Source organism: Alcaligenes sp. Lyrl_28, from assembly GCF_051948705.1.
Lineage (GTDB): Bacteria > Pseudomonadota > Gammaproteobacteria > Burkholderiales > Burkholderiaceae_B > Alcaligenes > Alcaligenes ammonioxydans.
Map to the genome: position 1 here is coordinate 345133 of NZ_JAYJLG010000001.1, position 115343 is coordinate 460475.

The window sequence follows — 115343 nt, forward strand, 5'->3', positions numbered from 1 at the left end:
GTCCTGGAACTGTGCCAGACCAAGGTCCACTGGCTCCAGCACAAGGCCAGAAACGCTGACACCACCCCCATTAAAAAGACAAACAAGGGCAGGCGTAAAAGGGCGGGAACAAAAACTGATGAGATCGCCCCCGTGCCCATCAACATGATGAACACAAGCGCCGCCCCGTGCAGGGCGATCAGAACCCGGAAAGAAAGAATGTAGAAAGCAAGACTGCCTGGTGGGTTCACCATACCGACTTTCCTGTCAGGAACAAGAGCAGCGGGCTGGCGCCCACCGCGTTTTTCAAACAGCCGGACTTGGGTGAACCCAGGGCCAGAGCAGCATTCAAATCAAACAATCGCGCTTACTTCTTGCCGTTGTTTTGGGTCGCCTGCGGGCCGGCTATGGCGCGAGCCGCCGCCAGCGCATTGGCTTCCGTGCCTACCATGAAAATCAGGCGGCCGTCTTTAACGGGCGAACCATACGCAGGTGCCGCCAACATGGTGTCACCCACGACCAAAGCCAAACGCTTTTTGGGGAACTGGGTCGTCACTTGCAGCAAACGCTGAGCCGCTTCAGGCGTCAGATCCAGCGCCAGCAAACCCTCTTTGCTGTCGTTGGTGCCGGCCTGCACGCCCACCAAATCCTCACGCACCACAACGGCGCGTGGATTCACGAACAGCACACCATTGGGCTGCACATCGACGCGAGCCCAACCTGCTTGTTCCTGTGTATCAGCCAAAAAGATCTGCACAGGCGCTGCCTGTTGCTCGGCCCCGGCCTGAGCGGGTGCTTGTTGCGCTGACGTAGAGGGAGCCTGCGTTGCCGCGCTGGACGTACCGGCAGCGTCACTCGGCTTTTCTTGTACGGTTTGACAAGCAGCCAAGGCGAGCAGACCAATGGGCGCCAAAATTCGAGCCAGTGTGCGTAAAGTCATCATAGTGAAGTTCCCCCCTCTCTTTACGAAGTATCAATAAGGATAGCAGTGTATCAGTCATGCAAAAGAGCAAGCGGTTAATCTTTGTTAAAGCTTGTCATTTGTGCACCTCTAATTTGTACACTGACTTGGTCCATCAACCGACCTTGTTCGGTTTTCAGTTCAATGCGCAGCGTACCGGGTACCAGGGGAATACGCACTTGGGCCCCACCGCCCGCTTTCACGCCCTGGACCCACCATTCCAACGCTTCGTTGATTTGCCCCTGCGCCAGCAAGCGCAGTTGCTGGTTTTGCGGCGGAATATCCGGGTCCAAGGCCAAGATCGTACCGTTGACGGGCTCCTGGATACGGGCCGGACCGGCATAGGCCAGATTTGCATCGTTCAACTGAATACGATCGGTCTGCGTGCCCTCTACAAAAAACTCCTCACGACTGGGCTCCAAAGCCGGCACAAACACGATTTGTCGAAGCTGCACCTGCTCTGGCCGGACCGTTTGACGACCGGGTCTGTACTGGTTCAGGACAGAGATGACCTCGTGCCAGATCGGTGCGGCCCCACTCACGCCGGATACATCTTGCATACTTTGTCCTGCACTGTTGCCAACCCAGACGCCCACTGTGTAGTGCTCCGTCCAGCCCAGAGCCCAGTTATCACGCATATCTTTACTGGTTCCGGTCTTGACCGCGCTCCAGAACGGGGTACTCAAGGCACTGTCCAAGCCGAAGGTCAGCACACGGGCCTGACGGTCAGACAACATATCACCCACAATCCAACTGGCTCCAGGGTCCATGACGGGACGAAACGCGGCCATGGACTGATCCATACGCACGTTTACCGCCTGAGCCTGGCCCAGATTAGCCAGAGCACGGTACGCGTTGGTCAGCTCCAGCAAGGTGACATCAGCACTGCCCAAGGCCAGGCTGTAACCATAAAAATCACCGTCCTGCCGCAAATTAAGCCCCAGTTCGCGCAAACGCTCCACCAGACTGGCCGGCCCCAGCAAGGTCAGAACGCGTACGGCAGGGATATTCAGGGACGAAGCCAAAGCATTGCGCGCACTAACCCAGCCAATAAACTGCTTATCGTAGTTTTGTGGAATATACAGACCATTGCCGGTTGGCAGATTCAAGGGTGAGTCCTGCAGCAAGGAAGCGGCCGTCAGCAGACGCTTCTCGATGGCCAGCTCATATAGAAAAGGTTTGAGCGTGGAACCTGCCTGACGCAAAGACCGGGCATGATCGACCTGCGCGGCTTCGGACAGGTCGCCGCTGGAGCCCACATAGGCCAGCACCTGCCCCTGATGATTATCCAGCACCACTACGGCCGCATCCTGCACACGGGCGGTGCGCAGATCCAGCAGATGTCGTCGCACACTGGCTTGAACCTGCCGTTGAAGACGCGAATCCAGGGTAGTGTGCAAGCGATCTCCTGCTTCGGTCTGTGGACTTTGCTCCAGAACCCAGCGGGCGAAATGCGGCGCCAGTTGCGTCTGCCCCAGTGGTGCCTGCCCGGCTCGACGCAAGGCCACAGGCACCAGATGACTTAATGCTTGGCACTGCTGGGCGCGTCCCATTGCCTGCAAGGTCAAGCAGGCCCGACGCTCGACCGTCAAGGCCGAGGCATTGGGGCCTCGCAGCAAAACGGCAGCAATCGCTGACTCGCGTGCATCCAGCGCAGCGGCCTGCTTTTGAAACAGGGTGCGTGCCATCGCATCCACCCCGACAAGCTCGCCCCGAAAGGCTACCTGATTGAGGTAAGCCTCCAGAATTTGCGGTTTGGTCCAGGTATCTTCCAATGATTGAGCGGCAACTACCTGATCCAGTTTTTGCCACACCGAACGCCCGCCCCGTCCGCCAAGCAGCGTATGATCCAACAGCCCGGCCAACTGCATGGTAATGGTGGACGCGCCTCGGCTCCGTCCCGCAAACACACCGTCCCAGGCCGCAGAACCCACTGAAAGCCAGTCCACCCCGCCATGCGATTCAAAACGGCGATCTTCGGACATCAAGACCGCCAATTGCAAAGCCGGGGAAATCTGCTCCAGCGCCACCCAGTCGCCGCGCCGTTGATGAAAGTCCAGTCGCACCCGCTGGATGAGCTGGCCCTGGCGATCCAGGACCTGCACATCAGACGATCGGAAGGACTGACGAACGTCTTCATAGCTGGGTGTGGCCTGTCCGGAGCTGGCCCATAGGGCCAGTCCCGACAACAGCAACCCTGCTTTAATGGCTTGGCGCATCCACAACGTCCAAAACGTGCTCATTAGGCCAGAGAGCAAAAACATCGGGCTCGTACAAAGCCTCGGCCCGCGTGGCCGGCAATACAAACTGGCCCACCGTGTTCAGGCGCAGTGTGTAACTGACTTCCGTCGTGCCTTCCTCAAAACGCTCGTAATACGCCCGGTAACCATCGAAGCGGCGCTCGATAAAGCTGGGCCATTGACCGGACTGCGTCTGACCAGCCGTGGCCATGGCCGAATCCCGACCCAGTCCACTGCCCAGAATGGTCGCGCCGGCAGGAACCGGGTCAGACACGACCACCCAACTGGCCTGGCCTTGCGCCTTGACCTTGATCGTCACCTGCATGATGTCGCCACGGCTCCACACGCCTGGTTTGGCCTGCTCCACAGCCTGAACCTGACGCTCTATGCTCAAACCGGCCGCCACAGGCTTGGTCACCGGCACAGCGGCCAGAGAGCGAACGTCAATCCAGGCCTTGCCCTCACCTAGTTGCTCAACGCTCAAGTTGTCTGCCTGCTCGCCACGCCAAGGCACATCCATTTTGGTGGAGCGTACGCCCTGGCCGTCGGGTGTCAGCATATCCCAGTCCACCACCTGGGCCGTTTCGGAGCCCAGAATCACCATGGACTGTCCTGTCGGGGCCTGCTCGTGATGACGGCTGAATTGCTCGATGGCCAGGCTGCCCAAGAGGTTCTCCGTCGTCATGCGCCAGGCACCACGCTGTTGCTCGGCCAACAGACCTTGGGCCAGACGAGGCATGTCCTCAGTCCAGTCAGGCATCTCATTGACCAAGAGCATCAGGCGAGCCTGATTGGTCACCCGGCTGGTCATGGCCCAGGGACTGCCATTGAGTGCATCGTCGCCAAACACCAGACGGGTTCCGCGGCTGATCAGACGTGCCTGAATCAGCCCCAGTGCTTCTTTACGGCTTTGCGCAGCTTGCTTGATCCCGGGCAGGCGCTGGGTCAGATCCACCCATGCCAGCAGAATATCGGTCGGCCAGCTTTGCAAATTCAACTCGACCGAATCGAGCATTGTGACGCGCGCACGGCCGTACTTCGCCAATACGGCAACCGCACGAATGACTTCGATATCCCGCTCCTGGCGAGAAACGGTCTGCATGGACGGGATTCGGCCATTGACCACGTTCTCCAGTCCTTGCAGCATCTCGTTGCGAAAGCCGTCAGGAATGGGATAGTTCAGCCCCATGGACTGAGCCATGTAGCTGATATCCAGAATGTAGCTGGTCAGTACACGGCTACCCCAACCGTAATTGCTGGGGAAATAACGCAGCAAGCCATCCTGGTCTAGATAGGAAGGCAGACGCTGCATCAGACCAGCCCATGCGCCTTCAGCACGCAGGCCCATGAAGCGGGAGGCTTGCTGTTCAAAGCAGGTATAAGGATAGCGTTCAAACCAGGCCCGCACCCCTTCCATTCCGCCCCCCAAGGAGGAACGGAACAACATTTGCAGGCCGCCCTGCACCCCGCCCTGCTCATTTTTCAGGGCGCCGGCCGGCACTTGCACCGACATGTTCAATGGCTGCTCCATGGACACGGACACCAGCGTTCCTTGCTGAACCGTTACCGGCGTGGCCGTAAAGACTTCCTGCTTGATGGAGAGGCTGTCCTTGGCAGGTTTGCTCTTGCCCGCCGCCTGCAGCACTTCCTGCGCATCCAGTGTCCATTCCAACTGATGCGAATCAGCCGAGCCACTGGAGGCTGGGACCGTTATGGGCCAGGAGACCACTTTGGCCGAACCGGAAGCCAGTTCAACGGTTTGCTCAGGCAAGGCGGCTGATGGCAAGCCCTTGCCACGGTACTGTGCCTGCACGTTGACCGTCATGGCACGCGGGCTGCTGTTTCGCAGCGTAAGCTGAGCCTGGTACTGATCGCCTTCGCGAGCAATCGCGGGCAAACCAGGAATGATCTGCAGATCCTGCGTGGTGACGATCTGGGCGGAGCCACTGCCAAAACGCTCACCAGCCAAATCGGCAACGGCCACGATGCGGTACTGGGTCAAGGAGTCTTTGAGGGGGACCGTCACGGTCGCGCGTCCTTGAGTATCCAGCTCCACATTGCCCTTCCATAGCAACAAGGTGTCGAGCAACTCGCGGGTGGGGCTCTTGCCGCCGCCACCGCCTGCTGCCACCGCCTTGCGGCCATAATGTCGACGTCCCACAATCTCGGACTGTGCTGTAGCGGTCTGCACGTTGTAACCCCGCAAAGCACGCATGGCCGTGAGCAGGTCCCAACTCGTGTTAGGGCTCAGTTCCAGCAAGGCCTGATCCACGGCCGCCAGGGCCACGGAAGCACCGGCTGCGGGTGAACCATCCGGTTTGAGAACCTGAATATCCACCTGGGCCTGCTCACGGATGGCGTACTGATTGCGATCCGTGCTGACTTTCACATCCAGCGCATCTTGCTGGCTACTCACTTCGATACCGGCCAGACCAAAGCGATAGCTGGGCTTGGACAAATCTACCGTGGTAGTCGGGGCCACAAACTCGCCCCCCCCTTCCGAGTAGGCCTTGTACCAGGTCAGAGGCTGGCTCCAGCCCCAGCTGAAAAAGGAGTACCAGGGAACATCACGCAGACGCCCCCGCAGCACCAGCACGGAAACGTAGACATTCGGCCCCCATTCGGGTTTGATCTCCACGCTGACGGTCGGATTGTCGCCTTCGAGCTGGACAACCTGGGCCTGCAACACACCCTCGCGCTCCACCGACACCAGGGCGGTGGCCTCACGGAATGGCATTCGCACCTGGAACTGCGCCTTTTCGCCCGGCGCCCAGGTCTTTTTCGCAGGAATGACATCTATCCGGTCATCATTCTGACCACCAAACCACAACGAGCCCGAACCGCTGACCCAGACCGTGCTGGCGGCCACCGACTCACGGCCCTTGTCATCACGCGCAATGGCACGCAGCTCCACCTGGCCGCCCTTCTCCAGTTTTACATCGCACTGCACCAACCCCTGTTCGTCGCTGCGTCCCTCGCAGACCGTACCCAGGTCTTGGCGCTGCTCCTGGTTGTCGTAGCTGTAAAACCCGCCCACCATACGCTTACGAATCGAGAAGCGCTGCACATTGGCGGCCTCAATACGGACTGGCACATTCTTCAAGGGCATGCCGTCAGGGCTTAAGGCAATAGCCGAGAGCTGGGTGGATGAACCCGCCGCCAACCAAGTGCCTGCACGCAAGCCCGCAACCACATCGGCAGGCCATACCGCAATCGTCTGGGTCAGGGTTTGAATCTCGCCATTGGGATCGGAAAACGTCGCCTCCACCAAAAACTCGGAAGGCTGATCCACTACAGGCAACTGATCCAGCTTGGCACGCAACCCGCCTTGGGCATCGAGCTGGAAGCGTTGTTTGTTCAAGAAAACGCGAGCCTCTGACATCGCCGACTGATCCGCTTTTTCAGGCGGCGCAAAGCTGTAGTCACTGTAAGTGCTGAACGCGGGCGACTGACTGCGCACCACCGCCGACAGTTGTACAGGCAGGAAATCCGCCGGGCCACCAGACAGATAACGCAGCTGCAGATCAGCCTGCATCTGCTCAGGACTGATCAGATAGGGACGATCCTGACCATCACTTAACTTGATACTACCGCCCAGCACAGGCAGCTTGAATTGCTCAACACGGAAATCACCAAAATTGAAGTACTGGTTCTCGCCTTCGGTTCGCAGTCGGTAGACACCCAGCTCCGCATCCTTGGGGATCGTCCAGTCGGTCAATGCAAATACGCTACCGGCCGCCGTTTTTTGCCATTTCAGTGGCAACTCAATCCGTTTGCCGCTGCCTTCATGTTCGACGATCATCGTCTCGGGATAACGAACTGGAGCCTTGAAGCCATCGCGTACCCGCTCACGCAGGTAATGTTTCATGTGCGCGACTTCACCGGCACGAAACAGGCTGCGATCCATCACGCTATGCGCAACCGGCTCATCGCGACCGCCCCAGTTATAGGGCACATTAAAGCGCCATGGCTCGATACCGGCGTTCCATTCGCTCAGCGCGAAACTGAACTCGTCTTTGCCCCTGGCCATGGGGTTGTCTTTATCGATGCGAGCCGTCACAAACAGGCCGGACAGGCCAGTCTCATTGCAATAATCCGGGCTGGAGACAGGATGGGGGTGATGAAAAACCCCGTCCTGCCCTGTTTCGCCCTGCACCAGCTCTTCGCCGCGGCAATTCATGACACGGATTTTGGCGCCGGGCACGACTTTGGCATCATCCAGGGTAGTGACCCAAACCAGCAGGTCATCACCACCTTGCTTGATATGTACCCCCAGATTGGTGACCAGCACCGAACTACGCACATACATGGTGCCCGCCGACTCCAGCAAGGAGGCGCCCAAGCGCGGCGAGGCCACTTCCAGAACGTGGAAACCGGGCTCTTTCAGCGGCACGCCAATCAGTTCAAAAGGACGCTCGTTTTTCTGGTCCATGCCGGGCAAATCAAGCTTTTTAAGATCCTTGCCCTGAAGCAGAGGCTGAGCGCGCAGATCCAGATAACCGTTTTGATCGATGAGAGCGGTTACGCGAAAATCGCTGCCCATCATGCTCTTCAGCGTGTCCGCTGCCACCGACCAGGAATAGTTAAGCTGCCGCAGCCGGGAATACCAGGCCAGGACCTCCTTATCGTCCTTGACCGCCATCGCCCCCACCTGCCCGGCCGACACCAGCATCTGCTGAGTGGTCAGATTCGCTTCCACATTACGCAAGTTCAAACCAATGGCGGGTGGGTCAGCGTCATCCGAGCCATCGCGATCAGCATGACCAAAGCGCTCGACAATCCCAAAAGGCTCCACCACAAACTTGACCAGCGGCGGATACGTCGTCGTCTTCATGCCGTTGCTCAAGACCTCGGGATTTTGCAAGGGCCGCCCGGCATCGTCCGTCAAGGAGTCTGGAACCTGGATGGTCAGCTGGGCATTTTCCGGAAAAGGCCCCTCAAATCGTACATTCTGGCCGGGACCACGGTCTTGCCAGGCCTCATCCTGGTCGGACACAGGCTCCCATACCTTGTCGCCGGCTTGTAGACGAATCTGCTGCAGGTGCTCATAGGCAACCGGTGCCGAGAACTGTACAGCCACACTGCCAACAGGCGTGCAGGGCGCCTCAGCGCGTTCGCGCAGACAAGAAAGCGAAGCCGTGAAATGTGGCCGCACTGAAAAATCGAAGGTATAGCGGTCGGTATTAGGCACGCCCTTGCGATTGGCAATCGCTGTCGTGATGCCCGGCTCGAGCACAACCGACACGCTGGCATCGGCGGGCAAAGGACGCGCGCATTGCACGGCCTGATAACGCTCATCCACCTCATCCACATAGAAGGCAGAACGAGCCAGGGCATCACGCTGCGCACCTTCAATGGCCTTTAAGCCAATGCGCTCGCCAATGCCCTCAACCCGGCAATACCCGTGCTTGACTAAAGAAGCACTATTAACGGGCGCATTGAAATTAAATAAAAATACCTGGTCTTCATCAATAATGCTGTAATACGGGCGGCTGGATTCCAAAATGGCGCCACCGGAATTGAAACGATATTGAGCCGGTCCGCTAATCGCTTCATTATTAATGCTGCGAAAGCTCTTGGACACCACGGCGGTACAAGTCAAGCCAGGTCCTGGTCGCTCATCAAACTCATAAATCCAGCGACGGGAATCCAGCCAGCGGCCCTGCCCCGCAACGGAAGGATCATCACACTGGACCTGGACAGGTGCCGGCAGTTGTGAATCGCCAAAATGAACAGCGGGCTTGGCAAAGGTAACTTTGACATCCCGTAAATCGGACGTCGCCCCTTGGGGCGAAAAACTGCTAATCGTAATGGCTTGGGCGCTACTGACGCCCAGCAAGAACATCAAGCCCAGCAAAGACTGGCGATGCATCGTTCTTCCCCTATGGATATGCTATTTTCGGCGCCAGTTTAATGGAAATCCGCTACGCTGAGCGTGTATAAACTCTTACATGCATGCTTAAAGAATGCCACCAAGTGCAACAAAAAAAAACGCCGGACTTTAAATCACGGCGCAATGGCTTTGAAGGGGCAAACATGGCATTTGAAAGTAAAAATTTCAAATGCGACCAAACACCCCCTTTTTTCCTCAAACTGGCGACATCAACTACGATAAATGCCATACGAACAGACAGCAGCACTGGAAAACCAGCCCACTAACCCCATATAGAGTGAGGCTTGTGAAGACCCAAGCGCTTCGATTTCAGGAAAGACACATGAGCACCATGACCCTGCAGGAACTGGATAAGACCCGAGAGGAATGTCGCAAACTGATCAGTCGACGCGCCCTGCTTTCAGCCGCCGCTGCCGTTGTCCCTGTTCCCGGCGTGGACGTAGGTACCGACGTGGCCATTTTAATGAAGGTCATCCCCATTATTAATGCCCGCTTTGGACTGACGGCCAGCGATGTGGACGCCCTGAGCCCCGAGCTGAAGAAGCTGGTGGTGGTCGGTGGAACAAGCATGGGCTTGGGCCTGGTGGGCCGCGTTCTGAGCACTGATCGCATCATCAATATTCTGGTGCGTCTGGGAGCAAAAAAGCTGGCCGGTAAATATGGTGCCAAATATGTCCCGCTGATAGGCAGTGCCATTTCTGCCTCTATCAGCTTTGTCGTACTGCGCAAGGTCGGCAACCAGCACATCGAGGAGTGCTATGAGATTGCCCGTCGTCTGGCATTGGAGACACAACGACGGGAAGCTGTCCATACCATCGATGCGGCTGAAGAAGGCCTGATACGCGAGCTCAAGGGCTAAGACACCGCTTGCGCGCCTTAGTCTGGAGAGCGTCCTGCTTCAGTTCGCACCCCAGACAGTTCGCCCAGCCCCGGTCCTTAGACTGCAGGGACCACACCCGGTGTTTTGCTGCGACCATTCAACATATAGTCCATCAGTTCGCGCACAGACTTCATGGCCTTGCCGAAAGGCAAGGCCTCTGAACTGCGAAAGAACAGACCCCGCTGTACATCGCCTTTCAAGGCATACGCCAATTGACGGTCAATGCAAAACTGTCCATGACGCTGCACACCGTCGCGCAAACCGCAATGAGCCAGGCAGTCAAAGCCTTCGGTGCACGGCCGTTCGCGAGCCACCGATTGCAGTTTTTTCTCTTTGTGCAAATAAGCGTCCAGCCACGGTGTACGCACGGCACGAGCCGGCAATCCGGCCACGCTCATGAAGGTCACGATGTCTTTGGCTTCCGCATCCAGCAAAACACGCTTGAAATTCTCGTGGGCATCGCCTTCCTCGGTCACCGCAAACGCCGTCCCCATTTGCACGCCATCCGCCCCCCAATCCATAAGCTGGCGCAACTGTTCAGGACGGTGAATCCCACCGGCAGCGATCAAAGGGATGCGCTCGGACTCCAGGCCCAACTCTCGGAATAAGGCACGACATCCCTCCAGCACGCGCTGAAACGCATATTCCGGTTTATTCAGAGACTGATCATCGGCTGCGCCCAGATGGCCAGCCGCATACCGGGGATTCTCCAGAACAACGGCATCGGGCAATCGCTTGCGACGCAGCCATTTCTTTACAAGCAAGGTGACGCCGCGCACGTCGGACAGAATGGGGATGAGCGCGACCTTGGGATGGTCCTGCACCAGTTCGGGCAAGTCCAGCGGCAGACCGGCACCCACTACCACGGCATCCGCACCGCTCTCGCACGACTGGCGCACATACTCGGGATACTGCGAAACCGCCTTCATGATGTTGACGGCGATGCCGCCATTGCCGCCCGAGCGCTCTCGGGCAAGATTGATTTCACGATCCAGCGCCTGCAAATTGGCCGCATCGACCACACCTTTTTCGACTTCACCCTGAGTGCTGTCCATCAGGTCTTCGTGATGACGCCGTAAATCCACGCTGGAGATGGTTCCCAGCCCGCCCAGTGCAGCCACAGTGCCGACCAGTCGGGACGCCGATATACCGACTCCCATGCCGCCTTGGACAATAGGCAAAAGCAGTTTTCCCTTCAGGGACATGAGACGTAAATCCGTCTTTAGCACGATGTAAATACCTTAGGTTGATGCAAGAACCTGCCGGCCACGTCGGGACCAGAAACAGGGCAATAAAAAGGTGGCCGTCTTTGACAACGGCCACGGTGTTAAATCAGGCGGGAATAGCGTGCGCCGCTTTCCTGGCTCAAGTACTTGTCAAACACCATGCTGTAGGCGCGCACAAACAAACGGCCCTTGGGCAAGACCTGAATGGACTGAGAGTCGACGGTCAGCAAGCCCGCTTGCGCATAGCTGCTGAGCTCTTGCAGCTCAGCGGAAAAGTAACTGGCAAAATCGATGCCGTAACGCGCTTCCAGACGCGCAATCGGTACGGGCATGCTGCACATCAAGTGCATGATGACTTCGGCGCGCAGGCGATCGTCCTGCTGCATCACAATCCCACGCTCGATGGGCAAACGCCCCTGGTCAATTTCGGCGTAGTAATTGCGCAGACTGCGGGCATTTTGCACATGCATCGTCCCCACTTGCCCAATGGACGAAACGCCAAAGGACACCAAATCACAGGCTGACCGCGTGGTGTAACCCTGGAAATTGCGGTGCAAGCTGCCATCCAGGCGGGCCAGATTCAACTCGTCGTTGGGCAGTGCAAAATGATCCAGACCGATATAGACATAACCCGCATCCAGCAGGCGCTGCGAGGACATCAGGAACAGTTGTAGACGCTGGTCGGCATCGGGCAACTGTTCTTCGTTAATTAAACGCTGAGCCTTAAAGCGAGTGGGAAGATGCGCATAGTTGTACAAGGCAATCCGATCCGGCCTCAGCTGCACCAGTAAATCAATGGTGGATGCAAAGCTCTCCAGGGTCTGCAAGGGCAGACCGTAAATCAGATCCGTATTGATGGACTGGAAGCCAGCGGCCCGGCCTTGCTCGATGGCACGTTCGACCATCTCGAAAGGCTGGATACGGTTAATGGCTTTTTGCACATTAGGGTCAAAGTCCTGAACCCCAAAGCTGGTACGGTTAAAGCCCAGAGCCGCCAAGTTCTGGAGTGTGTCGTCGGACAGGGTGCGTGGATCGATCTCGATGCCCAGCTCAGCATCGGCCGTGAACATGAACTGCTCCTTGAGCTTGGTCATCAGCCGGATGAGTTGTTCATTGTCCAGGAAAGTGGGCGAGCCGCCGCCCAGGTGAAGTTGCTCGGTGCGCCTGTCCTCCCCCATATACTGGGTGACCATATCGATCTCGCGCAGCAGGTAATCCAGATACTGCTCGCTCTTGCTGCGATCTTGAGTGATGATCTTGTTGCAGGCACAGAAATAGCAGAGCGACTGGCAGAACGGGATATGCACGTAAACCGACAAGGGGGGATTGCTGCTGCTTAGGGCGCGCCGCGACAGCTCATGAATGTAGGGCTGTGCGGGGAAATCCTGAAAAAAACGGTCTGCGGTAGGGTAGGAGGTATAGCGCGGTCCGGAACGATCAAAGCGCCGAATCAAGGCTTCCGAGATCTCGATATCCTGTGTGGTCGGGGCGCTGGCGTCCGATGCTTCCAAGGTTTGCGGCATAGAGGGTCCTCCTGCAAAAGACCGATTTCTTCTAGTCAAGCATTCATTGTGAGAGAAAATCGCGGGTACACGCTTGACCTGCATCAAGGCCACAAGAACTAAAAAAACGCTTTTTTTATGACTGTTGGGCTGAAATTAGCTTCATATATCGTATTATTAAGCGCTAGCCGCCTAAATTACTGCCTGTTGGAGCCAGATGTATTTGCTCGTGATCCTAGCACTGCCGTTTATCGGCAGCTTGCTATCTTCCCTGATGCCCGCGAACTCTCGCAAACTCCAAGCATCTCTTGCCGGCGCTGTCGCCGTTACCTGCGCCCTACTGACCCTCTACGCCTATCCGGACATCGCTCGCGGAGAGGTGCTCGAGTCCTCCCGTTCCTGGATTCCAGCCCACGGCCTGACCTTCAAGTTGCGCATGGATGGTTATGCCTGGCTCTTTAGCATCATCATCACGGCCATGGGGGCGCTGATTGCCCTGTATGCGCACTATTACCTGTCTGCCCAGGACCCGGTACGACGCTTTTTTTCCTTTTTGCAGGCCTTCATGGGTTCCATGCTGGGGGTCGTGCTGTCGGGCAACCTTATCCAGATGGTCGTGTTCTGGGAGCTGACCAGCCTGTCCTCGTTCATGCTGATTGCCTATTGGTATCACCGCATGGACGCACGCCGGGGCGCCCGCATGTCGCTCATCATCACCGGCACCGGAGGCTTCTGTTTGCTGGCAGGCGTGCTCATGCTCGGCCAGGCCGCAGGCAGCTACGATCTGAGCGTGGTACTGGAGTCGGGCGAGCAGATTCGCAATCATCCCTGGTATACCGGGATGCTGATCCTGATTGCTCTGGGCGCCCTGAGCAAAAGCGCCCAGTTTCCCTTTCATATCTGGTTGCCTCACGCCATGGCAGCCCCCACTCCCGTCTCGGCGTATTTGCACTCGGCCACCATGGTCAAAGCCGGCGTATTCTTACTGGCCCGTCTGTGGCCGGTGCTGTCGGGCACCACGGAATGGGCAGTCATTATTGGCGGTGCCGGCTTGTGCTCCCTGACACTGGGAGCTTACGTGGCCATGTTCCAGCGTGACATGAAAGGGGTTCTGGCCTACTCCACCATCAGTCACCTGGGCCTGATTACCTTGCTGCTTGGCTTGAGCAGCCCCCTTGCCCTGGTTGCTGCGGTCTTTCACATGATGAACCATGCCACCTTCAAGGCCTCTTTGTTCATGGCGGCCGGCATTGTGGATCACGAAACTGGTACCCGAAACCTGAACCGCTTGTCCGGGCTGCGCCATGCCATGCCCCTGACAGCCACACTGGCAACCGTTGCAGCCGCTTCCATGGCCGGGGTCCCACTGCTGAACGGTTTCATTTCCAAAGAAATGTTCTTTGCCGAAACTGTTTTGGCCAGCAACGGCAATACCTGGGAATACGCTTTGCCGGTGGTAGCCGTCATTGCCGGCTCCTTTAGCGTGGCGTACTCCTTGCGCTTCATTGCACAGGTATTTTTTGGCCCCGTCGCCAAGGATCTGCCCCGCGAGCCCCATGAGCCACCCCGCCGGATGCTCATACCCAGCGCCATTCTGGTGCTGACCTGCCTTCTGGTGGGCATTATGCCAAGCCTGACCTTCGGGCCCTTCCTGCATACTGCTGCCAGCGCTATTTTGGGCAGTGAAATGCCTCAGTACGACCTGGCCCTGTGGCATGGGTTCAATCTGCCCTTGGTCATGAGTCTGGTGGCAACGGTCATGGGCGTGATTTTGGTCCTTATCATCAACCGCTTCTATAAGAACCGCCAAGGGCGCACCCCGCTGCTGACACGCGCCGATGGCCGCCGCTTTTTCGAGCTGGCCATGGAGTACCTGGAAGTGGCAGCCAACTGGGCGGTGGGCAAACTGTATTCGCCACGTCTGCAGCGCCAGATCTTGTTGATTATCGTCGTGACGATCAGTGTGGCGGCCCTGCCGCTGGCTCGCGGCAACTGGTTCAAATCCACTATCTTCACCCCGATTGATCCGTTCTTCGCCCTGATGTGGGTGGTCGGCATCGCCTGCGCCATCGGCGCGGCGCGTCAGGCCAAATTCCATCGCCCGGCTTCCCTGCTCCTTTCAGGCGGCGCCGGTCTGGTGACCAGCCTGACCTTTGCCTGGCTCTCGGCGCCCGACCTGGCCTTGACGCAATTGGCCGTGGAAGTCGTCACTGTCGTGCTGATCCTGCTGGGCCTGCGCTGGCTGCCACAACGTGTCAGCGACATGCCGGGCGCTCAGGACAACAGTGGACGTGCCCTGTTGCGCCGCAGTCGCGACTTGATCATTGCCATTCTGGCCGGCGGTGGGATCGCCGCCCTGGCCTACGCCATGATGACCCGCCCCCACCCCAGTGGAATTTCGCCCTTCTTTATCGAGAAGGCCCTGCCCCTGGGCGGTGGCGCAAATGTGGTCAATGTGATTTTGGTTGATTTCCGAGGCTTTGATACCTTTGGCGAAATCGTCGTATTGGGTATTGTGGCGCTGACCGTCTTTGCGCTGCTGCGACGCTTCCGGCCCCCCATCGAGGCCATCGCTCAGCCGCTGGCCCGTCGTCAGAACGTCAAAGACAGCCGTGAAGCCGTTTTTGTTGAGCCCGACCCCAAAACACCTCTGCCCGAGGGCATCATGCAGATTCCAGCCGTGTTGCTGCGATTGCTGCTGCCCATCTCCACCCTGATTGCCCTGTATTTCCTGCTGCGGGGTCACAACCTGCCCGGCGGCGGCTTTGTGGGCGGCTTGATTATGGCTACTGGCATCATCTTGCAATATATGGTCAGTGGCGTGGTATGGATGGAATCGCGCCCCTTGATTCAGCCTCAAACCTGGATTGGTCTGGGTCTGCTGACTGCTGGCGTAGCCGCCATGCTGGTGTGGGTCTTTAACAAGCCCTTTTTGTCTGCCCAAAGCTGGGATCTGCACCTGCCCCTGATCGGCGAGGTACATACCTCCAGTGCGCTGATCTTCGATATTGGCGTATTCATGCTGGTGATTGGTTCAACCATCCTGATTCTGATCGCGCTGGCCCACCAGTCATTACGTTTTTATCGCAAACTGCCGTCGCTGCAATCCGCCTCGAACGCTGCATCCGGGATGGAGAATAAATAATGGAAATCGTGCTTTCAATTGCGATTGGTGTCCTGGCGGGCTCGGGCGTGTGGCTCTTGCTGCGCCCGCGTACCTTTCAGGTCATCATGGGACTGGCCCTGGTCTCTTACGCCGTCAACCTGTTCATTTTCAGCATGGGACGACTCACCATCAGTGCCGCGCCCGTTATTAACAGCAGTGAGCTGGGTGCCAGCTATGCCGATCCCTTGCCGCAAGCCCTGGTACTGACGGCTATTGTGATCGGCTTTGCCACCACGGCCTTGTTTCTGGTTGTTATTTTGGCCAACCGCGGCCTGAGCGGCACCGACCACGTTGATGGCCGCGAGGAAGACGACCTGTGAGTCTGCTCAATCAACACCTGCCCGTATTGCCCGTCGCCATTCCCATGATGGCCGCGGCCCTGATGGTGATGCTGCGCGACAAGCGCCGTCACTACAAACTGCTGATCGCCTTTGCCTCCTTGCTGGCCCAGTTGTTGTGTGCCGTCTATCTGCTCTTGCTGGCCGATGGGACGCTGGCACCCATTTGGCCGCAATCGGTCGGGGTGTACCTGCTCGGTGACTGGCCCGCCCCCTTCGGGATTGTGCTGGTCGTAGACCGGCTGGCAGCCTTTTTGCTGGTGCTCACCAATGTACTGGCGTTTTGCTGCTGGTTCTATTCGCTGGCACGTTGGGATCGCGTAGGGGTCCATTTCCATTCTTTGTTCCAGCTACTGCTGATGGGGCTGAACGGTGCCTTCCTGACGGGGGATCTGTTTAACCTGTTTGTGTTCTTCGAGGTGTTGCTGGCGGCATCGTATGGGCTGATGTTGCACGGATCAGGCGCGGCGCGTGTCAGTGCCGGCCTGCACTACATCGCCGTCAATCTGATTTCCTCGTTCCTGCTACTGATCGCCATTGCGCTGGTGTATGGCGTCACGGGCACCTTGAACATGGCAGACCTGGCCTTGCGCGCCGGCTCCATGCCGGATTCGGACCGCCTGGTATTTGAGGCAGCCCTGGCCATCCTGGGCATTGCCTTCCTGATCAAGGCGGCCGCCTGGCCTCTGAACCTGTGGTTACCCAACGCCTATGGCAATGCCTGCGCACCGGTCGCCGCCATGTTTGCCATCATGACCAAGGTAGGCATATACGCCTTGCTGCGTATCGGCTCCTTGCTCCTGCCCACGGGTGCTCCTGCGGCCTTCGGCGTAGCCTGGATGTTCCCTGCCGGAATTGCCACCCTGGCGTTTGGGGCTATCGGTGTCATAGCGGCCCAACAACCCGAACGCCTGGCCAGCTATTGCATCATCGTGTCCTCGGGCACCTTGCTGGCGGCACTGGGCATGCCCGGCGTGATTCTGACAGGTCCCGCCCTGTACTACATGCTCAGCAGCGTGCTGGCGCTGGGCGCGTTTTTCCTGTTGCTGGAACTGGTCAGCCGCACCAAACCCTTTGGCGCCGATCTACTGGCTGTCAGCCAGGAAGTCTTTGATCTGGATGACCCTGAATCCGAAGACCATAGCGATGATGTGGTCGGCGTCGCCATCCCCGGCGTGATGGTTTTTCTAGGCATGTCCTTTATTGCCTGCGCCTTGCTGATTGTCGGCCTGCCTCCCCTGTCCGGTTTTGTGGCCAAGCTGTCCTTGCTGACGGCCGCACTCAAGGCTTCGGGCCAATCCCCAGAACCCCTGAACGCCTGGATTCTGACCGCCGCGGTCCTGATTTCAGGAGTGGCCGGTTTGATCGCCATGGTGCGGGTGGGCATTCGTCTGTTCTGGAGCAATAGCTCACTGACCATCCCTCGTCTGAAATTGATCGAGGCAGCGCCAATTGCCAGCATTATTGTCGCCTGCGGGATTCTGAGCTGGTATGCCGGCCCCATCACCACGTACCTGGAACAGACTGCTCAGCAACTGGATGAACCACGTATTTATATTGGTTCAGTCCTGCGACAAAACCCTGTGCGCTCGGTTCAGGCGGAGGGACTGTGATGAGACGCTATACCAAACACCTGTTCCTGCCCTTGCTGTTGCTGGGCCTGTGGCTGCTGCTGAACGACTCGCTATCGCCAGGCTATCTGGTGCTGGGCCTGTTTCTGGCTACTGCCCTGAGTCTGGCAGCCATCCCGTTCCGGCCCGTCAAAGCCAGCATCCGTCACCCATTTCTGGCCTTAAAGCTGATTGGACAAGTTGCCTGGGACATCGTGCTGTCCAATATCGCCGTGGGCAAACTGGTCCTTAAAGGCAGCAAGGCGCCGCGTCCCGGTTTTCTGGCCATCCCCCTGCGATTGACCGATCCGCATGCTCTGGCTGCTCTGGCCTGCATCATTACCTACACGCCTGGCACGGTCTGGTCAGGGTTTGATGAGAGGACCCGCATCCTGACCTTGCACATTCTGGACCTTCAGGACGAGCAGGTATGGTTAGACACGATTCAGAAGCGCTATGAAACCCCGCTGCTGGAGATTTTCCAATGATCGATATTGTTTACTGGGCCTGTCAGTTTGCCCTGGGCTGCTTTGTTCTGGGCATGTGTTGTGCCGTCATCCGTCTGCTCAAAGGCCCATCCGCCGCTGACCGCGTACTGGCACTGGACACCATGTACATCAACGGCATGCTGGCCTTGCTGGCCCTGGGAATCCGCTTTGATTCAACCCTGTACTTTGACATTGCCTTGCTGATTGCCCTGTTTGGCTTTGTAGGCTCCGCAGCGATGGCGAAGTTTTTGCTGCGCGCCGAGGTCATCGAACCATGACAGACACATTGTTGCCCTGGTGGCTTGCCATTCCAGTCGCCCTCTTACTGGTGCTAAGCGGCATTGTGGCCTTGATCGGCTCGGCGGGCCTGCTGCGTTTCAAGCATGTGTACTCGCGTATTCACGCCCCAACAATGGGAAATACGCTAGGAACATTTTTCATGGTACTGGCTGTGGCGATCAGCGCGAGCCATTTGATGAGCCGTCCTATTTTGCATCCACTCATCATCAGCGTGCTCCTGATCATTACCTCCCCGGTCACCGCCATTTTTTTGATGCGTGCCGCCATCAAACGTGAATATCGTCAACGTCTGGCCGAATACGGGCCCGATGAGCCCGGCTATCTGGACATGCCGCACAAAGCCCCCCTGCCCGCAGACCTCCTTCCGCCACAACCTGAGCCCCAGGAGCAAACCCGCCAGTAAGGAGTTGGAAAAGTTTTATTACCCTCACTTGCAACTGCTCCACTTATACTGATAGGTGTTTACTGCGTGTCAGGGATTGCCCTATACGCAGCTGCTTTTGGGGCTTTGCGGCCTGCTCATACCTACTCGTGACAGCGCTCGCCAAGCCGGTGATTCCCTTAGCAAGTAAAGGAGTGAGATTGATGAGTCTACATACACGCCCATCCCGAATCCTGAGTGCAGGCTTGCTCAGTCTAGGTTTACTGTCCTCTGCTGCCTGGGCTCAAACCCCGACCAAAGACTATCGCCACGACATCCAGCGCTGCGAGCAATTTACCGGTGAGCAGCGGACCACCTGCCGTCGTGAAGCTGGTGCTGCCTTGCAGGCCGAGCGTCAGCATAAGCTGGACAAACAGGATCACAATCTGGAGGCCAATCGTCAGGCACGGTGCCATCGTCTGCCCGCTGATCGGCAGCAAGACTGCCTGAAAGCCATGCGCGGTCAGGACACCACTGTACGCGGCAGCGTGGAAGGTGGCGGTATCCTGCGCGAGACCACAACGGTGGTGCCCGCTCAATAAACCTTCGCGGACACACTTTTGCCTGCGCAGGCTGGCGGTTAAAAAGAATGGGCCTTACCAGGCCCATTCTTCGTTTTGAACGATACTCTCGGTTTACAACTCGACCTGCATGCCCATCTCCACCACTCGATTGGGTGGAATCTTGAAAAAGCGCGTGCTGCGGCTGGCATTGCGAGCCATGAACGCAAACAAGCGTCGACGCCATCCCAGATACCAAGGCTGTCGCGATTGGATCATCACGGTCTGACGGGACAAGAAGTAAGACGTTTGCATAGGTTCCAGATTGAGCTCTGGATGCTCCAGGGTAATCTGCTCGAGCAACTGAGGTACATTAGGCTCTTGCTTAAAGCCCCATGAGGCAACAGCCTGCCAGCTTCCCCGGCTCAGACGTTGCAGCGTATAGCGCTCACCAAAGGGCACATAGGGTACGCCCGCACTGCTCACCGTCAAAAACAGGACTTGCTCATGAAGCACTTTATTATGTTTCAGATTATGCAATAAGGCTGGGGGAACCGAATCTGGGATGGTGCTCATAAACACTGCTGTGCCCGGTACGCGGGTTGGAGCATATTCCTCCAGGTTGAGCAAAAACTCCTTCAAAGGTTGTTTGTTTTCCAGCAAACGCTCGTGCAACGCAGCGCGCCCCTGCCTCCATGTCAACATCAAGCCAAGCAGAACCGCCCCCACCAGCAAGGGCAGCCACCCCCCTTCCAGCAATTTAAGCGCATTGGCCGAGAACAACAGCACGTCCAGTACCAGGAAAATACCCAAAAGCCCCAGCCAGGCCCAGCGCTTGAGTCCGTGGGCGCGACGCGGCAACAGCATCAAGGCCAGCAAACTGGTCATCAGCATGGTGCCCGTTACCGCAAAACCGTAAGCATGAGCCAGACGGTCCGAGGAACCAAAGCTCAGCACCAGCACCATCACCGCCACGCATAACAGCAAATTCACCCGAGGCAGGTAAATCTGTCCCTCTTCTTTGGCCGAAGTATGTTGAATGACCATACGAGGCCAGAAACCAAGCTGCACTGCCTGCCGGGTTACGGAAAACGCCCCCGAAATCACGGACTGAGAAGCGATCACGGTTGCGACCGTTGCCAGCATCACCATGGGTACCAGCGCCCAGTTCGGTGCCAGATAAAAGAAAGGATTACGAATCGCGGTCGGGTCGGATATCAGCAAGGCGCCCTGGCCGAAATAGCACAAAACCAGACAAGGCATCACCACCAGGAACCAGGCTTTACGAATCAAAGGACGACCAAAATGGCCCATGTCGGCATACAAGGCCTCCGCTCCGGTCAAAGCCAGAACCAAAGCGCCAAGCAGTAGAAACGTTTGCCAGGGCGCCTGGGCAATAAAAGCCACCGCCCAACGCGGGTCCAGGGCCATCAGCACTTGCGGATGTTCGATCACACGCCACAAGCCCAAGCCACCCAGAACCAGAAACCAGATCAGCATGATGGGGCCAAACAACTTGCCCATGGTTCCCGTTCCATGCGACTGGATCAGGAACAGTGCCAGCAAAACCCCCAGGGCCAGTGGCACCACCCAGGGGTCAAGCACATGCGAGACCATGCCAATGCCTTCCAATGCAGACATCACGGAAATGGCCGGCGTGATGATGCTGTCCCCATAGAACAAAGCGGCGCCAATCAGCCCCAAAACCACAATGAGCTGGCGCTTGGGCCCATGAATACCACGGGCAGCCAACTCCATCAAAGCCAGGGTGCCGCCTTCGCCTTTATTATCCAGTCGCAGCACCACCGTCACGTACTTGATGGAAACCACCACGGTCAGCAGCCAGAACAGCAAGGACAGCACGCCATACACCTGCTCGGCACCAGGCTGACTGTAGGCACTCAAGGCCACTTTCATGGTGTAGAGCGGGCTGGTCCCGATATCCCCATATACCACGCCTAACGCGCCCACTAACAAGGCCGCCCGAGCCGCTTTTCTGGGGTTTTCTGTTGCTGTGTTCAAGGCTTAATTTCCAATCAAAGTATCGTGCCGGGTCAGACGCGCACCAATACGCGGGCCAGGAAAAACAATGGTAATACGGGTACCGGGAAAATCAGGGCGGCTCATCAAACTCCACCAGGCCCCATGCGCACGGGCAATTTCCTGCACAATGGCCAAGCCCAGACCGGAGCCTCCGGCCTGCGTGCCGGGTGAACGGTAAAAGGCTTCAAAGACACGTTGTTGCTCGCTGGCCTCAATACCCGGACCATGGTCCTCGACGGACAAGGACGGCGGGTTGCTGGCCACGCGCAGAACAATGCGGTCCGTTCCTTGACCATAGCGCAACGCATTATCCATCAGGTTGGACAGCAGCTCGCGCAGCAGTACGGGAGCCGCGTCAATCCAAACCGGCTTTTCAGGCGCCAGCAAATGGATCTCTGCACCATGCTGACGGGCCTGCAAAAACCAGTCACCGCCCTCCTCACGCGTCCACTCACACAGATCCAGGCGCACAAAACTGTCTTTGATATTGGTATCGGCATCCGTGCGGGCCAGCACCAGCAACTGCTGACCGAGGCGAATCATACGATCCGACACACTTTTGATGCGCTCGGCGCGCTGGCGAATATCGTCCGGTAAGGGCTTGGCCAACATCAGCTCCGATTCCAGCTGCAAACCGGTCAGGGGAGTACGCAACTGATGCGCAGCATGACCAATAAAGCGCTTTTGCGCCTGCAGGGTATCACGCTGACGCTCCAGCAACTCGTTAAAGTGCTCCACCAAGGGCACGATTTCCGCCGGCAAGGCGCTCGCATCCAGGCGTTCAAAATCATCATCGGCCCGATTGCGTATTTGTTGTGACAAATCATCAATCGAGGCAAGCTGAGAGCGAATACCGGATAACAGCACCCAGGCGATCAAACTGACCAGCAAGACCTGGCTCAAGGCCATGGTCCAGAAAATATCGCGCAGCAGCCAATCCTCCAGGCTCATACGACGTGTCAGCACCCAGGTAACGCTCAGATCCAGTACAACAAGAATGGAAATCGGAGGAAAAAGCCGGCCCATCAATTTGCGGGCCAAAGAGCCGGGGGCAAGAAAGCGTTCCAGCCATGATCGCAACAAGGAGGTTTTTTCCGCTGAAGAAAGATGCTGATCGGGCATGGTTGACCTAAAGTGTCTGGCAGCGGGCACGGGCTGCCGTTATGCTCCGGCCACGCTCTCCACATCGAGCAGATAGCCAAAGCCGCGCACAGTCTGTATCACTGCCCCGGTGCCTTCCAGGCGTTTGCGCAGACGATACACATAAACTTCGACCGCATTGTCGCTGAAATCGGCATCCCAAGCAGACAAGGAATTAATAATCTGCTGCTTGGTGACCACACGACCGGCCCGCATCATCAGCATTTCCAGGACGGACAGCTCACGCACCGACAGGTTCACGCGTTGCCCCGCGCAGCGCAGCTCGCGGCCAATCGTATCAAAACTCAAGGGCCCGACATCAATAACAGGCTGCACCTGCCCGCTGCGGCGGCGGCCAAAGACACGTACCCGGGCAGCCAGCTCGGACAGATCAAAGGGCTTGATCAGGTAATCATCCGCACCGGCATCCAAACCGCCCACGCGATCATCCACGCCATCGCGCGCGGTCAGAATCAGAACGGGTATCGCATTGCCCTGCTGGCGCAACTGCCGCAATACCTCCAGGCCACTGATGCCTGGCAGGTTCAAGTCTAGGAGCAGCAAATCGTAGACTTGGGCGGACAGCTCCTTCAAGGCGCTTTCACCTTCCTGAAGCCAGTCAACCGCATAGCCCTGATCGCTGAGAAACTCCTGCAGTGCGGCGCCCAGTATGGCGTCGTCTTCAATAACTAGTACACGCATTGTGGGGATTTTATTACGAAACTGGCCCCTCGCGTCGCGGATGCAAAGCGAGGGGCCAGAAAAAACAACATGAGGGATTACGCGCAGCGTTACGGAGCCGGTGCCGGCTTGCCCGTGGTCTCGCCCGTTGATGGACCTTTCTGTGCGTCACCCTCTTGTACAGGAGCCTGGGTCGTTGGGCCTGGACGGGTGATGAATCCCAATCGGGTCAGGCCAGAAGCCTTGGAGCGGCTCATGACCTGGGCCAGTGTTTCATAGCGAGTATCGGTATCGGCACGGATACGCAGTTCCGGCTGCGGCTGCTCCTTGGAATAGGGAGCCAAAGTAGCCGCCAAATCTTCCAGGGCCACCAGTTGCTCATTGACAAAAATCTGCCCTGCCGCATCAATAGCCAGATCAATCGTCTTGGGATCTTGCTGAATCGGCTCGGAGCTTGCCTGGGGCAACTGTATCTTGATGGAGTGCGACAGCAAAGGAGCGGTGATCAGAAAGATCACCAGCAGCACCAGCATCACATCGATCAGCGGCACCATATTGATTTCAGACAACGCAGAGCCCGAATTACGATTATCAAAGCTGCCAAAGGCCATGATTAATGCTCCCGCTTGGCAGCGGCTGCCGAGCTCGATGCTGCACCGCCACCCGAACTGGGGACACGGCGCAGAACAGGTTGCGTATCCTGCACCGGCTGACCGGTCGTCAGGAAGGTAAACAGATCATGCGCAAAAGCGTCCAGCTGGGACAAGTAAACGCGGTTGGTGCGCACAAACGCGTTATAGGCCAGCACGGCAGGAATGGCTACGGCCAGACCCAGGCCAGTCATCACCAATGCCTCGCCCACAGGGCCAGCAATCTTGTTCAAGGTGACGCCATCGGACAGACCGATATTGATGAGCGCGTGGTACACCCCCCACACCGTGCCAAACAGGCCTACGAACGGAGCGGTGGAACCGACCGAAGCCAACAATGTCAGGCCGTTTTCGAGTTTGGCGGTTTCCTCGTCCATCACCTTGCGCATGATGCGCGACACAAACGCACCCGTTGAACCTTTCTCCTCCAGCCGCATCGCCCCGTACTTGACGTGATGCTTTTGAGCGTGAATGGCGTGACTGGCCAGATGGCTGAACGGATCACGTGCACCGTGGGTAGCGATCTCGTTTTCAACCTGCTCAAGCGAGCTGGCCGACCAGAACTCGCGCATGAAACTTTGCGAGCGGCGTTTCAGACGGAAAGACAAGATGCCCTTGACGATAATCAGATACCAGCTGGCAATCGACATCAAGGCCAGAATCACAAACAGGGTCTTGCCGACCACATCGCTTTGCTGGATAAAGTGCAGCACCCCGGTCGCTTCCTCAGCAGCAGCAACACTGGCGGCAGCCTGATCGGCAACAGGCCCTGCAACTTGTGCCAGGCTTACCCATACGCTTTGAAATAGTTCCTGCATCATTGATCTATCCTAGTAAACAAAGTCGAAAGGAATATCGGCCATGGCACGATAGGCCACACCATTTTCCGTATACGGTTTAAAACGCGCTGTGCGTACAGCCTTCAGTGCAGACTCATCCAGACGCTCATAGCCTGAGGAGCTTTGCACCTTGGCTTCCAGCACGGTTCCTTGGGTTGAAATCACGACACGCACCACTACGCGGCCCTGCTCGCGACGGCGTTCCGAAGCCCGCGGGTACACGGGCACGGGTCGACGACCCAAATAATCCACACGGCCAATCAGTTTGGGACGATCGCCCTGTGCAGAACGTGCCGCGGCTTGAGCCGCATTATCCGTGGCCGGTCCAGCCTGGGCAGCGGGTGCTGCCAGTTGGGCAGGCTGTGGCGTTTCTGCTGGCGGTACTTCCGGTTTGGGCTGCGGCTTGGGCTTGGGCTTTGGCTTGGGTTTCGGTTTAGGCTTGGGAGGCTCTGGCACCGGCGGTTTTTCCACAATCGGCTCTGGCTCAGGCTCCACGATCGGTTCAGGCTCAGGATCGGGCTCCACCTCAGGTTCTGGCTCTGGCTCTGGCTCAGGTTCGGCCACCACCTGTTCGGGCGGAGCACTGACCTGCTCTTGCTGGACCGGCGCTTCCGTTACCTCCAACAAGGTCACTCCCACCACATCAATCGGAGCAGGTTCACCCACCATCTTGGGACTTTCCGTCCACAAGATGGTAGCCAGAACCCCCACGTGCAATCCCAGTGCTAATGCCAGCCCGGTTGCCTTCAAGGCCAGCATCGAGCGATTATTCGTTTGAGAAGCAATTCCGGTCATAATCCGTTCTACACATTCTGCAACCCGCATGGACCATGAGGGGACCGGACAGGATGCCCAGTGAAGTATCGAATCTTAACAGAAACAGGAATGATTCTCAATACTGTAAAATAGAAAAATATCCTGTGTTCAGCCTGCTTTGCAAGAAATTTTCCTGATACTAACGCAAACAGGCCGACTTACGGTCAGCCTGTTACGCCTCGTTTGCGAAAGATTAAGACGGACGGACGTCGGACGGGGTTTCCAAAGGAAAAGCACTGAATTTGCGCGGCAAGGCCAAGGCGCGCTCGCCGGGTGACAAGTCCAGCTGAGACCAGCGCTGATGATCGAACTCCGCCTCCCAGGCCCGTTCTCCTTCGTTCAGAGCCAGCTCCACCCGCACCGTTGCCCCCAAGGGAATAATACGCTGCACCGCCACCACAATACCTTGGCCATCCAGTTTGCGCTGCAGGTCCAGATCATGCGGACGCACATAGCCCACCGCTTCGCCCTGCCCGGCGCCCTGCCCGTTCAAGGCCTGGCTGGACTCGAACTGACCCAGTTGAGGATCAGCTACAAACCGTCCCTGCCGGAACTGACCAGGCAGGCGATTTGCCGCCCCCAGAAACTCGTATACAAAGGGGCTGGCCGGATGGTTATACACCTCTTGCGGAGCGCCCTCTTGTTCGACCCGCCCTTTGTTCAGCACCACGATACGGTCAGCCACTTCGATGGCCTCCTCCTGGTCGTGAGTCACAAACAAGGTGCTGATATGCAAGTCATCATGCAAACGACGCAGCCAGGAACGTAACTCTTTACGCACCTTGGCATCCAGAGCGCCAAATGGCTCATCAAGCAACAGGACACCAGGCTCTACAGCCAAAGCGCGCGCCAAGGCGATACGCTGTCGCTGACCACCCGACAAAGCGGCAGGATAACGATCTGCCAGCCAGTCCAGCTGCACCAGCTCCAGTAGCTCGTGCACACGCTGACGAATCTGTGCTTCGGGCAGGCGCTGTTTGCGGGGTTTGATGCGCAAACCAAAGGCCACGTTCTCAAATACGGTCATGTGGCGGAACAAGGCGTAATGTTGAAACACAAAACCGACTTGACGATCGCGGGTGCCAACCGAAGCCACATCCTTGCCATTGATGAGCACCTGACCCGCATCCGCATGTTCCAGACCTGCCACAATCCGCAGCAACGTCGTCTTGCCGCAACCCGAAGGCCCCAGCAAAGCCACCAGCTCGCCCGCTAGAAAATCCAATGTCACATCACCCAGTGCCGTAAACGCACCAAACTGTTTAGATAGATGACGAACTTCGATACTCATAATGAACTCCGAATGCGGTCATCCACGATGACCGTCTTGAACCATTTTGCGCTCGGCCCACAATTTAAGCGCCAGCGTCAGCAAAGCCAAAACTGCCAGCACCGAAGCGGCGGCAAAAGCGCCCACGGTGTGATAGTCGTTGTACTCAATCTCTACATGCAAAGGCAGGGTATTGGTCTGGCCACGTATATGACCAGACAATACCGACACTGCCCCGAACTCGCCCATTGCACGGGCATTGCACAAAATCACCCCATACAGCAGACCCCATTTGATCTTGGGCAAGGTCACGCGCCAGAACATCTGTCGCCCGTTGGCTCCCAACACCCGCGCGGCCTGCTCTTCGTCGCTACCCTGCATTTGCATGAGCGGGATCAGCTCGCGCGCCACAAACGGGAAGGTAACAAACAGGGTTGCCAGAACCAGCCCCGGCAAGGCGAACACAATACGGATGTTATTGGCATCGAGCCAGTCCCAAAACGGGCCCTGACGACCAAAAATCAATAGGAACATCAAACCTGCGATCACTGGCGAGACCGAAAAGGGCAGGTCAATCAAGGTGGTCAACAGGCTTTTACCACGAAACTCAAAACGGGCAATAGCCCAGGAAGCCGCCAAACCAAATGCGATATTCAAGGGGACGGCGATAACAGCCACGAGCACGGTCAAACTGGCCGCATGCAAGGTATCGCTCTGACTCAGTGCCGACAGATACGGCAAGACACCCCGACTGAACGCTGTCATGAATACCAGGATTAAGGGCAGCAGCAAAAACAGAACAAAAAACAGCAAGGCAAGGCCGATCAGTACCGCCTTGACGACCGGCCCCTCATCCTGCGCTGCCCGCAGGCGTGCCCTTGGCACCGACACCACAGGTACAGCGGGTTCCATCGCCAGGCTGCTCATCGGGCGCCCTCCAAGGCAAAAGGCGCAGCCACCCTGGCCGCTTTGCCACGCGCCTGCCCAGAATGACGCGCTTGCAAATACCACTGCAAACGATTGATTGCCAGCAAGATAATGAATGACAAGACCATCATCAGAACCGCCAGCGCCGAGGCGCCAGCGTAATCAAACTGTTCCAGCTTGATCACGATGAGTAAAGGCGTAATTTCAGAGACCATCGGCACATTCCCGGCTATGAAAATAACCGAGCCGTACTCCCCTACTGCGCGGGCAAACGCCAGGGCCACACCGGTCAGGCAGGCCGGCAAAATGGCGGGCAGAATCACTTTACTGACCGTCTGGAAGCGATCGGCTCCCAAACAGGCACTGACCTCCTCCTGCTCTTGCTCCAATTCCTCCAGAACTGGCTGAACGGTGCGCACTACAAACGGCAGGCCAATAAACACCAGGGCGATCAATACCCCCCAGGGAGTGAACGCAATTTGCCCGACATAGGGTTGCGCCCATGCCCCGATCCAGCCGGTAGGTGCATAAATCGCCGCCAGAGAAATCCCAGCCACCGACGTCGGCAATGCAAAGGGCAAGTCAATCAAGGCATCCACAAGACGGCGACCTGGGAAACGATATCGAACCAGCACCCAGGCCAGAATCAAACCAAATACGCCGTTGATCACAGCGGCCAAGGCCGCCATGCCAAAAGTCAACTTCAACGAGGCCAGGACACGCGCGGCGCTGATGGTCTCCCAAAAGGCCGACCAGCCCATAGAGGTGGTCTTGAGCAAAACAGCCGACAACGGTATGAGCACAATCAGACTTAAATAGCTGATGGACAAACCCATGGTCAAGCCAAAGCCTGGCAAAGCCCGCTGCTTGCGGCCAGCGGGCAGAAATCCCCAAAGACGAGCCTGTGACATCGAACGGTCCTCAGTAAGAGTGGGGTTATTTGCTCAAATAGATGCTGTCGAACACACCACCGTCCGCAAAGTGTTTGGCCTGAACCTGAGTCCAGCCGCCCAGCTCATCATCGACCTTGTACAGCTTCAACGCTGGAAACTGATCGCGGTACTTGGCGGCCACCGACTCCAGTCGAGGACGGTAAAAATGACGTGCAGCGATTTCCTGACCTTCCGGGCTATACAAATACTCCAGATAGGCTTGGGCCACTTTTTCCGTACCATGCTTGGCGGCATTGGCATCGACCAGCGCCACAGGCGGCTCAGCCAGGATGCTGCTGGAGGGCACCACAATATCAAAACGATCGGGCCCCAGATCCTTGACGGACAACAGCGCCTCGTTCTCCCAGGCAATCAATACATCACCGATACCCCGCTCGACGAAGGTCGTGGTCGAGCCACGCGCGCCGGAGTCCAGCACGCTGACATTACGGTACAGCTTGGCCACAAAATCACGCGCCTGCTCTTCATCCCCATTGGCTTGCTTTAAGGCATACAGCCAGGCAGCCAGGTAATTCCAGCGCGCGCCCGCCGAGGTTTTAGGATTGGGCGTCACCACTTTGACGTCCGGGCGAATCAAGTCGTTCCAGTCGTGAATGCCTTTAGGATTGCCCTTGCGCACCAGCAAGACAATCGTAGAGGTATAAGGGGTGCTGTTGTCCGGCAAACGCGCCTGCCAGCCTTTGTCCAGCAAACCAGACTGCGCGATCTGATCGATATCGGAAGAAATCCCCAGTGTCACCACATCCGCAGGCACCCCGTCAATCACGGTACGCGCCTGCTTGCTGGAGCCGCCATGAGAGCTGCGTATGACCACCTGCTCACCCGTTTGTGACTTGTAGTGGGCCTGGAAGGCCTTGTTGAACTCAGCGTAGAGCTCACGTGTCGGGTCGTACGAGACATTCAGAATACTGACTTCGGCTGCCACCGCACTTGCCGCCGCCAGCACCAGTGCCAGCAAGGCTCCTGCCCGCATGCCTTTCCACTTCTGTTGAAACCGCTTCATTCCCCATCCCCCCTGACACCATGTCCAAGCAATGAGAACGAGTCTAGCAAGGGTGTTTCACACCGCTAAATACCGATTCTTTGGTTAGATATAGCGGGCAGATAGAGGGGCCAAGAAGACTGCACTGACAAGGGAAAGAGCCGGCCGTAGTCAAGGCGGATGCGCAACTCTTTCTGTACTTCGAGCCACTGCTCATACCAGGTCTTCGCTTCGTTACGTTTTGAACCGTAAAGAAATGGTTGGCCAGCCGGACTATGAAAAAATCCAGACGTGGTGGCGTCCTACGTAGATTACACAAGCGTCGCCCACAACATATCGAGCCCGTCTGTCTCGCCGGGCAGCCGAACCCAAATGGCCGCCCCGATCGTTGAGCACGATAGTTAGATACAAACGCCCTATCCCATCGCATCCAAGCAGGTCCCTCTGTTCTGACGTGCGCCCCCTGTTTAACGGTGCACTCTGAAAGCTAACCAGAAAAAAGGTGAAACAATGAACTCCAGAACTCTTTCTAACTTGCTACTTGCTTCTACGCTCAGCTTAGGATTTAGCACGGTCGTCATCGCGGACAGCAAACCCTCTCACCCGGATCTTTCCGCAACAACCGGGCATGCAAGCAAAGACCCCAAAACGCCAGGGGAAGCAAATGCCAAAGAGGTGAGCACCCACCGCGCTGGGGCGGGGGACAAACACGGTGACGCCGAAATCAGTCAAAAAATTAAAGCGGCACTCCATGCCGATCATGCACTCAAAGACAAAAACATTGCTGTTGAGATGAACGACGGAGTTGCAACACTAAGCGGAACCGTCTCCAACGACAGCGAGTACAAGAAAGCAGTTGCAGTGGCTGAAAAAACCGAAGGCGTAAAACAGGTGAAGGCCACCGGACTGAGCGTCAACAAATAAGAGAACCGCTCGACCCGTCCCAAAGAGCCAGTACCGAAGATCTGAGCGTCAAGCACCCAATAAAAAACCGGACCCCATGCTTCATGGGGTCCGGTCTTATCGATCAACGCTACACTAGCCTGACAAGGCTAGCAGGAGATCAGATGATTTGGATCTGGGTAGCGCAAGGGCCTTTTTGGCCTACGCCTGCAACGAAGGAAACGCGTTGGTTTTCTTCAAGAGATTTAAACCCAGAGCCCTGAATTTCACTGTGGTGTGCGAAGAGGTCTTTACCGCCACTCTCCGGCATGATGAAGCCGAAGCCTTTTTCGTTATTGAACCACTTCACGATACCAATTTCTGTTTTCAATGTATGTCCTAAATAATCAGGGTAAAAATGTCCCTGGACACACTATGGCCGAGATTCACCAATATAGATAGCACCGTTACAAAGTAAATAGCCAGACGGCCCGGACACTGATCGCAAATGCGCACGGATGACCGGAAGCGGACCGTAAAGCGCAACTCTGTGCTGGTTGCCACCACCCATGACCCCGTCTTACTGCCTGTTCTCTGTACCAAGCCGCTAAGGCTCGATCAAACCTGAAAGGCGAACCTAGGAGTACGTTTACGAACGCTTACAGCCACTTTACCGCCTGTTGGCAGCATCTGAAGGCCTTTTTCCCGGTCTGGTGTGCCTGTTCAATCAAGGGCGAACGCACGTATAAGGCCAATAAAACAGGCACAAAAAAAGCACTTAGTTTTACCTAAGTGCTTGATTCGACTAGCAAAAGAAATGGTGGGTGCTGAGGGGTTCGAACCCCCGACCTACGCCTTGTAAGGGCGCCGCTCTACCAGCTGAGCTAAGCACCCATTTCTGTGATGCCGTTCTTCTTGTGAAGAAAAAGAATTATAGGACCAAAGAATTTTTTTTGCAAGCCTTTTGCGCCAATTAATTTATAAATTAATTCACAGCGTCTTTCAGAGCCTTACCGGGACGGAACTTGGGCACGTTGGCGCCTTCGATCTCGATAGTTTCACCGGTACGTGGGTTACGACCCGAACGGGCAGCGCGTTCCGACACAGCAAAGGTGCCAAAACCAACCAGAGTAACCGTATCTTTTTCTTTCAGCGTGGTGGTCACGGCATCGATAAACGCATCCAGTGCACGACCAGCGTCAGCTTTGGACAGATCGGCTTTGGTGGAAATGAATTCGATAAGCTCGGTTTTATTCATTGAGAAAATACCCCTGAAAATTATTTTACGGGCCCCCAGCGGGAACCAGTTTGTGGCGGTCAGACTTAATAGTGACAAACGACCGGACATCCAAGCGCCCTGTCTGTCATGGCTACCGGGCGCACAAGTGCCCCGGTTGGCTACCGCGTATTAAGCCTTCGTTTAATACCCGTGTCAAGCAAAAAAACCTCTGTAACCCGCATCATTGCTCACTGTTGATACAAGTTGCAGGACTTTCCCTATTTTGCTGCGAGAAACTTAACAGCCTGCCGCAAATATGTTATTTGGGCATCGCCCGGCACAAAATTAGCGGGCTGATACTTGCGTTTTTGAATAATCTTTCAAGCACTTGCACGCCTATCTGCGTCCCCCTGCTCGGTGCGCATCGACCAAGCTCGCCTGACGGCATCGTCCTTGCTCATCAGCAGCATCGCAATGGTGGTCAGAAAGGTCACTTTCCGCACCCATTCCCTGAGCATGAACCATACCCATGCCAGGTCCTGCACGCCTCCTACAATTTTCTGCATTGTTCCCCTGTATTTCATATTTAGCGACAGCAAGGAGCGCAGCGATGCACGGTAAGGTTTATCTGGTTGGAGCGGGTCCGGGTGACCCTGAACTTCTCACAGTGCGGGCTTTATACCTGCTGCAACAGGCCGATGCCGTCGTCCACGACCGTCTGGTCAGCCGCGCGATCATGAGCTGCGTCAACCCGGAAGCCAGTTTGCACGATGTTGGAAAAGTGGCAGCCTGCAGAGCCGGTATGCAAGACGACATCAATGCCTTGCTTTTGTCGCTGAGCAAAACACACCAGCATGTCGTTCGCCTCAAAGGTGGCGATCCCTTCGTCTTTGGGCGAGGTGGCGAGGAGCAGCTTTATCTGCATCAGCATGGTGTTCAGGTAGAGGTTGTGCCGGGTATTACGGCTGCCATCGGCGCGGCTGCCTCCCTGGGTATTCCCCTGACCCATCGCGGTCTGGCCAGCAGCATGCGTGTGGTCACCGGTCACCTGCGTGATAACCGGGGTCTGGAACTGGACTGGGCGTCCTTGTCCGACCCCTCCTGTACGCTGGTGTTTTACATGGCCATAGCTAATTGCGGCCATATCGCCCAGGCCTTGATTCAGCATGGACGCGACGCGGACACTCCTATCGCCCTGGCTCAGGATGCCACGCTTAAAAATCAGCGCTGGGGTTTAGGCACATTGCAAACCTTGCCGCAACTGGCAGAGACATTCAGTCCGCCTGCCCTGCTGATCATCGGAGACGTTGTGCGTTTGCATCCCGATTACCCCCGTCCCCGAGCACCCGCGCAGGACACAAGGCACGTTGAGCCGTTCGGAGCATTGACGTGAGCGCCAGGCATTGCTGCCGGCGCCCTGATATCGCCCGATTCCTGATAAAGCTATGGCCGGCTGCGCTGTTCGTATTTCTTTTGCCAAAGCAGCTCGCCGCCCATGAGCCGCCCCTCAGCCCGGAACGGCAAGCATCACTACGTAGCTTGCTGCATCAGGAATGTGGTTCGTGCCATGGTCTGAAGCTCAACGGCGGGCTGGGCCCAGCCTTGACGAGTGACGCCCTGCAAGGCCAAAGCACGGCGCAGATCGCGCTGACAATCATGCACGGCCGTCCAGGGACGGCCATGCCCGGCTGGAATCGCTTTCTCCACCCCTCGGAAAGCCTGTGGCTGGCCGATTTTCTGCTTCGAACCCCGGACAAGAAACCATGAAAGCTTTGATAACGCTTGGCCTGCTGCTTGTGCTAAGCGGCTGCTCGACCCCACCACTACGAGGCACTCACGATCTGGGACTGGTTGTCGAGCGCGCCACTGGCAGCGTCGTCGTAATTGAAACCAGCCAGCAAAGCCGTCTGGCGCGCATCGAAGGTCTGGGCGATCTGTCCCATGCTCACATCACCTATTCCCGCGACGGGCGCTACGGCTATGTGTTTGGTCGTGATGGCGGCCTGAGCAAGGTTGATCTGCTTGGGCAAGTTCTGGTGCGACGCATCATTCAGTCTGGCAATGCCATCGGTGGCGCCATCTCGCAAGACGGCAGACTGATTGTGGTACAGAACTACGAGCCAGGCGGCATCCGGGTTTTCGATGCCGATACCCTCACTTTGCTCAGCGAGGTCCCCTCTACCTACGCCCCCGGCAAGCGCGCCAAAGTGGTGGGTCTGGCAGATTTGCCCAATCAGCAGTTCGTCTACTCTCTGTTCGAGGCAGGCGAGATCTGGTTGACCGACCTGTCCAATCCCCTCAGGCCTATCACCCGTCGCTTTCCGGCCGGCCGCCAGCCCTACGATGCTATGGTGACCCCAGACGGACGGTACTACATTGCCGGGCTGTTTGGCGAAGACGCCTTGGCGTTGCTGGACTTATGGAACCCTGAACAAGGTGTCCGAAAGATCCTGGCTGGCTATGGTCGGGGCGAATCGGCCTTGCCGGTGTACAAGATGCCGCATCTGCGTGGCTGGGCACTGGCAGGCCAGAATGTATTCCTGCCTGCCATAGGGCGCCACGAGGTGCTGGTTGCCAGTACCTTGGACTGGCAAGAAAAGGCCCGCATTCCGGTCCTGGGCCAGGCCGTATTTGTGATGGCCCAGCCTGATGGTCGCCAGGTTTGGGTGAACTTCGCCTTTCCAGACAACGACAAGGTGCAGGTCATTGACGTCGCGACATCCAGCGTGATCCGGACCCTGGAAGTGGGCAAGGCTGTGCTGCATATGGAGTTTACGCCTCGAGGCGAGGCGGTTTGGATCTCGGCACGCGATGACAACCGGGTCAACGTATACGACACCCGCAGTTTCAAACACCTGAGCAGCCTGAGTATTCATCAGCCCAGTGGCGTGTTTTTTACGCATCGGAGCAGTCGCATTGGTTTCTGAACTCTCCCCTTCCGCTTTCCAACTACTCAATGCCTGGCAACACGGTTTCCCCCTGGAGCCACGTCCTTTTCGCAAACTGGGACTGCTACTGGGCCTGAGCGAACCAGCAGTGATGGACTACCTCCGAGGCTGGCGCGACCAAGGCATCATCAGCCGCATTGGACCGGTTCTGAACCCCGCCTGCATAAGCAGCACGTTGGTCGGCATGCAAGTTCCAGACCGAGAGCTGGATGGCGTGGCAAACTGGATCAGCACGCTACCGGCCGTCAACCATAATTACGAACGGGAGCACGCCATCAATCTCTGGTTTGTGCTGACCTGTTCAGATGAAGCAGAACGGCGCGCAACGCTCGATCACATCGCGTGCCACACGGGCTTACGGCCCCTGTCTCTGCCCATGCTCAAGGCCTATCACATTGATCTGGGTTTCAGCCTGCTTCATCACACCAAAGTAAACAACCCTATAGCGCCCGGCAGCGGTCTGCCTGCCTTGGGCAGCGTTGAACGCAAGCTGCTTGAATGCGCATTAAAAGGCGTGGAGATTCAGGCCGAACCGTTCAAACCCTGGGCTCAGTACGCGCAAATAAGCGAGGCGCAAGTACTGCTGCATCTACGCCACTTTCTGGCGCAAGGGATTTTCAGGCGGTTTGGTGTGGTTCTACACCATCGCAAGCTGGGCTATCAGGCCAATGCCATGTGCGTCTGGACAGTAGACACGCAGCATATCGACGCCTTGGGCGAAAAACTGGCCAAGCAAAGCGGCATCACGTTGTGCTATCGGCGCCAGCCCTTTCCACCCTATTGGAATCACAATCTGTTTTGCATGATTCACGGTAAAGAACGTGGGCAGGTGCTGAGCCAACATGCACAGTTGAACGACGATTTGGGCTTGAGCCTGTTGCCCCAGGAAGTTCTGTTCTCCAAACGTTGCTTCAAACAACGGGGCGCATTGCTTAACCAGCCTCATCATGACTAATACGAATCTCCCCTTACGCCACACACCGGTCGAATTGGACGCTGCAGATCGACCTATCCTGAATCGCTTGCAGGAGGGATTCCCCATCTGCTCCCGTCCTTTTGCGCAACTGGCTCCTGATTTTGGTTTGAAGGAGTCCGAACTAATCGCACGCGTGCAGCACTTACACCGATCCGGCGTCCTGACCCGCTTTGGCCCTCTCTTTCAGATCGAAGCCCTGGGAGGGGCTTATTGCCTGGCCGCAATGGCCGTGCCGGAAAAGCGCTGGGAAAGCACCGTCAAAGCGGTGAACCGCCACCCGGAGGTAGCGCATAACTACCGTCGCACTCACGCCTTGAATATGTGGTTCGTGCTTGCCGCCGCCAGCATGCTGGAGATCGAGTCCTGCCTGAGGACCATCGAAGTGGAGACAGGCTTGCCGGTTTTCGCATTCCCGAAAGAGCGGGAATACCTTCTTAGCCTGAAACTGGAGCTTTGACATGCGGCGCTTAACTCAGCCTTACATCGCTTTGATTCATGCGTCTGAACAAGGCTTGGCGATAGAACCCCAACCTTATCTAAAACTAGCCCAAGAGCTGCGGGTGTCCGAAACCTATGTCATGACACAGCTTCAAAACATGCTGGACCACGGCTTGATCCGGCGTATTGCAGCCGTCCCCAATCACTATGCCTTGGGCTATGTAGCCAATGGAATGTGCGTCTGGAACGTTGCAGACGACAAACTGGACACGGTAGGCACATGGCTGGCTACACAAGCGGGCATCAGCCACTGCTACCGTCGACCCCGACGCCTACCCGAGTGGCCCTATAACCTGTTTGCCATGTTGCATGGCAAAGACCATGACACGGTGCGCGCCCAGGCACTACACATCAGTACACAAATCAGGCAGGACTTTCCGGGAATTTTGCACGATCACGATATTTTATTTTCCACGGCCATTCTTAAGAAAACTGGCTTGCGTCTGCGGAGGCCTTAAGCATGTTTCGCCTATCCCGTTTTGTTGCTGCGTTGCACTCCCCGGTTCCCCCTATGCGTAAAAGCAAGGCCCCGGTGGTCATCTGGAATCTGATCCGGCGTTGCAATCTGCATTGCAGCCATTGTTACTCAGCCTCGACCAACAAGCATTTTCCAGGGGAGTTGAGCCATGAACAGGCGTGCCGGGTCATGGATGATTTGCATCAGTTCGGCGTACGCGCATTAATTCTATCGGGTGGCGAACCCTTGCTACGACCCGATATTTATGACCTGGCCCAACGAGCAAAAGCCTTGGGTATGTACGTTGGACTGTCATCCAATGGCACGTTGATCACAGAGCAGACTATTGATCGGATAGCCGACTGCGGCTTTGACTATGTGGGTATCTCGCTGGATGGCTTGCAAGCCAGACATGACAACATTCGGGGCGAGAAAGGAGCCTACGCGGCATCGTTGCAAGGTTTGCGTCTATGTCGTGAAAAGCATCTGAAAGTCGGCCTGCGCTTTACATTAACCCAAGAAAACGCACTTGATTTGAATGGTCTGCTACAGGTGATGGAACAAGAGCAGATTGACCGTTTTTATCTCTCTCATTTGAACTACGCGGGCAGGGGTATGGGCAACCGCTTCCTGACCAGTCACCACGCGCTCACCCGATGGGCAATGGAACAACTGTTCACCACCTGCCTGACCTATCAGCAAGCTGGCACCCCCAAGGAATTTACCTCGGGCAATAACGATGCTGATGGTGTTTTCTTTTTACATTGGGTACGACGGCACTACCCCGAACATACGCAGAAAATTATCGACATGTTGCGGCAATGGGGAGGCAATTCCTCTGGCCAGGGCATCGCCAATATCGATAACCGCGGTAATGTGCATCCCGACACCATGTGGTGGCACTATAGTTTGGGCAATGTACTGCAACGCCCTTTCTCAGAGATTTGGTCAGACCAGCAGGAGCCCCTGCTAAGGGGACTACGCCAGAAGCCACGGCAGGTACAAGGGCGCTGCGCGAGCTGCGCGTATCTCGACATCTGTAATGGCAATACCCGCACCCGCGCAGAAAAGAGCACCGGCAATGTATGGGCTGAAGATCCGGGCTGCTATCTGAATGACCAGGAAATCACTCGCTAAGGTCGCCCCTCTTTATTGCGCAAGGTTGGGCACTGCCGACGAAGCAGCGCCCACCCACACCCACACCGCACTCCCATTCAAGTTCAAAATCACACTCACAACAGATCCTGAGCAAGATTTATAAGGACATCCCCGCTAGATCTGCACGCCAACTTCTACAAAGACACAATGGCAGCTGCTGGAATAAAACATCGACAAATGCTGCATCGGTCCCAGCAATCAATAATGCAGGTACCAGCCTGTGCGTTTTGTATGGTGAGCCATTACCAATGGCAGGTCAGTCAAAGCCCAGAACGCAGACACGAATAAACACACATCGTGCCTGAGTCAGGTAGCTGAACATAATGCAGCATCTGCCCCCAACCGCAGCCGTAATACGCAGATTGTTTAAGCCAGTTCGCCCTGCACGCCATGGTGACGCAACAGATCAAGCAAAGGCTGCACAGGCCACGATGCTTTCCAGGTGATCACAATACGCTCTCCGGGTGACCAGGAACGGCACAGCGGCGCCCAGAAATCCTGATTCAACAAGGTTTCCTGCAAAACCACGCCCCCCTGATCCAAAGGCATCAGGCGGGCGTCGCGACGGGCCTTTTCGAGAATTGCGGGCAAGATAAGCGGCAAATATAAAACCCAGTCCGCCTGGTTCAATTTGCGCAACGCACGAAGGGTTAACAAATCCACTGCGTCCAAATCTGCAATCGGCAGTATGGTGACCACAATAGTCTGAGGAGGCACCTCCTCCTTTAATGCCGTCTCAAAAGCCGTCTGTGCCTGCTCAGGCTTACCCTGGGCAAACAGATCGGGAATAGGACTATCCAGAACAGAATCAAAAAACTGACGGCGCGTATGGGGCTCGGGAAAAGCCTGTTTGATCTCTGCTCGACGGCGAGCCAGCAGCCCCGCCAGTTGCCCTAGCGATTCGGGAAGCTCGCTTTCTATCCATTCACGGACCCGTCGAGCCAGAACAGGAGCCGAGCCGGCAGACGAAATCGCAATCATCAAGGGCGAGCGGTCCACCATGGCCGGCACCTGCACAGTCGAAAGCTCACCGTCATCGACCACATTGCAGGGCAAATGCAAGGCTTCGGCTGCCTGCGCCACGCTACGGTTTATCTCGCGCCGACCGGTGGCTGCGATGACCAGCCAGGCATGACGAATATGATCCGCCACAAAAGAGCTGAACAGACTGGTCAAGGCACCAGCTTGGGCGCTGGCCCGTAACCATGGGGTTTGCTCGGGCGCTACAACGGTAACTCGTGCCCCAGCACGCAGCAAAAGACGAACCTTGCGCTCGGCGACCGTCCCCCCACCGACCACGACGACGACCTTGCCAGTCAGATTGAAGAACAAGGGAAACACATTCATGGCATCACATCCTTCAGGCGTCAGTGAACACTGACGCCCGGTTCATTGCTACTTCAGACCGGCAAAGTAAGCAGCCAGCTCATTGACCATTTCAGGGCTTAAGGGCTCAGCCATCGGACTCATGATGGGGTCATTGCGCTCTCGCGTTTTGAACTGCTGCAACTGTTTGACCAGATATTCCTCTTTTTGCCCAGCCAGGTTGGGATACAAGCCCACTGTACTGATTCCCTCTAGCCCATGACATGATGCACACAGGGGCAGCATGGCAGAGGCCTGAGCCGACAATTGTGACTGCCCATGTGAACCTTGCAATCCGGCCGGCTCGTCCGCCGCCCTGGCTGCATTGACTGCCATCAGTCCAGCCAGGGCCAGACCCATCAAAAGCTGTTTCATGATGTTCCTTTGCTTAGAATTTTTGGGTTTCAGGCTGCCCGATGGTGAGCCAACGGGTGCGGGCACGCGAGAACACACCGGAGGGGCTTTCCATCTTGTGCTCGGCCACCAGCTCCAGACTGCGGCTGTCATAGATCTTCAGACGATCACCCCAATAGCCAGAGCTGACGTACAGGTAATCACCCGTACGGTTGTAATTGGGAAAGAAGGCGTGACCGCCCACGTCCAGGGTTTTCACGACGGACAAGGTGTTTTTGTCGATCAGCTGAATCCAGGCGGCACGCTTGTCTTTGTCAATAATGTCGACCGCGACATACGGGGCATTGGGGTGAGCAGCCGGCGATTCGGTGGCGCCCGCCACCGGAATTTGTTTCACCACCGAAAAGTCTTTGGTATCCCAGACGGTGACCACAGAGCCCAGTTTGCAACTGCCCATATTGGTGCCGAAAGCCAGCATACGCCCATTGACTTCCGTTACCGCTCCCGAACCGGCATGAGGCTGGCAGCCAGCCGGAATATCGCGCACCACTTTGTCGTCTTTCAAGTCGATGGCCACATACTTGTTGTCATCGTAAGAGGCAACCATGGAATAGCGCCCATCCGGGGTGAGGAAAGTATCGTGCAACATGCGCCCCACCTTGGCCAGTTTGGTCACGGGCATGTCGGGCTTGTCCGGGTCGATGATCCAGATCTGTCCTGCTTGCCGCAGCGTCAGTGCAAATTTGTTATTGATGCGACTGCCGATGATCGGACCGCCAGCGGATTTAATGAAATTGCCATCGGGGTCCTCGCCTTCCAGCGCGAGATATTTCACGGGCTCCAGGGTGTCGGCTTTCAAGATAACCATGCTGTTGGGCACGAATGAGCTCAGCGCCAGCCACTTACCATCCTTGGACAGTGCTATCCCGGTGCCCGTCAGACCAATCTTGGCCTGTCGCACAATCTGCAAGGTGTACAGGTCGATTTTATAGACATGGCCATCATCACTTTTCAGATAGGCCCAGCGCTCATGACTGGGGCTGAACTCCATGATGTGGGGTGCTCCCACCGTCGCAATTTCGCCCACTTTCTGGTTGTTCTGGCCATTGATGAAAACCGCACGGGCCTGATTGGCGCCGTCACCCCGACCGTAGCGTCCACGAGCCATGATGACCATCAGATCGTAGACAGAGTCGATCTCGTAATTGGGCTTGTCGGGTAAGGTGGACTCATCGATCAACACCTTCACGCTAGCGCGGATCTGGTCCATCCCCCAGTGACGTTCCACCACAGGCTCATTTTTGATCAGCCTGGCCAGGGCACGGATATCCTCATCGGGCAAACGCCCCACGAAAGGCGGCATCAAGGTATCCGGGATTCCGGTCATGATGGTGCCGCGCAAGGCAATCTCACTTTGAACGAGACGATCCCTGTGCAGACCCGGCGCAATGTATCCACCCCGGTCGGCTGCGTGACAGACCGCACAGTTCTCCTGAAACAGCTTGTCCACCCGCACTTGCTCTTGCGTCGGTTCCGCCAGTGCCGTGCTGACGGTGGCAGACAGGAAGGCCAGGGTCATCATTTTTCTATACATTCCATTACCTCCAACATGTGACTTGCCAAGGGGCAAGGCCATTCAAACTATAACGATTGTTATTTTTTGATGAGAAGGTATGGATACGGACCAAAGAATGGTGACGGTTTTTTTATATCGCAATTACAGTAAATTAAATACTCTTACCGAGATAAAAAAATCGCTGACGATGGGTAAGGTGACAGATCAACAAAGCGGACAAATTTATCACGAACGAAACATCACATTGAGCCAACTCAAGTTAAAAGAGAGAGGGGTTACCTATAGTGGCCCAGCCTGGCTCGCTCTCGATGGTTTTGATTCCTTTCCAGTCCCACCATGTTTTCTTTACCGATTACGCTCTCCCATACTCATAGCCCGCCCTACAAACGACAAATTGCCCGTCAAATCGAAAGCCTGATTTGCTCAGGGCGCTTGCAAGAAGGTAGTCGCCTGCCTTCGATTCAGCGGATGGCGTCTTTGCTTCAAGTGTCCAAAAATACCGTGATGGGTGCCTATGACCTGCTGATTGATTCCAATCTGATTCATAGCGAACCTAGCCGGGGGTTTTTCGTGGCCACCCCTACCCGTCATGGACGCAGTCGTCTGGCACCGGATTTTGTGTTGCAAACGGCGCATTGCTCACGCAGTCTGCGCACCAGCACCGCCCAGGCCAGCGGGGTTCATGTGCCCGCCCCCAGTCTGCCAGTTCGCTTCGATTTCAAGGTCGGACGGCCTTCTGCCCATGCTTTTCCACTGCGTCAGTTTATTCATCTGTCCAATCAGTTGCTGCGCTACGCCGGCTCAGCCATGGCGGAGTACCCGCCACCGGAAGGGCTATGGGGTTTACGTCTGCAGATTGCGGATTATCTGGCGGCCAGCAAGGGAATACTGGCCGACCCGGAACACATCATCATCACCGCAGGAACTCAGGAGTCACTCAGCCTGATTACGGCGCATTTCCTGGATGAGCATAGTTGTGCGGTGCATGAATCACCCGGCTATAACGGGTTCAGGCATCTGCTGGAACGGCATCGGGCACAAGGCATTCCAGTGCCGGTGGATGAGCAGGGTTTATGCACCGGCCACCTGCCCGACAGGCCCGTCCAACTGGCCTTTGTGACGCCATCGCACCAATACCCTTTGGGACATACACTGACGGTGCGGCGGCGTCAGGAACTGCTGGCCTGGGCCAGCACCAGTGGCGCATTGATCATCGAGGATGATTACGACGGAGACTTCTGTTACGGGCCGGCCTTGCCCGCAGCGCTCAAGGCCATGAGCCCGGGACAGGTCATTTACCTGGGCTCATTTTCCAAAACCCTGGGTCCCGGCTTGCGTTTGGCCTACATGGTCTGTCCGCCCCAGCTAAGCCAAGACTTTATCGCCCGCAAGGCGCTGCTCAACAACGGCTCCCCCTGGTTAACACAAGCTGTACTGGCACGCTTCTTTGATGAGTACGACTACCCACGTCACCTGCAGCACTTGCGCCGCCGCTATCTGGACCAGCGCAATATCCTGCTCCAGGGCCTGAAGCACATATGGGGAAATACAGGTGTGATCAGCGGGCAGAATGCCGGCATGCATCTGGCCTTTCGTTTGCCATCGCAAAGCCCGAACGCCGATCACCTGGCCTCGACCGCGCTTCACTATGGCATACGGCTTTACCCTCTGGCCCAGGCCGCCAGCCAGGAAGCAGACGGCACCAAACCGCGCCATCTGCTATTTGGCTATGCCAATCTGGAGCCGGGAGAGCTGCAACAGGCGATGCAGCATCTTGCCCTGATACAGCCTAGGCTGAACCAGGACTAGACAGAGCATGTATTCAGGACTGAGCCAACGCTTGATCAAAGTCCGTGGTCAGATCGACAATTTCCTCGATGCCAACGGAGATACGCAACTGGTTATCAGCAATGCCCATCAAGGCGCGCTGCTCGACCCCCATTTCATAATAGATGGTGTGCGCAACCGGCAATACCAGACTGCGGTTATCGCCCAGATGGGTAGCCAGCACAAAAACCTTCAGACGATTCAGAAAATCGAAGATTTCGATTTTGTCTTCCAGCACCACGCTCATCAGGCCTCCAAAGCGATTGCCGAACAAGTGGGCGGTGCGCTCATGCTGAGGATGGTCTTCCAGGCCAGGATAACGCACGTGTTTTACCTTGGGGTGAGCCTTCAGATGACGCGCCAGCGCCAGGGCGTTAGCGCAAATGCGTTCCATGCGCAAAGGCAGTGTTTCCGAACCCACAGCCAGACGATGGGCCACGTCAGACGACAAGGTGCCACCCATATCACGCAATCCCTTCTTACGGATCTGCACCAGCCCCCAGTTCTGGGGATTGCCGTTGCGATAGACCTGGGCAATGTTGGGATAGGTGGTCCAGTCAAACAAGCCCGTGTCGGTCACCATGCCACCCAAGGCATTGCCATGACCGCCGATGTGCTTGGACAGGGAATTGATCACCAGCGAGGCCTTGAACTCCCGACCCGGCAACAAATACGGCGAGGACAAAGTGGCATCCACCACGTACAAGAGGCCCTCGTCCTGGCACCATTGCCCCACCCCTTGCAGATCGGCCACCTGAGTGCCTGGGTTGGCAATCGTTTCCAAAAAAACCATACGGGTGTTGGGCTGTCGTGCTGCCTGAACTTGCGCCAGATCCGTCGCATCCACCAGCGTGGTCTGCACACCCAGATCCCGCAAGGTGCCCAACAGACTATTGGTATTGCCAAACAAATACTTGCTGGCAATCAGGTGATCGCCCTGACGCAACAAGGTAAACAGGGTCGCCGTCAGCGCTGCCATTCCAGTGGCGAAACTCACGCTGCCCACGCCTTTTTCCATGCGTGTAATCTTGGCTTCCAAGGCCGCCGTTGTGGGTGTGCCCTGACGAGAATAGGTGAAGCCCGATTTGCCTTGAAAGACCGCGGCCAACTCACGTGCATCCTGAAAGCCAAACTCGGTCGATGGGTGCAATGGCTGATGAATAGCGCCGTACTGCGTGCCCAAGCGACGGTCAGAATGCAGGGTGGAGGTAATAAAGCCGTTTTCGTCCATGATCGTTTCAAAGCCCAAAATGCAAGTACATCCCATCAACCTTGGTGGGCTTGCGCCCGGCTGATGGCCAATCACTTATTATCTGGTGAAGCAGCCGCTGAAAGCGGCTGTCTTTTATACAAATAAGTAATTAAGTAAGTAACAAGACTTAAAAGAAATTAAGCCTGGCTACGTTGGCGTAACGTCTCGTACAAGCAAACTGCGCTGGCAACACTGACGTTCAGGCTCTCCACAGCCCCCATCATGGGAATGGAGACCAGCTCATCGCAAGTCTCACGGGTCAGCCGACGCATACCCTCTCCCTCGGCCCCCATCACCCAGGCCATAGGCCGACGCGCATCTACCTGATGAAAGGTATGACTTGCCTGGTCGCTGGTCCCCACCAGCCAGACGTCACGCTCGCGCAGCATGCGCATGGTACGAGCAAGATTGGTCACGGTAATGTAGGGAGTGGACTCTGCCGCCCCACACGCGACACGCGACACGGTGGCATTCAGGCCCACGGCACGATCGCGAGGCGCAATCACGGCATGCGCACCCGCGGCATTGGCACTGCGCAGGCAGGCGCCCAGATTGTGAGGGTCAGTAACCCCATCCAAAATCAACAGGAACGGAACCTGGCCAGCCTCTTCAAGATCATCCAGCAATTCGTTGACATCAACCGCCAATTCCTGCTCGAGAGCCAAGGCCACCACACCTTGGTGGCGAGTGCCTTTGGCCAGACCATCAAGACGCTCGACGGGCACTGCCATGACTTTCAGACCCGCCTGCTCAACCTGTTCGATAAAGGCCAACATCCGCTTGTCGCGCCGGGTCTGATCCACATACACCTCGCGCACCGTAGCGGCGCTATAACGAACCCGGGCAATAACGGCATGAAAACCGGCCAAAACCTGCTGAGCCATAACAATCCTTGGAGGAAATAAATCAAAGCAAATAAAGAAAGCCGGGCAAAAGCCCGGCTTGATATTGTACGCCTATCGGCGCCGGCCTCTTGGGCTACGCGTGGATTTGGCCGCTTTGGCCGTCTTTTCCGCGCTGCGCTTTTCATCCCGCTCGGCCTGCTTTTGGGAGGCACGCCGTTGGGACGCCGTGGTGCCCTTTAACGCCAAAGGCTTGGTCGGGGCCGCTTTCTTGATGGGACGCTCGGAAGGATCAGACGCTTCAGCCGCTGCCTTCACAGCCTTATACCCGACTCCCTTGACCAGACGAAACTCGATGCGACGCGCCTCCAGGTCAACGCGGGCTACCTGTACTTGCACGGCATCGGTCAGGCGATAACGCAAGCCCGTGCGCTCGCCACGCAGCTCATTCAAGGTTTCGTTGTACTGGAAATAATCCGCGCCCAGTTCAGAGACATGGACCAGACCCTCTACATACAGAGTATCCAGGGTGACGAAGAGGCCAAAACTGGTGACACCGCTGATCTTGCCGGAGTACTCCTCGCCCACATGCTCTTTTACAAACCAGCATTTGAGCCAGGCTTCCACATCTTTGGAAGCCTCGTCAGCGCGACGCTCGCGAGCCGACAACAACGCCCCCAGTTTTTCCCACCGCGCAAAATCCCGTTTACTGGCGGGCAGCGCCGCATCCCCCGGGTCCTCATCAATAGCCGGAACATAGCGCTCGCCCTTCAAAATACCCTTGATGACGCGATGCACCAGCAAATCGGGATAGCGACGAATCGGCGAGGTGAAGTGGGCATACTGCGAATAGGCAAGCCCAAAGTGTCCCGTTTTCTCCGGGCTGTAAATGGCCTGCTGCATCGAGCGCAAACACATGGTCTGAATGATGGCAAAGTCCGAGCGGCCACGCGCTGCCGCCACGACTTTGGCGTAATCGGCCGAGCTGGGTTCATCACCCCCTTCCAGGGTCAAACCCAAACTGCGCAGATACTCGCGCAAGGCTTCCAGCTTGGGCGGCGTGGGGCCTTCGTGCACACGGTACAGACCGTTGCGACGGCTACGAGCAATGAAATCAGCAGCGCAGGTATTGGCTGCCAGCATGCATTCTTCAATCAGTTTGTGAGCATCGTTGCGAACCAGGGGCTCAATACGCTCGATACGGCCCAAAGGATTGCACACGATCTTGGTTTCGACAGTATCGAAATCAATCGCCCCCCGCGCAGCACGTTGCTCGGCCAGCACACGATACAGGGCATACAGATTCTGCACGGGCTCCAGCACATGCTGGATCTGATTGGCCGCCGGGCCTGTGGGCTGCTGCAGGGCGCTCCAGATATCAGAATAGGTGGTGCGCGCATGCGAGTGGATGACCGCTTCATAAAACTGATAGGCTGAAACGGTGCCGGACTTGGCGCCATCCGCCAACACGACCATATCGCAGACCATGACCAGACGGTCTACCGATGGATTAAGCGAACAGATTCCGTTGGACAGACTTTCGGGCAGCATAGGAATCACGCGGCGCGGAAAATACACACTGGTACCCCGCTCCAGCGCATCCTCATCCAGCGCGTCACCCGAACGCACATAATGGCTGACATCTGCAATTGCCACCAGCAGACGCCACGCCCAGCGGGGCCGTTTACCGGTTCCGATATCGACACGTTCGCAATACACCGCATCATCAAAGTCGCGGGCGTCTTCCCCATCAATCGTAATGAATGGCACATCGCGCAAGTCGACACGGCCTTTATATTCCGAAGGCTTGACCTTGGCAGGAATGCGGGCGGCTTGCTTGAGCGCCTTGTCGGAAAAATCGACCGGCACCTCAAACTTGCGCACGGCAATCTCGATTTCCATGCCAGGATCGTCAATTTCCCCCAGCACCTCAATCACACGCCCCAAAGGCTGACGATGCCGCTCCGGCTGTTGGGTAATCGCTACGGTGACGACCTGACCGGGCTCGGCCTCGCCCTGCTCCCCGCTTGGAATCAGAATGTCATGCTTGATGCGCTGATCTTCAGGCACCACGATAAACGTGCCACGCTCGCGCAGGAAACGTCCCACCAGCTTGCTGGTGTGACGCGCCGTCACTTCTACGATCGAGGCGTCTGGCTTGCCGCGGTACTCTCCGACGATGCGCACCATAACGTGGTCGCCGTGCAACACCTTGGCCATTTCTCGTGGGGACAAGAACAGATCAGGCTGCCCGTCGTCACGCTGCAAGAAACCAAAGCCGTCGCGATGACCCAACACCTTGCCCGCGATAAAACCAGTCTGGCTGTTTTTGCGAATCTTGCCTTCGGGGGAGATCAGCAGTTGTCCATCGCGCTCCATTGCGCGCACACGCCGCTCAAAACCCACCGTAATCTCTTTGCCCAGGCCCAGCTTTTGTGCCAGAGCCTGCATGGTCAGGCCGTCTGCATCTTCGCGCAGCCCCGCCAGGATCGCTTCCCGCGTCGGGGTATCCGGGTCGAAGTCAGGCGGCAATTCATAACGGCCCGTTGTTTGAATACGGTCCTCAGTACTGTCTTGATGTTTTTTATTCAAAAGGACACTTCCATTATTAATAAAGTATGCCTATAATCCTTTTTCTTTGCTGCTTACGCAGCAAAAACGTTGAAGGCTTTTGGCACAGTCATAAGCATACAACGATATTGCCCAGGTGGCGGAATTGGTAGACGCGCATGGTTCAGGTCCATGTGCCTTCGGGTGTGGAGGTTCGAGTCCTCTTCTGGGCACCAAATTCCTCAAAAAGCCGATCATCTTTCGATGATCGGCTTTTTGTTTTGTGCGCCCATACAGCAAGGCGCTTGGGCACCGAGGCAAGGCCCCATGAAAGGTTAGGCCCGCAGCCCCCACTCCACGTGTACGTCCCAAGCCACACCCTTTGCCGGGCTCTTGCGCGTTGACAAGCCATTCGCTGGGCGCCCAGCAAGCCTTCTTATTTTCTTGTCCCAGACTGGACTTGAGAAGGTACGCAGCGAGCAAGGCTTCAAGCCCAAGGACTGCCGTAACGGCAATACAGGCGCATGATTGATTAAGCACGGGCACTTCCGAATAAGAAATCAACACTGCATGATCGGTGGCTTTCTTTACAGGCCTATGAACACATCACCAATCCCATGCGGGAGAAACAAAGGGATCTTTTTCTGCCTGCCACGGCCCCTGCCTCAAAAACCCCGCCTGATTTTTGGGACAAAAAAAACCGACTGCGTTTGAACAATCGGTTTTCCATTTCATAAAGTCGCCGCTATTAACCGCCGCAGCCGCCACAACATGCGCCATCCTCTCCATGCGCTGGCTTGGCAATCTGATAGCCCGCCTGTTCAACCGCGGCATGCAGATCTTCCAACGACACCTGGGTTTCATCAAAACGCACCGATGCCTTCGCATTCTCAAACGAAGCGTCTGCCGCTTGCACACCCTGGACCGCTGCCAAGGCATTCGCCACTTTGTCAGCACACTCAGGGTGTCGCAGACCCGCCAATTTCAACATTCCCACTTGCATTTTTCATCCCTTTAACATGAGGTGAGGCAGTTGATGAAATCGCCACCGCCCATAAAGATATATATTAAATACATCTTATAAATACGGCAAGTGACGATTAGCCATTCAGTACAGGGGTGTACGCACTCCTCCTTCAAAGAACAAGACAAGGAACGAGGACGGCAAGCAGGCTAACTGACAGATCAAGCTACTACTACCACTCGACTGACTGAGTAACTGACCAAATTGCTAGCTAGGCAAATAGGCTTGTTTGCCCATCAGATCGATGGCTGGCTGACAGCACGTGGACGAAGCAAGATCGAATGGACAACGGCGATGGTTGAAAGAACTGGATTCAAACGCCAGCTCAACTGCACCTGAACAAGGCCAGGGAGAAGAGTGCACTAACCATCCTGCCTGGAGAATAAAAGCCATCAAACAGCGCGTCGACCTGAGCTGCCTAATACAAAGCACTCTTTGCAGGTAGAAGAACCAACCTTATAAATAAAGCATTATTTGCAGGCAGAAGAACCAGCCTTGTAAGCGCCGTTTACGCTTGAACGCGAACCCAACCGCACAGTCCCTTACCGGTCGGACAGGCTGGCTCCGTCGGGGGCATGAAAAGGACCAAATTGAACTGCGCCTGGATATCTATACGACCCCGATTTCCCAAACCACAATACAAAAAGCCGACCATCTTTCGACGATCGGCTTTTTGAGGAATTTTGGTGCCCAGGAGAGGACTCGAACCTCCACACCCGAAGGCACATGGACCTGAACCATGCGCGTCTACCAATTCCGCCACCTGGGCTCTGACTGCAACACTTGTTTTTAAACACGTCGTTGCAAGACAGAAAATAACTATAACACGATTTTCAATTCGCGCAAACTATTTCTGTTTTTTATGATGGACAGAAGTTTGTCGGCCTCTTGCGCTTCATGAAAATCGCTTTTATGCTTATTGCCATATCAAGAGTTGGGGTAACCCATGCCAACCTGTGTACCCGCACAAGGTGGATTCAAGATATGGCCATCTGGCAACCAAAGGGATCGTTATGACAACAACCCGCTGCCAGCGGGTTTTTTTATGCCTGACCTAGCAGGCGCTCAACGGGTCCTTTAATCCAACTTGCTCACCCGGAAGCCGCTTCCAAGAGCTAAACAGGAGAAACTATGTCTGCACCGTACTGCTATCACCTCACCCTAGAACAGCAAAGCTACCGCATTGTGCTTCGTCCTGGCTGTTCGCGGCTGGCCGTTGTCCGCGAACAGCATGCGGATACTGTCGGAGATTATGAGCCTCGCTGGCTGGGCTCCAGTTGTCGGGGCGGCTATTGGACCCGTTTTCAGCCTGATATCGACAGCACATTGCTGCTGAACATGGATGCGATCGCACGCCTGATTGACCAGCATCGCCTGGCGCATCCCGAGACAACGCTGGACACAGACCTGCAGCCAGTGCTGCACGTGGGTGGCCGCTTGCGCGCCCAACCCTACCCTCAGCAACAAGCCGCTTAATCCAGACGAGGGGCCTGATCGCCCTGATCGCCTTGGCGCCAGTAACTGCTGGCCCGAATCGCGTTCTTATCCAGGCCACGCTCCTGCACCCAGTATTCACGCAGCCCTTGGGCAACTGCGTATTCTGCCGCCACCCATACATAGCCGGTGCCGCTGGGCTGCGCCGCAGCCCGCAGCGCGTCCAGAATGCCCGGCAACCCGGCCAGTGATGGAATCCAGTTCACCGTAACGTGATCGGGCGCCGCTAGCGTCCCTACCGTCAATAAATTGCGCGCCAAGACATACACCTGCACGTTCACCGTGGCAGGCAGTTCATGGATGCGTCGTGCCATCGCAGGTATGGCAGTTTCGTCACCGATCAGGACTTGCCAATCCAGTTCCTTGCTGAGCAGAAAGGAGCCACGGGGTCCCGCGACCCCCAGCTTGTCACCTTCCTTGGCTTGCATGGCCCATCGGCACGCCGGGCCGTCACCGTGGAGCACAAAATCAATATCCATCTCCTGTTCCGCCGCGCGGTAGTCGCGCGGCGTGTAATCACGGATGGGAGGTTTTTCCTGCCCCGCCGCAAAGACCATACCGCGCTCACCCATTTGGGGCAGACGCAGGGAATGGGTGGCTGGATCCGGAAAAATCAGTTTGACGTGATCATCAAACCCCGGCGAGTAAAACCCCTCCAGGTCAGCACCCGTCAGGGTAATGCGCAGCATGTGAGGTCCCAGCTCACGGCGATGCTTGACGGTGAGCAATCGCAACTTCAGGGGATGGGCCACTTTTTGCGTTAATTGTTCGGACTGCATGCTTAAGACTCCTTGGGCAAATTGCGTATTTCGGCGATGGCTTTCTCCAGAATTGCCACCACGTCAGCCTGTCGTGCCAGACTGGCTGTCGATTGTTCAAACATGGCCTGTTTAAGACTATGGCGTACCTGGACAAATTCGGGCAGCCAACCCGTCTGTTCCTGCGCGGCCTTTAAATCCTCGTCACTACTCTGTTCAGCCAGCATCTGCCGTATCCATACCCGCTTGCGCCCGCGGTAGGTCAAGGACTGCAGTAGGTAGTCACACTTCTCTTTCTGCGCCTCAAGATACGCCAGCCCCTCCGGAGTCAGGCTGTACATCTTGCGGCGCCCTTGCTCCTCAATCAGAACCCAACCTTGAGTCGCACAAAAGGCCAAGGCCGGATACACCGCGCCGGCGCTGGGCACATAACTGTTCTGGCTGATCTGCGCAAAACGACGGATTAGTTGATACCCATGAGTGCTGCCTTCCTTGAGCAAGGCCATCAGCATGAGCTGCATAGCTCGGGCAGAGTACTTTCGACCCTGCCCCATATCCTGCAACATGCGCTCGACATCCATTGTGTTAAATTTCATAGTCACACTCTTATGCTATATCACTCGACACATATTAATGATAATGAGAATGACAATCAACCAAAAATCAAAATAAACCGTGCCCAATGAAAATGCTTGCATTTACCAAAAGATCCATCCTATAATTTAATGCTTGAGACGGGCAGCAGCCCTTATCAAAGCCCAGGTGGCGGAATTGGTAGACGCGCATGGTTCAGGTCCATGTGCCTTCGGGTGTGGAGGTTCGAGTCCTCTCCTGGGCACCACAAATTCCTCAAAAAGCCGATCATCAAAAGATGATCGGCTTTTTGCTGTGTCCGCACCCAAACGCTAAGATCTTCGAGCCCCTTACAGGAGCGCACGAGGCCCCCACCCCGACCTTCCCCCCCCCTGAAGTACAGCAGTCAAGCTGAACACCAAACGCAAGCACCGCGATCAGATAAGCACTAAAAATCGGGCAACTTACCTTGATATCTGGGCAGCGCTTCCCCAGGGGCGGACAAGCTTAGCGCCGGGCCCAAAGCGAGCAGCAGAAAAGCCACAAGAAAAATCAGGCCAAGAAGAAAAAAGTGTGGATCAACAGTCACTTACACTACCTGAAACCAGGAAAACCAGTTCGTGCGGCCCAAGCACATAACATGCCCATTACAAAATACGAATAGCGGCCATATGTTAAAACCCTGCGCCGCCACTTAAAAAGAGCGCATCCGTACTGAGATCTTTCCATTAAAAATAGCCTTGGGCTGTTGGCAACGACATAAAACGCACTCTTTTGAGTAAATGCGTACGCCGTCCTATCGAGCTACCACTCAGTCTGAGCTGAAACCGTGAAACCAGCAGCGCAAAAGACCAGTTTGAAAAGCCCCAGAAAGTTCATGGCCTCGCACGGAGGCGAACCTGCCCGGATCGACAGATCTGATGTATGCCCCCTTGCCAACGAGCACAACCGTCAGGGGGAGACACCGATCTCCTTGACCCCGAAGATCCAGCGACAAAAAAGCCGAAACAGATGCTTTATTCTGCTTCGGCTTTTTGACATGCACAGGCCCATCACCTTTTGCTCGGCTGGCCCACCCTTTTGCTGACTACTCCAAAGGGCGATGACGGCGTTGCCAGAATGGCTGCGCCGCATAACGCTGCTCCCTACCGTACAGGGCATGTTGAGCATTCAGGTGACGCACCAGACCCAGCAAATAGTCTTTTTCATACGATCGTGCCGGCTCAGGGTTTCCTTGCGTCAGGGCCAGAGCCGCCTGTGCCGATTGCGAGCCGCTCCACAGCGCCGTAGCCAGACCATTGGCCGCCAAGGGGTCCATGGCGGCGCCCGCATCGCCAGCGCGAAGGAGACGGCCTTCAACAAAGTGAGACACGGTGGCGCTGGCAGCTGCGCTGACGGTAGGAGCACAGTCGGCCATTTGATCGATCAAGCCCAGACTTTCCATACGCACGCGCGCTGCATCGGCGCAAGCCAGTAAACCGGCCCACGTCGACCCATCATGACTCAAAGCGTCAGGCAAGAGATCCGCATCCGAGAACAAGGCCACCGTCAAACGATGGCCGGGCATGGGAGACAAATACCACCATCCCAACTCCGCCGCTTCGACCAATGAAGCCGCCAGAGGCTCCGCTCCCTGCGGTAGATCAAAAACACGCCAGGCCGCGACCAGCCTGTCCAGTCGTTGACGCTTGGCAACCGACCCGCAAGATACTGCCGCGCGACCGCTGCAATCGATCAAGGCAGCGGCTTCCAGGCTCGTGCCATCCGCCAATCTGACAGTAAGCCCGTGAGGCTGGTGTTCCAGGCTCAGAACTCGTGTGCGACGCAAGCTGAGTTTCTCTTCTTTCTGCAAGCGTTCAAGCAGCACCTGCTCCAGACGTGCCTTGTCCAGCAGGTACCCCTGACCATCCTCGTCCTGCACGGTGCGCAGCCCTTCATTTCCCCATACCGAAAAACGCCCCTGAGAGCGCAGAGCCACCGTCTCATCCAGGCAGCTTTCCCATCCCAGACGGGTCAAGACCTGGGCACCGCGTTCAGACAAGGTTTCACCCCACGAAGGCTGCCGCTCTGGCGGAGCCACCAGCGTCACAGCCTGACCTTGCATACTCAGACGGCGCGCCGCTGCCAAACCCGCCACACCAGCACCAACAACAATAATCATCCCTTCATCCCCAGGTTCCCGTCCGCTTTATCAGCGGGATAATGTCCATAGAACCGCCTTGTGCGTCTGCTGACCGCTTGGGCACAATGGCTGCCAGCCCGACTGGCCCGGGACGTTTTACCACGACTGCCCAGCCAGCCCCAACTATCACCTATTGGCCGGGAGCGAGTACCCAGGATGCCAAGCGAGATGCGCCGCACTCACAAAAGGGTCAACAAGACCTGTCGGTGGACACTTCCGGCCCCTGCGGCGGGCATGGGCAAACCATCAAATCTTGTTTAGCTGAGCGAATGCCCCTGCTTCTTAAAAAAGGCGAGGCAGAGAAAACAGCATGATCCAGCCCCCCAGGACCAGATAAGGCCCAAAATGAATGGCCTGCCCTGCCGCCAGCCGACCACCCAAGCGCAAGATCAGCACGGCCAGCAAACCCAGGACAGAGGCAGACAAGAGAATGCCGGGCAGGGCACTTGCCCCCAGCCAGGCCCCTAGGGCCGCCAGCAGCTTGAAGTCGCCGTACCCCATGCCGGCACGTCCGGTCAGCAGCAGGAAACCATGATTCAAAAGCCACAGCAGACCATAACCCAGCGCTGCACCCAGCACCGCCAAGGGCAACGTGGTAAAGGTGTGATCCAGATTGACCAGCAGGCCCAGCCACAACAAAGGCAAGGTCAGGCGATCGGGCAGGTAGCCGGTTTCCGCATCAATCCAGGCCAGTAAAGCGGTAACGGCGATCCAGACACAGGCAGCCACTGCGGCCGGAGTCAGTTGCCAGCGCCACCCTGCCCAAAGCATCAGCCCCAAAGCCAGGGCCTGGCACACCCACCCCCATTGCCGGTGTAGTCGACGTGGGCGTGTACTCAAGCCGGACTCCAGTTCGATGGGCAGACTCCAGGACAGGCGCCGGGCGGGCCAATAAAAACAGACGGCCAAAACCAGAGCAACTCCCATTCCCGCCCAGGCATTGCCCCACGACGTCCACATCATAATGATCCTTCACCCGATTAATGAAAAGTGCGTGTCCCACAGTCTCGCTGACCAAATCCTAGCAGAGGCGTGTGCGCTTTTGATGACGTAAGCATTTTTTGCTCCAGGCTGCGGGAAATCGAGGCATGGCATTTTTTGTTACCCGAATGACAGACAGAGCCCAGCAAGGCTAGGCATAATGCGCTTCAACCCTTTGTTTCGCTTATGGATGAATAAGGAAGCGCCATGAACCAATTTATGCCCCACGCGGCGCGTGCTCCACGCCTGCGCTCGTTGACCGGTGCTTTGATGCTGGTCTGGATGGGCTCAACAGCCAGTGCAGCCTGGGCCCAGCAGATCGAAGCGATCACCTTATCCAGCGCCGGTATGGCCGAGATCGAACGACAGATCCCGATTACCGACACAGGAACCGCCCAACTGCGCGTGCCTCTGAACCAGGTCGATGATATTTTAAAAACCCTGATGGCCGTAGACGGCAAAAGCCGCATTGAATCGTTGACCCTGTCCGGCCTGGCCCCGTTGAAAGAGAGCTTTGACAGTTTGCCCTTCTCGGCCAAGGATCTGGGCTCGCCCGCCGCCTTGGCGCAGGCCCTGCGAGGGCAACAACTGAGCGCCAGCTCGCAAGGTCGCCAGGTGCGCGGTGCCGTTCTGGGTGTACAGACCATCGCGGCCACTAACGAGCGCTCCTCCCAGGCCATCCTGAGCGTGCTCACGGAGCAAGGCCAGATTCAGACATTGGAGCTGGGTCCCGACACCAGCCTGGAAGTGCTGGATAAAACCGTGCAGCAACAATTGCAGCAAGCCGCGCAGGTCTTGGCCGGACAAAACAATCAGCAATCGCGTGACATTCAATTGGTCCTGAACAAGACCGACACCAAGACCGCGCGTCTGTCCTATCTGATTCCTGCCCCAGTCTGGAAAAGCTCCTACCGACTGATGATGCAAGAGGGCAAAGCCCGACTGCAGGCCTGGGCCATTTTCGAAAACACCACTGGCGAGGACTGGAAAAACGTCAAGGTCACCTTAAGCTCGGGTTCGCCAGTGATGCTGCGTCAACGCCTGCTGGAGCGCTACTGGAACGAGCGCCCCGAACTGCCCGTTGCCGTGGGCAGCGTCATCGCCCCGAAAGCGGACACCCAAGCAAGCGTGCGCGCGAATCAAGCCCATCCGGCCATGGCTAATGCCATGCGTGCCCGCATGGCCCCCCCTGCCCCTGCCCCCATCGCTGAAGCAGCCTACATGGCAGACAGCGCCCTTTCCAAACAATGGGCCGCGGGTGGTGCCAACAGCGACGCTCAAGCTCAGGAAGGTCAAACCCAGGTACGCTTTAGCTTGCCCGAGACAGTGAATGTTCCCACCGGCCAGACAGTCTCCGTCCCATTTATGGACACGTCCTTGCAGGCTGAGGCTCTGTCGGTATATCGCAGTGGTCAGGCGGGCGATCATCCCACGGCCGCCATTTGGGTCAACAATCAGCAGGCCAATAGCCTGCCACCGGGCATCATCACCGTCTTTGACCAGCAAGACGGTCATGTGGGAGATGCGGAGCTGGCCGGGCTGCCAACTGGAGAGCAACGCCTGATCTACTTTGCCCAGGACAGCAAAGTGCAGATCCGTGAAGAACAGACAGAGGAATATCGCCTGAGCAACACGCGCGTCAGCGATGGCGTGGCTCGATCGGAATGGACCCGCTTTCAAAATTTCCGTTTCGAGATCACGGGTCCCGCGAACGAAGATAGGACCGTCCTGATCCAGTTACCGCGTCAGGATGGCTGGTCCTTCAAATCCGATGCCCACGATAGCGACACAGCCCAGGAACACCGCCTGAAAGTGAAGGTACCCAAAGGTAAAACCATCACCGTCACGGCTCAGCTCAGCCTGCAGGACCAGACGGAACTGCGTCTGGAAGACATCGACGAAACCCTGCTGGTGCAATGGCGAGGCAACGGCCAGGACCAGGCCCTGCAGGCCAAGATGGACAAGCTGATTGAGTTGCGTCGGCAACTGAGCCAGGCCCAGCAGGCGCAGAACCTGGCGGTCGAGCGCCTGAATGAGACGATTGCAGAGCAGGAGCGCATCCGCGCCAATCTGGCCGCGGTCAGCGCACAGAGCACCTTGGGCGAACGCTTTAGCGCACAGCTGGCCCAGCAAGAGGACCAGATTGCCAGCCAGCGCCAGGCGGTTCAGGATCAGCGTGATGCCGTTCAAAAGGCCCGTCAGGCCTTCGAGAAAGGCTTGGCTGAACTGAACTGAACTTAGCCTCCCGGTGCGGGCAACTGGGCCTGCACCTGCTCCAGAAACGCGCGTATGGCATGACCCTGCGCGCGTTCTTTGAGGCAATACACAAATTCGCTCAAGTGCGCCGAGACATCGCTCAAGGGCAAGCTGATGATGTCCGGGTGCGCCGGCACTTCACGCAAAGGCAGCAAGCTGGCGCCCATGCCGCACACCACTCCCCACCCAATGGCCTCCCGGCTGCCTATTTCCAGAATGTGTGTGGGCTCCTGCCCCGCCTGGCCAAAGACCTGGTAGCAAAGCTCCCGGGTCATGGACCCAGACTCGCGCATCAACATAGGGTAGCGGCACAGATCCACAATCCGCAGGCGTTGGCGGCTTGCCAGCGGGTGATCCTTGCGCAGCACGGCCACTAAAGGATCGGAGGCCAGCACAAGACGCACCAGACGTGAGTCATCCACCAGCGCCGACGAAGCGATCACATCCAGTTGGTAATCGTGCAAGGCACTCAGCACCCGATGAGAGTTGTCGATACTCAAACGCATTTTCACACCTGGGTAGGCCTGATGAAAATTCCGTAATACCGCCATGATGTAATACGGTCCGGTCGCCCCTACCCGCAATATGCCGCTTTTCAAATCACGCAAGTCTCGCAGACTGAAATCAATCTGCGCGGCCTGCTGCATTAGTTGCTCAACTTGCGGCAGCAGGCGTTCCCCTTGCTGGCTTAAATAGACTCCTTTGCCCTGCCGATAAAACAGCTCCACCCCGTAGCGGCTCTCCAGTTGCCGCAGATGCGAGGTGACCGTGGGCTGGCTGATACCCAGCAACTGGGCCGCCTTGGTAATCGAGCCACAATGGGCCGTCGCGTGAAAGGACTTTAGTTCCAGAGCCAGCATGCTGCCGCTCTCCTTGGGAAAACTCAAAACCCAAATTATCCGATTCTCGTATTACAGAAATTCGTTGTACTGTCATCGGGCCGCCATATAGGACTCCCATACTGACGTTCATGACATTCATGACAAGTCGGAACCTCGGGATGAGCGCCAAGCCTGCTTTTTTAACCATACAAGGACTGCACAAGCAGTTCGGCTCCTTTACTGCCCTGGACCAGGTCAGCCTGGATATCCAGGCCGGTGAACTGGTCTGTTTGCTGGGCCCCTCGGGCTGCGGCAAAACCACTTTGCTGCGATGCATTGCAGGCCTGCAACAGGCAGACCGGGGCAGCATCGTTATGGCTGGACGTGACATCACTGAACTGCCCCCCCAACAACGCGACTACGGCATCCTGTTTCAGTCCTACGCCCTGTTTCCCAACCTGACCGTGGCTCAAAACATTGCTTATGGGCTGTCGCCCCGCAAAGACCTGGCCACACAAGTGCGTCAGCGGGTCTCGGAAATGCTGGATCTGGTGGGTTTGTCCGGTTCGGAAAACAAATACCCGGCCCAATTGTCCGGCGGCCAGCAACAGCGCGTGGCCTTGGCCCGCGCCCTGGCTCCTTCACCCTCGCTGCTTTTGCTGGACGAGCCCATGTCCGCCCTGGATGCGCAGGTGCGCGAACGCCTGCGCAGCGAGCTGCGTGCGCTGCAAAAACAGCTGTCCATTACCACCTTGATGGTGACGCACGACCAGGAAGAGGCCATGGTCATGGCCGACCGCATTGCCGTGATGGATAAAGGCCGCCTGGTTCAATTTGATCGTCCCCAGGCTCTGTATCGCGCCCCGGCAGACCCATTTGTCGCCGGTTTCGTGGGCGAGGCCAACTGGCTGCCGTTCACGCCTTTGCATGATTGCTCGGTGCTGGTCGAGCGGGTTCGTCTGGACCTGAGCCAGGAGGCACCAACCAGTGCCGGACGACTGTTCATACGTCCCGAGAACATCCGCGTTCTGGACAACAACAGCCCCACTTCGGTCACCAATACGTTTCTGGCAGACATTGTGGATGGCATCTTCCTGGGTCGCCACTACAAACTGACGCTGCGTCCGGAGGGCATGGACGGCTTGACTGTGCAGGCCATCGTCAATCCGGAGCAGGGAGACCGCCTGCTTGACCCATTGGCTGCACGACGCTGTCGTATCCAGCTTCCCAGCGAGGCCTTGCATGCCCACCACTAATACTGCCGTACCGCCAGCCGGCACGGCCGCCCTGCCCTCGACCAGCCTGTACGGGCTACCCCTTGCCGACACACGCGTGAAGAATCCCCCGCTGACTCGTCGCGTCTTGCCTGCCTGGATAGGCGCGGCAGCACGACGCGCCCTCTTGATTGCCCTGTTTGCCCTGCTGGTGCTGTTTTTGGCCCTGCCCATGCTGTTTATCCTGCTGCGAGCCGTTCAGGACAGCGAGGGTCAGTTGGTCGGGCTGGGCCAGTTCTGGTCCATCATCAGCGCCCCAGGCTTCATGCACATGGTGGGTCGCTCGATTCTGGTTGGCCTCACCACCCTGACCATTGTCATTCCCACTGCCTACGCCTTTGCCTTTGCCCTGCAGCGCTGTTGCATCCGGGGTGCCGGTCTGTTCCGGGCTTTGGGACTGCTGCCCTTGCTGGCGCCCTCGCTGATGCCGGGCCTGTCCTTGATCTATTTATTCGGCAATCAGGGACTGCTGCGTCACTGGATAGGCGACGAGACGATCTACGGCTTCTGGGGCATTGTGCTGGGGGAGGCTTTTTATACCTTCCCCCATGCCTTGATGATTTTAAGTACCGGTCTGGCTCTGGCCGATGCCCGCCTGTATGACGCGGCGCGCGCCATGGGCGCCAACGCCTGGCGTCGCTTTATGACCGTGACGCTGCCTGCCAGCCGCTATGCCGTCTTCTCCGCCGCCTGCCTGGTCTTTACGTTGACGGTCACCGACTTTGGGGTACCTAAGGTCGTGGGGGGCTCCTACAACGTACTGGCTATGGAAGCCTATAAGGCCGTGGTCGGCCAATTACAGTTCTCCAAAGGCGCTGCCATTGGGGTGCTGCTGTTGATCCCGGCCGTCCTGACCTTCTTTCTGGACCGCCACCTGCGTACCCGTGCTCGCGGTCAGGCACAAGGGTCTTTAAGCGCCTATTCGCCCCAGCCACACCGCCGCCGTGACCGCTATTTCATGGGGATCATGGTGCTGATTTCCCTGGCGATCCTGACCATTGTGGGCATGGCCGTCTGGGCCTCCCTGATCAAGTTTTGGCCTTACAACCTGAGCCTGTCCCTGAAGTCCTACGACTTCAACAATATGGATGGCGGCGGCTGGCTGGCTTGGCGCAACAGCCTGACCATGGCCTTGTTCACCGCCGTGATCGGCTCGGCCCTGATTTTCCTGGGTGCCTGGGTGCTGGAAAAACTCCCCGCCCGCGGCCGGACCGACAAAGGTCTGTACAGCCTGTTGCAGATGCTGGCGCTGGCCCCCATGGCCATTCCCGGACTGGTCCTGGGTTTGGGTTACATCTTCTTTTTCAACCATCCCAACAACCCCCTGGCCGGCTTGTATGGCTCCATGACCTTGTTGGTCCTGTGCAGCGTCATTCACCTGTACACCAGCGCCCACCTGAACTTCGTGACCGCCCTGAAGGCGATTCCCGCGGAGCTGGAGGCGGCCGCGGCTTCCTTGAAAGCGCCACGCCTGTCCACCTTGATGGGGGTGACCTTGCCCCTGTGTCTGCCTGCCTTGCTGTCCGTGGCGCGCTATTTGTTTGTCTCGGCCATGACCACCGTGTCTGCCGTCGTATTTCTTTACAGCCCGCAAACCGTGCTGGCCTCGGTCGCCGTCATGAATATGGATGACGCCGGCTTTATTGGCCCGGCAGCGGCCATGTGTACGGTCATCATGCTGAGCTCCGGTTTTGTCTGCCTGCTGGTTCATGTACTGAGCCGTGCCGCCTTGCGCCGCAGCCAGGCCTGGCGCTCTCCCTCTCTTTCTCCAACCCGATAGGACCGCAATGCCCTCCCCTACTTGCGCAAATACGCCACTTGATACATCCACCTCCCAGGCCATGCACCTTGAAGCCCTGATTTTCGACTGGGCCGGCACGCTGGTGGACTTTGGCTCCTTTGCTCCCACTCAAATTCTGGTTGAAGCCTTCAAATGCTTTGATCTGACCCTGAACCTGGACCAGGCTCGCAGCGCCATGGGCATTGGCAAATGGGACCACATCAAAGCCATGCTGGAACTGCCCGAAGTGCATGCCCAATTCGTGGCCCTGCACGATCGCCAGCCTGATGATAACGATGTGGACCGCATCTACAACACGTTCCTGCCCATGCAAAACGAACGCGTGGGCGAGTTCTCCGCGGCCATCCCGGGTGCGCGTGAAACCTTGTCTTGGGCGCGTCGCCAAGGCCTGAAGATTGGCTCGTGCTCCGGCTACCCGCGTCTGGTTCTGGACAATCTGTTGCAACACGCCCATCGCCAGCAAGTGCTGGTGGACTACCACGTGGCCTTCGATGAAGTGCCACAGGCGCGCCCCTGGCCCGCCATGGCCTTGGAAAACGTCATCCGTCTGGAAATCCGCAATGTCAGCGCCTGCGTCAAGATTGACGATACGGCGGTCGGAATTGAGGAAGGCCGCAATGCCGGCATGTGGACGGTGGGTTTGCTGCTCTCGGGCAACGCCGCCGGTCTGACCGAGCTGGAATTTCTGGCCTTGGATGAAACGAGCCGCCAGACCCTGCGTGATCGCGCTGCTGCCACGTTTGCCCACGCCCAGCCTCATTATCTGATTGATACCGTTGCCCAACTGCCTGCCGTGATTGAACAGATCAATGAGCGCATGGCCCAGGGCGAACACCCCAGCGACTCTCTCTAACCCCTCCCCCTTTTGCTGTCACAAGGACATTCCTTCATGAAAACCATTGTTCTGAGCTCCTTGGCCGCCGCTTTGATGGGCACCGCCTCTTTGGCACACGCTGCCACCACCCTGACGGTGTATACCGCGCTGGAAGCCGATCAGCTCAAAGCCTACCAGGCCGCTTTTGAAAAAGAGAACCCCGATATCAAGATCCAGTGGGTCCGCGACTCCACCGGCATCATCACCGCCAAGTTGCTCGCTGAAAAGAACAACCCGAAAGCTGACGCGGTCTGGGGTCTGGCCGGCTCCTCCCTGGGCCTGATGGCCAGCCAGGACATGCTGCAGCCTTACGCCCCCAAGGGTCTGGAAAAAATTGACGCCAAAATGCGCGACCAGAACAATCCGCCCAGCTGGGTCGGCATGGACGGGTTTGCCGCTGCCTTGTGTGTGAACACCGTCGAGCTGGAAAAAAACAAGCTGCCCATGCCGACCTCCTGGGAAGATCTGACCAAGCCGGTCTATGCCGGCAAGATCGTGATGCCCAACCCCGCCTCCTCCGGCACCGGCTTCCTGGACGTCAGCGCCTGGTTGCAGCTGTTTGGTGAAGATAAAGGCTGGGCCTTCATGGACGGCCTGCACAAGAACATTGGCGCCTACACCCACTCGGGTTCCAAGCCCTGCAATATGGCTGCTTCCGGCGAGTATGCGATTGGCGTGTCCTTTGACTACCGCGGCGCCCGCCTGAAAGAAGAAGGCGCTCCCCTGGAGCTGGTGTTCCCCAAAGAAGGTCTGGGCTGGGAAATTGAGGCCGCGGCTATCATGAAAGGCACCAAGAACCTGGAAGCCGCGCAGAAACTGGCTGACTTTTCTGCCAGCGAAGCCGCCAACCATCTGTACAAGACCAACTTCGCGGTTCTGGCCATTCCTTCCATCGCGACCGCCAACCCCCATCTGCCTGCAGACCTGAACCAGCGTCTGATCGACAACAACTTCGTATGGGCTGCTGAAAACCGCGAGCGCATCATCGACGAATGGACCAAGCGTTACGACGGTAAATCGGAAGCCAAGAAGTAATGAGCACACAACACTACGACGTGATCGTGGTGGGGGGCGGCATCCTGGGCATGGCACATGCCTGGGCGGCTGCCCGCCGCAAGCTACGGGTGGCTGTGCTTGAGCGCAGTCATCAGGCCCAAGGCGCCACCATACGTAATTTCGGTCAGGTCCTGGTCACCGGCCAGGCTCCGGGCATCATGATGGAACTGGCTCGCCAAAGCCGCGGACTGTGGCTGGAACTGGCCGCGCAAGCGGGCTTTCATGTGCGCAGCAATGGTTCGCTGGTACTGGCGCGCAATCATCTGGAACTGGAACTGCTGGAAGACTTCGCTCAAGGCCGTGCCAAGGATGAAGGTGTGGCATGCCAGATGCTGAGCGGCAAGGAACTGGCCGCCTTGTTTGAAGGCCGCTTGGGGCATCACCACGGTGCGCTGCAAGGTCTGGACGATTTGCAGATTTACTCGCGCGACGCCCTGCCCGCCATTACCAGCAGCCTGCAGGCCATGGGCGTCGATGTGTATACCCAAGCACATGTGCATTATGCCCAAGCGGGTCAGGTACACAGCAGCGTGGGCGACTTCACGGCCAACAGCATTTTTGTGTGCCCAGGCCATGACTACAGCAGCCTGCATCGCGAACTGCTGGAGACCGTCAAACCCTCGGTGACCCGTCTGCAAATGCTGAAAGTGCGTGCACAAGACGCGGGCTGGGCCTTGGACCGACCCTTGCTGACAGGCTTGTCCTGCCTGCACTATGGTGCCTTCAGCGACCTGCCTCTGGCAGCCACACTGCGCGAGCAGGTACAGCAACGCCACGGCGTGCTCTTGGAGCAAGGTATTCATTTGCTGATGAGCCCAACCCCTCAGGGCGACCTGATCATTGGGGATTCGCACGAGTACGGCCAGCAAGCCAGTCCCTTCAACCAGGAAGAAACAGACCAGTACCTGCTGGCTCTGGCTGAAACGGTGCTGGGATGCCCGGTTCAGGTGCTTCAACGCTGGCAGGGGGTGTACGGTGCAAAAGGACCGGCTCCGTTTTCCGTCTTGCAGGCCGATGGCAGCACACTAGTGACGGTCATGCACACCGGCTTGGGCATGACCACAGGTCTAGCAATCGGCGAACGCAATATCGCCGCTCGCTACGATTGATGGCTGGGCGTGGAGGGTTCGACCAGCGGATCAGCCTTTACCCACGCCACAAGAGTGCCAAAACGCGCAGCCCACGCTGCGCGTTTTTCTTTTCTTCAGGCATGCCTCTGGAGATCAACATCAACGACCTCAAAATAAAGCAAACTTCGATACGTTCTTAGCAGGAATTTCCCACTGGCAACCCAACATAGTGGAATAAAATACGCCACACGATAGGCCAGAGCTACCGCTCATGAGCTTTAGCACTCCACACAGCCAGGCTGGCGCCCCACCCCCCGTCACCAACGGTGTTGACGCCTTGGCTTGCTCAGGACAGGAAGAGATCGATGAAAGACAGTGACAGCGGGCTGCGTTTTATAGACTGCGATGAAGAGCAGCATGCAGCCGCTATTTTGGCGATCCTGAACGACGCCATCGTGAACTCCACCGCGCTTTACGACTATGTGCCGCGCCCACCCGACGCCATGGTGAGCTGGTTTGCCACCAAACGCGCCAACGGCTTTCCCGTGGTGGGCGTCATGGACGATGCGGGCACGCTGATGGGCTTTGCTACCTGGGGCAGCTTCCGCGCCTTTCCCGCCTACAAATACACCATGGAACACAGCGTGTATGTACACCCGGCGCATCGCGGCAAAGGCCTGGGCAAGATTCTGATGCAAGAGCTGATCCGCCGTGCCCGTCTGGCCAATGTGCATACGCTGGTAGGCTGTATTGATGCCAGCAATGCGGGCAGTATCCACCTGCATAAGCGTCTGGGCTTTACCCATTCGGGCACGTTCAAGGAAGTGGGCTTCAAATTTGGGCGCTGGCTCGATGCCGCCTTTTACCTGCTGACGCTGGATACGCCGACCGAGCCGGTGGATGGCTGACGCGCAAAAAAACCATCGCGGCCTACTGCCTGCGATGGTTTCTTTCAGGCCATTGCCCCGGACTCAGGCGCTGGCTTTCTGCTTTTCGTAACACACGGCAAAGGCAATCAAACCCAGCACAATACTGAAAATGCCAACGCCCACTGCCACGGCAGCCAGCAGCCCCAGGCCTACTGCCACAAACACGCCAGGAAAGGCGTAGCTTCGCAACCAGGAAGGTTGCTTGGGAACAAGAAACAGCCCTAGAAACAAGAACCAGGGCATCACAATCGTCCAGAACAGACTGTCCATTAGCACGTCACGCATCATTATTCCATTGAAGTAGAAGGGGCTTGGGCAAGTGGTCAAGCTACTCGCCATTCCGGGTGGATTGTAAACGTCCCTAGGCTGGCGTCCCAGCATGGGCGACTGTTATAAGAGAGAATTATTGTTTTATAGCTAAAGGACCCGCCATGAGCATGCTTAGCTTGACTAGCGCAGACCAGCACCGTTTCGAGGCCTATGCCGCCGGCGATGAACAGGCCGAACGCGGCTTGATCGTGCTGCAGGAGATTTTTGGTGTGAATCAACATATCCGTGACACCTGCGAGCGCTTTGCCGAGCAAGGCTACCACGTACTGTCACCCGCCCTGTTCGACCGACAAGAGAAAAATGTACAACTGGGCTACACCGCCGAGGACGTGCAAGCGGGTCTGGCGCTGCGCAATCGCATTGCGCTCGACAAAACCCTGCTGGATATTCAGGCCTGCGTCGATGCCTTGGGCTCCCGCAAGGTGGGTATTGTGGGCTATTGCTGGGGAGGGTCCTTGAGCTGGCTGGCCGCCTGCCGCTTGCAGGGTCTGCAAGCCGCCAGTTGCTGGTATGGTTCACAGATTGCCCAGAACGCCCAGGAACAGCCCAAGATTCCGGTGCAAATGCACTTTGGCGCTCTGGATCATTCCATCCCTGCCAGCGCCATTCAGACCATTAAAGACGCGCAAAAGGACGTGGCCATTTACGTGTACGAGCCTGCCGGACATGGTTTTGGCTGCGATCATCGCCCCGATTTTCACCCAGCGTCCTACCAACTGGCTCAAGAGCGTACACTCGCTTTCTTTGCCGACCATCTCCGTTAAGCCCCCATGCTTGAATCCAGCGACGACCTGCTTGCTCTGTTGAACACCACCATGCCTTACGGGAAATACAAAGGTCGCTTGCTGGCCGACCTGCCGGGGCATTACCTGAACTGGTTTGCCCGGGAAGGCTTTCCTTCCGGGCGGCTGGGGCAGCTACTGGCCCTGATGCACGAGCTGGACCACAACGGCCTGAAATCCTTGCTGGACCCCTTGCGCCCGCGCAGCCGCTAAGCGGCACAAATCCCTTACGGGGTGGCGGGCTGCGACGGTATGTCGCCGTACCGCTTGCTACTATCAAGGCTTCCTCTACACCCCATTGTGAAGGACCTCATGACTATCGATCTCTCCGCCTTCCCCATCACCCGCAAATGGCCGGCACAGCACCCCGAGCGCCTGCAACTGTATTCCTTGCCCACCCCCAATGGCGTCAAGGTTTCCATCATGCTGGAAGAAATTGGCCTGCCTTACGAGCCACATCTGGTCAGCTTTGAGCGCAACGATCAGCTCAGCCCGGAATTCATTTCACTTAGCAGCAATAACAAGATTCCGGCGATTCTGGACCCCAATGGCCCTGGCAATAAACCGCTGGCCTTGTTCGAGTCCGGTGCCATCCTGATCTATCTGGCAGAAAAAACCGGCCAGTTGCTCTCTGCGGACCCGGCCCAACGCTATGAAACCCTGCAATGGTTGATGTTCCAGATGGGCGGCGTCGGCCCCATGTTTGGTCAGCTCGGCTTCTTTCACAAATTTGCCGGCAAGGACTATGAAGACAAGCGCCCCCGTGACCGCTATGTCAACGAGTCCAAGCGGCTGCTGGGCGTGATCGACACGCATCTGGACGGTAAGGACTGGATGGTGGGCAACCGCTACTCCATCGCCGATATTGCCCTGTTCCCCTGGATTGCCAACCTGATCGGTTTTTACGGCGCAGGCGAGTTGGTGGAGTACGAGCAATTCAAGAACGTGGCCCGTGTCCTGCAGCAATTCCAGGCCCGCCCGGCAGTGCAACGAGGCCTGAACATTCCTGCCCGTGATTGATGGATCAGCAGGCATGATCGCTGGCTATCAGTGGCACCACACACCACCTTGCAATAGCCCTGCTATCGAACTGGTCTTTTTTGTTTCATTTGTTGGCAATCCGTACAATTGCCTTCCTAAACATTCTGCGCAAGCGGTACTATTCCGTTTGCTAGGCTTGTTCGTCAATCAAAAAACCAGTCTGCTCATGGAGCAGATACAGGCAAATCCACCAGCCTGATGAGCAAGCCTTCAAAGCCCTGGATTCTTTCCAGGGCTTTTTTTTGTGTGTACGATTTGGCGCCCCCACAGCGACTGTTTTAGCTGCACGCCATTTTCCAGGTGCAAGGCCTGCACCGTCACAGTCAACCTGAGCCTACACCGCAGGCAAAGGGATGAACTGCTCATCGTCCAGTGGCGGCAGGCGGATGCGGCCATTGAGCCAGTCGTCCTTGGCCTGCTCGATGCGGTCTTTGCGCGAGGACACGAAGTTCCACCAGATATGGCGTGGTCCCAAAGGCTCGCCGCCCAGCAGCATCAAGTGGCTGCTCTGCTCGGCAAGGATACGGGGGCTGCCACCTTTGGCAAAGACCAGCATCTGGCCAGCTGGATAACGCTGACTACCTATTTCCAACCCACCCGCACAGATATAAATGGCGCGCTCGTCGTGGCCGGTTGGCAAAGGGACAGACTGGCCGGCCTGCACGCGCAACTCCATGTAGAACAAAGGCGAGGCCACACTGGCGGGACTGCACAAACCCAGCGCCGAGCCGGCAATCAGGCGACCTTCCAGGCCCGTATCCTTAATCAGAGGTAGCTGCTCGGCCTCATAATGCACAAAGTCCGGATTCTGTTCTTCCTTGTGTTCCGGCAAGGCCACCCAGGCCTGGATACCATCCATGCGACCCCCTTGCGCGCGCATGGGTTCAAAGCGCTCGGAATGGCTGATGCCTGAACCCGCGGTCATCCAATTGAGCGCACCCGGTGTAATGTCCTGCTCCACGCCCAGACTGTCGCGGTGCGTCATGGCCCCTTCAAACAAATAGGTCACGGTAGACAGGCCGATATGCGGGTGTGGGAGCACATCATTCTCCGTCCCTACCGGTGCCGTCAACGCCTGCGGCCCCATGCGATCAAAGAAGATAAAGGGCCCCACCATACGCCGTTGGCGAAAGGGCAAAACGCGCCCCACCTCAAATGCACCAATACTGTGCTGGCGTTGTGGAATCAGCAGCTCGACCATAGACACCTCTATTGGGAAGTCGCAAAAATGCAATCCCGATTACTATACTCTGGTCCCTGATTGGTTCGCTTACTCCCGCATGCCCACGCTCTCACTCTTTGATCCCGATCCCGGCAACGTCCTGACTCTGGATACCGGCCTGATCGCCCTGCCGGGCCTGGCCCTGCCCTATGCCGCCGCTTTGGCGCGGGCGGTTCAAGAACTGCTGCACAGTGCCCCCTGGCGACATATGCAGGTTCCATCAGGACATCGCATGTCAGCCGCACAAAGTAGCTGTGGAAACTTGGGATGGATATCGGACGAGCACGGCTATCGCTACAGTCCCACCGACCCGCAAAGCGGTTTGGGCTGGCCCGCCATGCCTCCGGTCTTCAAGGACTTGCTGACGCACATTGCCCAGGAGTCAGGCCAGGGCCCTTTGCAGCCAGATACCTGCCTGATCAACTACTACGACGAGCACGCGCATATGTCCTTGCATCAGGACAGAAACGAGCGCGACTTGCAGCACCCGATTGTCTCGGTGTCCTTGGGGCGTGAGGCCTTGTTCTTATGGGGTGGCGCAACACGCAGCGCCCCGGTGCGTACCCTGCGGCTGCGTGACGGTGATGTGCTGATCTGGTGGGGGCCTTCCAGATTGAATTTTCATGGCATACGCAGGCTGGAAGGCCCGGCCCATCCCCTGTGGGGCTCAGGCCGGGTCAATCTGACTTTTCGCAAGGCGGGCTAAGGCCCCGCTCGTCAAGCCAGTTCAGGCGGTGCAAAGCGACGGTTTTCCAGAACAGGCAAAATACGGCGGGCGTAAGCCAGACGCTCCCGATCAAGATCCACCAGCAACAAGGTTGGCGTCTCCGCCGCCTGCGCCACGATCACACCCAATGGGTCTACCACCAGACTTTGACCAATATTGCGTTCACCACATTCACCGACAGCCACCATATAGGCTGTATTTTCCAAAGCACGAGCTGTCGTCAGCACTCGCCAGTGATGCTCTTTCAAGGGCCCTTTGAGCCACGCCGAAGGTGCCAGCAACACCTGCGCCCCCTCGATGCACAAGCGTCGGGCCAGCTCGGGAAAGCGCAGATCATAACAAGTCATCAAACCCACCTTGAAACCGGCCACCTCGATCAAAGCGGGGATCTCGGTACCCGGCTGCACATAGCGCGACTCTTGCACCGAAAACGCATCATACAAATGCAGCTTGTTGTAATGCGCCACGACCAGGCCATCACGCAAGACCACCAGCGTATTCCAGACCCTGCCCTCACTGGCAGGGGTATGAATACAAAACACCACCGTAAGGTCAGTATCACGGGTCGCGGTCCGCAGTCGGCTGACAAACTCACCGTCCAGTGTTTGGGCCGATTTCAGCACCAGCTCCGGGTCGGCCACATTTCTCGCCAGAACCCCTTCCGGCAACACCAGCAACTGCGCCTCAGAGCGCAATGCCTGTTCGATCAGCCCCAGACAGGTATTCAGGTTCTCCTGGGAATCTTTGGATACGGCCATCTGGCCCAATGCAACTTTCATGATCACCTCCTTGGCTGTGCGGCCTGATCGATTCTAACGCAGCCGTCGCCTCTGAGCAGGCCGGACCGGGGCCCGAACGCCCCTCACCCTATCTGCTACCCCGCTCCAGCCGCGCTTTTTACCGATGGCTGGCCCCAGGTCCACAAGGAGTGCGCCATGCTGCGCGAACCTCCACAGCAGACAAGCCCCCCCATGAGCTCCTTGACGTGCTCATAGGCCTCCCAGCGCAGGGGGACCATGCCCACCTTTCAAACAGAAGCGAGCATGCGTGCCAGCGAATTAATTGCTCTCTCATGCAGCATGGTTAAAAAAACACATCTCAATGAGATATAAAATTTATTCATGCCTTAAATAAGATAAAAGAAATAACAAAGAAAAAATTTGACCTTATACCGAAAAACAGGCTGATCAGCTTAAACAGAGAATCAACTCAGCCAGCGACACGCTTTAATTCGTTAAATCCTTTACTCCTTTTACTAGCTTTTAATATGACCGGACATATTGTTTTTTATTTTCTACTGAGCAACATAAAAAGAACGAAAAAAAAGAGTCTGGCGTAAGCATCCGCAGACTCTGTCATCCATACTGGGGCAGCGCCCCTTTCTAGGGCCAAAACGTGAGAACGCTGTTGCAGGCCGCTTTGCGCTTGAATAATCAATGAACTAATGATTGAAATTGAAAATAAATAGCATAAAAAAAACCCCCGATTTTTTGCAAAATCAGGGGAAAGCTACCACAGGAAAATGATTGGATACAAAAAACCCAATACCGTGATTCTATATAAAAAAAATAAAAAAATCAGCATACGTTGTTTAAGGCAGGCGCTATAGATCCTTAAATTAATTTGTGCTAGGACGTAGAGATAATTAAAAATTAGAAAAACGTATCTACTTCCGACCTTGGTAGACAGCTATTGAGCCGCGGAAAATCTTGAGTCCGCACCCGGGAGTACGCGACAATACCCGGTCAGGGACCTACCCTCCCTCCCTCTTGTTTTTCAGGCCTTATCTTGTCCTCCTCACATCCTTCCTTATCTGCACAACACGTTTTACGGGCCATCCTGGCTTTAGCCGTCGGTGGCTTTTCCATCGGGACTGGCGAATTCGTCATCATGGGGCTCTTGCCTGATGTGGCCCGGGATCTGGGCATCAACATCCCGACCGCCGGCCATTTAATCAGTGCTTATGCCCTGGGCGTGGTGATCGGCGCTCCGGTACTGGCCGTACTGGGCGCGCGCTGGCCTTGGCGCCGCCTGTTGATTGCCTTGATGGCCGCTTACGCAGTGGGCAACTTCCTGACGGCAATTGCCCCCTCTTATGGCACGGTATGGGTCACCCGCTTCCTGGCCGGCTTCCCCCATGGCACCTACTTTGGTGTCGCCGCCCTGGTCGCTGCCCGCCTGGTCGCCCCCCATCGCCGGGCCCAGGCTGTCGCCTACGTAATGTTGGGCCTGACGGTGGCCACCTTGCTGGGCGTACCCATCGCTACGGCGCTGGGTCAATGGCTGAGCTGGCAGGCAGCATTCATTTTCGTCAGCGTGATTGCCGTGCTGACCATGGCGCTGATCCTGCGTTTTGTCCCGTTTGTCCCTGCCAATACCCTGGCCAGTCCTTTACGGGAACTGGGTGCCTTAAAACGCAAGCAGGTCTGGTTGACACTGGGCATAGGGGCCGTTGGTTTTGGCGGTATGTTCTCGGTGTTCAGTTACGTCAAATCCACATTAATGGACTTGGCCGGCTTGTCTCTGAGTGCCATCCCCATGGTGCTGGCCCTGTTCGGTCTGGGCATGGTGCTGGGGAATCTGCTGGGTGCCCGCTATGCCGATCGCCATCTGGATCGTAGTATCCAACTGGTGTTGATCTGGGCCAGCGGCGTCCTGCTTTTATTTATGTTGACCGCCCATCACCCTGTTCTGGGCTCACTGAACATCCTGCTGATCGGCACGATGGTCGCCTTGGGGCCTGCCTTGCAAATTCGCCTGATGGATGTAGCCGGGGACGCCCAGACCTTGGCAGCGGCCCTGAACCACTCTGCTTTCAATCTCGCCAACGCACTGGGAGCCTGGTTGGGCGGTCTGACCATTGCAGCTGGCTGGGGCTGGACCTCCACCGCCTGGGTAGGCGCACTGCTGGCGCTAGGTGGTTTGGCCTTGCATACCCTTTCGCTGCGCATCAAGGACTGAGTAGATGGCCCCCTGGACCGCACGCATCTGCCAAGGGGCTGTTTTTTCATCTCTCCCTAACACTGAGCTGCGTGACGCCCCTGACAGCATCAGAACGTGCGGGGCACTGCTGGACGAGCAGCCAGCCAACCCGCATAGGCCATACCGAAGCTGACCAGAATGCACAAACCCAAAGCCCAACCCCAGCCGTTAAACATGTCATGCAAGCCCCCCATGGCAGGAGGTCCAAAGGCGGCCAGCAAATAGCCCATGCACTGCGCCATGCCCGACAAGGAGGCGGCCTGCGAGGTAGAGGTGGAACGCACCCCGATCAAGGACAAGGCAATCAAGAAGACACTACCGCTACCAAAGCCAAACAAGACTGCCCACAGCGATGACCAGGACGGCAGGACAAGAAATCCCACAAAGGTCAGCGTCTGAAGCACGGCCCCTGCCAAAGCCACCACACGTTGATCATGCAAACGACTGAGTAGCGGCATCAAGAGCAAAGCCGGCACGGCGGAGGCCAGTTGCATCAAACCATGGATCTGGCCGGCATGATCGGGTTCAAAACCATAACTCACCAACATCACGGGCAACCAGCTGGCCACCATGTAGTAGGCCAAGGAATTCAAGCCCATATACAGCGTGATATACCAGGCTAGCGGCAAGCGCCATACCGGAGCGCCGGACGCCGACAGCGCGGGGGCATCTTGTGCGGCACGTCGGTCTGCACCCAGTTGCGTTGCCCACACTGCCACGCTGGCCAAGGCCATGATTCCCACCACAATCAGGGACGACCAACGCCAGCTTTGGCCCGTCCACTCGGCCATGGGCACCGCCAGAGCGGAATTGAACGCCGCTACCAAGCCCATGAACAAGACATACAAAGACGTGACAAGGCTGATGCGCATGGGGAAATGGCGTTTGACCAGCGACGGCAACAGCACATTGCCCAACGCAATGCCGACCGCCAGCAGACCAATACCCGCAAACAGCTCGCCTACCCCACCCAGAATGCGCAACACCACACCGGCGGCGATCAGCACCGAAGCGATAAACAAAGAACGAGACAGGCCCACCACCCGAGCCATGCCCGCTGCCAGCAATGAAATCACGGCAAAGATGAACAAAGGCATGGCAGTGAGCAGGCCGGCCTGCGTGGACGACAAAGACAAATCTGTCTGAATCAGGTCCAGCAAGGGCGCTATACCCGTAATCGGAGCCCGCAGATTGCCCGCAATCAGCAACACCCCCACTAATACCAGCATGGGGTGGGCAAACCAGGAAAAGCGAGAATGGGACATGAAAAACGACCAGTAGGTAAAAACCCTAGTCTATCGTTTTACCGCTTCGACGCAAACAGGATATTATGACAATTTATACCTCTAAACAGACAAACCATGAGTTTTAGCGCTGACCCGCAGGGAGGGCCTGTTTTCAGCATCAAGATGGCGATGGGCAGCACGACCGAAAATCCCCTGCATACCCATCCCAATGGCCAACTGATCATGACGCAATATGGCTCGGTGACCCTGCAGACCGACCAGGGCTACTGGATGGTGCCGCCCCTGTGCGCGGTCTGGGTGCCGGTGGGCATCCGGCACCGCGCCCGTGTTGACGATCAGGCCCTGATCCATTTTCTGTATATTGAGCCCGGCCTGGATCAACTGCCCGAGCACTGCTGCACCCTGCAGTTAAGTCCCCTGGTGCGGGAACTGATTATTCACCTGAGCGAGCTCAAGGCTGACTACGAGCTGGGCAGCCAGACCCATAGACTGGCTCTGGTGCTGCTGGAGACCTTGAACCAGATGCCCACCCGCCAGCTGCACGTTCCCGTGCCGGAAGACAGGGTGTTGCAAACAATTGCCCAGCACATGCTCAAGCAGCCTGATTCACGCCCCACCATGGCCGACTGGGCTCAAGAACTGGCTATGAGCGAGCGCACCCTGGCCCGACATATGCTAAAACACACAGGGATGAGCTTTGGGCGCTGGCGTCAACAATTCATGATCATGCTGGCCTTGCAAAAACTGGGTTCAGGCATGTCTGTCAAAAGCACTGCCAGGGAGTTGGGTTACACCTCGATCAGTGCCTTTATCAGTGTTTTCAAATCCATTGTGGGCGAGACCCCCAGCCGTTACGTAGGCCAGAGCCCATCCTCTTAAGCCCCCTTACCCTCAACACACATCCATGACCTCCACACCTCTGTCCCGCAACGGATATCTGCATCGCTTATTAAGTTGGTTTCAGATCTCTCACCTGTCGGCGGGACTGATCGCCGTGCTGGTGGGCTACACCAGTTCCGCGGCCATTGTTTTTCAGGCGGCACAGGCGGCCGGGGCCAGTACAGCCGAACTGGGCTCCTGGATGTGGTCCTTGGGTATTGGTTTGGGCCTGCTGTCGGCAGGCCTGTCTTTGCGCTACAAAATTCCCATTCTGACGGCCTGGTCCACGCCCGGCGCGGCCTTATTGGCCACCGGACTGGTGGGGCTGCCCATGTCCCAGGCCGTGGGAATTTTTCTGTTTTCCTCCTTGCTAACCGCCATTTGCGGCCTTAGCGGCAGCTTTCAAAAGCTGATGCACTACATGCCACGCAGCATTGCCGGCGCCATGCTGGGCGGAATCCTGCTGCGCTTTGGTCTGGATTTGTTTGGCGCCATGCAGACCCAATGGCTACTGTGTCTGGGCATGTTCATTGTGTTTTTGACGGTGCGCCAGTGGTCAGCCCGCTATGCGGTCCCTCTGGCTCTGGTGGCCGGTGTCACCATCGCCGCGCTGCAGGGCCTGTTGAAAATGGAGATTTTGAGCTGGACGCCCGCTACGCCCGTACTGGTCTGGCCGGAGTTTTCCTGGACGGCCCTGATCGGGGTGGGCATACCGTTTTTCATCGTAACCATGAGCTCGCAAAACATTCCGGGCGTGGCCGTCTTGAAGGCCCATAACTATGACGCCCCCAACTCCACCGTCATCAGCTGGACGGGGATTGTGGGGCTGATCTTCGGCCCCTTTGGCGGCTACGCCTACAATCTGGCCGCCATCAGTGCGGCCCTGTGCATGACGCCGGAAGTCGATGCCGACCCAGGCCAGCGCTACCGCGCCAGTGTCTGGGCCGGTATTTTTTATATTGCCGCCGGTATTTTCGGCGCCACCGTGGTCAGCCTGTTTGCCGCTTTCCCCACGGAACTGATCGCGGCCATTGCCGGGCTGGCTTTGCTGGGCACCATAGGCAATAGCATTCACATGGCGCTGGAAGCCCCGGATACCCGTGATGCGGCCCTGGTCACCTTTTTGACCACCGCCTCGGGCATGAGCCTGCTCAATATCGGCAGCGCCTTTTGGGGTCTGATTTTCGGCATGGCTATCTATTTGATTCAGAAACGAAAAGTGTCCTGAGTGGGCTTTTCCCTCAGCCTCTGTTCAAGACGGCAAACAAGCCTCACATTTGCTTGCCTTGCCGTCTTTGCCATTTGGCACACTACAGACGTGACTCTTTTTTATGGAGGTGCGTTATGCCTGCTTTATCTCAAGCTCAACAGAAAGCCGCCGGAGCAGCCTTGTCGGCTAAGCGCGGGGAAACGCCTGTGTCCAGCTTGAAAGGAGCGTCTTTGGAGATGTACAACACCATGAGCGAAAAAGAGCTGGAAGAGCTGGCCAGTACCGACACAGCTCGTCGCAACCTGCCCGAACACAAAGCGTAATCAGACTGCCTGTACGCGGATGCCGCTTTGCGCAAAGGCTTGATGCAAACGCTGCGCAAACTCGGCAGCTCCTGCCTGATCGCCATGCAAACACAAGGTATCCGCTGACAATGACACGGTCTTGCCGGACAGGCTGGTCACTGTCCCTTGCTCGATCATCTGCATCACTTGACGTACCGACTGCTCCGCATCGGTAATCATGGCGCCAGGCTGTTGCCGCGGAGTCAGGCTGCCATCATCCTGATAGCTGCGATCGGCGAACACTTCCTGTGCCACCTGCAGGCCGGCATCGCGCCCGGCCTGCACCTGGACACTGCCCGCCAGGGCGTACAGGATCAGGCTACGATCAATATCGGCCACCGCCTGAGCGATGGCGCGGGCCAGTTGAACGTCCTTGGCGGCCATATTGTAAAGAGCGCCATGCGCCTTGACATGATGTAAGTGGGCTCCCTGGGTGCGGGCCACCGCGGCCAGCGCTCCCACCTGCACCACGACCAGGTCATAGACCTGCTCAGCCGTCACTGCCATCACCCGGCGGCCAAAACCCGCCAGATCCGGCAAACCAGGATGGGCGCCCAGCTTGACACCGTGCTTCAGGGCCAGGGCGACCGTCTTGCGCATGGTGCCCGGGTCCCCAGCATGAAAGCCGCAGGCGATATTGATGGAACTGACCCAGGGAATGACCTGCTCATCCTGGCCCATGACCCACGCCCCAAAGCTCTCGCCCATGTCGCAATTCAAATCTATGTTCAAGCTCATGCTGTTCCCTCGGATAAGCCGTCCAGCCGACCGGCAGCCTGGGCAATGCAACGCCGAAACCACAGCAGCTCGGCCGCATTGTGGGTGCGCGGATGCCACAGCTGATAGAAACGCATCAGCGGAAAATGGATCGGACAGGGCAAGACCGTAATCGGCAAAATGCGAGCATAGTACTCGGCAAATTGACGATTGGTGGTAAACACCATATCGGTACGACTCAAAATACCGGGCACCAAGCCGAAATACGGTACCACCATCTGTACCTGCCGACTGATCCCCTGCTCGGCCAGACAGCCGTCAATAAAGCCACGCTTGTCCGTGACATGGGCCGAGGGAGCCAGGTGCGGCATTTCCAGATAATGCTGCAAGGAAAGGCCACGCTGGGCCAGTGGATGATGGCGGCCCAGCATGCAGACCACCTCATCATCAAACAGACGCGCCAGATGCAGCTTTTCCGGGGGCTCCAGCCAATTGCCGATCACCACATCCAGCTCGCCCTCCTCCAGGGCCTGCACGTAATCCAGATCCGGGTTGATGGTATGGACCACCAGACGGGCCTGCGGAGCCTGGCGACGTACCCGCTCCGCGATATCCGGGATAAAAGCCCCGTCCAGATAGTCTGGCGCCCCCAGATTGAAAACCCGGGTAGACTGGCTGGGATCCATAGGCTCTGCGGCGGCAGAAATTCGCTCGATTGCTTGGAGGGCTTCCGTGGCATGTGCCAGCAAAAAGGGGCCGCGCTCGGTAGGCACCATCCCCTTTTTACCGCGCAATAAAATCGGGTCGCCCGTGATTTCACGCAAGCGCCGCAAGGCATTGCTGACGGCCGGCTGGGACATGCCCAAGCGGATGGCCGTACGCGAGACGCTGTGCTCTTTGAGCAGCGACTGCAATACCCGCAGCAAATGCAGGTCTAGTTGTTCTCGTAATTTTGGCATGATCAAAATAATACAAGCGCTGGCCCGCGCCGTTGATCCGTATAGACACTCATACGCCTATATAGTGAACATCATTCCAGGCAAATGTTCGCGTCCTAAGCAAATGCTATCTTCGATCCGTAAAAAACCAGTCGAGTGAGATCATGGAGACAAGACCAATTCGTTTTATTTATCGCGGCCAGGTACAGGAAGTGGCTCACGCCCCCACCACGCGAACCGTTTTACAGTACATCCGTGAGGATCAGCACTGCACCGGCACCAAAGAAGGCTGTGCCGAGGGTGACTGCGGCGCTTGCACGGTCATGATTGGCGAACTGGACCAGAACAATCAATTGCAATTGCGTGCTGTCAACGCCTGTATCCAGTTGCTGCCGACCCTGGACGGCAAAGTACTCTATACCGTTGAGGATCTGCGCCAGCAAGACGGCACGCTGCACCCCGTGCAACAGGCCATGGTGGACTGGCATGGCGCCCAATGCGGCTTTTGCACGCCCGGTTTCATCATGTCGCTGTGGGGCCTGTACATGGGCCACTCGCCTGAGGATGGTCCCGTCTCCCGGGCGCAAATCGACGATGTGCTTTCGGGCAATCTGTGCCGCTGCACGGGCTACCGTCCCATTATTGATGCCGCCAAGGCCATGCACAGTTACCCCGCTGTCAGTCTGGACCGCGCAGCCCTTGAAGACACCCTGCGTACCATCCGCCACAAGGACATGCTGGCCTACGAGTACCAAGGCCAGACCTTCCACGCCCCCCGCACACTGGATCAACTGGCCCAGTTGCGCGAGCAGTATCCTCACGCCCGTATTCTGGCCGGCAGTACTGATATTGGCCTGTGGGTGACCAAGCAATTCCGCGACTTGCCACATTTGATCTACATCGGCCAGGTGGCCGAGCTGCGTGAACTGAAACCCATCGAGGACGATCTTTACATTGGTGCGGGCGTGCTGCTGAACGACGCGTTTGACGCCCTGATCGAGGACCACCCTGAGTTGACAGAGCTGCGCCAACGCTTTGCCTCCTTTCCGATTCGCAACGCCGGCACGCTGGGAGGCAATGTGGCCAACGGTTCGCCCATTGGCGACTCCATGCCAGCCTTGATTGCGCTGCGTGCTCGCGTCGTGCTGCGCAAAGGCGCCGTCGAACGCGTCATGCCTTTGGAGGACCTGTATCTGGCCTACCAGAAGACCGCCATGGAACCGGGCGAATTCGTGCAAGGCCTGCTGGTCCCCCGTCACAAGGCCCAGTGGCAATTTCGCACCTACAAGCTGTCCAAGCGTTTTGACCAGGACATTTCCGCTGTCTGCGCTGCCTTTGCGATAGAGCTGGACGGCAAGACCGTCAAACAGGCCCGTATTGCCTTTGGCGGCATGGCCGCGACACCCAAGCGGGCCAGTCAGGCCGAGCAAGTATTGCAAGGCCAGGCGTGGAACGAGCAAAACGTACAAGCGGCCATGCAGGCGCTGCAACAAGACTATCAGGCCCTGAGTGACATGCGTGCCAGCAGCGAGTATCGCCAGCAGAGTGCCGCCAATTTGCTGTACCGCTTCTTTCTGGAAACCCACCCTGAACACGCTTTGAGTCCCGCCCAGCTAAACGTCTTTCACCGAGCTCAAGCCAGCCTGGAGACTTTGTGATGAAAATTGACTCTATCGACCACCTGAATACCGCAAGCGCCCAGCGGGTGGGCGTGTCCTTCCTGCACGAGTCGGCCGAGCTGCATGTCAGCGGCACCGCGGACTACACGGACGATCTGCCCGAGCTGCAAGGTACCGCGCATATTGCTCTGGGGCTGTCCGAACGGGCCCATGCCCGTTTGCTGAGCGTGGACCTGGACGCCGTGCGCCGCGCGCCGGGAGTCATTGCGGTTCTGACGGTTGCCGACATCCCGGCCGCCAATAATTGTGGCCCGATTCTGCATGACGATCCCATTTTGGCTGATGGCGTGGTGCATTACTTCGGGCAGCCGGTTTTCGCCGTTATTGCCAAGTCTCATGATCAGGCACGTCGTGCAGCCCGTCTGGGCCAGATCACCTATGAGGATCTGCCAGCCATTCTGACACCTCAGGAAGCCAAAGCGGCTCAGGCCGGCGTGCTTCCCGTCATGAACCTGAAGCAAGGCGATGCCAAAAAGGCTCTGGAAGCTGCACCCCATCGCCTGCAGGGCAGCTTTCAATGCAATGGGCAGGAACAGTTTTATCTGGAAGGCCAGATTTCCTACGCCGTACCCAAGGAATACGGTGCCGTGCATATCTGGTGCTCCACCCAGCACCCATCGGAAATGCAGCAACTGGTTGCCCACTGTCTGGGTATTGGCGCTCACAAGGTCCATGTGGAGTGTCGACGCATGGGCGGCGGTTTCGGTGGCAAGGAGTCCCAGTCTGCGCTATACGCCTGCGTGGCCAGTGTGGCCGCCGTCAAGCTGCAACGTCCCATCAAGCTGCGCCTGGACCGCGACGACGACTTCATGATTACCGGCAAGCGTCACGGATTCTATTACGAGTACGACATTGGTTACGATGAGGACGGTCGCCTGCTGGGTGCACGCCTGGACATGACCGCCAACTCAGGCTTTTCCGCCGACCTGTCCGGCCCGGTAGCCACCCGCGCAATTTGTCACTTTGACAACGCCTATTACTTGTCCGATGTCGAGATGAGCGCACTGTGCGGCCGCACCAATACGCAGTCAAATACCGCTTTTCGCGGTTTTGGCGGCCCGCAGGGTGCCTTGGTAATGGAAGTGGCGCTGGACGCGATCGCCCGCCGTCTGGGCAAAGATCCACTGGATGTGCGCCGCATCAACTTTTACGGCAAGAAAGAGCGCAATGTCACGCCCTACGATCAGACCGTGGTCGACAATGTGATTCACGAGCTGGTGGCCGAGCTGGAAGCAAGCAGTCAGTACCGTGAGCGTCGTAAACAAGTCCGTGCATTCAATGCCAGCAGCCCGATCCTGAAAAAGGGTCTGGCATTGACGCCAGTGAAATTCGGCATTTCCTTTAACGTGCCTGCCTTTAACCAAGCGGGTGCGCTCGTTCACGTCTATCGCGACGGCACCGTACTGGTTAACCACGGTGGCACAGAAATGGGGCAGGGGCTAAACACCAAGGTGGCTCAGGTTGTCGCCCATGAGCTGGGCCTGAATCTGGAGCATATCCGCGTTACGGCAACCGATACGACCAAGGTGGCCAATACCTCGGCCACGGCCGCATCCACGGGTACAGACCTGAACGGCAAAGCCGCCCAAGATGCCGCCCATCAGATTCGCCAGCGTCTGACGACAGTGGCTGCCCAATTGTTCTCGGTAGAAGAATCCAGCGTGAAGTTCGAGCGTGGTCAAGTCCAGATCGGTGAGCAGACCATGCCCTTCTTCCAACTGGTTGAGCACGCCTACCAAGCCCGTGTCCAGCTGTGGTCCGACGGCTTTTACGCCACCCCTGGCCTGCACTGGGACTCCAAGGTCATGAAGGGCAACCCCTTCTACTATTTCTCCTACGGAGCGGCGGTCGCGGAAGTGCTGATCGACACACTGACGGGGGAGTCTCGCCTTTTGCGGGCTGATGTTCTGCACGATGTGGGCCGATCCATCAACCCCGCCCTGGATATCGGGCAGGTTGAAGGTGCTTTTATCCAAGGCATGGGCTGGCTGACGACTGAAGAGCTGGTATGGAATGCCCAAGGCAAGCTCACCACGCATGCCCCGTCGACGTACAAAATCCCGGCCATCAGCGACTGTCCCACCGACTTTCGCGTCAAGCTGTTCGACGGTTGCAATGCCATGGACTCGATTCATCGCTCCAAAGCCGTGGGTGAACCGCCTTTGCTGCTGCCATTTTGTGTCTTCAATGCCATTCGCGACGCCGTGGCCAGCGTGGGCAATAACCAAATCGAACCTGAGCTGAACGCACCCGCAACGGCGGAAGCCGTGTTGCGGGCAGTTACGGCGATTCGCGCTGCGAAATGAGTAACTGGCCCTCTCTTGCCCTCGCCCGTCTAAAAGCGGGCGAGCGGCTGGTGCTGTGTTCGGTGGCGCTGGCCAAAGGCTCCACGCCGCGCACGACAGGGACCGTCATGCTGTTCAGCCAGACGGAACAATGGCTGACCATTGGTGGCGGGCATCTGGAATGGGTGGCCGCCGAGCAGGCTCGTGTCTTGCTCGGCCAGCCGGGCGGACCGACCTGGAGCATGAGTCGCCTGCCGCTGGGCCCCAGTCTGGGCCAATGCTGTGGCGGTGTCGTTACCTTGTTGTACGAAACCTTGGACACGGCAGATCTGGACTGGCTGGAGGCGCTGGACGGAACCCTACGCGCCGGGCAGGCCGTCAGTCGCCGCTCTCGGTTACGGCCAGATGGCAGCAAGCTGGTGGATATCCAGTGCCCGTCTCTCGTCGACGAGTCCCGACTGGATTACGACGGCTCGCAAGGCGTCTGGCTGGAAGACCTGCCCCCCGCTCCCCTGACCATTTTGCTGTTTGGAGCAGGGCATGTTGGCGAGGCGCTGGTGCAGATCCTGGGCACCCTGCCCTGCCGGGTTCTGTGGATTGACGAACGCCCCGAACTCTTTCCCGCCCAGGTTCCCGACAACGTCAGCCTGGAAGTGACGGATATCCCCGATGCCCTGATCGAACAGGCTCCTGCCAATAGCTATTTTCTGGTGATGACGCATAATCACGGCCTGGATCTGGCGCTGTGCCAAAAGATCTTGCGCCGCCCCGATACCGCCTATGTGGGCTTGATCGGCTCCATGACCAAACGCCGTCAGTTCGAGCGCCGTCTGCAACAACGCGGCATGCCCGAATCCCGGATTCAGGACCTGGTCTGCCCCATCGGCATGCCCGGCATCAACGGCAAGGCCCCGTCGATTATTGCCGTGGCCGTCGCCGCGGAATTGCTGGCCCACGCCTACGCAATGGGCCGGCTCAGTCGCTGAGGCGACCCCGACTTCAAGGACACTATGACTACCTCTTTACACCCTGCCTGCGCCTACCGCGCCCAACTGCTGTACTTTGTAGCGGACCCCGCCACGCTGGAAGACCCTGCCGAGGCAGTACGCTACCATAGCGACGGTCTGTTGCTGGTCAATGAACAAGGCCGGATTCAGGCCTGCGGCGACTGGTCCGAGCTGTCGGACACGTTGCCTGCCGGTACGCAAACGCTTGATCTGAGCGGGAAAATCATCATGCCGGGCATGATCGACACACACCTGCACTTTCCACAAACGGATATCATCGCCTCTCCGGCCAGCGGCCTGCTGCCCTGGCTGGAAACCTACACGTTTCCGACAGAAGGCCGTTTCGGTGACAGCGCACATGCTCGCGAAGTGGCCGGCGTTTTTCTGGATGAGCTGCTGCGCAATGGCACGACGACTGCCCTGGTCTACGGCAGTGTCCACCCCCAGTCGGTGGATGCATTTTTCGAGGAAAGCCACGAGCGCAATCTGCGCATGATTGCGGGCAAAGTGATGATGGACCGCAACTGCCCGGATTATTTGCAAGATACGGCCGAGTCCGGCGCGCGCGATTCGGAAGACCTGATTCAACGCTGGCATGGCAAAGGCCGCCAGCTTTACGCCCTGACCCCCCGTTTTGCGCCCACCTCTAGCCCGGAACAATTAGCAGCCTGTGGCGAGCTGGCCCGTGCTTACCCTGACGTGTTTTTACAAACCCATGTGGCCGAAAATAAAGACGAGATCAAATGGGTGAGTGAGCTCTTTCCCACGAACCGCAGCTACCTGGATGTGTATGACAGCTTCGGCCTGCTACGCCCTCGCGCTATCTACGGTCACAGCATCTGGCTGAATGAACAGGATCGGGCACGCATGCATGATACTGGCAGTGTCGCGGCCCATTGCCCAACCTCGAACCTGTTTCTGGCCTCGGGCCTGTTCGACTTTCAATCCATCCGTCAAAGCAAGGTTCTGCACACGCTAGCCACCGATGTCGGCGGCGGCACCTCGTTCTCCATGCTGCGCACCATGAACGAGGCGCACAAAGTAGCGCGTCTGAACAACTACCACCTGACGGCGACGTCTATGTTTTACATGGCCACCGAAGGCGCCGCCCGCGCCCTGGACATGCAAGGGCAAATCGGGACGCTGGCACCCGGCGCCGAGGCCGACTTTATTGTCCTGGACCCCAAGGCCACCGCCTTGATGGCGCGCCGCAGCGCCTTGCTGAACTCGCTGGAAGAACAGCTATTCGTACTGGCCCTGCTGGGCGATGACCGCTGCATTCAAGCCAGCTACAGTGCCGGTCGCCGGGTACATGAGCGCGATCACTAACACAGACAGGCACGCATGCCCGGGCTCGGTCATCGACCGCTGACCGAACCCGGGAACGCTGCTTCGCTCTCATCGGCCCGCTGGGGCCTGGCGCAATTTCACGCGGATTTTACGCTGCCAACGATACATTGAGCCCGTCAGCAGAGAACCAGTTCCGGTTCCCTCTTATTCTTGGCGAGATTTCTTTATGTCCGGCACCTCTATCCAGGTACAGCGTAACGCTTTGTTTTACCTCTTAACCCAGGTTCTAGGAGTCACTTTCTTGTTTCTCTGGCTGGCCAGCCTGACTCAGGACTGGTCACCGCTCAACCCGTTACTGGCCGTCAGCCGTCAGCCTGGCCATATGGCCCATGAAATGAAAGAAGCACAAGGCCTGTTGACCGGCTTGATTGCGGCTGCTGGCCTGTCATTTGCCGCCTGGAAACTGTTGCGTTTGCGTGGACAGGACGCCTTGCCGGGCAAGCGCATCATGCTGTTGGGCACCAGTCTGTTTCTGGCGGTTCCCTTGTTGATGCTACTGCTGCAGCGTACGGCTGATTCCTACGGGCTGCACATCATGTACTTGTGGGTGCCCGAGCTCAAACCCCTGCTGGGTGTGGGGGCGGTCGTTGCGGTGGGAGCCGGCCTGCTGCATTTGTACTTTGCAGGCTGGGCCTTGAACCAGTCCCGCCTGCGCTGGGGCGGTCTGCTGGCGGGACTAGTGTGTGCATTTTTGCTGGGCCTGCTGGAAGCCGACCAGGAGCGTCTTGACCTACCACAGGTATTTGCCTCGCTGGCCATTGTCTGGTTGCTGGGCAGCCTGGCTTTCTATCCCCTGATTGTGAACCCCAAGCGCTGGTCCGCTTCACATAGCCAACGCGCCACCGTCGAACAGGCGTGGGAACACCTGGCCAGCGTTCAGGTGCAGCGCCGTCGCACCTTGGGGGTGTTTGGCGGTCTTATGGTCCTCATTTTGCCGTTCTTTGCGCCCACCTGGCAGGCCGACTCACTGGTGTTCCAGTTCACACGCATGAGCGGGCTGGGCCTGGTCCTGATTGCCGTACTGGGCCGTTGCTGGTGCATGCTGTATCTGGGCGGACACAAAGGTTCCAGCCTGATCAGCCAGGGCCCCTATTCCATCAGTCGCAACCCTTTATACCTGTTTTCACTATGCGCGGTCATGGGTATGGGAGCCCTGTCGGGCAGCCTGCTACTGGGCCCTGTACTGGCCCTGTTCGTCTACGCCGTATTCAATAATGTGATTGACGAAGAGCAGGTCCTGCTGCAAAAGGTGTTTGGTCAGGCCTATCTGGATTACTGTGAGCGCGTCCCTCGTCTGGCCCCACGCCTGAGTCTGTGGAACAGCCCTGCTGAACTGCAAGTCTCTTTAGGCGGCCTGGCACGAACATTGCGTGATGCGCTACCCTATTTCCTGATCTGGCCCGTTTTCGCGCTGGCCCAATGGCTGCAGATCAATGGCTGGGTACCTGTCTTGCTGCGTCTACCCTGAACAGCCTTAGGTGCAGTAAGCTCACCAAGAACCGGCCTTACTCTGTGGAACAAGCTGTCATGCGTGTCCTGATTGTTGAAAACGATACAACGATTGCCGAAAATCTCTATACCTACCTGGAGTTGAAAGGCTTTGCGGTGGATGCCGCCTACGACGGCAATGGCGCCCTGGCTCTGCTGGAGGAACAGGATTTCGATGCCCTGGTGCTGGACCTGGGCTTGCCGGGCCTGGACGGTTTTGGGGTGCTTCAGGCCTTGCGCCAATCCCGGCATAGCCCCATCCCCACTCTGGTTCTGACCGCCCGCAGCCAGTTGGAGAGCAAGTTGACCGCCTTTGACCTGGGCGCAGACGATTACCTGATCAAACCCTTCGCGCTAGCCGAGGTCGAGGCACGCTTGCGGGCCTTGTTGCGACGGGGGCCGCCACAGGTCCAACATGGCTCACTGCGTTGGGGGAGTCTGGAATACAACCTGGATTCCGCATTGGTCAGCGTGAACGGGCAAGAACTACACCTGAACTTCAAGGCCCGCCAGCTGCTGGAGGCCTTGTTGCGTGATCCGCAGGCCATTTTGACGCGTCGCGCACTGGAAAAAACACTCTGGCCACAGGGTGCCCCTTCGCCTGAAGCATTGCGCAGCCAAATCCATCTTCTGCGACGGGCCCTGTCGGAAGCCGGTGCAGGCACCATCGAAACCTTGCCGGGCATGGGCTGGCGTTTGCAACAGGAGAGTTAAACCATGGCCCAAGCACTGCGCCGTAGCCGTTTCATGAGCACCCTGACTCAGCGCGTATCGTGGGCCCTGACCCTGATTGCTGCTCTGCTCGTCGTCATTATGGGAGGCTTGGCTTATATCGCGTTTGCCCGCATGGAAGACGGGATGGTCAACGCCATGTTGGTCTCTTACGCGCGCAACCCCTCTTTGCTGCCCGACAGTGGCTATGGCCGCAGCGAGGCACTGGGAGCCGAACTGGATACCTACTGGTTTGTACCCGAGCAACCCAAGGACAATCTGCCCCAGTTCGCTCGCGTGCCCGAACCGGGGCTCTACGAATTTCATATAGGCAGCGACACCTGGCACGTACTGCGGCAGGACAAGGAGCAAGGCCAGCTTTATCTGGTGTACCGGGCCACCCCGCACGAGGACCGGGTACGGGAGTTCGGCCTGATTCTTTCCCTGATCGGCTCCGCCACGATCCTGTTGGTTTTCCTGCTTGGTCGCCGTGTTGCCCGCCATGCAGTCGCGCCCATGCTGACACTGTCCCGTCATCTGGAAAACTGGGCGCCGGGCCGCTCTGGCCTGCCAGAGCATCAGGATGACGAAGCGGGCCGCCTGATCCGGGCCTTTAACCGTATGCAGGAGCACGTTGAGGAACTGCTTAACCACGAACGAGAGTTTGCCGCCAATCTGGGCCATGAACTGCGGACCGGACTGACCGGCATACGCAGTGATTGCGAGCTCTTGCTGCTGCAACTGCCTGAGGGGCCATCACAGCAACGGTTGAAACGCATGATGGTTCAGGCCGATGCCATTAGCGCCAGTCTGGACGCGGCGGAAAGTCTGGCCTATACGGCCGAACGCCATGTACGCGAGGTCGATATCCGCGAGCTGGCCCAACAAACCTGGCAAGCCGTCGCCTTGCTGGATGCCAACAGCAGCAATGTGCGATGGAGCAACCAGTTGCCCGACACTCTGCTCTACACCCTGGACCCCTACGCCTTGTCCATGTTGTTGCGCATCCTGATGCGCAATGCCATCGATCACGCCGCGCCCTGCAAGCTGCAACTACGCTGGATTTCGCCCAGCGTACTGGCCTTGCAGGATGACGGCCCCGGGATTGCCGAGCAAGATCGGATTCTTATTTTCGAGCGCCATTTCAGCCAAGGTAAACAGTTGCCGACAGGCACCCGAGAAGAAGGCCACCGAGGAATAGGCCTGGCCTTGGCCCGCCAACTGGCGCTGGCACAGGGCTGGAGCTTAAGCGTGCAAAGCGGACCTGATGGCAAAGGCTGTGTCTTCAAGCTGGACCTGGACCCGGCCTGATCTCCCGAAACAGCCAGACTCTCCCTGCTCTCTGTTGCCCCCATAGCAAGGAGCAATAAAACCATTTAGTCCGTCAAAAAAGACGCCCTCCCAGCCCCGATCGAAGGCCGCGTCCAAGCCTTGAAAACGCACCTCGTCAGGCTGGGCGGAGCACTAGGAGCACTAGGAGCACTAGGAGCACTAGGAGCACTAGGAGCACTAGGAGCACTAGGAGCACTAGGAGCACTAGGAGCACTAGGAGCACTAGGAGCACTAGGAGCACTAGGAGCACAAAAAAACCCGGTCTTCGCAGACCGGGTTTTTTTTAAGCTCTATACAGACTTGCTCACAACTTACTGGCTTTCCAGGAAACTCTTCAGTTTGTCTGCACGACTAGGATGACGCAGCTTGCGCAAGGCCTTGGCCTCTATTTGACGAATACGCTCGCGCGTAACGTCAAACTGCTTGCCCACCTCTTCCAGCGTCTGGTCGGTGCTCATCTCAATACCGAAACGCATGCGCAGCACCTTGGCTTCGCGGGGCGTCAAGGAATCCAGGACGTCTTTGACCACATCGCGCATCGAACCGTGCAAGGCGGAATCCGACGGCGAAACGGTGTTGTTGTCCTCAATGAAGTCGCCCAAATGAGAATCGTCGTCGTCACCGATCGGAGTTTCCATGGAGATAGGCTCTTTGGCGATCTTCAAGATCTTGCGAACCTTGTCTTCAGGCATGTCCATCTTCTGGGCCAAGGTTGCCGGATCAGGCTCAACGCCGGTTTCCTGCAGGATCTGACGATTGATACGGTTCATCTTGTTGATCGTCTCGATCATGTGAACCGGAATACGAATCGTACGGGCCTGGTCGGCAATCGAACGCGTAATGGCCTGACGAATCCACCACGTTGCATACGTGGAGAATTTGTAGCCACGACGGTACTCGAACTTGTCCACTGCCTTCATCAAACCGATATTGCCTTCCTGAATCAGATCCAGGAACTGCAGGCCACGGTTGGTGTACTTCTTGGCAATGGAGATCACCAGACGCAGGTTGGCCTCGGTCATTTCGCGCTTGGCTTTGCGTGCCTTGGCTTCGCCCGTGGTCATGCGCTTGTTGACCTCTTTCAGATCCTTCAGCGGCAACACAACACTGGTTTGCAGGTCGATCAGCTTTTGCTGGATTTCCTGAATCGCAGGGATGTGACGTTCCAGAATGGCGCTGTAGGGATGGCCGGCAGCCACTTCCTGCACCACCCAGTCCAGATTGGTTTCGTTGCCGGGGAACGCCTTGATGAAGTGGGCGCGTGGCATGTCCGCCCGATCCACACAGATGGTCAGGATTTCACGCTCATGCTGACGCACGATCGCAACCTGTTCACGCATGGTATCGGCCAGCTTCTCCACCATTTTGGCAGTAAAGCGAATGCCCATGAATTCGTTCAGAATGGTTTCCTGAGCCTGCACATAGCCCGGGCTCTTGTAGCCTTCGGTCTCAAAAGAGACGCGCATCTTGTCAAACCACTCGCCGATGATGTCGAACTTCTTGAGCGACTTGTTGCGCAGATATTCAATCTGCTTGCTGCTCATGCCGCCGGCTGGACCTTCGTCCTCGTCGTCGGCAGTGACACCGGAGCCGGCGTACTCTTCGCCATCATCATCCACCAGACCGTCAACCACTTCGTCGATCTGCATGACGCCTTCACGTACACGCTGAACGTAGGCCAGAATTTCGTTAACGGTGGTAGGACAAGCGGCAATAGCCATCACCATGTGCTTCAGGCCGTCTTCGATACGCTTGGCGATTTCAATCTCGCCCTCGCGCGTCAGCAGCTCCACCGACCCCATCTCGCGCATGTACATGCGCACCGGGTCTGTGGTGCGACCGAAGTCGGAATCCACGGTGGTCAGTGCAGCTTCGGCTTCGTCCTCGACATCATCGTCGCTGGATGCCATGGGCGCGTTATCGCTCATGAGCAAGGTATCCGCGTCGGGAGCCTGGTCGTAAACCGAAATACCCATGTCACTGAAGGTGCCGATAATGCCGTCAATGGCTTCGACATCCACCAGATCGTCGGGCAGGTGGTCATTGATCTCGCTGTAAGTCAGGTAACCCCGGTCCTTGCCCAGCTTGATCAGTGCCTTGAGGCGATTGCGACGCGCTTCCTGTTCTTCCGGGCTCAACTGGCCGCGCACACCGAACACGTCTTTTTCGGCCTTGGCGCGCTTGGCTCCACGCTTGGCAACCGGTTTGAGATCAGGAATGACCTCTTCTTCGCCCATTTCGTCGTCATCGACAAAATCGATGCCGTCGTTATTTGCGTTTTTTGCAGGACGTCCACGGCGACCGCCGGTAGCGGCCTTGACCGCTGTTTTCTTGGCAACCGCTTTTTTGGCTACCGTCTTTTTAGCAGCCGCCTTTTTAGCTGCCTTTTTGGCAGGCGCTGCGCCTGGCTCTCCACTTTCGTGAAGCTCATCGAGCTCTACCGAGCTTGATGCCCCTGATTTTGCTGTCGCGGCCAAGGTTTTCTTAGCAGACCGAGAGACCGTCGTCGAGGTTTTACCAGTCGTTTGAGTCATATTTTCTTCCATAGACGCCATTTACCCCTGTGGCACTAAATGTGTAGCCACCGAGTCGTACAGGCAAGAGCCTGATAATGAGCGTGTTCACAACCGGCTTGCTCCTGGACGTGCTGCGCTAGCGAACCCTAAATAAATGTAATCCCTGGCTCCGGGCTCAAGGCATAAGGTGGTTCACAATCCGCTACCCGCCACATTTGCTCGCGTACCAGTTTTAACCCCCTGGCCGGCCACAAACACAACACATAACCCAATATTTTACTTCACTTGCCGAGTATAAGCAGCATTCAACAAAGCAATACGGCGTGTCAATTCTTGATAACGCTGACGCTGTTCAGGCTCTTTCAGGCCTGTGGCCACCAAAGCCGATTGCTCTGCCTTGATCGCATCGAGTTCAATGCGATAGAGCGCATCACGCCATTCGCCTTGCGGGTCGGGCAATTCCTCTTCGCCCAACAGCTCGGTGGCCAGCGCTTCCAGCACGGGTGCCAGATCAGACTCGGGGTCCACCGCCTCCAGCAACGCACCTGCATGACGCGCCGAGCTGATATTGCTTAACGCAATCAACTCCTGCACAAGACGCAAATGGGGGCTTTGAGCCAAAATTTCAAGCTGTTGATCACCCAGTTCACCCACCAGAGTAGGATGTCCGATCAGCAAGCGCAGCAATCGCTTGGCCATCGGAGTCACCGCACGGCTACCGCCCAGCGGAGCGCGATCCGGGCGTGGGCGAGCATTTCTGTCCTTGCCTCGCGCTGGAGCAGGGCGCTGCTGATAATCCGGCTGGGGTTGCCAGTCGGCATCATCGTGCCAGCCATCCATGGGCAGGCTGTCAGCAAACGAACCGTCAAAACCATCCTCAAACGGTTCCATCCCGTCCGGTGCGGACTGCGCAGGTACAGGCGGCCGGGCCACCAGACCGTCCTGGGCTGCCGGTGCATCAAGCGCCGGTCGGCGCACCGGCTCTACCGTACTGAGGCGCTGCGCCAGCTCGTCCGGGGTCAGCATCACCATGCGGGCGAACTCATGCTGAATCTGCACCTTCAAGGTGCTGTCAGCCAGCTCCAGCAACAAAGGCAAGGCTTCGTGGACGCAAGCAGCGCGGCCTTCTGCCTCGTCCATGCGATGATGAGCCGCCAGCTCATCCAGGAAAAAGCGCGATAAAGCGGCGGCTTGCTGGGCTTGTTCGCGAAACGCCTCCGCGCCAAATTCACGAACAAAGGAATCGGGGTCGTGATTATCCGCCAGAAACATGAATCGGATCGAGACATCATCACGAACCAGAGGCAGACAGGTAGTTAAGGCACGCCAGGCGGCCTTGCGTCCCGCACGGTCGCCGTCAAAACAAAACACCAGTCTGTCACTGGCGCGCATCAGCTTGGTGATGTGATGTTCCGTGGTTGCCGTACCCAAGGTCGCGACGGCATTGTGCAGGCCGTGCTGCGACAAGGCAACCACGTCCATATACCCTTCCACAATCAGAACAAAGCCTTCTTTGCGTATGCCCTGGCGCCCTTCCCACAGGCCATACAGTTCGTGGCCTTTGGAGAACAGCGTGGTTTCCGGAGAATTAAGGTATTTAGGTTCGCCTTTTTCAATCAGACGGCCACCAAAGCCAATGATATGGCCCTTGGTGCTGCGAATCGGAAACATGATGCGCGAACGAAAGCGGTCATAGCGACGACCATCCTCGGACTCGATCACCAGACCGGACTCAACCAGTTGCTTGTCTTCGTACTGTGGAAACACAGCCGACAGCCCACGTCGCTCGGTACCGGTCCAGCCCAAGCCGAAACGGGCAGCCGTCTCCCCATCCAGGCCACGACGCTTCAGATAATCGATGGCAATGGGTGACTGTTTCAGTTGACGGAGGTAATGCCCCTGTGCCGTTTCAAGAATATGATGCTGGCGCGATAGTTCGTCTTTTCGACGGGCATCGGCCGCTCGTTGGCGCGGGGTACGATCTGCTTCGGGCACGGTCATCCCGACGGAGGCAGCCAAGCTGCGTACCGCTTCAGGGAATGAAGCCCCTGTGTGTTCCATCAGGAACGAGATTGCCGATCCGTGAGCGCCGCAACCAAAGCAATGATAAAACTGCTTGGTCGGACTGACTGTAAATGAAGGGGATTTTTCGTTGTGAAAAGGGCATAGGCCAAGCAAGTTGGCCCCGCCTTTACGCAACTGCACGTACCGCCCGACGACATCTACGACATCGACACGGGCGAGCAGTTCCTGAACAAAAGATTCAGGGATCAATACAAGCGTGGGGGCAGTTGCTGGCTGCGGATGCGTTTGTAATGACGCTTCACGGCGGCAGCGTGCTTGCGCTTGCGCTCGGCCGTTGGCTTTTCGTAGAATTCGCGCGAACGCAGTTCGGTCAACAGACCGGTTTTTTCAATAGTGCGTTTGAAGCGGCGCAGAGCAACTTCAAAGGGTTCGTTTTCTTTCAGGCGAACAATGGACATGTAATCCCTGACCTTTGTAAAAAGAGTTAGCGTAACAGATAGCCCATTATGGTAGCACGATTGCGGGCATACACCAAGCAAGGCGCAAATGGGCTATCCACCAAGTATCTGAATGCCGGCGATCAAGCCTGGCCAGTACCCTTGCGAATCCAGGCGTCCAGCTGATGAGGGCGAATGCTATCGTAGTCCTCAAAAGGCTGATGAATCCAGGGATTTGTGGGCAACTTGGACACGTAATAGTCCGGGTCGACCTGGGCGTGGCCTTTCCACCACAAAACGGCGGTTTTCAACTCGGTGATCGCCGGAAATTGTGCACGCAAGTGATCGCGCACACGCATAAAAGTCTTGCCTGTATCGACCATATCATCGACCAGCAGCACATTGCCATCCAAGGTGCCACGAGTAATGGTGATGTATTGCGCAATATCCAGTTCGCCCTGCTCAGTGCCCGCCGCTTCACGATAGCTGCTGGTTGCCAGGATACCCAAAGGTACATCATAGATACGCGAAATAACGTCCCCCACCCTCATACCACCGCGGGCCAGGCAGACAATTTTGTCGAATTTCCAACCTGATTCGTGAATGATCAGGGCCAATTGCTCAATCAGACGATTGTATTGTTCCCAGGAGACCCATTCATCAGTATCGCTATTTGGGGGCAGACTCATATGTATTCCAGATTAAATGCACTTACTGCGCGTTGATACCTGCAAAACAAGAGTCTGGTAGGCCGCGCAGCGTCCAGAACGACAAAGCGGCCTTTTAGGCCGCTTTGTACGCACCGTACAACGGTGCAAGGCATTATAACGCGATAAATTGCTTATTTGGTAAACGGATCGCGCAATACGATGGTTTCGTTGCGATCTGGCCCCGTGGAAACCATATCGATCGGCACATCGCACAGCTCGGCAATGCGTTCCAGATAGCGACGTGCATTGATAGGCAGCTTGTCGTAATCGGTCACGCCTACGGTGGACTCGGTCCAGCCGGGCATTTCTTCCAGAACCGGCTCGGCTTCGGCCACTGCATGTGCGCCGTAGGGCAAGACGTCCAGGAACTCGCCTTTGTAGCGGTAACCCACACCAATCTTGATCTGCTCCACGCCGTCCAGCACGTCCAGTTTGGTGATGCACAGACCGGAAATACCGTTGATCATTACCGAGCGTTTCATGGCGGCGGCATCAAACCAGCCGCAACGACGTGGACGACCGGTAACCGAACCAAACTCCTTGCCAACCGTTGCCAGACGCATGCCAGTGTCATCCAGCAATTCCGTCGGGAATGGGCCCGAACCCACGCGCGTGGTGTAGGACTTGGCAATACCCAGCACATAGCTCAGTTCCTGGGGGCCGACGCCCGAACCGGCAGAAGCCGCACCGGACAGGCAGTTGCTGCTGGTAACGAAGGGGTAAGTACCGTGGTCAATATCCAACAGTGCGCCTTGAGCGCCTTCAAACAACAGCTTCTGCCCAGCCTTCTTGGCCTGATACAGATTGTTGGAGACGTCCGCCACCATCGGAGCGAGCTGCTCGGCATGCTTCATGGCCTGATCACGCACCAGCTCAGCCGATACCGCTTCCGCGCCCAGATACTGAGTCAGCACAAAGTTGTGGTAATCCAGCGCTTCGGACAGTTTTTCGTCAAAAATCTCAGGATCATACAAATCCTGCACACGCAGAGCGCGACGGGCCACCTTGTCTTCATAGGCTGGGCCAATACCACGACCGGTTGTACCAATCTTGCCGTCACCCTTACGCTTTTCGCGCGCCTGATCCACAGCAATGTGATAGGGCAAAATCAGCGGGCAGGCAGGCGAGATCTGCAGGCGCGAACGCACATCCAGACCGGCTGCTTCCAGCTCGGCGATCTCGGTCAACAGGGCTTCGGGCGAGAGCACCACGCCATTGCCAATGTAGCAAGTGACGTGCCCGTGCATGATGCCCGAAGGAATCAAGCGCAAAATCGTCTTTTTGCCATTAATCCACAATGTATGGCCAGCGTTATGCCCACCCTGGAAACGAACCACGCCATGCGCGGACTCGGCCAGCCAGTCGACGATCTTGCCTTTGCCTTCGTCACCCCACTGGGTGCCAATCACCACAAGGTTTTTGCTCATGTCTAGTATCAGAATAAAGGAGGCCGGCACGGTGCCGGACCGATAACAATCACCAACGCCACAAGCCGTCTGGCTTACAGCGCCCTAACCTGCCACTGACCGTCCGACGAGAACAACTCGCGGTCGATCACGAATTCATCCAGACTCAGTTGCTGACCGGGCAGCATCTGAATCACAATTTCACCGCGTTGACGCAACTGCTTTACCGCCGCAATCAGGGCGGCATCGCTCCCCCAGGGAGCGCGTACGGCACGGGCCGCCTGGGCCGGCGCCAGCCCGGCCGAGAGTTTGCGTAAATCCAGGCTGAAGCCGGTTGCGGGACGGGCACGACCATACATGCGCCCAATACCGTCAAAGCGTCCGCCCTTAACCAAAGCGTCATGCCAACCTTCGGCATAGACCGAGAAAATCAAACCCGAATGGTAGGCATACCCACTGCCAATATCGGCCAGGTCCACCGTAATCTCGTGGTCGGGCAAAGCATCAATAAAGCTGCGCAGGCTACCCAAGGCTTCCCGCACCTCGGGCTCATCGGGCAACACACTGCGAGCGCGCTCCAGGACGCTGCCATCGCCATACAAGGAGGTCAAGGCCAGCAGATAGCGGGTCGTTTCAGGCAGACAGCCCGAATCCCGACGCAGGGCCCGCAAGCCAGAAACATCTTTGGCATTGAGCAGTTCACACACTTCCGCCACGCGGCTTTTCAAAATAGGATCGCGCTCGATCAGAAAGCGCCCCAGATCGGGGTAATTCAAGTCCAGGCGAGGATGATGAACCCCTGCCCGGCCCACACTTTCCAAGGCCAACTGCACCACTTCCAGGTCAGACTCAATACCGGCATGGCCAAAAATTTCCGCGCCAATCTGCAGCAACTCACGATCCGACAGCAAGCCCGCCGGACGCGCATGCAAGACCGAGCCGCAGTAGCAAAGCCGGGTCACGCCCTCGCGGTTGAGCAGGTGGGCATCGATGCGGGCCACCTGAGGCGTCATGTCGGCACGCACCCCCATGGTACGACCCGAGATTTGGTCGACGACTTTGCTGGTACGCAGATTCAGATCTGTGCCAGATACCGCTTGCAGGGATTCCAGATACTCCACCAAGGGCGGAGCGACCAGTTCGAACCCGTAAGTACGATACAAGTCTAGCAAATCGCGGCGCAGTTCCTCGATGCGACGCGCCTCTGCAGGCAAGATATCAGCCAGGCTCTCTGGCAACAACCAATTGGACATACTCGTGCCTCGGACTACTTATAAACGAAAGTTCCAGCCAAACAAAAAGCGACTTGGGGCCTGTAAGCCGCCTAAGTCGCATGCGAAGTGGTGTTAGTAACTTACACGCTAGTATAAACGATCAGGGCCGCGGGTGGAACACCCCGCGGCCCTGAGTTCTATAGCGCTGATCAGTTCGCAGGTGCTGCGGCTGACCCTTGCTTGCCCCAATACTTGAAGAAATCAGAATCGGGACTGATGACCAATGTATCGCTTTGCTGGCTGAAGGCACTGCGATAGGCTTCCAGACTGCGATAGAAGCGGTAGAACTCGGGGTTCTTGCCATACGTCTCGGAGTAAATGGCAGCTGCTTCACCATCACCTTGACCACGGACGGCCTGGGCCTTGGCGTAGGCATCGGCCAGCAGCTCTTCACGCTGACGGTCTGCCTCGGCACGAATACGCTCACCTTCCGCAGCACCGGTCGCACGCAGACGATTGGCTTCCTGGGTCCGTTCCGCTTCCATACGGCGGTACACAGATTCCGAAATCTCGGGAGCGAAATCAATACGACGCAAACGCACGTCCACCACTTCCACGCCCAAAGGACGTGCGCGGGCCTCAACAGACGTCAACACTTCGCGCATGATGGCATCACGCTCGGTGGAGACCACCTCTTTCACGGTACGCACGTTCACCGCAGCGTTCAGCGCATCACGAATCTGCGCCTGCAAGCGCTCGACCGCACCACGATCGGTTGCGCCAAAGGTCACGTAAAACAGACGCGGATCGGAAATACGCCATTTAACGTAAGAGTCGATCAGCAGGTTCTTCTTTTCAGAAGTCTGAATACGCTCGGGGTCCTTGGTTTCAATGGTCTGCAGACGCTTGTCCAGGAACACCACGTTTTCAAACGGCGGTGGCAACTTGAAATACAGGCCGGGGCTTGTAATGGTGGTGCGCACTTCACCCAAGGCAAAAACCAGGGCCGCATCGCGCTCACGCACGATAAAGACCGAAGACAGCAGCAGACCGACAATTACCGCCAAGGCCACCAGAGCAGGAAATAAACGTTGCATCAAGCTCTCCTAGCGTGCGTATGGGGAATAAGGACTGACCAAAGAGCCCAGCGAGGTATCCAGACTGGCTGGATTGGCGGGTGCTGGCGCCTTGGAAGCCGCGGCCGGGGCGGCCGGGCGGGAGGTCTGTCCTTGCGAAGCAGCCGACGCAACGGGAGCGGAAGGCTCCATATCAGTACGACTGCCCACCTGACGCACAATCTTGTCCAAAGGCAGATAAATCATGTTGTTATCGCTACGGGTATCAACCAATACCTTGCTGGTACGCTCCAGAATTTCCTGGATCGTGGACAGGTACAGACGATCGCGGGTCACACCCGGCGCCTTCACGTATTCAGCCTCAACACTGCCGAAACGAGCGGTATCACCCTTGGCATCCCCGATCACCCGAGCCTTGTAGCCCTCGGATTCCTGCATCATGCGTGCCACTTGACCAGCCGCTTCCGGCAGGACCTTGTTGGCATAAGCCTGACCTTCATTGATCTGACGCTCGCGGTCCTGACCAGCCTTGACGGCATCGTCAAAAGCGGCCTGAACCTGCTCGGGCGGCTGTACGTTCTGAATGGCAACCGTGCTGATCTGAATGCCGGTGCGGTAGCGATCCAGAATGGACTGGGCCAACTGCTGCACATCCGAGGCAATCTGCGTACGGCCGGAATACAGCACCGAGTCCATGGGCTGCTTGCCCACGACTTCACGCATGGCGGTTTCTGCCGCCTGACGCACCGACTCATCCGGGTTGTTGGTATTGAACAGATAATCGGGCGCGCCGTTGGGCAGCAGTCGATACTGAACCACGTACTGCATGTCGACGATGTTCTCGTCGGTCGTGAGCATCAGTGACTCAGGCAGGACTTTATTGCGGGAGCTGCCACGGTAGCCCACCTCAAAGGTGCGCAACTGGGAAATATTAACGATCTGGTAATCTTCGATCGGCGCGGGCCAGCGCCACTGCAAACCGGGATTCAAGGTTTTCGTATACGCGCCAAAACGCGTCACTACGGCCACCTGCCCTTCCTGCACGATGGTAAAGCCACTGGCCAACCACAAGCCAACTGCCACCACACCGCCGATGACGAACAGCTTGGGGGAACCCTTGGGAAGGGACGGGCCAGTGCCACTACCGGGCGGCGTGCCGCCGGGAGGGGAGCGACGTCCCTTTTTGCCAAATAAAGATCCCAGGCGACTGTTGAAGTCACGCCACACCTCGTCGAGGTCAGGCGGGCCATCTTGTTTCTCGGGGCGGCGAGGTGGCTCGGAACCGTTTTTGCCACTGTCTCGTCCCCAACCGGGATCATTGAGATTGAATATTTTATTGTTCAGACGCATTGTTTTCCGCGAAATGACCTGATTCGACGATTGCCGTACGCAACCCATCCAATCCGATGCGCTCTAAAGCGCTAACAAAGACTCGGGCAATAGTACCATGTTCGTCCCGCTCTACCCGTGGCTCGTAGCCGGCCTGGTCAATTTTGTTGTAGACCAGAATGCGCGGTATTTCATGGGCCCCGATGTCTTCCAGAACCTTATGAACTTCAGCGATTTGTTCATCGCGTTGCGGGTTGGCCGCATCAACCACATGCAGCAGCAAATCCGCATGGACAGTCTCTTCCAGCGTGGCCCGGAAGGCCGCAATCAAGGTCGGTGGCAGATCACGGATGAAACCTACCGTATCCGAAATCACAACCTGCCCGGCCCCTTCAATCCAGATACGACGTGTGGTGGTATCAAGCGTGGCAAACAATTGATCCGCCGCGTACGCATCCGCCCGGGTCAAGGCATTGAACAGTGTGGATTTGCCTGTATTGGTATAGCCCACCAGCGACACTGACAAGGTGCCGCTACGGGTGCGGGCACGACGCTGCGTGCTGCGTTGACGCTGCACCTTGGCCAGACGCTCGCGCAAGGTACGAACCTTGTCGCCAATCATGCGACGGTCCATTTCCAGCTGCGATTCGCCCGGACCCCGCATCCCGATCCCGCCTTTCTGACGCTCCAGGTGAGTCCACATGCGCGTCAGCCGAGAAGTCAGATGCTGCAACTGGGCCAGCTCGACCTGCAATTTCCCTTCGTGACTTTGCGCCCGCAAGGCAAAAATATCCAGAATCAGGGCGACCCGGTCGACCACGCGCAACTCCAGCTTGCGCTCCAGGTTGCGCTGCTGGGCCGGACTGAGGGCATGATCGAACAAGACGACTTCGGCTCCCGTGGCCTTGGCCAGCGCGACGGCCTCTTCCAGCTTGCCGGTTCCGATGTAATAGGCCGGATCCGGACGGGAACGACGTACCACCAGCAGCTCAGCGATCTGGGCACCGGCACCTTCTGCCAACATCAAAAACTCTTCAGCATGGGCTTTGTAATCCAGCTCGCCCATGTCCACACTAATGACCAGTGCCTTCAACGCTTGCTCCAGAAACAAAGACCCGCCCGCGGGCTCCGCGAGACGGGTCTTTCAGAGTACAACGAACTGGGTGAGGACTTATTCAGCCTGCTCATCCGCAGCCAAAGTGACGGGGCGTGCAGGAACGACGGTAGAGATCGCGTGCTTATACACCATTTGAGTGACTGTATTGCGCAGCAGTACGACATACTGATCGAAGGACTCGATCTGACCTTGCAGCTTGATGCCGTTGACCAGGTAGATCGACACAGGGATATGCTCCTTGCGCAGCGCGTTCAAAAACGGGTCTTGTAGAATTTGCCCTTTATTGCTCATTGGTGAGGCTCCGGTTATGTTGTTTTTCCAGAAATGGAAGCGAATCCCACTACTTTACCGGGTTTTCCCTGAATCCGCACGTTCCAGACTGGAGTTTTTTATCTATAGGTGTATATCAGGCGCTCTGCCCGAGAATCTGCCGCAAACTGTTGCACAGTCGGGCACATTGTTCGGGCGATCCTACCGTAATACGTAAATACTGCTCAATGCGTGGCTGACGGAAATAGCGAACCAGAATTCCATGCTCACGCAAGGCCTGCTGAATACCAGCAGCTGAATGCTTAGGGTGCGTAGCCATCAAAAAGTTCGCTTTGGAGGGCAAAACCTCAAAACCGAGCTGCTGCAGGTCGGCGCGCAACTGTTCACGGGCATCAATGACTGCCTGACACTGGCGTTGAAAATACGCCGTATCCTTCAGGGAAGCCACGGCACCCACTTGAGCGATGGTGTCCATGGGGTAGGAGTTGAAACTGTCTTTCACACGCTCCAGGGCTTGAATGATGTCCGCGCTGGCCAAGGCGTAACCCACGCGCAGACCGGCCAGCGCCCGCGACTTGGACATAGTCTGGATGACCACCAGATTGTCGTATTTTTCCAGCAGACCAACCGAGGACGTACCGCCAAAGTCCACATAAGCCTCATCCACCACTACCGTCGTGTCAGGGTTAGCGGAAAGAATCGCTTCAATGTCTTCCAGCGACAAAGGAATCCCGGTCGGCGCATTCGGGTTGGCAAAAATAATGCCAGCGGGCGGCAGGCTGCGCTTGCGCACATAATCCTGCACATTCAGCGTGAAATCCTCGCGCAGCGGCACGATGTCAGCCGGCACGCCAAAGTACGAACAATACGTGGTGTAAAAGCTGTAGGTGATGTCCGGCAACAGGACCGGACGCACGCCGCGCAGGAACAAGGCGCTAAACACATGGGCCAGCACTTCGTCCGAGCCGTTGCCAAGGAAAACGTTATTGGCGTTGACGCCGTGATTGTGAGCCACCGCGTCACGCAGTTCCTGGGCGCTGTAGGACGGGTAAAGACGCAAATTATCGGTCGCCGCCTGACGAATCGCTTCCAGCGCTTTGGGCGACGGACCGTAAGGATGCTCGTTTGTGTTCAGCTTCAAGAGGTTATCCAGCTTGACCTGCTCACCCGGAACATAGGGAGAAAGTCCAGCGACATGATCACTCCACAAACGGCTCATTACGCATCCTTCAAATAAGGGTTCTTAGATGATTTGAATTCGATTCGCAAAGGGGTGCCTTCCAGCTTGAAGGCCTCGCGAAAACGGCTTTCCAGATAGCGGCGATAACTGTCCGAAATTGCGTCCAGGGCGTTGCCGTGAATCACCACGATCGGAGGGTTCATGCCCCCTTGGTGAGCATACCGCAACTTGGGACGGAAAATGCCTTTACGCGGCGGCTGTTGCTGTTCCACCGCTTCTTGCATCACACGGGTGAGCTTGGGTGTAGACAATTTCGAGAAAGCGGCGGCATGGGCCTCATTAACCGATTTGAGCAAGGGATTGATGCCCTGCCCTTTCAACGCCGACAAGGTGTGCATCTTGGCAAAGTTCAAAAAGCGCAGCTTGCGATCGAACTCGCGCTTGATCCACTCGCGCTGATACTCGTCCAGCCCGTCCCACTTGTTGATGCCCACCACCAGCGCACGCCCAGTTTCCACAACGAAGCCGGCAATACTGGCGTCCTGGTCGGAAATTTCCGTATGTGCGTCAATCATCAGCAAGACTACGTTGCAGGCCTCAATTGCCTGCAAGGTCTTGATCACTGAAAACTTTTCCACCGCCTCGAACACCTTGCCGCGCTTGCGCAGTCCGGCCGTGTCGATCAGGGTGTACTCCACCCCGTTGCGTTCGAACTCGATTTCGATGGCATCGCGAGTCGTTCCGGGCTGGTCAAAGGCAATCACACGCTCTTCACCGACCAGGGTATTGATCAGGGTGGATTTGCCCACATTGGGTCGGCCCACAATCGCCAGTTTGATACGGTGCTGGAATTGCTCGTCGTCCTGCCCATCCTGATCAGGCTCAGGACTGGGTACCTGCTCCAGGGCCAGATTGATCAGCTCTTCCACCCCGTCGCCGTGAGAGGCCGAAATCAGGTAAGGCTGGCCCAGGCCCAGCTCGTGAAACTCGACACCGCCAGCCTCATAGCGCATGCCCTCGGCCTTATTGACAGCCAGCAGCACTTTCTGACCCAGCTTGCGCAGTAACTGCGCAATTTCCAGGTCCAGCGCATTGACGCCCTCGCGGGCATCGACCAGGAAGACAACGACGTCGGCTTCGGCAATGGCTTGCTGGGTCTGGCGAGCCATCTCCAGCAGCATGCCGGTTTTAGCCACCGGCTCGAAACCGCCCGTATCGACCACGATATAGGGACGGCTGCCAACCCGGCCTTCGCCGTAATGACGGTCGCGAGTCAGGCCAGGGAAGTTGGCCACCAGCGCCGCGCGCGAACGCGTCAGGCGATTGAACAAAGTGGACTTGCCAACGTTGGCTCGACCGACCAAAGCCACAACGGGCTTAAAAGAAACGCTTTTCAATTGATTCCAACCAAGACCAAATTACCATTGCCCGTCTGGACCAGAACCCCACGCGGGGTTCCGACCAAAGGCGACACAATGGCACCACCGCCGACACTGACCCGGCCCAGCAAGGTGCCGTCCAGTCGCGATAGAAAGTGAACATAGCCTTCCTTGTCACCGGCGGCAAGCGCCTGGGGCAAGACGGCCAAAGGAGCCAGACCACGGTTTCGCAATGCCTTTTGCGTCCAGATGGTTTGCCCGTCTGTCAGGGCAAACGCGTCAATCTGATCGCGGCTATTGGCGGCATACAACATCTGATTGTCCGCTGCGATACCGGTACCGGCCGAAAATTCCCTGTCCCACACCAGGCGACCGCCCTGGGACACGTCAAAGCACGCCACCCGACCCTGATAGGTTGCGCCACACAGCAAAGGATCGACCACTTGCGGAGCGCCCACAACGTCGTTAATGCGTTCCAGGTCGGTGGCGCCGCGGGACACGGAAATGCTGCCCTCCCAGACCAGACGACCTTGAGCCGCGTCAATCGCCATCAAGCGACCATTGGGCATGCCGGCCAACAACAGGCCATCAATAATGCGCATTTGCATGCTGGTCTTCAACGACAGTGCCGGCCCTGGACGCTGCAGACTCCAGCGCAGATCGCCTGTGCTGGCATCAAAGGCTTGCAAACGATAATCGCTGGTACGCACCACCACCACGCCGGCCCCGACGGCAGGCGGCACATTCACAGCACTGCTGCTACGGCTGCGCCACAATTCCTTGCCCGAGTCGTCAAATGCAATGACATTACCGTCTACCGAGGCAACTGCCGTCACCACTCCATCCGAGCCAGCACCGGCGGTCAACTTCTTGCCCGCATTGGCCGACCATTGCACACGCCCCGTGTCCAGATCCACTTTACTGACCTGACCGGAGACGGTCGCCGCGTAAACCGAGGAGCCGGCCACCTGTGGCGCAAAGCCCGAATCCGCACCGCTGCCAATCGAGGTGCTCCAGCTGATCTTGGCCGCCACACCCGGGGTGTACTCTGTCAGGGGAGCCGGCTCAAAGCGCGGGTCCTTGCTGGAGAACATGGAGCAGCCAGCCAATGCGGTCAGACTGAGTGCCAAGGCACTGAGACGCAAGGCACGCATGGCAGAAGACGAGGATTTACGAATAGTAGGAAGAGACATGAATTAAGCTCCTGCCAGGGCATCAAGTTTGATCTGTACCAACTGCGAAATGGGGTCTTGCTTGAGCAGCTCGACAGCCTGTTTCCAAGCCTCGCGTGCTGCTTCATTCTGTCCCTGAGCGGCCAAAATATCGCCTTTTCGATCCGCAAACAGACCGGCAAAGCTGGCAGGAGGATTGTTCAGCTGAGCCAGGGCCTCGTCATACTCTTTCTGCTCCAGCAAGATACCGGCCAAACGCAGACGGGCCAAAGGCGTCAGAGCGGGGTCGTGGTTGGTCTTGACCATCCACTCCAGCTGCTCACGAGCCGGTGTCAGATTGCCTCGCTGCTGCAAAGCATGGGCAGCCAGCAACACACCTCGAGAGGTGTAGCCGGACTTGGGGAAATCGTTACGCAAGGTCGTGCTAGCGGCCAGAATGCGCGTCTCGGCCTCTTCACCGGTCTGGGTCGTGGCGCTTTCCAGGGCCTCGAAATAGCCCATGGCCTGCCCGGCCTGATGGCCTTGATACCACTGCCAGCCACGCCAGCCTGCTACGGCAGCCAACGCGGCAAACGCCAGCACAATGCACAAGGTGCCCCAGCGGTCCCACCATGCCCGCATGGCATCCAGTTTTTCCTGTTCTTCAAGATCGTAGGCCATGCTCAAATCCTTGCTGACAAAACACTGGCGAGTTCAGAGAAATCAACAGACTGTTGCTGCTGGGCGCCATCCGCAGCACGCAACCATTTCACACTGGCCTGTTCTTTTTGAAGTTCGTCCTCACCCAATATCACGGCGGCCTGTGCACCACTGGCATCGGCCCGCTTGAACTGGGACTTAAAGCCGCTGGAGCCGGCGTGAACAATCACCTGCAGGCCGGCATCACGCAGCTGCTCGGCCAAAAGCGAGGCCTTGCGCTGGGCAGCCTCACCTTGGTGAACCATGTAAACCTGGCACTCAGGGGCCTGCTCCTGCTCACCCTCTTGGGAGCACAAATCCAATAAACGCTCCATGCCAATCGCGAAACCGACGGCGGGCGCAGGCTTGCCGCCCATCAGCTCGATCAGACCGTCGTAGCGTCCCCCGCCGCACACCGTGCCTTGCGCACCCAAGCGATCGGTTACCCACTCGAACACCGTCAGATTGTAGTAATCCAGACCCCGCACCAGACGCGGGTTCAAGGTGTAGCCAATACCGGCATCATCCAGGCGGTCACACACACCCTTGAAGTGGGCGCGGGACTCCTCGCCCAGAAAGTCGAACAGACGCGGAGCCGCATTAGCCATATCCTGCATGGCCGGATTTTTGGTGTCCAAGACCCGCAAGGGATTGGTGTACATGCGCCGCTGGGCTTCCTCGTCCAGCACGTCCTTGTGAGCTTCCAGATGTTCGATCAGGGCGGCGCGGTGAGCGGCACGCTCTTCAGCCTGCCCCAGGGAGTTGAGCTCCAGACGAATGTCGGTAAGCCCCAGCTTCTTCCACAAACGGGCCAGCATGACGATCAATTCGGCATCCACGTCTGGACCAGGCAAACCAAGCGCTTCCACGTCGATCTGGTGGAACTGACGATAGCGACCACGCTGCGGGCGCTCATGGCGAAACACGGGGCCCATGGCGTAAACGCGATGGGGCCGGTCATACAGAAGGTTGTGCTCAATCGAGGCACGCACCATGCCAGCCGTAAACTCAGGACGCATGGTGAGCTTGTCGCCATTGAGCGAGTCGGTAAAGGAATACATTTCCTTTTCGACAATATCGGTCACTTCGCCAATGCCACGGGCAAACAACTGGGTATGTTCCAGCACGGGAGTACGCATATTGCGATAGCCGTAACTGGCCAGCCATTCCCGCACCAGAGCCTCCAGGGCCTCCCACTGTGCGCTTTCACCCGGTAGGGTGTCTTTCATGCCCGTCAGGGCGCGGAGCTTTTGAAACTGCTGCGTCATAATTCTAATGGTTTGCTCGCCATAGACTGACAAGCGTGTTGATCAAACCGTTGGCGCCCTGCCGTAGCGTCGCTCAACGTAATTCTGGACAATGGTCTGAAATTCTTGAGCGATAGTATCACCCTTCAGGGTCACCACCCGCTCACCATCCACATAGACCGGCGCCGAGGGCACTTCCCCGGTTCCCGGCAAACTGATGCCTATGTCCGCGTGCCGGCTCTCGCCCGGACCATTGACCACACAGCCCATGACCGCGACGTTCATGGTTTCCACGCCGGGGTACTGATCCTTCCAGACAGGCATCTGGTCACGCAAATAACGTTGAATATCGTTGGCCAGTTCCTGGAACACCGTACTGCTGGTGCGACCACAACCCGGGCAGGCCACGACCATAGGCGTGAAGGCGCGCAAGCCCATGGTCTGCAGAATTTCCTGAGCCACCACCACCTCACGGGCACGATCACCGCCCGGCTCAGGCGTCAGGGAAATACGAATGGTGTCACCAATGCCTTGCTGCAACAGCACGGCCAGGGCCGCGGTCGAAGCCACAATTCCCTTGCTGCCCATCCCGGCTTCAGTCAAGCCCAAATGCAGCGCGTAATCGCAGCGTGCCGACAAATCCTGGTAGACCGTAATCAGGTCCTGTACATGGCTGACCTTGCAAGACAGTACGATCCGGTTACCCGACAAGCCCAGCTCCTCAGCACGCTGGGCGTTGCTGATGGCAGAGATGACCAGGGCATCACGCATGACCGCCTGGGCGGTCCAGGGCTGAGCGCGCTGATTGTTCTCATCCATCATGCGGGCCATCAGCTCATGATCCAGGCTGCCCCAGTTCACGCCAATGCGCACGGCCTTGTCATACCGGCAGGCAATATCAATCATCTTGGCGAAATTATCATCCCGGCGCTTGCCGCCGCCCATATTGCCCGGATTGATTCGGTACTTGGACAGGGCCTGGGCACACTCGGGATAATCCGCCAGCAATTTGTGGCCGTTGTAGTGAAAGTCGCCGACCAGGGGGACATTCACCCCCATGCGATCCAACTGTTCACGAATGGCGGGCACCTCACGGGCTGCCTCGGGGGTATTGACGGTGATACGCACCATCTCGGAGCCCGCTCGGGCCAACTCCTTCACCTGAATCGCCGTCGCAATCGCATCGACCGTATCGGTGTTGGTCATGGACTGGACCACAACCGGTGCCGAGCCCCCCAGTTTAACGACATGATTACCCCAGCGCACATCCACGGTACGCGTCACCCGTTTGGGCTGGGCGCCAACCGGCAGAGGCTGGCAAGCAGAGGAAGTTTCGGGACCCTGCGTCATTTCTTCAAGTCCTTGAGCCAATCAAATACCAGCCATTCCTGGGGAACCCAGCCCCGGTCAATGGCATAAAAGCCCGCTACCAACAACAACACAACAATAATCAGAATCCAGACCCAGCCAAAACCGCCGCGCGAATCGGCATACAGACTCAAGTCGGCTTTGCCCAGTCCTGAACCGGAGGGACTGCGCGGCACGGGCTTGGGTGCCGCCGTGTCACTGACCTGAGCTTCCAGCATGACCAACACCGCCGACACGTCAGCCTGCAGAAAACGCGCATAGTTGCGCACCATCCCCCGCAACGGCTGGCCACCGGGGAGCTGATCCCACTCCTGGGCCTCCAGAGCCTCAAGCTGACGCACGGAAAACTTCAAACGGGTGGAAGCTTCGTTAAGCGTACAGGATCGCGCCAGACGCAACTCCCGCAGTGTAGGGCCTACCCCTGAGCCCGCATCCGGAGCCGATTGATGGGAGGAGTCCAGAGTCTCGCTCATGCACGTTCCTGTTTGATTTGAATGACCGCCCGATCAGGCAATCGCTGTTCGATGCGGGTGCGATCTCGTATATCGCCCGCCAACTGCCCACACGCGGCGGCGATATCATCGCCGCGGGTCTTGCGCACAGTCGTTACCACCCCACCATCCATCAGCCTCTGGGCAAACTGCTTGACGCGCGCTGCCGAAGAACGTTTCAGACCGGACTGCGGAAAAGGGTTGAATGGGATCAAGTTAAATTTACAGCGCACAATACGCGCAATATCCAACAATTCCTGCGCATGCTGATCCGTATCATTGATACCGTCCAGCATGATGTATTCAAACGTGATGAAGTCACGCGGGGCATGCTCCAGATACCGGTTACAGGCATCGAGCAGCTCAGCCAGCGGATACTTCTTGTTCAACGGCACCAGCCGATCGCGCAGCGCGTCATTGGGCGCATGCAGGGACACCGCCAGGGCAACCGGGCAATCCTGAGCCAGACGGTCCATCATCGGCACTACGCCGGATGTGGAAACCGTGACGCGGCGGCGAGACAGACCGTAGGCGTTATCATCGAGCATCAGGCGCAAGGCACCGAGCACCTGATCGTAATTGAGCAAAGGCTCCCCCATGCCCATCATGACCACATTGCTGATCACCCGGGTACTGGTTTGCGCGGCATCGCCAATACGAGCGGTTTCCGGCGCACTAAGCAAGGCCCGACGGGCATACCACAACTGACCAATGATCTCCGCAGTGGTCAGATTGCGATTAAAGCCCTGATATCCGGTCGAACAGAACGGGCAGGCAACGGTACAACCTGCCTGACTGGAAATACAAAGCGTGCCCCGATCGTCCTCGGGAATGAAAACCGCCTCAACCGCGTTGTTGCTACCGACATCAAACAGCCACTTGCGGGTGCCGTCGGCAGAAATATGTTCGTGCGACATGCTGGGCGCGGTGACAAGGCAATGAGCCGTCAATTGCTCGCGGAACTCGCGCGCCAGGTCGGTCATCTGCCCAAAGTCGTCCTGTTGCCGCTGGTGTATCCAGCGCTGCAATTGGCGCGCTCGGAAAGGCTTGCCACCCCATTGGGCGACCAGTTCAACAAGTTGCTCCGGGCCCAGGCCCAGAAGATTGATAGGTTCGAGCGATGACATAAAAAAATAATACCTTCACGCCGTCTGGCATTTATCTTGTTGCACAAGCGCAAACAAGTCTCTTTTCTGAGAGGTGCCCGGCGCACCACCGTTGCGGCGGGCCGGGCAATTCCTGATCAGAGTGCCGCCAGTACTGCGCGGTTCAGCCTATTAACGGCTGTAAACGTTGCACTCTGGGAAGAAGAAAGCGATTTCAACCGCAGCGGTTTCCGGCGCGTCGGAACCATGCACGGCATTGGCGTCAATGCTTTCAGCGAAATCAGCGCGGATGGTGCCGGGCTCAGCTTTCTTGGGGTCGGTGGCACCCATCAGCTCACGGTTCTTGGCAATGGCGCCTTCGCCTTCCAGAACCTGCACGAACACAGGACCGGAAACCATGAAGTCAACCAGATCCTTGAAGAAAGGACGCTCGGCGTGGACGCCGTAAAAACGCTCGGCTTCGCCACGGGACAAGTGAACCAGGCGACCAGCGATCACTTTCAGGCCAGCGCCTTCAAAGCGGGAAATAATCTGACCGATCACGTTTTTAGCAACAGCGTCGGGCTTGATAATGGACAGAGTGCGTTCAATAGCCATGTGAAAATCCAAATAAGAACAATATAGTGTAGTCTTTGCTGCGTAAAGCAAAATGCAGATCCGACGGTTCGCGCTAAATTTTTTAATGAAAACAAGCACTTTCATCAGATTTACGGCAACCCGGCATTTTACCACGCCAAAGACGCACGGCCACATCTTAAAATAGTGCATCTTACATTCGTTTTTTACCCAGGATTAGTTCCGCCTTCTGCGGCACCTACCGTGCCATACGAGGGGGACAGACCGCATCACCATGACCAACTCATCCGCAACGACCTCCGACGAGCAGCTATCCAAGAGCTTTGAACCCCAGGAAATCGAAACGCGCTGGTACGCGCGCTGGGAACAAGCCGACCTTTTCAAGGGTGGCCAACACGTCCAGCCCTTGGGCGATCATCAGTCAGAACCTTTTGTGATTCAGTCCCCGCCGCCGAACGTCACCGGGACGCTGCACATGGGTCACGCTTTTAACCAGACCATCATGGATGGCCTGACGCGCTACCACCGCATGAAAGGCGACGATACGGTCTACATTCCTGGTACCGATCACGCCGGGATTGCCACCCAGATCATTGTGGAGCGCCAGCTTGATGCCCAAAACATCAGCCGCCACGACCTGGGCCGCGAGAAATTCCTGGAAAAAGTCTGGGAATGGAAGGAAAAGTCCGGCAATACCATTACTGGCCAGTTTCGTCGCCTGGGTGCTTCCTGCGACTGGAGCCGCGAATACTTCACCATGGATGACAAACTGTCCCGTGGCGTGCTGGAGACCTTCGTGCGCCTGTACGAACAGGGGCTGATTTACCGGGGCAAGCGCCTGGTGAACTGGGACCCCGTGCTGGGTACCGCCGTATCCGACCTGGAAGTGGTGAGCGAGGAAGAGGACGGCCACCTGTGGGAAATCCGTTACCCGCTGACTACCCCCCAGGGGGAATTGACTCATCTGACGGTGGCCACCACCCGCCCTGAAACGATGCTGGGCGACGTCGCCCTGATGGTGCACCCTGAGGACGAGCGCTATATCGGCCTGATCGGCCAAACCGTTACCCTGCCTCTGGTTGGCCGCTCCATCCCGATCATTGCGGACGACTACGTGGACCCGGCCTTTGGTACCGGCGTGGTGAAGGTAACTCCTGCCCACGACTTCAATGACTACGCCGTTGGCCAGCGCCACGGCCTGGAAATGATCAGCATCCTGACTCTGGATGCCCACATTGCGGATACTGCCCCCGAAGCCTATCAAGGCCTGGAGCGCTTTGCCGCGCGCAAGCAAATCGTGGCCGATCTGGAAGCCCAGGGACTGCTGCAGGCCGTCAAGCCTCACAAACTGATGGTGCCGCGGGGCGACCGCACCAATACGGTCATCGAACCCATGCTGACCGACCAGTGGTTTGTAGCCATGAGCAAGCCCGCTCCGGAAGACTCGCTGCACCCCGGCAAAAGCATCACCCAGGTTGCCCTGGACGTGGTGGCCGATGGCCGTGTGCGCTTCTACCCTGACAACTGGTCCAACACCTACAACCAGTGGCTGAACAATATTCAGGACTGGTGCATTTCCCGTCAGCTGTGGTGGGGTCACCAGATTCCCGCCTGGTACGCCGAAGACGGCAGCCTGTTTGTCGCCCGCTCCGAAGAGGACGCTCTGGAACAAGCCCGCGCCGCTGGCGTGACAGGCCCCTTGCGCCGCGACGAAGATGTACTGGACACCTGGTTCTCCTCTGCCCTGGTGCCCTTTACCGACCTGGGCTGGCCCGAAGAAACGCCTGACCTGGCGCGCTACCTACCCTCCAGCGTGCTGGTAACCGGTTTCGACATTATTTTCTTCTGGGTGGCCCGCATGGTCATGATGAGCATGCACCTGACCGGCCGCGTTCCTTTCAAGACCGTCTACGTGCATGGGCTGGTCTGCGACATGGAAGGCAAGAAAATGAGCAAATCCAAGGGCAATACCATTGACCCGGTGGATTTGATCGACGGCATAGATCTGGAAAGCCTCCTGCACAAGCGCACCTTTGGCCTGATGAACCCCAAGCAGGCGCAAAGCATTAGCAAGCGCACCAAGAAAGACTATCCCGATGGCATCCCCGCCTTCGGTACGGACGCGTTGCGCTTTACCATGGCCGCCTATGCCACGCTGGGCCGCAACATCAACTTCGACATGAAGCGCTGCGAAGGTTACCGCAACTTCTGCAACAAGCTGTGGAATGCCACCCGCTTTGTGCTGATGAACACCGAAGGCCATGAGCTCCACACGGATGCTCCAGCCGAATTGAGCTTTGCCGATCGCTGGATCATCAGCTTGCTGCAAGGCCTCGAGCAGGACGCCGAACGCGGATTTGCCGACTACCGTTTCGACAACATCGCCAACGCCATCTACCACTTTGTGTGGGACGAGTACTGTGACTGGTACCTGGAGCTGGCCAAGACTCAGATTCAAAATGGCACACCCGAACAGCAGTTGGGCACCCGTCGCACCCTGATCCGCGTGCTGGAAGTGGTGCTACGCGTTGCGCACCCCATCATCCCTTTCATCACGGAAGAGCTGTGGCAGAAAGTCTCGGTGGTGGCTGGCAAGCGCGCTGCCGATGAAACCACCAGCATTTCGGTTCAGCCTTACCCGATTGCCAACCCTGCCGCCATTGATGAACAGGCACAGGCACAGGTCGCAGAGCTGAAAGCCCAGGTCGACGCCATTCGCGCCCTGCGAGGCGAAATGAACATCTCGCCCGCCCAGCGTGTACCGCTGATTGCACAAGGTGACGCCGCCACCCTGAAAGCCAACAGCCCTTACCTGGCTGCCTTGGGCAAACTGGAAAGCGTGGAAATTGTGGACCAGTTGCCCACAGACGCAGGCGCACCCGTACAAGTGATTGGCACCACTCAGCTCATGCTGCATGTAGAGATCGACGTGGAAGCGGAGCGTATCCGTCTTTCCAAGGAAATCGAGCGCCTCCAAGGGGAGATCAACAAGGCCGGAGCCAAACTGGGCAACGCCAGCTTTGTGGAGCGCGCCCCTGCCGCTGTGGTCGAACAGGAGCGCCAGCGCGTGGCTCAGTTCGGTGAAACGCTGGCCAAGGTGAAGCAGCAGTTTGATCGTCTGGGCTGATACCGCGACGTAAACCCAGGCAACAGGCAACGGCCCTGCACTCGTGCAGGGCCTTTTTATTGCCATCAAGGGCTTAGCCTACAGATCACTTACGAGGGCAGCGCGCCGATTCAGCACCACGAGCGGAGCGTTCTTGCCTCTTAAAAAGCCGGCAGCCTCTCTTGCCTGCGCTACACCGCCATCACAACACGTCCGTCACCGAGCATAGCGATCCACCCTGACACAAGGGGCCCAGCCCGTGGCAAGGAGCCGCTCTCGCAAATCACAGATGACACAAAGCCTGCTCCGAGGGGCAGAGCGTCAAAAAAGTTGTTGGGCATAGCGACGTGGGCGAGCCTGCCGGCAAGCCCAGCCCCGCTTGTTCGACCTGCTGATAGCTCAGCAAGCGCAAGCTGGTTCAATCAGGCTGTTGTGCCGCCAAAGAAGCCAAAAACCGTTCATCCGCCTTGCTAAGTTCGCCACGCTGGCGAGCCAGCTCAATCAGCTCAGGACGGCGCGTCACGGTCAAACGCAGGGATTGCTCTCGTCGCCAAGCCTGGATACGACCATGGTGACCAGACATCAACACCTCAGGCACCGCTTGGCCGCGGTAAACCTCGGGGCGTGTGTAATGTGGACTATCCAGCAAACCGCTGTTGCCCGCATGAAAGGAATCCTGGCGCGCCGAATCAGCGTCGTTCAGCACTCCCGGCAAGAGGCGGACCACGCTATCGATGATTGCCAGGGAAGCAATCTCGCCGCCTGACAACACAAAGTCCCCCAAAGACAGCTCCTGGGTAACCCGTGCATCAATAAAACGTTGATCGATACCCTCATAGCGACCACAAACCAGAACTGCGCCGGGACCTTGAGCCAGTTCCTGCGCCACAGCCTGATCAAAGCGTCGCCCTGTAGGACTCAGCAAGATAACTTCCGGACTATCGCCACGATCAGCCAAAGCCTGATCCAGCGCATCATTCAAGGGATCAGCCAGCATGACCATGCCCGGGCCGCCGCCATAAGGGCGATCGTCCACGGTACGATGCACGTCCGTGGTGTAGTCACGCGGATTCCAGGTCCGCATCTGCCAGATGCCCTGCTTGTGTGCGCGGCCGGTGACACCAGCCTCGCTGACCACATCAAACATGTCCGGGAACAGGGTCAGGGCATCAAATCGCATGAGGGCTCGGCAAGAGAAAAAGTGGCTGGAGCATGACGATACAGAGCCCAGCGGGCCTTAGTATCGCAATCGCTAGGCAGGGAAGAGTCAAATCGCCCAGTGACTATGCAGTTCGCGAGCAGGCAAATCGACCGTATGCACAATGGCTTGCACAAAGGGCACCAGCTCTTCCAGTGGTCGGCCCTGCTCGTCTTTCTCAGGCGCAAAGACGCCGTTGGCGTCCCAGCAGCCCCGATGCACGACCAAAATCGAATGAGCGCCATTATCCAGCACTTCTGCCACCTGGCCCAGAAGGTGCGCCTGGCCCTCCTGCTCGCCAAAAAAGCGGCAGCCGATCAGATCAACCCAATAAAACTCATCGTCGTCCGCCGGGGGAAAAGCGGCACGGGATACCCAAACCGTATGCCCTTTAAGGGCTTGGGCCACCTCTCGATTATCCAGACCTTCAAACTGCGCCACGATGGTTGCCCCATGCTGCTTGGCTGTTTGGATCTGTCTTGGCGATGCAGACGCAAAAACGCCCGCCTGAGATCCAGGCCGGGGCGTTTTTAACCACCATGTTTTTGCATTTAGCAGTGCTTTGGTCTGCATGGAATGCGGCTGGATCTTAACCCAGCCACGCACGCCATAAGCGGAAACAATGCGTCCCAACTCAACAAGGTCAGCAGGAATCGCGTCTTGCTTCACACTAAACACTACCAAAAAACAGGTGAATCAACTTAGGCAGCCGAAGCAACCTTAGCCGAGTATTCTTTCAACAGGCGAGCCACAGCGGGCGAAACCTGTGCACCGTTGTCGGTGAAGTGCTTAACGCGGTCCATTTGCAGACGCAGGTTTTCCTGACCTTCGCCAGCAACGGGGTTGTAAAAACCCAGACGTTCGATGAAGCGACCATCACGGCGTTGGCTCGCCTCGGCGGCTACTACGTTGTAAAAAGGACGCTTTTTGGAGCCACCACGGGCCAAGCGAATTACCACCATTGATAATCCCTTTATTGTGTAAGGTAAACAAAAAATTCTAGCACTATTCTGGCAAGCATGCCAAAAGTAACACGCTAAGATAGCAGATTCAGTGCTAGATACGCAACAGACAAAACAGTATTCTACCGCCGTCAGCTTAACGACGGCGTAAAAAATGCAGAGTTTTTTCGGCTTGCTGGTCTTGAGCCAACAATTCGTTGCCAGTTTGGCGACAAAAAGCCTGAAAATCCTGAATGGCGTGCTGGTCGGTGGTGATAACTTGCAACACTTGCCCGGACTCCAGTTGCGCCAAAGCTTTCTTGGCACGCAGGATGGGCAAGGGGCATTTCAGCCCGCTTGCATCCACCTGCAGATCGCTGTTGGGCAAAGCGCCAGTCTCGGACATCGCCATTACGCACCCAACTTGCTTTGGACCCAGGCCTGCACCGAGGCATTGGCCTGTGGCAAGACGCTGGCATCGGTACCGCCGCCCATGGCCATATCAGGACGACCACCACCCTTCCCGCCCAACTGCGAGGCTACAAAGCCCACCAGGTCACCCGCCTTGACCTTGGAGGTCAGGTCAGGCGTTACGCCTGCCACCAGGCTGACTTTTCCGTCCGCCACGATAGACAGCAGGATCACGGCAGACTGCAGCTTGTTCTTCAACTGATCGGCCATTTCGCGCAAGGCTTTGGCTTCCACGCCTTGCAGCGTGGCCACCAGCAAGCGGCTGTTGTCATTCAAGGGTACGGCCTGAGCCAACAGATCCTGACCAGCCGAAGCCGCCAGCTTGGATTGCATTTGCTCGCGCTCGCGCTCCAAATCCTTGATCTGACCTTGCAAGGCGTTGATACGGGTAAGCAGACCTTCTGGCTGAGTACGCAGGCTGGCAGAAGCCTCGCTCAGCAAGCGCTCCCGCGCTTGCACCCAATGCAGGCTGTTGGTGCCGGTAATGGCCTCGACACGGCGCACGCCAGCGGCGACACCACCTTCCGAGACAATCTTGAACAAGCCGATGTCGCCCGTGCGTTGAACGTGAGTGCCACCGCACAGTTCACGCGAGAAACCGATATCCAGCACGCGCACTTCGTCGCCGTACTTTTCACCAAACAAAGCCATGGCACCTCCACTGACGGCGTCGTCAAAGGACATCAGTTGGGCTTGCACGGCCTGGTTCGCCAGAACCTGCTCGTTCACAATCGCTTCGACTTGCGCGATTTGCTCGGCCGTCATGGCGGCATCGTGCGCAAAGTCAAAACGGGTTTTTTCAGCATCTACCAGGGAACCACGTTGCTGAACGTGACCGCCCAGCACCTGACGCAAAGCCTTGTGCATCAAATGCGTGGCCGAGTGGTTACGAATCACACGCTCGCGGCGCTCGGTATCCACCTGGGCTTGAACGGTCTGGCCCACTGTCAGGGTGCCTGCGTTCAACACGCCTTGGTGCCCGAAAACCTGATTGGAAATCTTTTGGGTATCTTGCACCTCAAAGGACAAACCCGCGGCATCGCTCAGGATACCTGCGTCACCTACCTGACCACCGGACTCGGCGTAGAAAGGGGTGGCATCCAGAACCACTACCGCTTGCTGGCCCGGGGTCACGGACTGCACGGAGGTGCCATCCACATACAAGGCAGTGACCGTGCCACTGCCTTCCAGGGTGGTGTAACCATCAAAACGAGTTTGCACCCCGGAGTAGCTCAAGCCTTCGGCTGTTTTGAACTT

Annotated in this window: 102 protein-coding genes, 4 tRNA genes and 1 riboswitch (2 of these 107 only partly in view); of the genes, 43 read left to right on the forward strand and 63 right to left on the reverse strand. The window is 57.4% G+C overall.

What is annotated here, in order from left to right; translation table 11 throughout:
- The 4 genes from VF694_RS01545 to VF694_RS01560 form a co-directional block, all read right to left on the reverse strand.
- Nucleotides 1–233, reverse strand: the 5' portion of a protein-coding gene (locus VF694_RS01545; RefSeq protein WP_240208622.1) for a hypothetical protein. Its footprint begins 145 nt before the window's first position; the window shows 233 of its 378 coding nt (coding positions 1–233); the start codon lies at nucleotides 231–233; its stop codon lies off the left edge, out of view.
- A gap of 113 nt (nucleotides 234–346) precedes the next feature.
- Entirely contained in the window at nucleotides 347–922 is a 576-nt protein-coding gene (locus VF694_RS01550; RefSeq protein ID WP_440163585.1) for a hypothetical protein, read from the reverse strand.
- A 74-nt stretch (nucleotides 923–996) separates the two neighbouring features.
- Nucleotides 997–3159, reverse strand: a complete 2163-nt coding sequence (gene pbpC / locus VF694_RS01555; RefSeq protein ID WP_415301742.1) for a penicillin-binding protein 1C — start codon at nucleotides 3157–3159, stop codon at nucleotides 997–999.
- Entirely contained in the window at nucleotides 3143–9052 is a 5910-nt protein-coding gene (locus VF694_RS01560) for an alpha-2-macroglobulin family protein (protein WP_440163586.1), read from the reverse strand. Before VF694_RS01560 ends, pbpC begins: the two co-directional genes overlap by 17 nt.
- A 343-nt stretch (nucleotides 9053–9395) precedes the next feature.
- Here VF694_RS01560 and VF694_RS01565 point away from each other — a divergent pair, with 343 nt between their 5' ends.
- Nucleotides 9396–9932 (forward strand): hypothetical protein, encoded by a 537-nt coding sequence (locus tag VF694_RS01565; protein ID WP_003799485.1) that lies wholly within the window; start codon nucleotides 9396–9398, stop codon nucleotides 9930–9932.
- A gap of 77 nt (nucleotides 9933–10009) precedes the next feature.
- Here the strand turns inward: VF694_RS01565 and VF694_RS01570 are convergent, their stop codons facing one another.
- Both VF694_RS01570 and hemN read right to left on the reverse strand, forming a co-directional pair.
- On the reverse strand, nucleotides 10010–11158 hold the full coding sequence (locus VF694_RS01570; RefSeq protein ID WP_440163588.1) for an NAD(P)H-dependent flavin oxidoreductase: 1149 nt from the start codon (nucleotides 11156–11158) through the stop codon (nucleotides 10010–10012).
- 122 nt (nucleotides 11159–11280) lie between these two features.
- The gene (hemN, locus tag VF694_RS01575) at nucleotides 11281–12702 is read right to left on the reverse strand and encodes an oxygen-independent coproporphyrinogen III oxidase (RefSeq protein ID WP_059317542.1); all 1422 of its coding nucleotides are present in this window, start codon (nucleotides 12700–12702) and stop codon (nucleotides 11281–11283) included.
- 196 nt (nucleotides 12703–12898) lie between these two features.
- Here hemN and VF694_RS01580 point away from each other — a divergent pair, with 196 nt between their 5' ends.
- The 7 genes from VF694_RS01580 to VF694_RS01610 all read left to right on the forward strand — a co-directional run bounded on the left by VF694_RS01580 (nucleotide 12899) and on the right by VF694_RS01610 (nucleotide 19546).
- Nucleotides 12899–15826 carry a monovalent cation/H+ antiporter subunit A gene (locus VF694_RS01580; protein WP_003799479.1) on the forward strand — a complete coding sequence of 976 codons (2928 nt, stop codon included), beginning with the start codon at nucleotides 12899–12901 and terminating at the stop codon, nucleotides 15824–15826.
- Nucleotides 15826–16167, forward strand: a complete 342-nt coding sequence (locus VF694_RS01585) for a Na+/H+ antiporter subunit C (RefSeq protein WP_003799476.1) — start codon at nucleotides 15826–15828, stop codon at nucleotides 16165–16167. The genes VF694_RS01580 and VF694_RS01585 overlap by 1 nt, the downstream gene beginning before the upstream one ends.
- 44 nt (nucleotides 16168–16211) lie before the next feature.
- Entirely contained in the window at nucleotides 16212–17798 is a 1587-nt protein-coding gene (locus tag VF694_RS01590; protein ID WP_407927747.1) for a monovalent cation/H+ antiporter subunit D, read from the forward strand.
- On the forward strand, nucleotides 17798–18283 hold the full coding sequence (locus tag VF694_RS01595) for a Na+/H+ antiporter subunit E (RefSeq protein WP_440163589.1): 486 nt from the start codon (nucleotides 17798–17800) through the stop codon (nucleotides 18281–18283). The genes VF694_RS01590 and VF694_RS01595 overlap by 1 nt, the downstream gene beginning before the upstream one ends.
- Entirely contained in the window at nucleotides 18280–18561 is a 282-nt protein-coding gene (locus tag VF694_RS01600) for a K+/H+ antiporter subunit F (protein ID WP_003799468.1), read from the forward strand. Before VF694_RS01595 ends, VF694_RS01600 begins: the two co-directional genes overlap by 4 nt.
- Nucleotides 18558–18986 (forward strand): monovalent cation/H(+) antiporter subunit G, encoded by a 429-nt coding sequence (gene mnhG / locus VF694_RS01605; protein ID WP_003799467.1) that lies wholly within the window; start codon nucleotides 18558–18560, stop codon nucleotides 18984–18986. Before VF694_RS01600 ends, mnhG begins: the two co-directional genes overlap by 4 nt.
- Before the next feature lie 182 nt (nucleotides 18987–19168).
- Nucleotides 19169–19546, forward strand: coding sequence for a hypothetical protein (locus VF694_RS01610; protein ID WP_219234895.1), 378 nt, complete (start codon nucleotides 19169–19171; stop codon nucleotides 19544–19546).
- Between the two features lie 93 nt (nucleotides 19547–19639).
- Here the strand turns inward: VF694_RS01610 and VF694_RS01615 are convergent, their stop codons facing one another.
- The 10 genes from VF694_RS01615 to VF694_RS01660 form a co-directional block, all read right to left on the reverse strand.
- Entirely contained in the window at nucleotides 19640–21526 is a 1887-nt protein-coding gene (locus VF694_RS01615) for a potassium transporter Kup (RefSeq protein WP_051010389.1), read from the reverse strand.
- Between the two features lie 3 nt (nucleotides 21527–21529).
- Nucleotides 21530–22669 (reverse strand): sensor histidine kinase, encoded by a 1140-nt coding sequence (locus VF694_RS01620; protein WP_003799464.1) that lies wholly within the window; start codon nucleotides 22667–22669, stop codon nucleotides 21530–21532.
- A gap of 39 nt (nucleotides 22670–22708) precedes the next feature.
- Nucleotides 22709–23389 (reverse strand): response regulator, encoded by a 681-nt coding sequence (locus tag VF694_RS01625; RefSeq protein ID WP_003799463.1) that lies wholly within the window; start codon nucleotides 23387–23389, stop codon nucleotides 22709–22711.
- 89 nt (nucleotides 23390–23478) lie between these two features.
- Nucleotides 23479–23979, reverse strand: a complete 501-nt coding sequence (locus VF694_RS01630) for an ExbD/TolR family protein (protein ID WP_003799462.1) — start codon at nucleotides 23977–23979, stop codon at nucleotides 23479–23481.
- Between the two features lie 2 nt (nucleotides 23980–23981).
- Complete coding sequence (locus tag VF694_RS01635; protein WP_059317537.1) at nucleotides 23982–24839, reverse strand: MotA/TolQ/ExbB proton channel family protein; 858 nt, start codon at nucleotides 24837–24839, stop codon at nucleotides 23982–23984.
- Between the two features lie 9 nt (nucleotides 24840–24848).
- The gene (locus VF694_RS01640) at nucleotides 24849–25616 is read right to left on the reverse strand and encodes an energy transducer TonB (RefSeq protein ID WP_440163813.1); all 768 of its coding nucleotides are present in this window, start codon (nucleotides 25614–25616) and stop codon (nucleotides 24849–24851) included.
- Nucleotides 25617–25866: 250 nt separating this feature from the next.
- Nucleotides 25867–26964 (reverse strand): sulfate/molybdate ABC transporter ATP-binding protein, encoded by a 1098-nt coding sequence (locus tag VF694_RS01645; protein ID WP_440163592.1) that lies wholly within the window; start codon nucleotides 26962–26964, stop codon nucleotides 25867–25869.
- Between the two features lie 18 nt (nucleotides 26965–26982).
- Nucleotides 26983–27870: a sulfate ABC transporter permease subunit CysW gene (gene cysW / locus VF694_RS01650; protein WP_003799458.1), complete on the reverse strand. Its 888-nt coding sequence runs from the start codon at nucleotides 27868–27870 to the stop codon at nucleotides 26983–26985.
- Nucleotides 27867–28781, reverse strand: coding sequence for a sulfate ABC transporter permease subunit CysT (cysT, locus tag VF694_RS01655; RefSeq protein WP_003799457.1), 915 nt, complete (start codon nucleotides 28779–28781; stop codon nucleotides 27867–27869). The genes cysW and cysT overlap by 4 nt, the downstream gene beginning before the upstream one ends.
- A gap of 25 nt (nucleotides 28782–28806) precedes the next feature.
- The gene (locus tag VF694_RS01660; protein ID WP_407927694.1) at nucleotides 28807–29826 is read right to left on the reverse strand and encodes a sulfate ABC transporter substrate-binding protein; all 1020 of its coding nucleotides are present in this window, start codon (nucleotides 29824–29826) and stop codon (nucleotides 28807–28809) included.
- 489 nt (nucleotides 29827–30315) lie between these two features.
- On the opposite strand from VF694_RS01660, the gene VF694_RS01665 reads away from it, so the two are divergent.
- Nucleotides 30316–30729, forward strand: a complete 414-nt coding sequence (locus VF694_RS01665) for a BON domain-containing protein (RefSeq protein ID WP_003799454.1) — start codon at nucleotides 30316–30318, stop codon at nucleotides 30727–30729.
- A 139-nt stretch (nucleotides 30730–30868) separates the two neighbouring features.
- On the opposite strand, the gene VF694_RS01670 is transcribed toward VF694_RS01665, so the two are convergent.
- The 4 genes from VF694_RS01670 to VF694_RS01685 form a co-directional block, all read right to left on the reverse strand.
- Nucleotides 30869–31078, reverse strand: coding sequence for a cold-shock protein (locus VF694_RS01670; RefSeq protein ID WP_003799452.1), 210 nt, complete (start codon nucleotides 31076–31078; stop codon nucleotides 30869–30871).
- 427 nt (nucleotides 31079–31505) lie between these two features.
- Nucleotides 31506–31581 (reverse strand) — tRNA-Val (locus tag VF694_RS01675).
- 91 nt (nucleotides 31582–31672) lie between these two features.
- On the reverse strand, nucleotides 31673–31945 hold the full coding sequence (locus VF694_RS01680; protein ID WP_003799450.1) for an HU family DNA-binding protein: 273 nt from the start codon (nucleotides 31943–31945) through the stop codon (nucleotides 31673–31675).
- 341 nt (nucleotides 31946–32286) lie between these two features.
- Complete coding sequence (locus VF694_RS01685; protein ID WP_219234902.1) at nucleotides 32287–32472, reverse strand: hypothetical protein; 186 nt, start codon at nucleotides 32470–32472, stop codon at nucleotides 32287–32289.
- Between the two features lie 44 nt (nucleotides 32473–32516).
- Here VF694_RS01685 and cobA point away from each other — a divergent pair, with 44 nt between their 5' ends.
- Genes cobA through nirJ form a run of 7 tightly spaced genes read left to right on the forward strand, consistent with a single transcriptional unit; the run spans nucleotide 32517 to nucleotide 37922 of the window.
- A complete protein-coding gene (gene cobA / locus VF694_RS01690; protein WP_440163594.1) occupies nucleotides 32517–33299 on the forward strand; it encodes a uroporphyrinogen-III C-methyltransferase in 783 nt (260 codons plus the stop codon).
- Nucleotides 33296–33673: a c-type cytochrome gene (locus VF694_RS01695; protein WP_338081237.1), complete on the forward strand. Its 378-nt coding sequence runs from the start codon at nucleotides 33296–33298 to the stop codon at nucleotides 33671–33673. The genes cobA and VF694_RS01695 overlap by 4 nt, the downstream gene beginning before the upstream one ends.
- Nucleotides 33670–34833: a cytochrome D1 domain-containing protein gene (locus VF694_RS01700; protein ID WP_440163596.1), complete on the forward strand. Its 1164-nt coding sequence runs from the start codon at nucleotides 33670–33672 to the stop codon at nucleotides 34831–34833. The genes VF694_RS01695 and VF694_RS01700 overlap by 4 nt, the downstream gene beginning before the upstream one ends.
- Nucleotides 34823–35809, forward strand: a complete 987-nt coding sequence (gene ahbB, locus VF694_RS01705; protein WP_415301748.1) for a siroheme decarboxylase subunit beta — start codon at nucleotides 34823–34825, stop codon at nucleotides 35807–35809. The genes VF694_RS01700 and ahbB (VF694_RS01705) overlap by 11 nt, the downstream gene beginning before the upstream one ends.
- Nucleotides 35802–36287, forward strand: coding sequence for an Lrp/AsnC family transcriptional regulator (locus tag VF694_RS01710; protein WP_440163598.1), 486 nt, complete (start codon nucleotides 35802–35804; stop codon nucleotides 36285–36287). Before ahbB (VF694_RS01705) ends, VF694_RS01710 begins: the two co-directional genes overlap by 8 nt.
- A gap of 1 nt (nucleotide 36288) precedes the next feature.
- A complete protein-coding gene (gene ahbB / locus VF694_RS01715; RefSeq protein WP_440163599.1) occupies nucleotides 36289–36786 on the forward strand; it encodes a siroheme decarboxylase subunit beta in 498 nt (165 codons plus the stop codon).
- Between the two features lie 2 nt (nucleotides 36787–36788).
- Nucleotides 36789–37922, forward strand: a complete 1134-nt coding sequence (gene nirJ / locus VF694_RS01720; RefSeq protein WP_440163601.1) for a heme d1 biosynthesis radical SAM protein NirJ — start codon at nucleotides 36789–36791, stop codon at nucleotides 37920–37922.
- A 387-nt stretch (nucleotides 37923–38309) separates the two neighbouring features.
- On the opposite strand, the gene VF694_RS01725 is transcribed toward nirJ, so the two are convergent.
- The 3 genes from VF694_RS01725 to VF694_RS01735 are packed head-to-tail and all read right to left on the reverse strand — an operon-like array spanning nucleotide 38310 to nucleotide 41256.
- A complete protein-coding gene (locus tag VF694_RS01725) occupies nucleotides 38310–39290 on the reverse strand; it encodes an NAD(P)-dependent oxidoreductase (protein ID WP_429642813.1) in 981 nt (326 codons plus the stop codon).
- A 48-nt stretch (nucleotides 39291–39338) separates the two neighbouring features.
- On the reverse strand, nucleotides 39339–39683 hold the full coding sequence (locus VF694_RS01730; RefSeq protein ID WP_415301752.1) for a c-type cytochrome: 345 nt from the start codon (nucleotides 39681–39683) through the stop codon (nucleotides 39339–39341).
- A gap of 13 nt (nucleotides 39684–39696) precedes the next feature.
- Entirely contained in the window at nucleotides 39697–41256 is a 1560-nt protein-coding gene (locus VF694_RS01735) for a cytochrome D1 domain-containing protein (protein ID WP_440163604.1), read from the reverse strand.
- A 318-nt stretch (nucleotides 41257–41574) separates the two neighbouring features.
- Between VF694_RS01735 and pdxR the strand changes: the two genes are divergently transcribed.
- Nucleotides 41575–43047: a MocR-like pyridoxine biosynthesis transcription factor PdxR gene (gene pdxR, locus VF694_RS01740; RefSeq protein WP_003799428.1), complete on the forward strand. Its 1473-nt coding sequence runs from the start codon at nucleotides 41575–41577 to the stop codon at nucleotides 43045–43047.
- Between the two features lie 13 nt (nucleotides 43048–43060).
- On the opposite strand, the gene VF694_RS01745 is transcribed toward pdxR, so the two are convergent.
- The 3 genes from VF694_RS01745 to rnr form a co-directional block, all read right to left on the reverse strand.
- A complete protein-coding gene (locus VF694_RS01745) occupies nucleotides 43061–44296 on the reverse strand; it encodes a cystathionine gamma-synthase family protein (protein ID WP_440163606.1) in 1236 nt (411 codons plus the stop codon).
- A 158-nt stretch (nucleotides 44297–44454) separates the two neighbouring features.
- On the reverse strand, nucleotides 44455–45201 hold the full coding sequence (rlmB, locus tag VF694_RS01750) for a 23S rRNA (guanosine(2251)-2'-O)-methyltransferase RlmB (protein ID WP_003799424.1): 747 nt from the start codon (nucleotides 45199–45201) through the stop codon (nucleotides 44455–44457).
- 72 nt (nucleotides 45202–45273) lie between these two features.
- Nucleotides 45274–47751, reverse strand: a complete 2478-nt coding sequence (rnr, locus tag VF694_RS01755; protein WP_003799422.1) for a ribonuclease R — start codon at nucleotides 47749–47751, stop codon at nucleotides 45274–45276.
- 109 nt (nucleotides 47752–47860) lie between these two features.
- Between rnr and VF694_RS01760 the strand changes: the two genes are divergently transcribed.
- Nucleotides 47861–47945: transfer RNA gene (locus tag VF694_RS01760), tRNA-Leu, on the forward strand.
- 512 nt (nucleotides 47946–48457) lie between these two features.
- On the opposite strand, the gene VF694_RS01765 is transcribed toward VF694_RS01760, so the two are convergent.
- Nucleotides 48458–48700 (reverse strand): heavy-metal-associated domain-containing protein, encoded by a 243-nt coding sequence (locus tag VF694_RS01765; protein ID WP_100214765.1) that lies wholly within the window; start codon nucleotides 48698–48700, stop codon nucleotides 48458–48460.
- Nucleotides 48701–49417: 717 nt separating this feature from the next.
- A tRNA-Leu gene (locus tag VF694_RS01770) sits at nucleotides 49418–49502 on the reverse strand.
- 150 nt (nucleotides 49503–49652) lie between these two features.
- Nucleotides 49653–49746, forward strand: a riboswitch (SAM-I-IV-variant riboswitch).
- Nucleotides 49747–49864: 118 nt separating this feature from the next.
- Here VF694_RS01770 and VF694_RS01775 point away from each other — a divergent pair.
- Nucleotides 49865–50209, forward strand: coding sequence for a hypothetical protein (locus VF694_RS01775; RefSeq protein ID WP_003799419.1), 345 nt, complete (start codon nucleotides 49865–49867; stop codon nucleotides 50207–50209).
- Here VF694_RS01775 and VF694_RS01780 read toward each other — a convergent pair.
- Nucleotides 50206–51006, reverse strand: a complete 801-nt coding sequence (locus VF694_RS01780; protein ID WP_059317529.1) for a siderophore-interacting protein — start codon at nucleotides 51004–51006, stop codon at nucleotides 50206–50208. The two genes, VF694_RS01775 and VF694_RS01780, sit on opposite strands and share 4 nt — an antisense overlap.
- Before the next feature lie 2 nt (nucleotides 51007–51008).
- Nucleotides 51009–51581 (reverse strand): PadR family transcriptional regulator, encoded by a 573-nt coding sequence (locus VF694_RS01785; RefSeq protein ID WP_003799415.1) that lies wholly within the window; start codon nucleotides 51579–51581, stop codon nucleotides 51009–51011.
- Nucleotides 51582–51741: 160 nt separating this feature from the next.
- Here VF694_RS01785 and VF694_RS01790 point away from each other — a divergent pair.
- A tRNA-Leu gene (locus VF694_RS01790) sits at nucleotides 51742–51826 on the forward strand.
- A gap of 819 nt (nucleotides 51827–52645) precedes the next feature.
- Here the strand turns inward: VF694_RS01790 and VF694_RS01795 are convergent.
- Both VF694_RS01795 and VF694_RS01800 read right to left on the reverse strand, forming a co-directional pair.
- Nucleotides 52646–53719 carry an NAD(P)/FAD-dependent oxidoreductase gene (locus VF694_RS01795; RefSeq protein ID WP_059318860.1) on the reverse strand — a complete coding sequence of 358 codons (1074 nt, stop codon included), beginning with the start codon at nucleotides 53717–53719 and terminating at the stop codon, nucleotides 52646–52648.
- 303 nt (nucleotides 53720–54022) lie between these two features.
- Nucleotides 54023–54703, reverse strand: a complete 681-nt coding sequence (locus VF694_RS01800) for a prepilin peptidase (RefSeq protein WP_415301755.1) — start codon at nucleotides 54701–54703, stop codon at nucleotides 54023–54025.
- 225 nt (nucleotides 54704–54928) lie between these two features.
- Between VF694_RS01800 and VF694_RS01805 the strand changes: the two genes are divergently transcribed.
- Nucleotides 54929–56956 (forward strand): DUF4139 domain-containing protein, encoded by a 2028-nt coding sequence (locus VF694_RS01805; RefSeq protein WP_003799408.1) that lies wholly within the window; start codon nucleotides 54929–54931, stop codon nucleotides 56954–56956.
- A gap of 2 nt (nucleotides 56957–56958) precedes the next feature.
- Here the strand turns inward: VF694_RS01805 and VF694_RS01810 are convergent, their stop codons facing one another.
- Nucleotides 56959–57837 carry a LysR substrate-binding domain-containing protein gene (locus VF694_RS01810; protein WP_003799407.1) on the reverse strand — a complete coding sequence of 293 codons (879 nt, stop codon included), beginning with the start codon at nucleotides 57835–57837 and terminating at the stop codon, nucleotides 56959–56961.
- A gap of 140 nt (nucleotides 57838–57977) precedes the next feature.
- Between VF694_RS01810 and VF694_RS01815 the strand changes: the two genes are divergently transcribed.
- The 6 genes from VF694_RS01815 (at nucleotide 57978) to VF694_RS01840 (ending at nucleotide 64781) form a co-directional block, all read left to right on the forward strand.
- Nucleotides 57978–59054, forward strand: coding sequence for a putative 2-aminoethylphosphonate ABC transporter ATP-binding protein (locus VF694_RS01815; protein WP_336579346.1), 1077 nt, complete (start codon nucleotides 57978–57980; stop codon nucleotides 59052–59054).
- Nucleotides 59041–60852 (forward strand): putative 2-aminoethylphosphonate ABC transporter permease subunit, encoded by a 1812-nt coding sequence (locus VF694_RS01820; RefSeq protein ID WP_003799403.1) that lies wholly within the window; start codon nucleotides 59041–59043, stop codon nucleotides 60850–60852. The genes VF694_RS01815 and VF694_RS01820 overlap by 14 nt, the downstream gene beginning before the upstream one ends.
- Nucleotides 60853–60859: 7 nt before the next feature.
- Nucleotides 60860–61726 carry a phosphonoacetaldehyde hydrolase gene (phnX, locus tag VF694_RS01825; protein ID WP_230406170.1) on the forward strand — a complete coding sequence of 289 codons (867 nt, stop codon included), beginning with the start codon at nucleotides 60860–60862 and terminating at the stop codon, nucleotides 61724–61726.
- 36 nt (nucleotides 61727–61762) lie between these two features.
- Nucleotides 61763–62782, forward strand: a complete 1020-nt coding sequence (locus VF694_RS01830; RefSeq protein ID WP_003799399.1) for a putative 2-aminoethylphosphonate ABC transporter substrate-binding protein — start codon at nucleotides 61763–61765, stop codon at nucleotides 62780–62782.
- On the forward strand, nucleotides 62782–63912 hold the full coding sequence (locus VF694_RS01835) for a TIGR03364 family FAD-dependent oxidoreductase (protein ID WP_301605838.1): 1131 nt from the start codon (nucleotides 62782–62784) through the stop codon (nucleotides 63910–63912). The genes VF694_RS01830 and VF694_RS01835 overlap by 1 nt, the downstream gene beginning before the upstream one ends.
- 326 nt (nucleotides 63913–64238) lie before the next feature.
- On the forward strand, nucleotides 64239–64781 hold the full coding sequence (locus VF694_RS01840) for a GNAT family N-acetyltransferase (RefSeq protein ID WP_003799396.1): 543 nt from the start codon (nucleotides 64239–64241) through the stop codon (nucleotides 64779–64781).
- Nucleotides 64782–64844: 63 nt separating this feature from the next.
- Here the strand turns inward: VF694_RS01840 and VF694_RS01845 are convergent, their stop codons facing one another.
- Entirely contained in the window at nucleotides 64845–65087 is a 243-nt protein-coding gene (locus tag VF694_RS01845) for a hypothetical protein (RefSeq protein ID WP_235587731.1), read from the reverse strand.
- Between the two features lie 146 nt (nucleotides 65088–65233).
- On the opposite strand from VF694_RS01845, the gene VF694_RS01850 reads away from it, so the two are divergent.
- The 3 genes from VF694_RS01850 to VF694_RS01860 all read left to right on the forward strand — a co-directional run bounded on the left by VF694_RS01850 (nucleotide 65234) and on the right by VF694_RS01860 (nucleotide 66934).
- On the forward strand, nucleotides 65234–65896 hold the full coding sequence (locus tag VF694_RS01850) for a dienelactone hydrolase family protein (protein WP_440163610.1): 663 nt from the start codon (nucleotides 65234–65236) through the stop codon (nucleotides 65894–65896).
- A gap of 6 nt (nucleotides 65897–65902) precedes the next feature.
- On the forward strand, nucleotides 65903–66127 hold the full coding sequence (locus VF694_RS01855; RefSeq protein WP_003799391.1) for a DUF3820 family protein: 225 nt from the start codon (nucleotides 65903–65905) through the stop codon (nucleotides 66125–66127).
- A 99-nt stretch (nucleotides 66128–66226) separates the two neighbouring features.
- Nucleotides 66227–66934: a glutathione binding-like protein gene (locus tag VF694_RS01860; RefSeq protein WP_003799385.1), complete on the forward strand. Its 708-nt coding sequence runs from the start codon at nucleotides 66227–66229 to the stop codon at nucleotides 66932–66934.
- Between the two features lie 355 nt (nucleotides 66935–67289).
- Here VF694_RS01860 and VF694_RS01865 read toward each other — a convergent pair whose 3' ends face one another.
- On the reverse strand, nucleotides 67290–68156 hold the full coding sequence (locus tag VF694_RS01865; RefSeq protein ID WP_440163611.1) for a pirin family protein: 867 nt from the start codon (nucleotides 68154–68156) through the stop codon (nucleotides 67290–67292).
- 79 nt (nucleotides 68157–68235) lie between these two features.
- Between VF694_RS01865 and VF694_RS01870 the strand changes: the two genes are divergently transcribed.
- Nucleotides 68236–68883, forward strand: coding sequence for an alpha-ketoglutarate-dependent dioxygenase AlkB (locus VF694_RS01870; protein WP_003799381.1), 648 nt, complete (start codon nucleotides 68236–68238; stop codon nucleotides 68881–68883).
- An 11-nt stretch (nucleotides 68884–68894) separates the two neighbouring features.
- On the opposite strand, the gene VF694_RS01875 is transcribed toward VF694_RS01870, so the two are convergent.
- Nucleotides 68895–69683 (reverse strand): deaminated glutathione amidase, encoded by a 789-nt coding sequence (locus VF694_RS01875; protein WP_003799378.1) that lies wholly within the window; start codon nucleotides 69681–69683, stop codon nucleotides 68895–68897.
- 1009 nt (nucleotides 69684–70692) lie between these two features.
- Between VF694_RS01875 and VF694_RS01880 the strand changes: the two genes are divergently transcribed.
- Complete coding sequence (locus VF694_RS01880; RefSeq protein ID WP_051010388.1) at nucleotides 70693–71865, forward strand: MFS transporter; 1173 nt, start codon at nucleotides 70693–70695, stop codon at nucleotides 71863–71865.
- Between the two features lie 89 nt (nucleotides 71866–71954).
- Here VF694_RS01880 and VF694_RS01885 read toward each other — a convergent pair whose 3' ends face one another.
- Nucleotides 71955–73151 (reverse strand): MFS transporter, encoded by a 1197-nt coding sequence (locus VF694_RS01885; RefSeq protein WP_003799374.1) that lies wholly within the window; start codon nucleotides 73149–73151, stop codon nucleotides 71955–71957.
- A gap of 96 nt (nucleotides 73152–73247) precedes the next feature.
- On the opposite strand from VF694_RS01885, the gene VF694_RS01890 reads away from it, so the two are divergent.
- The 3 genes from VF694_RS01890 (at nucleotide 73248) to VF694_RS01900 (ending at nucleotide 75545) form a co-directional block, all read left to right on the forward strand.
- The gene (locus tag VF694_RS01890) at nucleotides 73248–74012 is read left to right on the forward strand and encodes an AraC family transcriptional regulator (RefSeq protein WP_003799372.1); all 765 of its coding nucleotides are present in this window, start codon (nucleotides 73248–73250) and stop codon (nucleotides 74010–74012) included.
- A 25-nt stretch (nucleotides 74013–74037) separates the two neighbouring features.
- On the forward strand, nucleotides 74038–75240 hold the full coding sequence (locus VF694_RS01895; RefSeq protein ID WP_003799370.1) for a benzoate/H(+) symporter BenE family transporter: 1203 nt from the start codon (nucleotides 74038–74040) through the stop codon (nucleotides 75238–75240).
- Nucleotides 75241–75356: 116 nt separating this feature from the next.
- Entirely contained in the window at nucleotides 75357–75545 is a 189-nt protein-coding gene (locus VF694_RS01900) for a DUF3008 family protein (protein WP_003799369.1), read from the forward strand.
- Here the strand turns inward: VF694_RS01900 and VF694_RS01905 are convergent, their stop codons facing one another.
- Entirely contained in the window at nucleotides 75546–76304 is a 759-nt protein-coding gene (locus tag VF694_RS01905) for a LamB/YcsF family protein (protein WP_003799367.1), read from the reverse strand.
- A complete protein-coding gene (locus tag VF694_RS01910) occupies nucleotides 76301–77242 on the reverse strand; it encodes a LysR family transcriptional regulator (RefSeq protein WP_039942897.1) in 942 nt (313 codons plus the stop codon). Before VF694_RS01910 ends, VF694_RS01905 begins: the two co-directional genes overlap by 4 nt.
- Nucleotides 77243–77385: 143 nt before the next feature.
- Between VF694_RS01910 and xdhA the strand changes: the two genes are divergently transcribed.
- From xdhA to VF694_RS01945, 7 genes are all read left to right on the forward strand, one after another.
- Entirely contained in the window at nucleotides 77386–78879 is a 1494-nt protein-coding gene (gene xdhA, locus VF694_RS01915) for a xanthine dehydrogenase small subunit (protein WP_003799363.1), read from the forward strand.
- Complete coding sequence (gene xdhB, locus VF694_RS01920; RefSeq protein ID WP_440163613.1) at nucleotides 78879–81206, forward strand: xanthine dehydrogenase molybdopterin binding subunit; 2328 nt, start codon at nucleotides 78879–78881, stop codon at nucleotides 81204–81206. The genes xdhA and xdhB overlap by 1 nt, the downstream gene beginning before the upstream one ends.
- The gene (xdhC, locus tag VF694_RS01925; protein ID WP_059318853.1) at nucleotides 81203–82171 is read left to right on the forward strand and encodes a xanthine dehydrogenase accessory protein XdhC; all 969 of its coding nucleotides are present in this window, start codon (nucleotides 81203–81205) and stop codon (nucleotides 82169–82171) included. Before xdhB ends, xdhC begins: the two co-directional genes overlap by 4 nt.
- 24 nt (nucleotides 82172–82195) lie before the next feature.
- Nucleotides 82196–83521 carry a guanine deaminase gene (gene guaD / locus VF694_RS01930; RefSeq protein ID WP_440163615.1) on the forward strand — a complete coding sequence of 442 codons (1326 nt, stop codon included), beginning with the start codon at nucleotides 82196–82198 and terminating at the stop codon, nucleotides 83519–83521.
- A 187-nt stretch (nucleotides 83522–83708) separates the two neighbouring features.
- A complete protein-coding gene (locus tag VF694_RS01935) occupies nucleotides 83709–85010 on the forward strand; it encodes a methyltransferase family protein (protein ID WP_059318852.1) in 1302 nt (433 codons plus the stop codon).
- 59 nt (nucleotides 85011–85069) lie between these two features.
- Nucleotides 85070–85744, forward strand: a complete 675-nt coding sequence (locus VF694_RS01940; RefSeq protein WP_440163616.1) for a response regulator transcription factor — start codon at nucleotides 85070–85072, stop codon at nucleotides 85742–85744.
- Nucleotides 85745–85747: 3 nt separating this feature from the next.
- Complete coding sequence (locus VF694_RS01945) at nucleotides 85748–87052, forward strand: sensor histidine kinase (protein ID WP_131070662.1); 1305 nt, start codon at nucleotides 85748–85750, stop codon at nucleotides 87050–87052.
- 332 nt (nucleotides 87053–87384) lie between these two features.
- Here the strand turns inward: VF694_RS01945 and rpoD are convergent, their stop codons facing one another.
- From rpoD to ndk, 19 genes are all read right to left on the reverse strand, one after another.
- Nucleotides 87385–89607: an RNA polymerase sigma factor RpoD gene (rpoD, locus tag VF694_RS01950; RefSeq protein ID WP_039942896.1), complete on the reverse strand. Its 2223-nt coding sequence runs from the start codon at nucleotides 89605–89607 to the stop codon at nucleotides 87385–87387.
- Nucleotides 89608–89865: 258 nt separating this feature from the next.
- Nucleotides 89866–91863, reverse strand: a complete 1998-nt coding sequence (gene dnaG, locus VF694_RS01955) for a DNA primase (RefSeq protein ID WP_003799346.1) — start codon at nucleotides 91861–91863, stop codon at nucleotides 89866–89868.
- Nucleotides 91860–92072, reverse strand: coding sequence for a 30S ribosomal protein S21 (gene rpsU, locus VF694_RS01960; RefSeq protein ID WP_003799344.1), 213 nt, complete (start codon nucleotides 92070–92072; stop codon nucleotides 91860–91862). Before rpsU ends, dnaG begins: the two co-directional genes overlap by 4 nt.
- Before the next feature lie 122 nt (nucleotides 92073–92194).
- Nucleotides 92195–92740: a phosphoribosyltransferase gene (locus VF694_RS01965; protein ID WP_003799341.1), complete on the reverse strand. Its 546-nt coding sequence runs from the start codon at nucleotides 92738–92740 to the stop codon at nucleotides 92195–92197.
- 152 nt (nucleotides 92741–92892) lie between these two features.
- Nucleotides 92893–94188 (reverse strand): adenylosuccinate synthase, encoded by a 1296-nt coding sequence (locus tag VF694_RS01970; RefSeq protein WP_003799340.1) that lies wholly within the window; start codon nucleotides 94186–94188, stop codon nucleotides 92893–92895.
- 74 nt (nucleotides 94189–94262) lie between these two features.
- Nucleotides 94263–95420 (reverse strand): ATP phosphoribosyltransferase regulatory subunit, encoded by a 1158-nt coding sequence (locus VF694_RS01975; protein ID WP_440163618.1) that lies wholly within the window; start codon nucleotides 95418–95420, stop codon nucleotides 94263–94265.
- Nucleotides 95421–95590: 170 nt separating this feature from the next.
- Nucleotides 95591–96478: a protease modulator HflC gene (gene hflC / locus VF694_RS01980; RefSeq protein ID WP_003799336.1), complete on the reverse strand. Its 888-nt coding sequence runs from the start codon at nucleotides 96476–96478 to the stop codon at nucleotides 95591–95593.
- A 9-nt stretch (nucleotides 96479–96487) separates the two neighbouring features.
- Nucleotides 96488–97807: an FtsH protease activity modulator HflK gene (gene hflK / locus VF694_RS01985; protein ID WP_003799334.1), complete on the reverse strand. Its 1320-nt coding sequence runs from the start codon at nucleotides 97805–97807 to the stop codon at nucleotides 96488–96490.
- The gene (gene hflX, locus VF694_RS01990; protein WP_039942895.1) at nucleotides 97791–98879 is read right to left on the reverse strand and encodes a GTPase HflX; all 1089 of its coding nucleotides are present in this window, start codon (nucleotides 98877–98879) and stop codon (nucleotides 97791–97793) included. The genes hflK and hflX overlap by 17 nt, the downstream gene beginning before the upstream one ends.
- 78 nt (nucleotides 98880–98957) lie before the next feature.
- Entirely contained in the window at nucleotides 98958–99194 is a 237-nt protein-coding gene (gene hfq, locus VF694_RS01995) for an RNA chaperone Hfq (RefSeq protein ID WP_003799329.1), read from the reverse strand.
- 115 nt (nucleotides 99195–99309) lie between these two features.
- Nucleotides 99310–100392, reverse strand: coding sequence for a histidinol-phosphate transaminase (gene hisC, locus VF694_RS02000; RefSeq protein WP_003799327.1), 1083 nt, complete (start codon nucleotides 100390–100392; stop codon nucleotides 99310–99312).
- Complete coding sequence (gene der / locus VF694_RS02005) at nucleotides 100392–101750, reverse strand: ribosome biogenesis GTPase Der (RefSeq protein ID WP_003799325.1); 1359 nt, start codon at nucleotides 101748–101750, stop codon at nucleotides 100392–100394. Before der ends, hisC begins: the two co-directional genes overlap by 1 nt.
- A complete protein-coding gene (gene bamB, locus VF694_RS02010) occupies nucleotides 101747–102925 on the reverse strand; it encodes an outer membrane protein assembly factor BamB (protein ID WP_003799320.1) in 1179 nt (392 codons plus the stop codon). The genes der and bamB overlap by 4 nt, the downstream gene beginning before the upstream one ends.
- Before the next feature lie 3 nt (nucleotides 102926–102928).
- A complete protein-coding gene (locus VF694_RS02015) occupies nucleotides 102929–103564 on the reverse strand; it encodes a YfgM family protein (RefSeq protein ID WP_003799318.1) in 636 nt (211 codons plus the stop codon).
- Nucleotides 103565–103566: 2 nt separating this feature from the next.
- A complete protein-coding gene (gene hisS, locus VF694_RS02020; protein WP_003799315.1) occupies nucleotides 103567–104850 on the reverse strand; it encodes a histidine--tRNA ligase in 1284 nt (427 codons plus the stop codon).
- 42 nt (nucleotides 104851–104892) lie between these two features.
- On the reverse strand, nucleotides 104893–106179 hold the full coding sequence (ispG, locus tag VF694_RS02025) for a flavodoxin-dependent (E)-4-hydroxy-3-methylbut-2-enyl-diphosphate synthase (RefSeq protein ID WP_039942894.1): 1287 nt from the start codon (nucleotides 106177–106179) through the stop codon (nucleotides 104893–104895).
- Nucleotides 106176–106670 carry a helix-turn-helix domain-containing protein gene (locus VF694_RS02030; protein ID WP_415301769.1) on the reverse strand — a complete coding sequence of 165 codons (495 nt, stop codon included), beginning with the start codon at nucleotides 106668–106670 and terminating at the stop codon, nucleotides 106176–106178. Before VF694_RS02030 ends, ispG begins: the two co-directional genes overlap by 4 nt.
- Entirely contained in the window at nucleotides 106667–107815 is a 1149-nt protein-coding gene (rlmN, locus tag VF694_RS02035; RefSeq protein ID WP_003799309.1) for a 23S rRNA (adenine(2503)-C(2))-methyltransferase RlmN, read from the reverse strand. The genes VF694_RS02030 and rlmN overlap by 4 nt, the downstream gene beginning before the upstream one ends.
- 150 nt (nucleotides 107816–107965) lie before the next feature.
- Nucleotides 107966–108391, reverse strand: coding sequence for a nucleoside-diphosphate kinase (gene ndk / locus VF694_RS02040; RefSeq protein ID WP_003799306.1), 426 nt, complete (start codon nucleotides 108389–108391; stop codon nucleotides 107966–107968).
- A 253-nt stretch (nucleotides 108392–108644) separates the two neighbouring features.
- Between ndk and VF694_RS02045 the strand changes: the two genes are divergently transcribed.
- Entirely contained in the window at nucleotides 108645–111497 is a 2853-nt protein-coding gene (locus tag VF694_RS02045) for a valine--tRNA ligase (RefSeq protein WP_426345100.1), read from the forward strand.
- A gap of 397 nt (nucleotides 111498–111894) precedes the next feature.
- On the opposite strand, the gene trmD is transcribed toward VF694_RS02045, so the two are convergent.
- The 5 genes from trmD to alaS form a co-directional block, all read right to left on the reverse strand.
- The gene (gene trmD / locus VF694_RS02050) at nucleotides 111895–112656 is read right to left on the reverse strand and encodes a tRNA (guanosine(37)-N1)-methyltransferase TrmD (RefSeq protein WP_003799302.1); all 762 of its coding nucleotides are present in this window, start codon (nucleotides 112654–112656) and stop codon (nucleotides 111895–111897) included.
- Between the two features lie 87 nt (nucleotides 112657–112743).
- Entirely contained in the window at nucleotides 112744–113343 is a 600-nt protein-coding gene (rimM, locus tag VF694_RS02055; protein ID WP_131070666.1) for a ribosome maturation factor RimM, read from the reverse strand.
- Between the two features lie 32 nt (nucleotides 113344–113375).
- On the reverse strand, nucleotides 113376–113636 hold the full coding sequence (rpsP, locus tag VF694_RS02060; RefSeq protein WP_003799298.1) for a 30S ribosomal protein S16: 261 nt from the start codon (nucleotides 113634–113636) through the stop codon (nucleotides 113376–113378).
- Between the two features lie 136 nt (nucleotides 113637–113772).
- Nucleotides 113773–114027, reverse strand: a complete 255-nt coding sequence (locus tag VF694_RS02065) for a sulfurtransferase TusA family protein (RefSeq protein ID WP_003799297.1) — start codon at nucleotides 114025–114027, stop codon at nucleotides 113773–113775.
- On the reverse strand, nucleotides 114027–115343 hold the 3' portion of the coding sequence (gene alaS, locus VF694_RS02070) for an alanine--tRNA ligase (protein WP_440163620.1). It continues 1311 nt past the right edge of the window; 1317 of the gene's 2628 nt are visible here — the last part of the coding sequence; the start codon falls outside the window, past its right edge; the stop codon is at nucleotides 114027–114029. Before alaS ends, VF694_RS02065 begins: the two co-directional genes overlap by 1 nt.

Coding starts and splice junctions, on each gene's coding strand:
- VF694_RS01550 (WP_440163585.1), bottom strand. CDS start 922: ATGATGACTTTACGCACACTGGCTCGAATTTTGGCGCCCATTGGTCTG.
- pbpC (WP_415301742.1), bottom strand. CDS start 3,159: ATGCGCCAAGCCATTAAAGCAGGGTTGCTGTTGTCGGGACTGGCCCTA.
- VF694_RS01560 (WP_440163586.1), bottom strand. CDS start 9,052: ATGCATCGCCAGTCTTTGCTGGGCTTGATGTTCTTGCTGGGCGTCAGT.
- VF694_RS01565 (WP_003799485.1), top strand. CDS start 9,396: ATGAGCACCATGACCCTGCAGGAACTGGATAAGACCCGAGAGGAATGT.
- VF694_RS01570 (WP_440163588.1), bottom strand. CDS start 11,158: ATGTCCCTGAAGGGAAAACTGCTTTTGCCTATTGTCCAAGGCGGCATG.
- hemN (WP_059317542.1), bottom strand. CDS start 12,702: ATGCCGCAAACCTTGGAAGCATCGGACGCCAGCGCCCCGACCACACAG.
- VF694_RS01580 (WP_003799479.1), top strand. CDS start 12,899: ATGTATTTGCTCGTGATCCTAGCACTGCCGTTTATCGGCAGCTTGCTA.
- VF694_RS01585 (WP_003799476.1), top strand. CDS start 15,826: ATGGAAATCGTGCTTTCAATTGCGATTGGTGTCCTGGCGGGCTCGGGC.
- VF694_RS01590 (WP_407927747.1), top strand. CDS start 16,212: ATGATGGCCGCGGCCCTGATGGTGATGCTGCGCGACAAGCGCCGTCAC.
- VF694_RS01595 (WP_440163589.1), top strand. CDS start 17,798: ATGAGACGCTATACCAAACACCTGTTCCTGCCCTTGCTGTTGCTGGGC.
- VF694_RS01600 (WP_003799468.1), top strand. CDS start 18,280: ATGATCGATATTGTTTACTGGGCCTGTCAGTTTGCCCTGGGCTGCTTT.
- mnhG (WP_003799467.1), top strand. CDS start 18,558: ATGACAGACACATTGTTGCCCTGGTGGCTTGCCATTCCAGTCGCCCTC.
- VF694_RS01610 (WP_219234895.1), top strand. CDS start 19,169: ATGAGTCTACATACACGCCCATCCCGAATCCTGAGTGCAGGCTTGCTC.
- VF694_RS01620 (WP_003799464.1), bottom strand. CDS start 22,669: ATGCCCGATCAGCATCTTTCTTCAGCGGAAAAAACCTCCTTGTTGCGA.
- VF694_RS01625 (WP_003799463.1), bottom strand. CDS start 23,389: ATGCGTGTACTAGTTATTGAAGACGACGCCATACTGGGCGCCGCACTG.
- VF694_RS01630 (WP_003799462.1), bottom strand. CDS start 23,979: ATGGCCTTTGGCAGCTTTGATAATCGTAATTCGGGCTCTGCGTTGTCT.
- VF694_RS01635 (WP_059317537.1), bottom strand. CDS start 24,839: ATGATGCAGGAACTATTTCAAAGCGTATGGGTAAGCCTGGCACAAGTT.
- VF694_RS01640 (WP_440163813.1), bottom strand. CDS start 25,616: ATGCTGGCCTTGAAGGCAACCGGGCTGGCATTAGCACTGGGATTGCAC.
- VF694_RS01645 (WP_440163592.1), bottom strand. CDS start 26,964: ATGAGTATCGAAGTTCGTCATCTATCTAAACAGTTTGGTGCGTTTACG.
- cysW (WP_003799458.1), bottom strand. CDS start 27,870: ATGAGCAGCCTGGCGATGGAACCCGCTGTACCTGTGGTGTCGGTGCCA.
- cysT (WP_003799457.1), bottom strand. CDS start 28,781: ATGTCACAGGCTCGTCTTTGGGGATTTCTGCCCGCTGGCCGCAAGCAG.
- VF694_RS01660 (WP_407927694.1), bottom strand. CDS start 29,826: ATGAAGCGGTTTCAACAGAAGTGGAAAGGCATGCGGGCAGGAGCCTTG.
- VF694_RS01665 (WP_003799454.1), top strand. CDS start 30,316: ATGAACTCCAGAACTCTTTCTAACTTGCTACTTGCTTCTACGCTCAGC.
- VF694_RS01680 (WP_003799450.1), bottom strand. CDS start 31,945: ATGAATAAAACCGAGCTTATCGAATTCATTTCCACCAAAGCCGATCTG.
- VF694_RS01685 (WP_219234902.1), bottom strand. CDS start 32,472: ATGCAGAAAATTGTAGGAGGCGTGCAGGACCTGGCATGGGTATGGTTC.
- cobA (WP_440163594.1), top strand. CDS start 32,517: ATGCACGGTAAGGTTTATCTGGTTGGAGCGGGTCCGGGTGACCCTGAA.
- VF694_RS01700 (WP_440163596.1), top strand. CDS start 33,670: ATGAAAGCTTTGATAACGCTTGGCCTGCTGCTTGTGCTAAGCGGCTGC.
- VF694_RS01710 (WP_440163598.1), top strand. CDS start 35,802: ATGACTAATACGAATCTCCCCTTACGCCACACACCGGTCGAATTGGAC.
- ahbB (WP_440163599.1), top strand. CDS start 36,289: ATGCGGCGCTTAACTCAGCCTTACATCGCTTTGATTCATGCGTCTGAA.
- nirJ (WP_440163601.1), top strand. CDS start 36,789: ATGTTTCGCCTATCCCGTTTTGTTGCTGCGTTGCACTCCCCGGTTCCC.
- VF694_RS01725 (WP_429642813.1), bottom strand. CDS start 39,290: ATGAATGTGTTTCCCTTGTTCTTCAATCTGACTGGCAAGGTCGTCGTC.
- VF694_RS01730 (WP_415301752.1), bottom strand. CDS start 39,683: ATGAAACAGCTTTTGATGGGTCTGGCCCTGGCTGGACTGATGGCAGTC.
- VF694_RS01735 (WP_440163604.1), bottom strand. CDS start 41,256: ATGTATAGAAAAATGATGACCCTGGCCTTCCTGTCTGCCACCGTCAGC.
- pdxR (WP_003799428.1), top strand. CDS start 41,575: ATGTTTTCTTTACCGATTACGCTCTCCCATACTCATAGCCCGCCCTAC.
- VF694_RS01745 (WP_440163606.1), bottom strand. CDS start 44,296: ATGGACGAAAACGGCTTTATTACCTCCACCCTGCATTCTGACCGTCGC.
- rlmB (WP_003799424.1), bottom strand. CDS start 45,201: ATGGCTCAGCAGGTTTTGGCCGGTTTTCATGCCGTTATTGCCCGGGTT.
- VF694_RS01765 (WP_100214765.1), bottom strand. CDS start 48,700: ATGTTGAAATTGGCGGGTCTGCGACACCCTGAGTGTGCTGACAAAGTG.
- VF694_RS01775 (WP_003799419.1), top strand. CDS start 49,865: ATGTCTGCACCGTACTGCTATCACCTCACCCTAGAACAGCAAAGCTAC.
- VF694_RS01780 (WP_059317529.1), bottom strand. CDS start 51,006: ATGCAGTCCGAACAATTAACGCAAAAAGTGGCCCATCCCCTGAAGTTG.
- VF694_RS01785 (WP_003799415.1), bottom strand. CDS start 51,581: ATGAAATTTAACACAATGGATGTCGAGCGCATGTTGCAGGATATGGGG.
- VF694_RS01795 (WP_059318860.1), bottom strand. CDS start 53,719: ATGATTATTGTTGTTGGTGCTGGTGTGGCGGGTTTGGCAGCGGCGCGC.
- VF694_RS01800 (WP_415301755.1), bottom strand. CDS start 54,703: ATGATGTGGACGTCGTGGGGCAATGCCTGGGCGGGAATGGGAGTTGCT.
- VF694_RS01805 (WP_003799408.1), top strand. CDS start 54,929: ATGAACCAATTTATGCCCCACGCGGCGCGTGCTCCACGCCTGCGCTCG.
- VF694_RS01810 (WP_003799407.1), bottom strand. CDS start 57,837: ATGCTGGCTCTGGAACTAAAGTCCTTTCACGCGACGGCCCATTGTGGC.
- VF694_RS01815 (WP_336579346.1), top strand. CDS start 57,978: ATGAGCGCCAAGCCTGCTTTTTTAACCATACAAGGACTGCACAAGCAG.
- VF694_RS01820 (WP_003799403.1), top strand. CDS start 59,041: ATGCCCACCACTAATACTGCCGTACCGCCAGCCGGCACGGCCGCCCTG.
- phnX (WP_230406170.1), top strand. CDS start 60,860: ATGCCCTCCCCTACTTGCGCAAATACGCCACTTGATACATCCACCTCC.
- VF694_RS01830 (WP_003799399.1), top strand. CDS start 61,763: ATGAAAACCATTGTTCTGAGCTCCTTGGCCGCCGCTTTGATGGGCACC.
- VF694_RS01835 (WP_301605838.1), top strand. CDS start 62,782: ATGAGCACACAACACTACGACGTGATCGTGGTGGGGGGCGGCATCCTG.
- VF694_RS01840 (WP_003799396.1), top strand. CDS start 64,239: ATGAAAGACAGTGACAGCGGGCTGCGTTTTATAGACTGCGATGAAGAG.
- VF694_RS01845 (WP_235587731.1), bottom strand. CDS start 65,087: ATGCGTGACGTGCTAATGGACAGTCTGTTCTGGACGATTGTGATGCCC.
- VF694_RS01850 (WP_440163610.1), top strand. CDS start 65,234: ATGAGCATGCTTAGCTTGACTAGCGCAGACCAGCACCGTTTCGAGGCC.
- VF694_RS01855 (WP_003799391.1), top strand. CDS start 65,903: ATGCTTGAATCCAGCGACGACCTGCTTGCTCTGTTGAACACCACCATG.
- VF694_RS01860 (WP_003799385.1), top strand. CDS start 66,227: ATGACTATCGATCTCTCCGCCTTCCCCATCACCCGCAAATGGCCGGCA.
- VF694_RS01865 (WP_440163611.1), bottom strand. CDS start 68,156: ATGGTCGAGCTGCTGATTCCACAACGCCAGCACAGTATTGGTGCATTT.
- VF694_RS01870 (WP_003799381.1), top strand. CDS start 68,236: ATGCCCACGCTCTCACTCTTTGATCCCGATCCCGGCAACGTCCTGACT.
- VF694_RS01875 (WP_003799378.1), bottom strand. CDS start 69,683: ATGAAAGTTGCATTGGGCCAGATGGCCGTATCCAAAGATTCCCAGGAG.
- VF694_RS01885 (WP_003799374.1), bottom strand. CDS start 73,151: ATGTCCCATTCTCGCTTTTCCTGGTTTGCCCACCCCATGCTGGTATTA.
- VF694_RS01890 (WP_003799372.1), top strand. CDS start 73,248: ATGAGTTTTAGCGCTGACCCGCAGGGAGGGCCTGTTTTCAGCATCAAG.
- VF694_RS01895 (WP_003799370.1), top strand. CDS start 74,038: ATGACCTCCACACCTCTGTCCCGCAACGGATATCTGCATCGCTTATTA.
- VF694_RS01900 (WP_003799369.1), top strand. CDS start 75,357: ATGCCTGCTTTATCTCAAGCTCAACAGAAAGCCGCCGGAGCAGCCTTG.
- VF694_RS01905 (WP_003799367.1), bottom strand. CDS start 76,304: ATGAGCTTGAACATAGATTTGAATTGCGACATGGGCGAGAGCTTTGGG.
- VF694_RS01910 (WP_039942897.1), bottom strand. CDS start 77,242: ATGCCAAAATTACGAGAACAACTAGACCTGCATTTGCTGCGGGTATTG.
- xdhA (WP_003799363.1), top strand. CDS start 77,386: ATGGAGACAAGACCAATTCGTTTTATTTATCGCGGCCAGGTACAGGAA.
- xdhB (WP_440163613.1), top strand. CDS start 78,879: ATGAAAATTGACTCTATCGACCACCTGAATACCGCAAGCGCCCAGCGG.
- xdhC (WP_059318853.1), top strand. CDS start 81,203: ATGAGTAACTGGCCCTCTCTTGCCCTCGCCCGTCTAAAAGCGGGCGAG.
- guaD (WP_440163615.1), top strand. CDS start 82,196: ATGACTACCTCTTTACACCCTGCCTGCGCCTACCGCGCCCAACTGCTG.
- VF694_RS01935 (WP_059318852.1), top strand. CDS start 83,709: ATGTCCGGCACCTCTATCCAGGTACAGCGTAACGCTTTGTTTTACCTC.
- VF694_RS01940 (WP_440163616.1), top strand. CDS start 85,070: ATGCGTGTCCTGATTGTTGAAAACGATACAACGATTGCCGAAAATCTC.
- VF694_RS01945 (WP_131070662.1), top strand. CDS start 85,748: ATGGCCCAAGCACTGCGCCGTAGCCGTTTCATGAGCACCCTGACTCAG.
- rpoD (WP_039942896.1), bottom strand. CDS start 89,607: ATGACTCAAACGACTGGTAAAACCTCGACGACGGTCTCTCGGTCTGCT.
- rpsU (WP_003799344.1), bottom strand. CDS start 92,072: ATGTCCATTGTTCGCCTGAAAGAAAACGAACCCTTTGAAGTTGCTCTG.
- VF694_RS01965 (WP_003799341.1), bottom strand. CDS start 92,740: ATGAGTCTGCCCCCAAATAGCGATACTGATGAATGGGTCTCCTGGGAA.
- VF694_RS01970 (WP_003799340.1), bottom strand. CDS start 94,188: ATGAGCAAAAACCTTGTGGTGATTGGCACCCAGTGGGGTGACGAAGGC.
- VF694_RS01975 (WP_440163618.1), bottom strand. CDS start 95,420: ATGTCCAATTGGTTGTTGCCAGAGAGCCTGGCTGATATCTTGCCTGCA.
- hflC (WP_003799336.1), bottom strand. CDS start 96,478: ATGCAACGTTTATTTCCTGCTCTGGTGGCCTTGGCGGTAATTGTCGGT.
- hflK (WP_003799334.1), bottom strand. CDS start 97,807: ATGCGTCTGAACAATAAAATATTCAATCTCAATGATCCCGGTTGGGGA.
- hfq (WP_003799329.1), bottom strand. CDS start 99,194: ATGAGCAATAAAGGGCAAATTCTACAAGACCCGTTTTTGAACGCGCTG.
- hisC (WP_003799327.1), bottom strand. CDS start 100,392: ATGAGCCGTTTGTGGAGTGATCATGTCGCTGGACTTTCTCCCTATGTT.
- bamB (WP_003799320.1), bottom strand. CDS start 102,925: ATGTCTCTTCCTACTATTCGTAAATCCTCGTCTTCTGCCATGCGTGCC.
- VF694_RS02015 (WP_003799318.1), bottom strand. CDS start 103,564: ATGGCCTACGATCTTGAAGAACAGGAAAAACTGGATGCCATGCGGGCA.
- hisS (WP_003799315.1), bottom strand. CDS start 104,850: ATGACGCAGCAGTTTCAAAAGCTCCGCGCCCTGACGGGCATGAAAGAC.
- ispG (WP_039942894.1), bottom strand. CDS start 106,179: ATGACGCAGGGTCCCGAAACTTCCTCTGCTTGCCAGCCTCTGCCGGTT.
- VF694_RS02030 (WP_415301769.1), bottom strand. CDS start 106,670: ATGAGCGAGACTCTGGACTCCTCCCATCAATCGGCTCCGGATGCGGGC.
- rlmN (WP_003799309.1), bottom strand. CDS start 107,815: ATGTCATCGCTCGAACCTATCAATCTTCTGGGCCTGGGCCCGGAGCAA.
- ndk (WP_003799306.1), bottom strand. CDS start 108,391: ATGGCTATTGAACGCACTCTGTCCATTATCAAGCCCGACGCTGTTGCT.
- VF694_RS02045 (WP_426345100.1), top strand. CDS start 108,645: ATGACCAACTCATCCGCAACGACCTCCGACGAGCAGCTATCCAAGAGC.
- trmD (WP_003799302.1), bottom strand. CDS start 112,656: ATGCGATTTGATGCCCTGACCCTGTTCCCGGACATGTTTGATGTGGTC.
- rpsP (WP_003799298.1), bottom strand. CDS start 113,636: ATGGTGGTAATTCGCTTGGCCCGTGGTGGCTCCAAAAAGCGTCCTTTT.
- VF694_RS02065 (WP_003799297.1), bottom strand. CDS start 114,027: ATGGCGATGTCCGAGACTGGCGCTTTGCCCAACAGCGATCTGCAGGTG.